At 71.1% G+C, this 114,095-nt stretch carries 104 protein-coding genes, 3 tRNA genes and 1 pseudogene (1 of these 108 cut by a window edge); 51 read left to right on the forward strand and 57 right to left on the reverse strand.

What is annotated here, in order from left to right:
- Positions 1–278: 278 nt before the first annotated feature.
- Entirely contained in the window at positions 279–1,388 is a 1,110-nt protein-coding gene (locus AB0K14_RS10935) for a substrate-binding domain-containing protein (RefSeq protein WP_360451939.1), read from the forward strand.
- Here the strand turns inward: AB0K14_RS10935 and AB0K14_RS10940 are convergent.
- The gene (locus AB0K14_RS10940; protein ID WP_360452157.1) at positions 1,381–1,827 is read right to left on the reverse strand and encodes a helix-turn-helix domain-containing protein; all 447 of its coding nucleotides are present in this window, start codon (positions 1,825–1,827) and stop codon (positions 1,381–1,383) included. The genes AB0K14_RS10935 and AB0K14_RS10940 overlap by 8 nt on opposite strands.
- 109 nt (positions 1,828–1,936) lie before the next feature.
- Between AB0K14_RS10940 and AB0K14_RS10945 the strand changes: the two genes are divergently transcribed.
- Both AB0K14_RS10945 and AB0K14_RS10950 read left to right on the forward strand, forming a co-directional pair.
- A complete protein-coding gene (locus tag AB0K14_RS10945; protein ID WP_360451941.1) occupies positions 1,937–2,593 on the forward strand; it encodes a DUF899 domain-containing protein in 657 nt (218 codons plus the stop codon).
- Positions 2,594–2,598: 5 nt separating this feature from the next.
- The gene (locus AB0K14_RS10950; RefSeq protein ID WP_360451943.1) at positions 2,599–3,045 is read left to right on the forward strand and encodes a pyridoxamine 5'-phosphate oxidase family protein; all 447 of its coding nucleotides are present in this window, start codon (positions 2,599–2,601) and stop codon (positions 3,043–3,045) included.
- Here AB0K14_RS10950 and AB0K14_RS10955 read toward each other — a convergent pair.
- Together AB0K14_RS10955 and AB0K14_RS10960 are read right to left on the reverse strand one after the other, a co-directional pair.
- A complete protein-coding gene (locus AB0K14_RS10955) occupies positions 3,042–3,764 on the reverse strand; it encodes a hypothetical protein (RefSeq protein ID WP_360451945.1) in 723 nt (240 codons plus the stop codon). The two genes, AB0K14_RS10950 and AB0K14_RS10955, sit on opposite strands and share 4 nt — an antisense overlap.
- Positions 3,765–3,787: 23 nt before the next feature.
- A complete protein-coding gene (locus AB0K14_RS10960) occupies positions 3,788–4,120 on the reverse strand; it encodes a hypothetical protein (protein WP_360451947.1) in 333 nt (110 codons plus the stop codon).
- Positions 4,121–4,365: 245 nt separating this feature from the next.
- Here AB0K14_RS10960 and AB0K14_RS10965 point away from each other — a divergent pair, with 245 nt between their 5' ends.
- Positions 4,366–4,572, forward strand: coding sequence for a cold-shock protein (locus AB0K14_RS10965; protein ID WP_015098655.1), 207 nt, complete (start codon positions 4,366–4,368; stop codon positions 4,570–4,572).
- Positions 4,573–4,657: 85 nt separating this feature from the next.
- Here AB0K14_RS10965 and AB0K14_RS10970 read toward each other — a convergent pair whose 3' ends face one another.
- Together AB0K14_RS10970 and AB0K14_RS10975 are read right to left on the reverse strand one after the other, a co-directional pair.
- Positions 4,658–5,077 (reverse strand): ester cyclase, encoded by a 420-nt coding sequence (locus AB0K14_RS10970; protein ID WP_360451949.1) that lies wholly within the window; start codon positions 5,075–5,077, stop codon positions 4,658–4,660.
- Between the two features lie 258 nt (positions 5,078–5,335).
- Entirely contained in the window at positions 5,336–7,057 is a 1,722-nt protein-coding gene (locus tag AB0K14_RS10975) for an acyl-CoA dehydrogenase (RefSeq protein WP_360451951.1), read from the reverse strand.
- A 123-nt stretch (positions 7,058–7,180) separates the two neighbouring features.
- Between AB0K14_RS10975 and AB0K14_RS10980 the strand changes: the two genes are divergently transcribed.
- The gene (locus AB0K14_RS10980; protein WP_360451953.1) at positions 7,181–8,245 is read left to right on the forward strand and encodes an exo-alpha-sialidase; all 1,065 of its coding nucleotides are present in this window, start codon (positions 7,181–7,183) and stop codon (positions 8,243–8,245) included.
- Position 8,246: 1 nt separating this feature from the next.
- The gene (locus tag AB0K14_RS10985) at positions 8,247–8,531 is read left to right on the forward strand and encodes a MoaD/ThiS family protein (protein WP_360451955.1); all 285 of its coding nucleotides are present in this window, start codon (positions 8,247–8,249) and stop codon (positions 8,529–8,531) included.
- Between the two features lie 3 nt (positions 8,532–8,534).
- Here AB0K14_RS10985 and AB0K14_RS10990 read toward each other — a convergent pair whose 3' ends face one another.
- From AB0K14_RS10990 to AB0K14_RS11025, 8 genes are all read right to left on the reverse strand, one after another.
- Positions 8,535–9,347: an SWIM zinc finger family protein gene (locus AB0K14_RS10990; RefSeq protein WP_360451957.1), complete on the reverse strand. Its 813-nt coding sequence runs from the start codon at positions 9,345–9,347 to the stop codon at positions 8,535–8,537.
- The gene (locus AB0K14_RS10995) at positions 9,340–12,276 is read right to left on the reverse strand and encodes a DEAD/DEAH box helicase (RefSeq protein ID WP_360451959.1); all 2,937 of its coding nucleotides are present in this window, start codon (positions 12,274–12,276) and stop codon (positions 9,340–9,342) included. The genes AB0K14_RS10990 and AB0K14_RS10995 overlap by 8 nt, the downstream gene beginning before the upstream one ends.
- A 1,018-nt stretch (positions 12,277–13,294) precedes the next feature.
- Positions 13,295–13,570 carry a GlsB/YeaQ/YmgE family stress response membrane protein gene (locus tag AB0K14_RS11000; protein WP_360451961.1) on the reverse strand — a complete coding sequence of 92 codons (276 nt, stop codon included), beginning with the start codon at positions 13,568–13,570 and terminating at the stop codon, positions 13,295–13,297.
- Between the two features lie 39 nt (positions 13,571–13,609).
- Entirely contained in the window at positions 13,610–14,140 is a 531-nt protein-coding gene (locus AB0K14_RS11005; protein WP_360451963.1) for a hypothetical protein, read from the reverse strand.
- A gap of 48 nt (positions 14,141–14,188) precedes the next feature.
- A complete protein-coding gene (locus tag AB0K14_RS11010) occupies positions 14,189–15,277 on the reverse strand; it encodes a DNA cytosine methyltransferase (RefSeq protein WP_360452159.1) in 1,089 nt (362 codons plus the stop codon).
- 13 nt (positions 15,278–15,290) lie between these two features.
- Positions 15,291–15,677 (reverse strand): very short patch repair endonuclease, encoded by a 387-nt coding sequence (locus AB0K14_RS11015; protein ID WP_360452161.1) that lies wholly within the window; start codon positions 15,675–15,677, stop codon positions 15,291–15,293.
- A 130-nt stretch (positions 15,678–15,807) separates the two neighbouring features.
- Entirely contained in the window at positions 15,808–16,524 is a 717-nt protein-coding gene (locus AB0K14_RS11020) for a hypothetical protein (protein ID WP_360451965.1), read from the reverse strand.
- A gap of 48 nt (positions 16,525–16,572) precedes the next feature.
- Positions 16,573–17,685, reverse strand: a complete 1,113-nt coding sequence (locus tag AB0K14_RS11025; RefSeq protein ID WP_360451967.1) for a DUF2786 domain-containing protein — start codon at positions 17,683–17,685, stop codon at positions 16,573–16,575.
- A gap of 153 nt (positions 17,686–17,838) precedes the next feature.
- Here AB0K14_RS11025 and AB0K14_RS11030 point away from each other — a divergent pair, with 153 nt between their 5' ends.
- Complete coding sequence (locus AB0K14_RS11030; protein WP_360451969.1) at positions 17,839–18,447, forward strand: hypothetical protein; 609 nt, start codon at positions 17,839–17,841, stop codon at positions 18,445–18,447.
- A gap of 499 nt (positions 18,448–18,946) precedes the next feature.
- Here AB0K14_RS11030 and AB0K14_RS11035 read toward each other — a convergent pair.
- Positions 18,947–19,019 (reverse strand) — tRNA-Lys (locus AB0K14_RS11035).
- A gap of 234 nt (positions 19,020–19,253) precedes the next feature.
- Here AB0K14_RS11035 and AB0K14_RS11040 point away from each other — a divergent pair.
- Both AB0K14_RS11040 and AB0K14_RS11045 read left to right on the forward strand, forming a co-directional pair.
- Positions 19,254–20,456 carry an Ig-like domain-containing protein gene (locus tag AB0K14_RS11040; protein WP_360451971.1) on the forward strand — a complete coding sequence of 401 codons (1,203 nt, stop codon included), beginning with the start codon at positions 19,254–19,256 and terminating at the stop codon, positions 20,454–20,456.
- A 117-nt stretch (positions 20,457–20,573) separates the two neighbouring features.
- The gene (locus tag AB0K14_RS11045) at positions 20,574–20,768 is read left to right on the forward strand and encodes a hypothetical protein (RefSeq protein WP_360451973.1); all 195 of its coding nucleotides are present in this window, start codon (positions 20,574–20,576) and stop codon (positions 20,766–20,768) included.
- Positions 20,769–20,919: 151 nt separating this feature from the next.
- Here AB0K14_RS11045 and AB0K14_RS11050 read toward each other — a convergent pair whose 3' ends face one another.
- The 5 genes from AB0K14_RS11050 to orn all read right to left on the reverse strand — a co-directional run bounded on the left by AB0K14_RS11050 (position 20,920) and on the right by orn (position 24,080).
- On the reverse strand, positions 20,920–21,093 hold the full coding sequence (locus AB0K14_RS11050) for a hypothetical protein (RefSeq protein WP_360451975.1): 174 nt from the start codon (positions 21,091–21,093) through the stop codon (positions 20,920–20,922).
- 10 nt (positions 21,094–21,103) lie between these two features.
- Positions 21,104–21,565, reverse strand: a complete 462-nt coding sequence (locus AB0K14_RS11055) for an excisionase family DNA-binding protein (protein ID WP_360451977.1) — start codon at positions 21,563–21,565, stop codon at positions 21,104–21,106.
- A gap of 76 nt (positions 21,566–21,641) precedes the next feature.
- On the reverse strand, positions 21,642–23,273 hold the full coding sequence (locus AB0K14_RS11060) for an ABC-F family ATP-binding cassette domain-containing protein (protein ID WP_360451979.1): 1,632 nt from the start codon (positions 23,271–23,273) through the stop codon (positions 21,642–21,644).
- A gap of 57 nt (positions 23,274–23,330) precedes the next feature.
- Positions 23,331–23,406: transfer RNA gene (locus tag AB0K14_RS11065), tRNA-His, on the reverse strand.
- A 62-nt stretch (positions 23,407–23,468) separates the two neighbouring features.
- A complete protein-coding gene (gene orn, locus AB0K14_RS11070) occupies positions 23,469–24,080 on the reverse strand; it encodes an oligoribonuclease (RefSeq protein ID WP_360451981.1) in 612 nt (203 codons plus the stop codon).
- 83 nt (positions 24,081–24,163) lie between these two features.
- Between orn and AB0K14_RS11075 the strand changes: the two genes are divergently transcribed.
- Positions 24,164–25,678 (forward strand): helicase HerA-like domain-containing protein, encoded by a 1,515-nt coding sequence (locus AB0K14_RS11075; protein ID WP_360451983.1) that lies wholly within the window; start codon positions 24,164–24,166, stop codon positions 25,676–25,678.
- On the opposite strand, the gene AB0K14_RS11080 is transcribed toward AB0K14_RS11075, so the two are convergent.
- A complete protein-coding gene (locus AB0K14_RS11080) occupies positions 25,610–26,905 on the reverse strand; it encodes an MFS transporter (RefSeq protein ID WP_360451985.1) in 1,296 nt (431 codons plus the stop codon). The two genes, AB0K14_RS11075 and AB0K14_RS11080, sit on opposite strands and share 69 nt — an antisense overlap.
- A gap of 72 nt (positions 26,906–26,977) precedes the next feature.
- Here AB0K14_RS11080 and AB0K14_RS11085 point away from each other — a divergent pair, with 72 nt between their 5' ends.
- Positions 26,978–27,952 carry a helix-turn-helix domain-containing protein gene (locus AB0K14_RS11085; protein WP_360451987.1) on the forward strand — a complete coding sequence of 325 codons (975 nt, stop codon included), beginning with the start codon at positions 26,978–26,980 and terminating at the stop codon, positions 27,950–27,952.
- Between the two features lie 16 nt (positions 27,953–27,968).
- Here the strand turns inward: AB0K14_RS11085 and AB0K14_RS11090 are convergent, their stop codons facing one another.
- The 7 genes from AB0K14_RS11090 to AB0K14_RS11120 form a co-directional block, all read right to left on the reverse strand.
- Complete coding sequence (locus AB0K14_RS11090) at positions 27,969–29,498, reverse strand: PH domain-containing protein (protein WP_360451989.1); 1,530 nt, start codon at positions 29,496–29,498, stop codon at positions 27,969–27,971.
- A complete protein-coding gene (locus AB0K14_RS11095) occupies positions 29,495–29,986 on the reverse strand; it encodes a PH domain-containing protein (protein ID WP_360451991.1) in 492 nt (163 codons plus the stop codon). The genes AB0K14_RS11090 and AB0K14_RS11095 overlap by 4 nt, the downstream gene beginning before the upstream one ends.
- A 59-nt stretch (positions 29,987–30,045) precedes the next feature.
- Entirely contained in the window at positions 30,046–30,195 is a 150-nt protein-coding gene (locus AB0K14_RS11100) for a hypothetical protein (protein WP_360451993.1), read from the reverse strand.
- A 223-nt stretch (positions 30,196–30,418) separates the two neighbouring features.
- Positions 30,419–31,756, reverse strand: a complete 1,338-nt coding sequence (locus tag AB0K14_RS11105; protein ID WP_360451995.1) for a LuxR C-terminal-related transcriptional regulator — start codon at positions 31,754–31,756, stop codon at positions 30,419–30,421.
- Between the two features lie 93 nt (positions 31,757–31,849).
- Positions 31,850–33,430: an AMP-binding protein gene (locus AB0K14_RS11110; RefSeq protein WP_360451997.1), complete on the reverse strand. Its 1,581-nt coding sequence runs from the start codon at positions 33,428–33,430 to the stop codon at positions 31,850–31,852.
- Complete coding sequence (locus AB0K14_RS11115; RefSeq protein WP_360451999.1) at positions 33,427–35,289, reverse strand: SDR family oxidoreductase; 1,863 nt, start codon at positions 35,287–35,289, stop codon at positions 33,427–33,429. Before AB0K14_RS11115 ends, AB0K14_RS11110 begins: the two co-directional genes overlap by 4 nt.
- A 67-nt stretch (positions 35,290–35,356) precedes the next feature.
- Positions 35,357–35,560, reverse strand: a complete 204-nt coding sequence (locus AB0K14_RS11120; RefSeq protein ID WP_053722955.1) for a hypothetical protein — start codon at positions 35,558–35,560, stop codon at positions 35,357–35,359.
- 173 nt (positions 35,561–35,733) lie between these two features.
- Between AB0K14_RS11120 and AB0K14_RS11125 the strand changes: the two are divergent.
- Together AB0K14_RS11125 and AB0K14_RS11130 are read left to right on the forward strand one after the other, a co-directional pair.
- A pseudogene (locus AB0K14_RS11125) lies at positions 35,734–36,066 on the forward strand (FAD-dependent oxidoreductase); the annotation flags it as partial.
- A gap of 25 nt (positions 36,067–36,091) precedes the next feature.
- A complete protein-coding gene (locus AB0K14_RS11130) occupies positions 36,092–36,220 on the forward strand; it encodes a hypothetical protein (RefSeq protein ID WP_360452001.1) in 129 nt (42 codons plus the stop codon).
- 4 nt (positions 36,221–36,224) lie between these two features.
- Here the strand turns inward: AB0K14_RS11130 and AB0K14_RS11135 are convergent, their stop codons facing one another.
- Positions 36,225–36,695 (reverse strand): MarR family transcriptional regulator, encoded by a 471-nt coding sequence (locus AB0K14_RS11135; RefSeq protein WP_360452003.1) that lies wholly within the window; start codon positions 36,693–36,695, stop codon positions 36,225–36,227.
- Between the two features lie 103 nt (positions 36,696–36,798).
- Between AB0K14_RS11135 and AB0K14_RS11140 the strand changes: the two genes are divergently transcribed.
- From AB0K14_RS11140 to AB0K14_RS11165, 6 genes are all read left to right on the forward strand, one after another.
- On the forward strand, positions 36,799–37,410 hold the full coding sequence (locus AB0K14_RS11140; RefSeq protein WP_360452163.1) for an NAD(P)H-dependent oxidoreductase: 612 nt from the start codon (positions 36,799–36,801) through the stop codon (positions 37,408–37,410).
- A gap of 135 nt (positions 37,411–37,545) precedes the next feature.
- The gene (locus AB0K14_RS11145) at positions 37,546–38,538 is read left to right on the forward strand and encodes a tetratricopeptide repeat protein (RefSeq protein WP_360452005.1); all 993 of its coding nucleotides are present in this window, start codon (positions 37,546–37,548) and stop codon (positions 38,536–38,538) included.
- 24 nt (positions 38,539–38,562) lie between these two features.
- The gene (locus tag AB0K14_RS11150) at positions 38,563–38,892 is read left to right on the forward strand and encodes a hypothetical protein (RefSeq protein ID WP_360452007.1); all 330 of its coding nucleotides are present in this window, start codon (positions 38,563–38,565) and stop codon (positions 38,890–38,892) included.
- Positions 38,893–38,929: 37 nt separating this feature from the next.
- Complete coding sequence (gene secD, locus AB0K14_RS11155) at positions 38,930–41,083, forward strand: protein translocase subunit SecD (protein WP_360452009.1); 2,154 nt, start codon at positions 38,930–38,932, stop codon at positions 41,081–41,083.
- Positions 41,080–42,249, forward strand: coding sequence for a cation:proton antiporter (locus AB0K14_RS11160; protein WP_360452011.1), 1,170 nt, complete (start codon positions 41,080–41,082; stop codon positions 42,247–42,249). The genes secD and AB0K14_RS11160 overlap by 4 nt, the downstream gene beginning before the upstream one ends.
- Positions 42,250–42,912: 663 nt before the next feature.
- Positions 42,913–44,244 (forward strand): hypothetical protein, encoded by a 1,332-nt coding sequence (locus AB0K14_RS11165; RefSeq protein ID WP_360452013.1) that lies wholly within the window; start codon positions 42,913–42,915, stop codon positions 44,242–44,244.
- Positions 44,245–44,255: 11 nt separating this feature from the next.
- On the opposite strand, the gene AB0K14_RS11170 is transcribed toward AB0K14_RS11165, so the two are convergent.
- Positions 44,256–45,044: an inositol monophosphatase gene (locus AB0K14_RS11170; protein ID WP_360452165.1), complete on the reverse strand. Its 789-nt coding sequence runs from the start codon at positions 45,042–45,044 to the stop codon at positions 44,256–44,258.
- A complete protein-coding gene (locus AB0K14_RS11175) occupies positions 45,044–45,931 on the reverse strand; it encodes a DUF5919 domain-containing protein (protein ID WP_360452015.1) in 888 nt (295 codons plus the stop codon). Before AB0K14_RS11175 ends, AB0K14_RS11170 begins: the two co-directional genes overlap by 1 nt.
- 193 nt (positions 45,932–46,124) lie before the next feature.
- On the opposite strand from AB0K14_RS11175, the gene AB0K14_RS11180 reads away from it, so the two are divergent.
- From AB0K14_RS11180 to AB0K14_RS11225, 10 genes are all read left to right on the forward strand, one after another.
- Positions 46,125–46,589, forward strand: coding sequence for a hypothetical protein (locus AB0K14_RS11180; protein WP_360452017.1), 465 nt, complete (start codon positions 46,125–46,127; stop codon positions 46,587–46,589).
- Between the two features lie 3 nt (positions 46,590–46,592).
- Positions 46,593–46,928: a hypothetical protein gene (locus tag AB0K14_RS11185; protein WP_360452019.1), complete on the forward strand. Its 336-nt coding sequence runs from the start codon at positions 46,593–46,595 to the stop codon at positions 46,926–46,928.
- A 22-nt stretch (positions 46,929–46,950) separates the two neighbouring features.
- Positions 46,951–47,160 (forward strand): AMED_5909 family protein, encoded by a 210-nt coding sequence (locus tag AB0K14_RS11190; RefSeq protein WP_360452021.1) that lies wholly within the window; start codon positions 46,951–46,953, stop codon positions 47,158–47,160.
- 106 nt (positions 47,161–47,266) lie between these two features.
- The gene (locus AB0K14_RS11195) at positions 47,267–47,872 is read left to right on the forward strand and encodes a hypothetical protein (protein ID WP_360452023.1); all 606 of its coding nucleotides are present in this window, start codon (positions 47,267–47,269) and stop codon (positions 47,870–47,872) included.
- A gap of 258 nt (positions 47,873–48,130) precedes the next feature.
- A complete protein-coding gene (locus AB0K14_RS11200) occupies positions 48,131–48,262 on the forward strand; it encodes a hypothetical protein (protein WP_360452025.1) in 132 nt (43 codons plus the stop codon).
- 71 nt (positions 48,263–48,333) lie between these two features.
- Positions 48,334–49,734 (forward strand): FtsK/SpoIIIE domain-containing protein, encoded by a 1,401-nt coding sequence (locus AB0K14_RS11205; protein ID WP_360452028.1) that lies wholly within the window; start codon positions 48,334–48,336, stop codon positions 49,732–49,734.
- Positions 49,731–51,335 carry a replication initiator gene (locus AB0K14_RS11210; RefSeq protein WP_360452030.1) on the forward strand — a complete coding sequence of 535 codons (1,605 nt, stop codon included), beginning with the start codon at positions 49,731–49,733 and terminating at the stop codon, positions 51,333–51,335. Before AB0K14_RS11205 ends, AB0K14_RS11210 begins: the two co-directional genes overlap by 4 nt.
- Before the next feature lie 18 nt (positions 51,336–51,353).
- A complete protein-coding gene (locus AB0K14_RS11215) occupies positions 51,354–51,542 on the forward strand; it encodes a helix-turn-helix domain-containing protein (RefSeq protein WP_360452032.1) in 189 nt (62 codons plus the stop codon).
- 35 nt (positions 51,543–51,577) lie between these two features.
- On the forward strand, positions 51,578–52,858 hold the full coding sequence (locus AB0K14_RS11220; protein ID WP_360452034.1) for a site-specific integrase: 1,281 nt from the start codon (positions 51,578–51,580) through the stop codon (positions 52,856–52,858).
- Positions 52,859–52,886: 28 nt separating this feature from the next.
- Positions 52,887–54,050, forward strand: a complete 1,164-nt coding sequence (locus AB0K14_RS11225) for a lactate 2-monooxygenase (RefSeq protein WP_360452036.1) — start codon at positions 52,887–52,889, stop codon at positions 54,048–54,050.
- Here AB0K14_RS11225 and AB0K14_RS11230 read toward each other — a convergent pair.
- From AB0K14_RS11230 to AB0K14_RS11245, 4 genes are read right to left on the reverse strand one after another with little or no spacing between them, the layout of a single operon-like run.
- Positions 54,022–54,840 carry an ESX secretion-associated protein EspG gene (locus AB0K14_RS11230; RefSeq protein WP_360452038.1) on the reverse strand — a complete coding sequence of 273 codons (819 nt, stop codon included), beginning with the start codon at positions 54,838–54,840 and terminating at the stop codon, positions 54,022–54,024. The two genes, AB0K14_RS11225 and AB0K14_RS11230, sit on opposite strands and share 29 nt — an antisense overlap.
- 24 nt (positions 54,841–54,864) lie before the next feature.
- Positions 54,865–56,235: a hypothetical protein gene (locus AB0K14_RS11235; protein ID WP_360452040.1), complete on the reverse strand. Its 1,371-nt coding sequence runs from the start codon at positions 56,233–56,235 to the stop codon at positions 54,865–54,867.
- A gap of 4 nt (positions 56,236–56,239) precedes the next feature.
- Positions 56,240–56,833: a DUF3558 domain-containing protein gene (locus AB0K14_RS11240; protein WP_360452042.1), complete on the reverse strand. Its 594-nt coding sequence runs from the start codon at positions 56,831–56,833 to the stop codon at positions 56,240–56,242.
- A 2-nt stretch (positions 56,834–56,835) separates the two neighbouring features.
- The gene (locus AB0K14_RS11245; RefSeq protein WP_360452044.1) at positions 56,836–57,252 is read right to left on the reverse strand and encodes a hypothetical protein; all 417 of its coding nucleotides are present in this window, start codon (positions 57,250–57,252) and stop codon (positions 56,836–56,838) included.
- Between the two features lie 150 nt (positions 57,253–57,402).
- Between AB0K14_RS11245 and AB0K14_RS11250 the strand changes: the two genes are divergently transcribed.
- Positions 57,403–58,266, forward strand: a complete 864-nt coding sequence (locus AB0K14_RS11250) for a hypothetical protein (RefSeq protein WP_360452046.1) — start codon at positions 57,403–57,405, stop codon at positions 58,264–58,266.
- Here the strand turns inward: AB0K14_RS11250 and AB0K14_RS11255 are convergent.
- The 3 genes from AB0K14_RS11255 to AB0K14_RS11265 form a co-directional block, all read right to left on the reverse strand.
- A complete protein-coding gene (locus AB0K14_RS11255; protein ID WP_360452048.1) occupies positions 58,248–58,916 on the reverse strand; it encodes a helix-turn-helix domain-containing protein in 669 nt (222 codons plus the stop codon). The two genes, AB0K14_RS11250 and AB0K14_RS11255, sit on opposite strands and share 19 nt — an antisense overlap.
- 60 nt (positions 58,917–58,976) lie before the next feature.
- Entirely contained in the window at positions 58,977–60,368 is a 1,392-nt protein-coding gene (locus AB0K14_RS11260) for a carbohydrate-binding protein (protein ID WP_360452050.1), read from the reverse strand.
- 114 nt (positions 60,369–60,482) lie between these two features.
- Positions 60,483–62,156: a bifunctional 3'-5' exonuclease/DNA polymerase gene (locus AB0K14_RS11265; protein ID WP_360452052.1), complete on the reverse strand. Its 1,674-nt coding sequence runs from the start codon at positions 62,154–62,156 to the stop codon at positions 60,483–60,485.
- A gap of 97 nt (positions 62,157–62,253) precedes the next feature.
- On the opposite strand from AB0K14_RS11265, the gene AB0K14_RS11270 reads away from it, so the two are divergent.
- Positions 62,254–64,752 (forward strand): tetratricopeptide repeat protein, encoded by a 2,499-nt coding sequence (locus tag AB0K14_RS11270; RefSeq protein WP_360452054.1) that lies wholly within the window; start codon positions 62,254–62,256, stop codon positions 64,750–64,752.
- On the opposite strand, the gene AB0K14_RS11275 is transcribed toward AB0K14_RS11270, so the two are convergent.
- Both AB0K14_RS11275 and pruA read right to left on the reverse strand, forming a co-directional pair.
- Positions 64,739–65,662, reverse strand: coding sequence for a proline dehydrogenase family protein (locus AB0K14_RS11275; RefSeq protein ID WP_360452056.1), 924 nt, complete (start codon positions 65,660–65,662; stop codon positions 64,739–64,741). The genes AB0K14_RS11270 and AB0K14_RS11275 overlap by 14 nt on opposite strands.
- Positions 65,663–65,664: 2 nt before the next feature.
- A complete protein-coding gene (gene pruA / locus AB0K14_RS11280; protein WP_360452057.1) occupies positions 65,665–67,290 on the reverse strand; it encodes an L-glutamate gamma-semialdehyde dehydrogenase in 1,626 nt (541 codons plus the stop codon).
- Between the two features lie 114 nt (positions 67,291–67,404).
- Between pruA and AB0K14_RS11285 the strand changes: the two genes are divergently transcribed.
- Both AB0K14_RS11285 and AB0K14_RS11290 read left to right on the forward strand, forming a co-directional pair.
- Complete coding sequence (locus tag AB0K14_RS11285) at positions 67,405–68,946, forward strand: helix-turn-helix domain-containing protein (protein ID WP_360452059.1); 1,542 nt, start codon at positions 67,405–67,407, stop codon at positions 68,944–68,946.
- Between the two features lie 32 nt (positions 68,947–68,978).
- On the forward strand, positions 68,979–70,013 hold the full coding sequence (locus AB0K14_RS11290; RefSeq protein ID WP_360452061.1) for an acyl-CoA desaturase: 1,035 nt from the start codon (positions 68,979–68,981) through the stop codon (positions 70,011–70,013).
- Here AB0K14_RS11290 and yidC read toward each other — a convergent pair.
- From yidC to AB0K14_RS11315, 5 genes are read right to left on the reverse strand one after another with little or no spacing between them, the layout of a single operon-like run.
- Positions 69,922–70,590 carry a membrane protein insertase YidC gene (gene yidC / locus AB0K14_RS11295; protein WP_360452063.1) on the reverse strand — a complete coding sequence of 223 codons (669 nt, stop codon included), beginning with the start codon at positions 70,588–70,590 and terminating at the stop codon, positions 69,922–69,924. The two genes, AB0K14_RS11290 and yidC, sit on opposite strands and share 92 nt — an antisense overlap.
- A 39-nt stretch (positions 70,591–70,629) precedes the next feature.
- Positions 70,630–70,917, reverse strand: coding sequence for a DUF6412 domain-containing protein (locus AB0K14_RS11300; RefSeq protein WP_360452065.1), 288 nt, complete (start codon positions 70,915–70,917; stop codon positions 70,630–70,632).
- A 20-nt stretch (positions 70,918–70,937) separates the two neighbouring features.
- Positions 70,938–71,552: a uridine kinase gene (locus AB0K14_RS11305; protein WP_360452067.1), complete on the reverse strand. Its 615-nt coding sequence runs from the start codon at positions 71,550–71,552 to the stop codon at positions 70,938–70,940.
- A complete protein-coding gene (locus tag AB0K14_RS11310) occupies positions 71,549–72,148 on the reverse strand; it encodes a DUF402 domain-containing protein (protein ID WP_360452069.1) in 600 nt (199 codons plus the stop codon). The genes AB0K14_RS11305 and AB0K14_RS11310 overlap by 4 nt, the downstream gene beginning before the upstream one ends.
- Before the next feature lie 5 nt (positions 72,149–72,153).
- The gene (locus tag AB0K14_RS11315; RefSeq protein ID WP_360452071.1) at positions 72,154–73,563 is read right to left on the reverse strand and encodes a GAF domain-containing protein; all 1,410 of its coding nucleotides are present in this window, start codon (positions 73,561–73,563) and stop codon (positions 72,154–72,156) included.
- A gap of 132 nt (positions 73,564–73,695) precedes the next feature.
- On the opposite strand from AB0K14_RS11315, the gene AB0K14_RS11320 reads away from it, so the two are divergent.
- A complete protein-coding gene (locus AB0K14_RS11320) occupies positions 73,696–75,006 on the forward strand; it encodes an aldehyde dehydrogenase family protein (protein WP_360452073.1) in 1,311 nt (436 codons plus the stop codon).
- Positions 75,007–75,042: 36 nt separating this feature from the next.
- Here the strand turns inward: AB0K14_RS11320 and AB0K14_RS11325 are convergent, their stop codons facing one another.
- A complete protein-coding gene (locus AB0K14_RS11325; RefSeq protein ID WP_360452167.1) occupies positions 75,043–76,557 on the reverse strand; it encodes a beta-N-acetylhexosaminidase in 1,515 nt (504 codons plus the stop codon).
- Positions 76,558–76,715: 158 nt separating this feature from the next.
- Positions 76,716–78,200, reverse strand: coding sequence for a CYTH and CHAD domain-containing protein (locus AB0K14_RS11330; protein ID WP_360452075.1), 1,485 nt, complete (start codon positions 78,198–78,200; stop codon positions 76,716–76,718).
- A 149-nt stretch (positions 78,201–78,349) separates the two neighbouring features.
- Between AB0K14_RS11330 and AB0K14_RS11335 the strand changes: the two genes are divergently transcribed.
- Positions 78,350–79,141, forward strand: coding sequence for a hypothetical protein (locus AB0K14_RS11335; protein WP_360452077.1), 792 nt, complete (start codon positions 78,350–78,352; stop codon positions 79,139–79,141).
- Between the two features lie 136 nt (positions 79,142–79,277).
- Here AB0K14_RS11335 and AB0K14_RS11340 read toward each other — a convergent pair whose 3' ends face one another.
- Complete coding sequence (locus AB0K14_RS11340) at positions 79,278–79,940, reverse strand: HNH endonuclease family protein (protein ID WP_360452079.1); 663 nt, start codon at positions 79,938–79,940, stop codon at positions 79,278–79,280.
- A 71-nt stretch (positions 79,941–80,011) separates the two neighbouring features.
- On the opposite strand from AB0K14_RS11340, the gene AB0K14_RS11345 reads away from it, so the two are divergent.
- The 3 genes from AB0K14_RS11345 to AB0K14_RS11355 all read left to right on the forward strand — a co-directional run bounded on the left by AB0K14_RS11345 (position 80,012) and on the right by AB0K14_RS11355 (position 82,748).
- Positions 80,012–81,055: a sensor histidine kinase gene (locus AB0K14_RS11345; protein ID WP_360452081.1), complete on the forward strand. Its 1,044-nt coding sequence runs from the start codon at positions 80,012–80,014 to the stop codon at positions 81,053–81,055.
- Positions 81,052–81,705 carry a response regulator transcription factor gene (locus tag AB0K14_RS11350; protein ID WP_360452083.1) on the forward strand — a complete coding sequence of 218 codons (654 nt, stop codon included), beginning with the start codon at positions 81,052–81,054 and terminating at the stop codon, positions 81,703–81,705. Before AB0K14_RS11345 ends, AB0K14_RS11350 begins: the two co-directional genes overlap by 4 nt.
- A 68-nt stretch (positions 81,706–81,773) precedes the next feature.
- Positions 81,774–82,748 (forward strand): hypothetical protein, encoded by a 975-nt coding sequence (locus AB0K14_RS11355; RefSeq protein WP_360452084.1) that lies wholly within the window; start codon positions 81,774–81,776, stop codon positions 82,746–82,748.
- Here AB0K14_RS11355 and AB0K14_RS11360 read toward each other — a convergent pair.
- Complete coding sequence (locus AB0K14_RS11360) at positions 82,732–83,679, reverse strand: methionyl-tRNA formyltransferase (RefSeq protein ID WP_360452086.1); 948 nt, start codon at positions 83,677–83,679, stop codon at positions 82,732–82,734. The genes AB0K14_RS11355 and AB0K14_RS11360 overlap by 17 nt on opposite strands.
- Before the next feature lie 72 nt (positions 83,680–83,751).
- On the opposite strand from AB0K14_RS11360, the gene AB0K14_RS11365 reads away from it, so the two are divergent.
- Positions 83,752–85,341, forward strand: coding sequence for an amidohydrolase (locus tag AB0K14_RS11365; protein ID WP_360452088.1), 1,590 nt, complete (start codon positions 83,752–83,754; stop codon positions 85,339–85,341).
- Between the two features lie 134 nt (positions 85,342–85,475).
- Here the strand turns inward: AB0K14_RS11365 and AB0K14_RS11370 are convergent, their stop codons facing one another.
- Entirely contained in the window at positions 85,476–86,105 is a 630-nt protein-coding gene (locus tag AB0K14_RS11370; protein ID WP_360452090.1) for a hypothetical protein, read from the reverse strand.
- Positions 86,106–86,298: 193 nt separating this feature from the next.
- Between AB0K14_RS11370 and AB0K14_RS11375 the strand changes: the two genes are divergently transcribed.
- The 4 genes from AB0K14_RS11375 to AB0K14_RS11390 all read left to right on the forward strand — a co-directional run bounded on the left by AB0K14_RS11375 (position 86,299) and on the right by AB0K14_RS11390 (position 90,246).
- A complete protein-coding gene (locus AB0K14_RS11375) occupies positions 86,299–87,090 on the forward strand; it encodes an SAM-dependent methyltransferase (RefSeq protein WP_360452092.1) in 792 nt (263 codons plus the stop codon).
- A gap of 230 nt (positions 87,091–87,320) precedes the next feature.
- Positions 87,321–88,589, forward strand: coding sequence for a hypothetical protein (locus AB0K14_RS11380; RefSeq protein WP_360452094.1), 1,269 nt, complete (start codon positions 87,321–87,323; stop codon positions 88,587–88,589).
- A gap of 75 nt (positions 88,590–88,664) precedes the next feature.
- Positions 88,665–89,774 (forward strand): DUF6745 domain-containing protein, encoded by a 1,110-nt coding sequence (locus AB0K14_RS11385; RefSeq protein ID WP_360452096.1) that lies wholly within the window; start codon positions 88,665–88,667, stop codon positions 89,772–89,774.
- Between the two features lie 37 nt (positions 89,775–89,811).
- Positions 89,812–90,246 (forward strand): hypothetical protein, encoded by a 435-nt coding sequence (locus tag AB0K14_RS11390; protein WP_360452098.1) that lies wholly within the window; start codon positions 89,812–89,814, stop codon positions 90,244–90,246.
- A gap of 618 nt (positions 90,247–90,864) precedes the next feature.
- Here the strand turns inward: AB0K14_RS11390 and AB0K14_RS11395 are convergent.
- Complete coding sequence (locus AB0K14_RS11395) at positions 90,865–91,365, reverse strand: hypothetical protein (RefSeq protein WP_360452100.1); 501 nt, start codon at positions 91,363–91,365, stop codon at positions 90,865–90,867.
- Between the two features lie 395 nt (positions 91,366–91,760).
- On the opposite strand from AB0K14_RS11395, the gene AB0K14_RS11400 reads away from it, so the two are divergent.
- Complete coding sequence (locus AB0K14_RS11400) at positions 91,761–92,438, forward strand: site-specific integrase (RefSeq protein ID WP_360452102.1); 678 nt, start codon at positions 91,761–91,763, stop codon at positions 92,436–92,438.
- A gap of 55 nt (positions 92,439–92,493) precedes the next feature.
- On the opposite strand, the gene AB0K14_RS11405 is transcribed toward AB0K14_RS11400, so the two are convergent.
- A tRNA-Arg gene (locus AB0K14_RS11405) sits at positions 92,494–92,566 on the reverse strand.
- A 124-nt stretch (positions 92,567–92,690) separates the two neighbouring features.
- The gene (locus tag AB0K14_RS11410) at positions 92,691–93,746 is read right to left on the reverse strand and encodes a LacI family DNA-binding transcriptional regulator (protein WP_360452104.1); all 1,056 of its coding nucleotides are present in this window, start codon (positions 93,744–93,746) and stop codon (positions 92,691–92,693) included.
- 63 nt (positions 93,747–93,809) lie between these two features.
- Here AB0K14_RS11410 and AB0K14_RS11415 point away from each other — a divergent pair, with 63 nt between their 5' ends.
- A complete protein-coding gene (locus tag AB0K14_RS11415; protein WP_360452106.1) occupies positions 93,810–94,997 on the forward strand; it encodes an MFS transporter in 1,188 nt (395 codons plus the stop codon).
- Here AB0K14_RS11415 and AB0K14_RS11420 read toward each other — a convergent pair.
- Positions 94,963–95,541, reverse strand: a complete 579-nt coding sequence (locus tag AB0K14_RS11420) for a DUF3558 family protein (protein ID WP_360452108.1) — start codon at positions 95,539–95,541, stop codon at positions 94,963–94,965. The genes AB0K14_RS11415 and AB0K14_RS11420 overlap by 35 nt on opposite strands.
- Before the next feature lie 79 nt (positions 95,542–95,620).
- Here AB0K14_RS11420 and AB0K14_RS11425 point away from each other — a divergent pair, with 79 nt between their 5' ends.
- Positions 95,621–97,570 (forward strand): cytochrome c oxidase assembly protein, encoded by a 1,950-nt coding sequence (locus AB0K14_RS11425; RefSeq protein WP_360452110.1) that lies wholly within the window; start codon positions 95,621–95,623, stop codon positions 97,568–97,570.
- A gap of 52 nt (positions 97,571–97,622) precedes the next feature.
- Here AB0K14_RS11425 and AB0K14_RS11430 read toward each other — a convergent pair whose 3' ends face one another.
- From AB0K14_RS11430 to AB0K14_RS11440, 3 genes are read right to left on the reverse strand one after another with little or no spacing between them, the layout of a single operon-like run.
- Positions 97,623–98,426, reverse strand: coding sequence for an ABC transporter permease (locus AB0K14_RS11430; RefSeq protein ID WP_360452112.1), 804 nt, complete (start codon positions 98,424–98,426; stop codon positions 97,623–97,625).
- A gap of 14 nt (positions 98,427–98,440) precedes the next feature.
- A complete protein-coding gene (locus AB0K14_RS11435) occupies positions 98,441–99,370 on the reverse strand; it encodes an ATP-binding cassette domain-containing protein (RefSeq protein ID WP_360452114.1) in 930 nt (309 codons plus the stop codon).
- Positions 99,371–99,380: 10 nt separating this feature from the next.
- Positions 99,381–100,007: a TetR/AcrR family transcriptional regulator gene (locus AB0K14_RS11440; RefSeq protein WP_360452116.1), complete on the reverse strand. Its 627-nt coding sequence runs from the start codon at positions 100,005–100,007 to the stop codon at positions 99,381–99,383.
- Between the two features lie 164 nt (positions 100,008–100,171).
- On the opposite strand from AB0K14_RS11440, the gene AB0K14_RS11445 reads away from it, so the two are divergent.
- From AB0K14_RS11445 to AB0K14_RS11460, 4 genes are all read left to right on the forward strand, one after another.
- Positions 100,172–100,663 (forward strand): single-stranded DNA-binding protein, encoded by a 492-nt coding sequence (locus AB0K14_RS11445; RefSeq protein WP_360452118.1) that lies wholly within the window; start codon positions 100,172–100,174, stop codon positions 100,661–100,663.
- A gap of 721 nt (positions 100,664–101,384) precedes the next feature.
- Positions 101,385–103,061 (forward strand): energy-dependent translational throttle protein EttA, encoded by a 1,677-nt coding sequence (gene ettA, locus AB0K14_RS11450; RefSeq protein ID WP_360452119.1) that lies wholly within the window; start codon positions 101,385–101,387, stop codon positions 103,059–103,061.
- Between the two features lie 18 nt (positions 103,062–103,079).
- Complete coding sequence (locus tag AB0K14_RS11455; RefSeq protein ID WP_360452121.1) at positions 103,080–106,757, forward strand: hypothetical protein; 3,678 nt, start codon at positions 103,080–103,082, stop codon at positions 106,755–106,757.
- Between the two features lie 195 nt (positions 106,758–106,952).
- Complete coding sequence (locus AB0K14_RS11460; RefSeq protein ID WP_360452123.1) at positions 106,953–111,926, forward strand: NAD-glutamate dehydrogenase; 4,974 nt, start codon at positions 106,953–106,955, stop codon at positions 111,924–111,926.
- Between the two features lie 117 nt (positions 111,927–112,043).
- Here AB0K14_RS11460 and AB0K14_RS11465 read toward each other — a convergent pair whose 3' ends face one another.
- A complete protein-coding gene (locus AB0K14_RS11465) occupies positions 112,044–113,603 on the reverse strand; it encodes a carbohydrate-binding module family 20 domain-containing protein (protein WP_360452125.1) in 1,560 nt (519 codons plus the stop codon).
- A gap of 236 nt (positions 113,604–113,839) precedes the next feature.
- Between AB0K14_RS11465 and AB0K14_RS11470 the strand changes: the two genes are divergently transcribed.
- Positions 113,840–114,095, forward strand: the start of a protein-coding gene (locus AB0K14_RS11470; RefSeq protein ID WP_360452127.1) for a glycoside hydrolase family 13 protein. Its footprint extends 1,295 nt past the window's final position; only the first 256 of its 1,551 coding nucleotides appear in the window; its start codon is at positions 113,840–113,842; its stop codon lies off the right edge, out of view.

Raw genomic sequence — 114,095 nt, forward strand, 5'->3', positions numbered from 1 at the left:
CGGCAGGCGACACCATCGCACAGAAATCGTCCGAACGGGAGTCCCCTTTCGTACCTGCCGGCTCCGTGACCAATCGGGTGCGGAGCGTGATAATGGTCTTCGTAACGCTTCGACCTGCAACTTCGATGTTCCTGGGAGGCCGGTACAGCGAATGGCGCGGACCATTCGGAGCTGCGGCGTTGCTACGTCTTGACGAACCCGCACCCGGAAGGATGGAATTCCGCGACATTCCGTATTTCCGCCGTCCACGTCGATGTGCCCGCGCAAGGGGTTGGCGAATGCGAAGGCTAGTCACAGCCGTGTCCTGTGGTCTGCTCGTCCTGTCCGCCGCCGCGTGCGGGACGCCGGTCGACCCCCTCGCGCCTCCCACGGGCAGCCGTGCCCCCAGGCCGGTCGTCGGCGTCATCCTGCCGGACCTCTCGTCGTCGGACCGGTGGGAGGAGCAGGACCGGCCGCTGCTGCTGCAGGCGCTGAACTTCGCGGGCGTCGAGGGCGTGATCGAGAACGCCGAGGGCGACGAGACGAGGTTCGCCAGCATCGCCGACGCGATGATCGCCCGCGGGGTGAAGGTGCTGATGACGACCCCGTTGAGCCCCGAGGGCGGCGCCGAGGTCGAGCGCAAGGCCAAGGAAGCGGGCATCCCGGTCATCAACTACGACCGCATCAGCCTGGGCGGGCAGGCCGAGTACTACGTCTCGTTCGACAACCTCAACGTGGGCGAGTTGCAGGCCGAGGGCCTGCTGAGGTGCCTCGGCGAGAAGCCGGGCGCGCGGATCATCGAGCTGCAGGGCGCGCCGACGGACAACAACGCCACCCTGTTCTTCGACGGCCAGCGCCGCAAGCTCGGTCCCAAGTACGACACGGGCGCGTTGAAGCTGGTCGACAGCAAGCCCGTGGACAAGTGGGACCCGGTGATCGGCAAGGCCACGTTCGAGCAGATGCTGGCGGCCAACGGCGGCGCGGTGGACGGCGTGGTCGCCGCCAACGACGGGCTGGCCGCCGCGGCCATCGAGGTGCTCAAGGCCAAGGGCCTGGCCGGCCGGGTGCCCGTGACCGGTCAGGACGCCACGGTCGAGGGGCTGCGCGCGATCCTGCGCGGCGACCAGTGCATGACGGTCTACAAGCCGATCCGCGACGAGGCCGAGGCGGCGGCGCGGCTGGCCATCGCGGTGGCCCGGGGCGACCTCAGCGGCGCCGACGACCTGGCCACCGGCAACACCCGCGACCTGGTGGCGAAGCGGGACGTGAAGTCGGTGCTGCTGGGCGCGGACCTGATCACCCGGGACAACGTGCGGGCGCTGGTGGCCGAGAGCGTGGTCAAGCCGGTGGACCTGTGCGCGGGCGACACCGCCGACGACTGCGCCGAGCTGGGCATCCTGGTCAACTAGTCGGCACCGGGGCGGCCAGACCGGGGCCGGGCAGCACGTCGATGTCGGTCGGCTCCATCGGGCCGTCGCACTCCGAGCAGCGCAGCTCCACGTGCGCGAGCCGGCCGCACTCGTGGTGGCGGTAGAGCACGGGCGGACCCGCCTCGCCCGCCGTCCAGCGGTCGCCCCAGCGCACCATCACCATCAGCAGGGCGACCAGCTCGGTGCCCTTGGGCGTGAGCGCGTACTCGTGGCGCGGCGGCTTGGCCGAGTACTCGCGCCGTTCCAGCACGTCCTGCTCCACCAGCCACCTCAGCCGCTCGGCGAGCACCTTGCGGGAGATGCCGAGGTCTTCCTGGAGCTGCTCGAAGCGGGAGATGCCCACGTAGACGTCCCGCAGGATCAGCGGTGACCACGGCTCGCCGATGACGTCCATGGTGCGCGCGATCGAGCAGGCCATGTCGCCGAACCGGGTCCGCTGCGTCACGGCACCGAGTGTAGTCCAATGGGTTCCCTCAAGGAACTGATCGGGGTAGGGTCAGTTCCCTCAGGGAACTTGGAGGTGTGTGATGGCTCGACCGACCGTCGTCTCGCCGCGGGAGTGGCAGGCCGCCCGCGACGAACTGCTGGTGAAGGAGAAGGAACTCACGCGCGCGCTGGACGCGTTGGCCGCCGAACGCCGCAGGCTGCCCATGGTCCGGCTGGGCGCCGACCACGGGTTCACCGCGCCCGACGGCGCCGTGGTGGGCCTCACCGACCTGTTCGCCGGCCGTCGGCAGCTGGTCGTCTACCACCACATGCTCGCGCCGGGGCAGGACTGGCTGTGCTCGGGCTGCGGCTCGTTCACCGACAACCTCGCCGACCAGGTGCACCTCAACGCCCGCGACACCACGCTGGTCCTGATGTCGCTCGCGCCGCAGGAGGAGATCGCCCCGGTGCGCGAGCGGATGGGCTGGACCGTGCCGTGGTACTCGTCCCGCCAGGCGTTCTACGACGAGCTGGGCCTGGGCGGGAGCTTCGGCCTGAGCGTGTTCCTGCGCGACGGCGACGAGGTGTTCCGCACCTACTTCACCACCGCGCGCGGCGTCGACCGGCTGCGGATGGACTTCAACCTGCTCGACCTCACCCCGTACGGCCGCCAGGAGGAGTGGGAGGACTCGCCCGAGGGCTGGCCCCAGACCCCGACCATGGCCTGGCTGCGCCTGCGCGACGAGTACGAGGTCTGACCGCCGTGAGCCGCCGCATGACCGAAGCCGAACGCGACGAGTTCCTCGGCCGGCCGCACATCGCCGTGCTCAGCGTCGCCACCGACGACCGCCCCCCGCTGACCGTGCCGGTGTTCTACGCCTACCGCGACGGCCGGATCACGTTCTTCACCGGCACGCAGGGCCGCACGGCCCGCAAGACCCGGCTGCTGGAACGAGCGGGCGCGTTCAGCCTGAACGTGCAGCAGCCGACCTACCCGTACCGGTACGTGACCGCCGAGTGCGTGGTGGAACGGGCGGACCGCGCGCCGTCGACCGACGAGGTGCACGCGGTGGCGAGCCGGTACATGCCGGACGCGGACTCGCGGGTGTTCGCGGAGTCGGAGACCGCCGACCCGTCGGGCACGTTCGTGCTGTTCACCGGCCGTCCGGTGCGGTGGCTGACCAACGACTTCGCGGAGCCGGAGGTCTAGGCCTCCTCGTCGTGCCGCCCGGAGATGAACTCCTGCACGCGGATCTTCACCAGGATCAGCGGCTGGCGGATGCGGGCCTCCCGGCGGTACGCGCGGCGCAGCTTGCGCGAGCCCTCGGTGTACCGCCAGCGGGCCCACGGCGAGCCGGGGCGGGCCAGCCGCACCGCGCCGATCTCCGGCAGCACGGGCACCAGCAGGCCGAGCAGCCCGGTCCACACCTTGCCCTTGAGCAGCGCCACGATGGCGAACCCGAGGTTGACCAGGATGATCAGCACCCGCAGGGCCACGCCCTCGCCGTAGAACTCGTCGTAGCCCAGCGGTCTGGCGCCGAGCAGCAGCAGGCCGGTCATGCCGATGGCCAGGAACACCGCGTCGACCGACAGCCGGCCGTCCTTGGTCCAGTACACGTCGCGCAGGTGCAGGATCAGCGCGAACTCGTCGAGGACCAGGGCCGCGCCGACGCCGAGCAGGGCCGCTGCGGCAACCCGCACCCCGTGCTCGTCATCCGGCGCCGCCAGCCCGATCACGCCGCCGAGCAGCATGAAGACGGCGCCGAAGACGACGTGGTGGATGTGCGTGCCACCAGGGGTGATGTTGCCCGGCCACCACCGCACCTTGGCCCGGATCAGCCGGACGCTGATCCTGATGAACACGAAGGTGAGCACCAGCCCGAGGAAGAAGAACAGCAACCGGGCTTGCGGCAGGTGGAGCGAGTACACCACCCCATCTTCACCCGTCGGGCCTACTTGAAGCTGACGCCACCCTGGATGTCGCCCGCTTGCAGGACGTTGCCGTGCACCGTGCCGGAGATCTGGTTGGACACCCGACCGCTCTGCGTGACGGCGTGATGGGCGCGCAGCTCGGCGCCGAACCCGGGATCCGCCTCGACGGTCCGCTCCAACGCCTCGCTCAGTTCCCTGACCTGGGGTGAGTCCTCGGCCGCGCCTTCGGCGGCGGTGAGCGCCAGGGTGGCCGCGGGATCGTCGGCGAACTTCGCGCGCACCAGCTCGTACAAGCCCGCGACGGCGCGCGTGGCGAGCGAAGCGGCGATGGAGACCAACATCGGTTCAGGCATCGGAGACCCCCTGTGAGCGCAACCTCGCCCACCGTAGCAGTGCGACTCGCCGCATTCTTCCGCTCGACTGCCGGCGGGATCTCATGGTTGACTGTCTTCGGTCGTACGTTTCTGTGTTCGTGTTCCACCACGCTCGCGGAACGGAGTTGCGGGCGCCGAACTTTCCTCGCCAGGAAGGGCCGGGGCCCTAGCTGACCCGGTGGTCGCAAGCGCGATCCGGCACCTGTTAGAGGAGAAGTAGCAAGATGGCAGTTCAGGGCACCGTCAAGTGGTTCAACGCGGAGAAGGGCTTCGGCTTCATCTCCCCGGACAACGGTGGCGCCGACGTGTTCGTGCACTACTCGGAGATCCAGAGCAACGGCTACCGCACTCTGGAAGAGAACCAGCGGGTGGAGTTCGAGATCGGCCAGGGCCAGAAGGGCCCGCAAGCACAGGCGGTTCGACCGCTCTGACCTAATCCGGGTCACCACCAGGACCTGGATCTTTTCGGGCCGCCACTCCCCACCGCGGGGGGTGGCGGCCCGAATCGCGTGCCACTCACCTGCTCAGCGCGGGCGCGTGACCGACCTGTTCGCCGTAGACCCGCTTGCCGACCAGGCGGGCGTCGTCGAACACGAAGAACGCCGTCGTGCGCACCTGGAAGGACCTCCCCGTCGGCTCCTCGCCGCGGAGACTGCCCAGGTGGGTGCCCCGCAGCTCCAGTTCCACGATGACCGCGCCGTCGGCGTGGTGCAGCTCCACCAGCGTGCTGCGCTGGTCGGGGAACGCGTCGCGGACGCGGGCGTAGTACCCGGCGACCTCGGCCCGGCCGTCGAACACCTGCCCGGTCGCCACGATCTCGCAGCGCGGGTGGTCGAAGGTGCCCACGGTGGTGTCGAACTCGTGTTCGTTCTCCGACTCCAGGTGCTCCAGGACGATCGCCTCCCGCAGGGCCCGCAGTGCCTTGGACGCGGTCATGCGCGCGATTCCCTCCGGTTCGTCGGTAGCTGACGACGAAACACGGACGTGCACCCACCAGTCAAGACGCGATCGGCCGACGGGTGCGGGACAAAGGGCGCGCTCACCCGCCGGGCGGTACCGCGACCCGTCCGCTCGGAGTGGCCGTGATTAGTGCCATTGCCGCGACCGGTGCGGCCTACCCGGCGTATCCAATGGTTTACCGGCGGCTTCGGGGTAAGGCAGTGGTGAACGCGCCACCGCCTTACCCCGAACGGCTCACGGACGCATTTCGTACGCGCCGGACAGCGCCGCCACCTCGCCCCACACCCGTTCGAAGCGGGCCCGGTCGACAACGGGCTTGCGGACCTGCTCGACCGCCCAGCGCTGCTGCGCCTCGGTGGACGACGCCTTCCCGTGCAGCGCGACCGCGTAGGCCGAGAAGTCGCGCACCAGGACGTCGAACACCTGGTCCAGCAGGTCGGCGTCCAGGTCCGTGACGCGGGCCTGCTCCAGCACCAACTGGCCGTAGACGACCAGCGTGAACAAGTGGCCGAGGTTGAGCAGGAAGTCCAGGTCCTGCTGCTGCTCCTGGTCGGGCGCCGCCGCGGTGAGCAGGGTGCGCAGCGCGCGGGCCTGCTCGTGGAAGCGGGCCACGTTGGGCACGTGGGCGTGCTCGCGGTAGGCGGTCTCCCAGTCGTGGAACCGGATCCGCCCCAGGCCGCGGGCGGGGCCCTGGTGCCAGAAGAAGTCGTCGTCGGCCGGGTCGTGCCTGGTCGGGACGTCGGCGTACTCGGTCGGCTGGAACAGGTAGTTCGGCATGAACTTGAGCACGAGGGCCAGGTTCACGTGGACCGTGCCCTCCAGCTTCGGCAGGGCGCGGATGTCGCGGGCGGCCATGGAGAAGTAGGTGTCCTTCTCGAAGCCCTTGGCCGCGATCACGTCCCAGAGCAGGTCGACGACCCGTTCGCCCTCGCTGGTGACCTTCATCTTGGTGATCGGGTTGAACAGCAGGTAGCGGCGGTCCTCGGGGGACGCGCTGCGGAAGTAGTCCACCGCGCGGTCGGCGAACAGCTTCATGGCGGTGAGCCGGGCGTAGGCGTCCACGAAGCTCTGCCGGACGTGCGGGAAGTCGGTCACCCGCTTGCCGTACAGGATCCGGTTGTGCGCGTGCGTGACGGCCTCGTAGAACGCGTGCTCGTTGATGCCGATCGACGCCGTGCACAGGTTGAACTTGCCGACGTTGACGGTGTTGAGGGCGGCGCTGAACGCGTCGGGACCGGTGTGCAGGACGTCGTCCGCGGTGACCGGGTAGTCGTCCAGGCGGAACTCGCTGACGAACATCTGCGAGTCCACGATGTTCTTGACCAGGGTGAACTTCTCGTGCTGCGAGTCGACGGCGAAGAACACGTACCCGTCGGGGCCCTCGACGTCCGCGCGTCGCCCGAAGACCGACACCATGCCCGCCACGTTGCCGTTGCCGATGTAGTACTTGCCGCCGGTCGCGGTGAAGCCGGTGGCGGTGGGCGTGAGCACCATGTCGGTGGAGTAGACGTCCGCGCCGTGTTCCTTCTCGGACAGCCCGAACGCGAAGACCGCGCCCCGGTCGAGGAGCTCGGCGGCCTTCTTGCGGGCCACCGCGTTGTCGCTCATCCAGATCGGACCGAGGCCGAGCACGGTGACCTGCCAGGCGTACCAGTACTGCAGCCCGTAGAAGCCCAGGACCTCGCTCAACGCGGCGTTGCGCGCGGCGTCCCAGCGCTTGTCGTGGCCATGGGAGGCGCGATTGCCGTCGGCCTCGGACGCCGGCGTGCAGAAGGTGGCGAACAGCTTCTCGCGCGCGACGAAGTCCAGGAACTCGGTGTACCAGACCTTCGCCTGGTCGTCGGCGATCAGGCGGCGCTTGCCGCGCTCCTCGAACCAGTCGATGGTCGCGCGCAGCAGTCGGCGGCTCTCCGCGTCCAGGTGTCCGGGGTCGTAGGTGTTCGGGTCGAACAGCACCGGGGTTCTCCCTTCGTCGCCGTCGCACGCTACCAGTCGGTAACTTGTCCGGCCGGGCTCGCCCGGGCGGCGGCCGACGGTGGCCGGGCGTAGTGTGCGGCGCGTCACATCGAGGAGTACGCCATGCACCTGCTCGCCATCGGCACCCGCAAGGGCCTGTGGCTCGCGACCAGCGCGGACCGCACGTCCTGGAGCCTCAGCGGACCGCACCACCCGATGACCGAGGTCTACGCGATCGCGATCGACAACCGCCGTGCCCGGCCGCGGCTGCTGATCGGCACGAGCAGCTCCCACTTCGGCCCGACCGTCGTGACCAGCGACGACCTCGGCGCGACCTGGGACGAGCCGGACCACGCGCCGATCGCGTTCCCGGCGCACGCCTCGCTGGAACGGGTGTGGCAACTCGCCCTGACCCCGGACCCGGAGGTCGTGTACGCGGGCACGCAGCCGTCGGCGCTGTTCCGCTCGGAGGACGGCGGTCGGACGTACTCGCTGGTGGAAGGGCTGTGGGAGCACCCGCACCGGGAGCGGTGGGAGGCCGGGTTCGGCGGGCAGGCGATCCACACCGTGCTGCCCGACCCGGACGACCCGCTGCGGCTGACCGTGGCGATGTCCACCGGCGGCGTCTACCGGACGTTCGACGGCGGTTCGTCCTGGGAGGCGAGCAACACCGGCATCAAGGCCTACTTCCTGCCCGACCCGTACCCGGAGTTCGGCCAGTGCGTGCACAAGGTGAGCAGGCACCCGTCCCGGCCGGAGCGGCTGTTCCTGCAGAACCACCACGGCGTGTACCGGTCGGACGACGCGGGGCGGACGTGGACGTCGATCGCGGACGGCCTGCCCGCCGACTTCGGCTTCCCCGTGGTCAGCCACCCGCACGAGCCGGACGTCGTCTACAACTTCCCGCTGACCGCGGACGGCGAGCGCTTCCCGCCCGGTGGCCGGTGCGCGGTGTACCGGTCGCCGGACGGCGGGTCGTCGTGGGAGGCGTTGCGCGACGGCCTGCCGGACGGCTTCTGGACGGCGGTGATGCGTGACGCGATGTGCACCGACGCGGCGAGCCCGGCGGGCGTCTACTTCGGATCGCGTTCCGGCGAGGTGTACGCGAGCACCGACGAGGGCGACAGCTGGCGGCGGATCGCGGAGCACCTGCCCGACGTGGTGTGCGTGCGGGCGGCGGAGGTGTGAGGTGCGGGTGCTCGTGCTGATCCCCGGCCCGCTCCGGCAGACGGCGGGCGACCAGGCCAGGCTGGAGGTCGACCTGCCCGAGCCCGCCACCCTGGGCGCGCTGCTCGACCACCTGGCCGCGCGGTACCCGTTGCTGGACCGCAGGTTGCGCGACGAGCGGGCCGGGCTGCGGCGTTACGTGAACTTCTACGTCGACGGCGAGGAGTGCCGCCGGCTGTCCGGTCCCGACACCGCCCTGGGGCCGGACGCCGAGGTGCGGATCCTGCCGTCGGTCGCGGGCGGCTGACGGCTACCTCGCCAGCCGCCGGTACAGCGGGCGCAGCTCGCCGGTCACCGAACGGCCGTCCACCACGAGCGGGTCCAGCTGGTCGAGCAGCGCGTCCGGGCGCCGGGTGGCGGGCTCGGCGACGTCCGGGACGACCTCGGCGACCTTCGGCCGTGCCCAGAAGCCCTCGAAGGAGTCGTCCTGTGCTGTTTGAGGAGTTTCCGGCTGCTCGGGCGGGATGGGCGCACGCAAGTCGCGCAGCCGGTCCAGCAGGTCTTCGCGTGAGCGCCCGCGCCAGGCCAGGATCTCGAACGGGTCGGTGTCGAACGACTCGGCGAGCAGGTAGCAGGTGGCGGCGAGGTGCTTGCACGGCACCTCCCAGTCCGGGCACGTGCAGTCCATGTGCAGCTCGCGCGTGGTGCTGGGGAACAGGGTGAGGCCGAGGTCGGCGAACACGTCCTCGATCTCCGGCGGCATCTCGCCCGCCAGCAGCTTGGCCGCGAAGATCGCCTGGTCGGCCAGCGCGTGCTCGATGCGCCGCCAGTCGTCGTCGCCGAACTTGCGCACCCCGATCCGCGCCCGGTACGGCTCCGGGCGCGTGCCGGTCACCAGCGCCACCACGAGGCTGCTCGACAGCGACAGGCTCATCACCTGGCCGGTGCGCGCGTAGGCACGGCCGCGGCTGAGTCGTCCGGCCATGCCGAACGACTCCAGGACCTCCAGGAACCGGCGCGACCACCACGTCTGCGCGATGTCGCCCCGCTTGCTGCGCAACGTCAGGCCGCCGTCGACCCGGATCGGGCGCGACGGCGGGCGGTAGCCGTGCCAGTCAGTCACCGACGGCCTCCCCGTCCAGGGCGAACAGCTCGCGCAGCTCGCCGGTCGACAGCTCGGTCAGCCAGTCCTCGCCCGCGCCGACCACGAGCTGCGCCAACCCGCGCTTCTCCTCGATCATCCGGTCGATCCGCTCCTCCAGCGTGCCGACGCAGACGAACTTGCGCACCTGCACGTGGTTGCGCTGGCCGATGCGGAACGCCCGGTCGGTGGCCTGGTCCTCCACCGCCGGGTTCCACCAGCGGTCGAGGTGGATGACGTGGTTGGCGGCGGTCAGGTTCAGGCCCGTGCCGCCTGCCTTCAGCGAGAGCACGAAGATCGACGGGCCGTCCTCCTCCTGGAACCTGCGCACCATCTCGTCCCGCTGCCGTTTGGGGGTGCCGCCGTGCAGGTAGAGGACTTCGGTGTCGAAGCGGGCGGCCAGGTGGGGGACCACGAGCGAGCCGAAGGCGGTGAACTGGGTGAAGCACAACGCCTTGTCGCCGTCCGCGAGGGCCTCGTCGAGGACTTCCTCCAGGCGGGCGAGCTTGCCGGACCGGCCGGCGACGCGCGAGCCGTCACCGAGCAGCTGCGCCGGGTGGTTGCAGACCTGCTTGAGGCGCGACATCGTGGCCAGCACCAGGCCCTTGCGCTTGACGCCCTCCGCCTCGGCGATCTTGGCCAGCATGTCGTCCACCACCGCCTGGTAGAGCGTGGCCTGCTCGGCGGTCAACGTGCACAGCTGCTTGACCTCGATCTTGTCCGGCAGGTCGGTGATGATCCGCGGGTCGGTCTTGAGCCGGCGCAGCACGAACGGGCCGGTGATCCGGCGCAGGCGCACGGCGGCGTCCTCGTCGTGGTGGCGTTCGATCGGCACGGCGAAGCGGGCGCGGAAGGTGTTGATCGTGCCGAGCACGCCGGGGTTGACGAAGTCCATGATCGACCACAGCTCGGCCAGCCGGTTCTCCACCGGGGTGCCGGTCAACGCTACCCGGTGCCGCGCGGGCAGCGCGCGCACCACTGTCGACTGGCGGGTGGAGCTGTTCTTGATGTTCTGCGCCTCGTCCAGCACGACCCGGTCCCAGCTCACGTCGGCGAGCTTGCCGGCGTCCCGCGCGACGACCGCGTAGGTGGTGATGACGAGGTCGCAGTCGGTGTCCAGGGCGCGGTCCGCGCCGTGGAAGACGCGCACCTCCAGATCGGGCGTGAAGCGGGCGGCCTCGCGTTGCCAGTTGCCGACCACCGACATCGGGCACACGAGCAGCGTGGGCAGGCGCTTGCCGTGCGCGCGGTTGTGCGCCTCCAGCGCCAGCAGCTGGACGGTCTTGCCGAGGCCCATGTCGTCGGCCAGGCACGCGCCGAGGCCCAGCCGGTCGAGGAACGCGAGCCAGGCCAGGCCGCGCTGCTGGTAGGGCCGCAGCTCGGCGACCAGGCCGGTCGGCTGCTCGACCGGTTCCAGGTGGTGCTCGACCTCGCCGGAGAGGAGGTCGCCCAGCCAGCCGGTGGCGCTGACGCCGTTGAGGGGCAGTGGCAGGTCGGCGTCCTCGGGGTGCAGGCCGGAGTGCAGCAGGACCTGTGCCGCGGTCATCTGCCCGCCGCCGCGCTTGAGGAAGGCCAGGCCCGCGGCGAGGCGCTTCGGGTCGACCTGCACCCACTGGCCGCGGACCCGGACCAGCGGCACCTTGGCCTCGGCCAGCGACTGCAACTCGGCCTCGGTGAGGCGCTCGTCGCCGACGGCCAGCTCCCACCGGTAGTCGACCAGGACCTTCAGTCCGAGCTCGCTCTCCTTGGCGACCTCACCCGCCGTGCCGCGGCTGGTGGCGGTGAGCCGGAGCCCGAGGCGGTGGGGTTGGCGCCACCACGAGGGCAGCATCACGCCGAAGCCGGCCTCCGCCAGCAGCCCGGCGTGCTGGAGGAAGTCGTAGGCGCCTTCGACGTCCAGCGCCAGTTCCACCGGTCGCTTGGCGGACAGCGCGCGGTCCAACGCCGGGTAGAGCCGCCCCGCGCGTCCGAGGTCGCCCAGCAGGACGTCCTCGGGTCGGCCGACCCACCGCCGGAGCACCGCGTCCTGCTTGTGCCACAACTGCTCGGCGGTCACCACCACGCTGGGTTCGTCCACGGCCTGGAGCAGGAACTCGACCCGCCACCCGTCCTTGAGCATGCCGCCTTGATCGGGCGAGCTGAGCCGGAAGCACGTCCGCACCGGGCTTTCCCGCAACCCGCCGGCCCGCCAAGCCGCCAACTTGGCCCGCAACGCCCCCGCTTCCCCGTCCACCCGGGGATCGCCGACCAACGCCGCCAACCACCGCCCCACAACCCCGTCCCCGCTCGTCGCCACACCCGTGCCCCGCAGCGCCGCCCGCACCTCACGGTCGACTGCGCGGTCCAGCACCTCCTGCACCAGGTCACCGCCGCCGGTCCCGCCGTTGCCCTCCGCGCCCCGGAACGACGGCGGCACACCGGCCCGCAACGCCGCGAACCGCAACGAATCCACACCGGACAGTGCCGCACGCCACCGGCCACACCCGTCCCCGTCGATGGCCGGCAGGACCCGCCCCCGCCGAACCAACTCCCGCCCGAACCCCAGCAGTTCGTTCAGGAACTTCCCGGAGGCCCCGACCCGGCAATCCGGCGGCTCGGACAGCGACCCCTCCACCCACACGACGGGCACCACCCACTCCCGCCACCGAACAGCACCCCGCCGCCCGCCCACGGCCTCCCGGACCAACTCGGGCGAAGCCACCGGCCCACCCGCGTAGGACGGCAACCGAACCGACAACGACCCAACCTCCCCGCCCCCGACCACCAGGGCGAGCTCATCCCCCGAAACCGCGAAGGGATGCCCAACCGCCGCCCGGGGCAACCGCCCACCAACCCGAACCGGCAACCGCGAGCCCTCAGCCCAAACCCCAACCCGCCCACCACTCACGCCCAAGGCGTGCAGCACCAACACGCCAGCACTATGCGCCCCGACTCCCGCCACTCCCAAACCCACCCCACCCTCACTCCCAAACCCACCCTCAACCCACCCCGCCCGCGCCACCCCGCCCCTGGAACGGCCCCACCCAACTCCCAACCACTCCAACCCAGCAACCGACCGCAGCCGCACCCGGCCCACCAGCCGCGCCGTACCCATCCGGGCCGAGCCGCCTCAACCGCGCCGTGCCCAACCCAGCCGAGCCGTGCCGTACCCACACCAACTCAGCCGAGCCGCCCTCAGCCGTGCCCAGCCCAGCCGGCCTCAACCGTGCCGAGCCCAGCCGTGCCGTACCCGGCCTAACCCAACCGGCTCGGCCGTGTCCAGCCCAGCCGTGCCGTACCCGGCTCAACCCCGTCGGCTCAGCCGTGCGAGCGCGCCGTGCCTGGTGGTCGAGCCGGGCCCGACTCGACCACCACCGACCCAGGCGGACCCGGCCGCGGTAGCGGTGGCTTGGCGCGATCGGTCGGCGGGGCGGGAGGGTGTGGCGCAGGCCAGCCGGTCGGGCTCAGCCGTACCCAGCCCAGTCAGCCGTGTTAACCCATGCCCAGTCCCGCCCGAGCCGGGCTCAGGCTTGCCGAGTCGACCCAAGCCGACCCGACCCGACCCGAGCGAGCCGACCCGAGCCGATCCGGGCCGATCTGGGACCGAGCCCAGCGGATCCCGGGCCGAGCTGATCCCGGATCCAGCCCAGCCGATCCGAGACCGGGCTGAGCGGATCCCGGGCCGGGCTCGGCCGTGCCGAGCGGTGCCGTGCCGAGCCCGCCCGGTCCGGCTCAGCTCGGCACGGGTCAGCGTGCAGTGCCTGGTGGGTCGAGTTGGGCCCGACTCGACCCGATCACTCCACCCAGGCGGGCCCGGTCGGGGTGGCGGGGGCTTGGTGCGATTGATCGGCGGGGCGGGAGGTGTGGCGGAGGCAGGCAGGCCGGCCGGGGTTGGACCGGGCGGCCTGTCCGCGTTGGGCGGCGTCTGTGGCGGTGTTGGGGGCGCGGTGTCAGTGGTTGCTGGGTTGGCGGGACCTCCTGCGGGCCAGGGTGGCTACGCCGGTGCCGGCCAGGCCGACCTGGAGGGCCAGTTCGATCCAGTCGATGCCCGAGGTGTTCGACACGCCGAGGATCGAGGCCGCGAACGTGCCCACCAGGGCCGCCGCGATGCCGACCAGCAGCGTCATCACCATCGAGATCTGCTGCCTGCCCGGCACGACCAGCCGTCCCAGGCCGCCGATGAGCACGCCGATGATCAGTGCCGAGATGAGCCCGGTGATCTCCACGAGAGGTCCTTTCCTCGCCCTACGCGTCCACCACGAGCATCACTGCCCGCCCTCCCCTCCCGAATCGGGTTTGCCCCTGACCCGCCCCTGATCCCGACCCTGAACGCGGAACACCCGCGCTCCCTCCTCCGACAACGCCCGACCCGGCACGTCGGGGTCGCAGCCCACCTTCGCCAGACGCGACCTGATCGAGGTGGGGGATCGCTCCAACCGCTTCGCGATCGAACGGATCAGCTCGGCGGTCGGGATGTCGTGGGTCGCGGCCAGCCAGTCGGCGCGCAGGCCGTCGTCCAGGTCCTGGGTCCACGGCTGGTTGGCGTTGGCCGGGCGGTCCCGGGCCGAGGCGGTCGACGGCGTGCTGAGCCTGCCCAACGCCTCCAGCACCTGCGCCAGCAACTTGCCGATCTTCGCGCCGGCGTCCGCGGGCAGGCGGATGGCGCCCTCGGCCACCAACGCCCCCGACGAGTCGACCCCGGCCAGGTCCACCACCAGCCCGGGGTCGGCCGTGGCCACCAGCTGGTAGGTCGTGGAGCCGATGCGGACCGAGTTCTCATACGTGGTTGTCGTCATGGTGATGACGCTAGCGGAGGGGGCTGACAATTCCGGGTCGACGAGGAGTCAGGGGCAGAGCGGGCAACTCGGCGCGGTCGGCTCGGCGCCCGTCAGGTAGGGCTTCAGGTGCTCGGCGATGGCCCTGGCCAGCGACGGCGGCACGGCGTTGCCGATCTGCCTGGCCACCTCGATCTTCGACCCGCACCACTCGAACGTGTCCGGGAACGACTGCAGCCGCGCCGCCTCCAGGTGCGTGATCGGCCGGTCGACCCGGTGCCCGCCCTCGCCCGGCTCCCACTGCGGGTGCAGGTAGCGGCCCTTCTCCGGCTTGTAGAACTCGGTGCGGATGGTCAACGACGGCTCGTCCCACCGCATCCGGCCCATCACGTCGGTCGTGCCGGTCTTCTTCTCCCGCCAGCACCGCGGCAGCAGCTCGGTCGGCAGGTCGAACCGACCGCCACCCGGCGGGATGTGGCGGTACCGCTCCAACGACATCGGGGTGGGGTTGCGGCCGATGTGCAGTTGCGGGCTCTTGAACGGCCCGGGCAGCTCCCGCCCGAAGAACTCCACCACCGAGTCCGGCAGGGCAGTCGTCGCCGGCCGCTCCGGCAGGCCTCGCAGCACGTCGCCCACCGTGTGCCAACGCCCGCGCGGGTGCGTCGGCACCGGCAACGGGATCCGCCCGATCCGCGAGCCGATCACGATCGTCCGCCGACGCCGTTGCGGCACACCGAAATCCGCCGCCAGCAGGATGCCGTAGCTGAGCTCGTACCCCTCGGTCTCGGCCTGGAGCAGCGCGAACTCCGTCGACGCCAGGAACCGGTCGACGTTCTCGATCACGAACACCGCCGGTCGGGCCCGCCGCACGAACCGCAGGTACTCCCGCCACAACGAGTTGCGCGGGTCGTCGACGTCCCTCGACCCCAGGTTGGAGAACCCCTGGCACGGCGGGCCGCCCACGATCACGTCGACCTCGGGGATCGCGTCGTCCGGCACGGCCGCGATGTCGGACCAGCGGATGTGGTCCTCGCCGAAGTTCGCCGCGTACGTCGCCGCCGCGTGCAAGTCCCACTCGACCGCCATGACCGGCCGGTAGCCGCCCGCCGCGGCGAAGCCGGCGGTCATGCCGCCGCAGCCGGCGAACAGGTCGATCATGGACAGCACGGGCTCAGGCTAGCCGACCGCGCCGTCGCAACACCGTGGTCCGCACCCGACTCGCCGCGACGACCGGGTCCTCGTGCTCCCACACCCGCACCGCGATCCACCCCGCCTCCGCCAGCACCTGGTCGGTGTTCGCGTCACGCGCCTGGTTCGTCTCGATCTTGGTCCGCCAGAACTCGCCGTTGCGCTTGGGCCACGTGCCGTGCTCCGGGCAGCCGTGCCAGAAGCAGCCGTCCACGAACACGGCCACCTTGGCGGGCCCGAACACCACGTCCGCCTCACGCCGCACCGCGCGCACCGGACGTTGGTGCACCCGGTAGCGCAGCCCGAGCCGGTGCAGTTCGCGCCGCAACGCCACCTCGATGCCCGTGTCACGGGACCGCTGCTTGCTCATCCGGGCGCGGACGTCGTCCGTCGTCTCCAGGTTCGGCACCCGGCCATGATGGCTCATGCCCACGTCCCGCCGGCGCTCGCCACGGCACGAGCCCGGAGCACTGCGTCGGATGACCCGCTCACGACCTCCCTCATGCCGGGTGCAGCACGTCCCGCAGCCTCCGCGCCGCCCGGTCGAGCTGCGTGCGCGACGGCAGCAGAGCGGCGCCGACCTGCCTGAACTCGGTGATGCCCAGATCGGTGAAGAAGAACGGCGGCATGGCGTGCACCAACAGGTCGTGCGACCGCTGCGGACCGCCGCGCGGGTTGAGGATCAACCGCTCCACCCACGCGTCGACCTCGAACACGGTGTCCGCCAACGGGTGCACCCGCACGTCCAGCCCGTGCCCGCGCAGCACGGCGACCACGTACACGTCCCGCAGGAACCCGAGGAAGTCGGACACGACGCGGTTGCGCAGGGCGGCCCGACCCTCCGGCCCGACCTCGGCGATCACCTCGCGCGCCGGCGTCCACAACATCGCCCGCGCCCGCTCGTCGGCCTCGCAGAACTCCCGGAACTCCGGCCAGCCGGGTAATCGACCCAGCACCTCGACCACGTGGTGCGCCACGTGCGTGAAGGCGAAGTCGGGCCTCCAGTCCCGGATCTCCGGCACGTCGGTCGGGCCGGGCCGCGGCGCGCTCCGGCACGCGGCCTCGACCTCGTCGGCGGTGATCCGGTGGACCGCCGCGGACTCGTGCGCCATCACGTGCGCCACGACGTGCTTCCGCTTGCTGTACCAGTGGTTGAAGCGGAACCGGGTCTCCTGGGTGACGTTGAACAGCCTGCGCACTTCCATCGCGGTGGTCATGACGCAGAGGGTACGGACTGGCACCGACAGTCCCGGGGAAACCGCAGGTCAGGTGATCGACAGGTTGGCCCGGTCGGCCGCCGAACGCCCCGCGTCCCAACCCGCCGCGCTGCGCACCGGCGTCGTCTTGGCGACGGTCCTGGTGAACATCGCGCCGAAGTACTCCTCCACCGCCTTCTTGCGTTCCGCCAGCACGGGCAGCAGCCGGTCGTCTTCGGTCACCTCGTTGGCCGCACGCAGCCGTTCCCCGATCCGGTGCGCATAGGACAGCAGGAACGACTTGCGGAACGCCGCGGACCGCGCCTCGTCACCCTTGCGGGCCCTCTCACCCGCCGCGACCATCGCCCGCGTCGCCTGGACCAGCAGCGATGCCGACATCAGCTCCACGATCTCCAGGTCGAGCTCCTCGCCGACCAGCGCCACGAACCCCAGGTCGTACACCACGGCCCGGCAGCGGTTCGCCTCCGCGACGACGTGCACCACCTGCGCCTTGCCGTCGAAGTACCGCTTGTCCAGCCACAACCGGCGTGACGTCGTGGTCGGCGCCTCGCGGGGCATCCGCTCCAGCGCGTGCCGCGTCACCAACTCCTGCGCCTTGGCCGACAACGCCTCCGCCTCGTCCGGGAACGCCGTCGACTCGGCCTTGGCCAGCAGCCCCCGCACCCGGTTGAGGATCTTCGGGTCGACGTGGTGGTGGGCGATCGCGGCCAGCGGCGTGCCCGGCTTCGGCACGATCACGGCCAGGGCGGGCAACGTGATCAGCACCGCCAGCACCGCCACCGCGGCGGCCACGGCGTCGTCGCGCAACTCGATGTGCCGGCGCGCCCACTGGTCGACGTGCGGCTGTGAGGTGTCCCACCAGACCGTCGCCTCGATCTCCGCCAGCTGCTCCTGCCAGCGCGGGTGCAACGCCGAGTACCGGGACGCCTCCAACGCCAACGAGTCGACCAGGAACGACAGCGCGCGCTCGTCCTCACTGCGCCGCACGATCTCGTACACGTCGTACGGGAGCCAGCCGTGCTCCCACAGGTGCTCGAAGGCGCGCCTCAACACCGCCCGAACCGCGTCGTCCACTTCGGCCGGTGGGAGGGAGGAGGTGCGCGGCAGTCCGGCCCGGCGGTTCGCCGCGGCCCGCCACAACACCTCGTGCAGGGAGTCCACAACCGCCGATTGTCCCCTTTCGGGTGTGGTGTCGCCGCAGCCGGTGCGCGTTGCGGCCCGGCACGTGCCCCGACGTGCCAGCCTCTCGCGGTGAGCCGGAAGACGCAGTCCCCGAAACGACGGCCGGTCGTGGTGGTGCACCGTCCACAAGGGATGCCACTGACCGCGGCGCAACGACGGGTCATCCGCCGCTGCCGCGCCCTGCCCGAGCTCCTCGACCCGCTGGAGGCGGAGCTGACGGTCAGCAGCGCGGTGGCCGACGTCCGTCCGGACGAGGAGTTCTGGGCCGGGCTGATCGACCACGCCGTGTCGCTGCCGAGCCGCCGCAACCACGCCCTGCTGCGCGTGCTGGCCGCCGTGCTCACCGGCCGCCCGCGCGAGTGGGCGGCGAACGCGGTCACCCCGGCGGGCCCACCACTGACCGTGGGCGGCGCCTGGATCTGCGACCGCTCGATCGACGCCGGCTACCTGGCCCTGATCTGCACGTACACCTTCGCCGCCGCCGGGCACGCCATGGTGTTCCTGATCGACGAGCTGTCCGGCGGCGTCGTCCGCACCGCCTTCGTCACCAGGGACGTCACCACGGCCCGCACCCGCCTGTCCGACCAGGGTCCGCTCAACCCGATAGGAGCCGAGGCCGCGCACTGGCTGCTGGCCAAGTCCTACGACCGCCTGGACCGCAACGGCGACGCCGCCGTCGACCCGGACGTCCAGCGGACCCGTCTCCTGGCGAGCCGGCGCATCGCGCTCGCATTCGGCTGAAACAATCGACACCGCGCAATCCGGATTCGAGTGATGGGTATCACCGAATCGGTTGGTTCCGGGCGCGCGGTGTTCTTGAACGCCTCGGGCGCATACGTCCGGTGCGTCGGTCCGAGTGACGCGCCATAGGGGCGATGTCGGTGGTCGAGGGGACCGTCTCGCCGGGCGTGGCTGGAGGAGCTCGTGGACGACGACCTGGTCGAGCACGCATTTCCACGAGCTTGATCGTCCCGATCCGCACAAAGAGGCACGGGTCGTGATCACCACGGGCCGTGGTGTGCTCGCGCGTCCGCGACCTGCCGTCGACCGACCGGATCGCGCACGACGCCGAAGCCTGCCGCCGTCGTTTCCTGGTCCTCCGGGCTTTGCCGTAAACGGCGCCGTGCGGCATCACCATCAGCGGTGCGTGCGGTTCGGGAAGAGGTCGGCGGGTGTTCGGCGGAACTCGCGCCATAAACAGCAAGAGGGCCACCGGAATGGTGGCCCTCTTGCTGTGTTGTGCGCCGCCAGGGACTCGAACCCCGAACCCGCTGATTAAGAGTCAGCTGCTCTGCCAGTTGAGCTAGCGGCGCTCGGACTCTCTTGCTCTGTCCGACGCGGAGAACATTAGCACAGCGTCCGACCGGGCTCCCAATCGCCTGGTCAGGGCAGGTGTGCCGCCCTGGTGCAGGGGGAACTTCGCCTTGGTAACGATCCAGCATCTCGGGCAACATCGTCAACCCTTCAGGCGTCACCTTGTCAGGGGACGCCAGCGGACTCCTGTTGCAGGCAGTCATGGCGTTCTGGGGATGAACCGGAGGATGGGGATGCACCGCAAGCGGGGGGCGCGTGGAGCGCTGGGGATGGTCGCGATCGGGCTCGTCGCGACGTTGATCACAAGTTGTTCGTCCGGCTCGGCCTCGACCGAGAGCGGCGCCGCCGGTGAGACGTCCGCCTCGACGTCGTCCACGCCGCCGCCGAAGCCGGTGTCGTTGAGCACGGGCCCCGTGGACGCGGCGGTCGACGTCGCGCCCGGCGTGCCGGTCGTGGCCACGGCCACCGACGGCAAGATCACCTCGGTCGCGCTGACCAACCCCGAGGGCAAGGCCGTCGCCGGCCAGCTGAGCCCCGACGGTCTCCAGTGGACCAACACCGAACCGCTGGGCTACCAGAAGGCCTACACGCTGACCGTGACGGGCGAGGGCGCGGACGGCAAGCCCGTCACCAAGACCTCCTCCTTCACCACGGTCAAGCCGCGCACGTTGACCTACCTCTCGGTCAACCCGCAGGACGGCACGACCGTCGGCGTCGGCCAGCCGCTCGCGTTCTACTTCGACGAGCCGATCGCGGACAAGGCCGCCGCCGAGGCGATGATCTCGATCACCACGCAACCGCGCGTCGAGGGCGCCTTCTACTGGTTCGACGAGAAGACCGTGCACTGGCGCCCGCAGGCCTACTGGACGCCGGGCACCAAGATCACGATCAACGCGAAGATCTACGGCAAGCACGTGGGCAACGGCGTCTACGGCGAAGAGGACCGCGTGATCAACACGACGATCGGCGACGCCGTCGTGCACGAGGCGGACGGCCAGACGCACCAGGTCGTCACCAAGGTCAACGGCCAGGTCGTGCGCACCATGCCGACCTCGATGGGCGACGCGCAGAACGCGACCCCCACGGGCACCTACGTGCTCATGGAGAAGCACGCCCACATGGTGATGGACTCCCGCACGTACGGCCTCTCGCTGGAGGCGGGCGGCTACGTCACGCCGGTCGACTGGGCCTACCGCATGTCCAACTCGGGCATCTTCTTCCACAGCGCGCCGTGGTCGATCGGCGACCAGGGCCACCGCAACGTCAGCCACGGCTGCCTGAACCTGTCGCCGGAGAACGCCAAGTGGGTGTTCGACAACTCGAAGCAGGGCGACGTCGTGGTCGTCACCAACTCCGGCGGCCCGGTGCTGCAGTCCTGGGACGGCTACGGCGACTGGCAGATCCCCTGGGACCAGTGGATCAAGGGCAACCGGTAGGGCTAGGAGACTGGTGCGCACCCCCGCCGCCCGGCCAGGCGGCGGGGGTGCGCACCGCGTCCGGTACTACTTCAACCGGCGACGCACCCGGGCGGCGAAACGGGGCACGCCAGTTGGGTGGCTCAGTCGATCGAGCAGTTCGTCGAAGGTCAGACGGGATTTCGTCAGGTCGGCCACCTGGTTGTGGACCACTCGAACCACATCCTCGGGGAACGCCGCGAACTGCTCGCACAAGAACTGATCTGCTGTCGTCACACGCAGGCCGCGCCGACCCAGCGCCGCTTTTGGGAAAGCCTTTGGTGTCACGGGTGAGCAGGACGTCGGCCTCGCCCGCGAGCGCGGCGGCCGAGTGCACCCAGTCGTCGGAATCACTCCCCGGCATGGCGGCGATGAGGTGTCCGTAGGCGCGCCGTGGCACCTCGTCGTCAGGGAAAGGCCTCCCGGATCGCCGCGCACAGCCCTGCTACGGCGTGCCTGCTCTTGCGCCCCGATCTGGCACCACTTCGAGGAGTTCCGCCAGCAGGTCCTCGGACCACGGCACCCGGAACAGATCTTCTTCGGCGCAGTGCAACAGCAGGTCGCAGACGTAGAACGGGTACAAGGTGTTGGTGTCGGCGAAGACACGGGTGATGGTCACCGAGGATCGGTCAGTCCTGTCGATCGTAGAGGCCCGCTTCGGCGATCTCGTTCATCGCCGCGGACAGTCGGGCGCGTCGGTCGACCTTGTGGTCGAGGTAGGACTCCAGTGCGGCGACTGAGATGCGCCGATGACGACTTCCCGGCAGGTGGCGCGCCGGGATGGTCCCGTCATCGAGCAATTTGACCAAGAGCGGTCGGGAGATGCCCAAGTACTTCGCGGCCTGGTTCGGTGTCAGCTCCTCGTCCGCGTCAGGCGCAACCACGCGGACCCGGCGCCCGGCAGCCTGCTGGTGCACGGCGTGTAGCAGCACTTGTACCAGCGCCTTCGGGACCTCGACCTCTTCACCGTCGACCACGAGCACGGCACGGTCGGAGCGCGCGCCGGTCATCGCACGTTCGAGCCGCGAGGATGCCTGTCGGGTCACCTCGTCGGGCCGTTCAAGCTCGAAGAGCGGTTCGACCGCGGACATCGCTACCCCCTCTGTGGATCGAAGGTAGCGCCTATCTGCAGCATCTGCAACCCGCTGACGCCGGTGTGCTGAGGCGCTAGAGCTCCGAGACACGGCCGGCCGCCACCGCCAGGCGGCGGGTCGTGCTCACGGCGTCCAGCATCCGGCGGTCGTGCGTGACCAGCAGCAACGTGCCCGTGTACGAGTCGAGCGCCGACTCCAGCTGTTCGATCGCGGGCAGGTCGAGGTGGTTGGTGGGCTCGTCCAGCACCAGCAGGTTCACCCCGCGCGCCTGGAGCAGGGCCAGCGCGGCACGGGTGCGTTCGCCGGGGGAGAGGGACGCGGCGGGCCGCAGCACGTGGGCCGCCTTCAGCCCGAACTTCGCCAGCAGCGTGCGCAGGTCGGCGGGCACCCAGTCGGGCACGGCCGCGCCGAACGCGTCCAGCAACGGCTCGTCGCCCAGGAACAGACCGCGCGCCTGGTCGATCTCGCCCACCACCACGCCGGAACCCAGCGACGACGACCCGGAGGTCAGCTCGACCCGACCGAGCAGGGCCGCGAGCAGCGTCGACTTGCCCGAGCCGTTGGCCCCGGTGATGGCGATCCGGTCCGCCCAGTCCACCTGCAGGTCGACCGGACCCAGGGTGAACGACCCGCGCGTCACCACCGCCGCCCGCAGCACCGCCACCACCGCGCCGGACCTGGGCGCGGCGGCGATCTCCATCCGCAGCTCCCACTCCTTGCGCGGCTCCTCGACCGCGTCCAGCCGTTCGATCAGCCGTTCGGTCTGCCGTGCCTTGGACGCCTGCTTCTCGGTCGCCTCGGTGCGGAACTTGCGCCCCACCTTGTCGTTGTCCGGTGCCTTGCGCCGGGCGTTCTTCACGCCCTTCTCCATCCACGCGCGCTGCGCCCGTGCCCGCTCCTCCAGGGACGACCGCGTCGACGCGTACTCGTCGTACTCCTCACGCGCGTGCCTGCGGGCGATCTCCCGTTCCTCCAGGTACGACTCGTAGCCGCCGCCGTAGGTCCGCACCTGCTGCTGCGCCAGGTCCAGCTCCACCACCCGCGTCACCGTGCGGGACAGGAACTCGCGGTCGTGCGAGACCACCACGACGCCCGCGCGCAGCCCGGTCACGAACCGCTCCAGCCGGGCCAGGCCGTCCAGGTCGAGGTCGTTGGTCGGCTCGTCGAGCAGGAACACGTCGTACCTGCTCAGCAGCAACGACGCCATGCTCACCCGGGCCGCCTGGCCACCCGAGAGGGCCGTCATGGGCAGGTCGAGCGACACGTCCAGCCCGAGGTCGGCCGCCACCTCCAGCGACCGTTCCGGCAGGTCCGCGCCGCCCAGCGCGAGCCAGCGCTCCAACGCGTCGGAGTAGCCGTCGTCGCCCGTGCCCGCGGTCAACGCGTCGGTCGCGCGGTCCAGCTCGGCCTGCGCCGCGGCCACGCCCGTGCGGCGGGCCAGGAACGCCCGCACGGTCTCACCCGGCCGCCGGTCCGGCTCCTGCGGCAGGTGGCCGACGGTCGCGGTCACGGGGGAGAGGCGGATCACGCCCTGCTCGGCGGGCAGCAGGCCCGCCAACGTCCGCAGCAGCGTCGACTTGCCCGCGCCGTTGGCGCCGACCAGGCCGATCACGTCACCGGGTGCGACGACCAGGTCCAGACCTTCGAACAGCACGCGGTCACCGTGGCCCGCGGCCAGGTCCTTCGCGACGAGTGTGGCGCTCATGACAACTCCACGGCAAAAGAAGACGCCCCTCGACGAGGCGTCGAGGGGCGTTCCGCTTGGGGTGAGTGACGGGACTTGAACCCGCGACACCTGGGATCACAACCCAGTGCTCTGCCAGCTGAGCTACACCCACCAAGACCGGCTGACCCGGCGCGTGAAGCATACAGTGCCCTACCGCCGGGTCTGAAATCGACCCTATTCGAGGCCGTCGGCGGCCAGCAGCTCGGCCGCCACCGCCTGCGCCTGCTCCGAGGTCGGCCCGGGTTGGGGCACGAACGCCGTGCGCCGGTAGTAGGCCAGCTCGCGGATGGACTCCTTGATGTCGGCCAGCGCGCGGTGGGCCAGGCCCTTGCCCGGCTGCGCGTAGTAGATGCGCGGGTACCAGCGCCGGCACAGCTCCTTGATCGAGGACACGTCGACCATGCGGTAGTGCAGGTGGGCGTCGAGTTCCGGCATGTCGCGGGCGATGAAACCGCGGTCGGTGGCGATCGAGTTGCCCGCCAGCGGCGCGGTGCGCGGGTCCCGCACCCACTCCTTGATGTAGGCCAGCACCTGCGCCTCGGCGTCCGCGAGCGTCACGGTGGACCGCCGCACCTCTTCGGTGAGGCCGGACTTGGCGTGCATCTGCATGACGACGTCGGGCATCGAGTCGAGCGCGGTGTCGTCGGCGTGGATCACCACGTCGACACCCTCGCCGAGCACGTTCAGCTCCGCGTCGGTCACCAGCGCGGCGATCTCGATCAAGGCGTCCTTGCCCAGGTCGAGGCCGGTCATCTCGCAGTCGATCCACACCAAGCGATCCATCACCCGAGCGAGCCTAGTCGCCCGGCCGCGCCCGCCCGTCGGCGCTTCGGGTGGCGGCCCCTTCCAATCTCATTACGCTCAGGGCGATGACGGCCCAGAGCGACATCGCTGCCGGCTACGCCACCGAGGGCGCGGCCATCGAGCTCGGCGCGGTGCTGGTGGACGGCGCGGTCGAGTCGACCGCGCACGTCCGGCTGCCGTTGGCCACGCTGAACCGGCACGGGCTGGTCGCGGGGGCCACCGGCACCGGCAAGACGAAGACGTTGCAGCTGATGGCCGAGCAGCTGTCGGCGGCGGGCGTGCCGGTGGTGATGGCGGACGTGAAGGGCGACCTGTCCGGCCTGTCCCGGCCGGGCGAGGGTGGTGAGCGGATCGCCGCGCGGGCCGCCGAGACCGGTGACGACTGGCGGCCGGTGGCGTGCCCGGTGCAGTTCCTGTCCCTGGGCACGGGTGGCGTGGCGGTGCCGGTGCGGGCGACCGTGACCAGCTTCGGGCCGATCCTGCTGGCCAAGGTGCTCGGGCTCAACGACACCCAGGAGTCGACGCTCGGCCTGATCTTCCACTGGGCCGACTCGCGCGGCCTGCCGCTGCTGGACATCAAGGACCTCCGGTCGGTGATCAACCACCTCACGTCCGACGAGGGCAAGCAGGACCTGAAGGGGCTGGGCGGTGTGTCGTCGGCGACGGCGGGCGTGATCCTGCGGTCGTTGGTGAACCTGGAGGCGCAGGGCGGCGACACGTTCTTCGGCGAGCCGGAGCTGGACCCGCGCGACCTGATGCGCGTGTCCGACGGCCGCGGCGTGGTGTCGCTGCTGGAGCTGGCGGAGTTGCAGGCCAAACCCGCGCTGTTCTCCACGTTCCTGATGTGGCTGCTGGCGGAGCTGTTCGAGGTGCTGCCCGAGGAGGGCGACCAGGACCGGCCGAAGCTGGTGTTCTTCTTCGACGAGGCGCACCTGCTGTTCGCCGACGCGTCGAAGGCGTTCTTGGAGCGGATCACCCAGACGGTGAAGCTGATCCGGTCCAAGGGCGTCGGCGTGTTCTTCTGCACGCAGCTGCCGACCGACGTGCCGAACGCGGTGCTGTCGCAGTTGGGGGCACGGGTGCAGCACGCGCTGCGGGCGTTCACGCCGGAGGACCAGGCGGCGTTGGCGAAGGCGGTGAAGACGTACCCGACGACGCCGCACTACGAGCTGGCCGAGGCGTTGACGTCGTTGGGCATCGGCGAGGCGGTCGTGACGGTGCTGAGCGAGAGGGGCGCGCCGACACCGGTCGCGTGGACCAGGCTGCGCCCGCCGCGGTCCTTGATGGACACCATCGGGCCGGACGCGATCAGGCAGGCCGCGGCGTCGTCGGAGCTGCACGGCAAGTACGCCGCAACCGTGGACCGCGAGTCGGCGTACGAGAAGCTGGCCGCGAAGGTGGCGCCCCCGGAGCAACGTCCCGACGAGGCGCCACCGGCCGAGCGCGAGCGCGACGAGCCGGGCGTGGTGTCGCAGGTGCTGGGCAACCCGGCCGTGAAGTCGTTCCTCCGCTCAGCCGCGAGCGCTCTCGGGCGTGAGATCACCCGTGGGCTCTTCGGGACCTCCCGCAAGCGCCGGTGAGCGCTTGATCTTCATGGACAGGAACGCGGCGCCGATGCTGAGCAGGCCGGCGACGTACCAGGCCGGGGCGTAGTTGCCGAAGTGGTCCCGGGTGAGGCCGGCGGCGGTGGCGGCGATCGCGGCGCCGACCTGGTGGGAGGCGAAGACCCAGCCGAACACGACCGGCGCGGAGAGGCCGAAGACCTGGCGGCACAGGGCGACCGTCGGCGGCACGGTGGCGACCCAGTCCAGGCCGTAGAAGATGATGAACACGAGCATCGACGGGTGCACCGAGGCGTGGAACAACTGCGGCAGGACCAGCAGTGACGCGCCGCGCAGCACGTAGTACACGGCGAGCAGGATCCGCGAGTCGACGCGGTCGGTGAGCCAGCCCGACAGCACCGTGCCGACGATGTCGAAGATGCCGACCAGCGCGAGCAGCCCGGCGGCCGTGGTGGTGGGCATGCCGTGGTCGTGCGCGGCGGGGATGAAGTGGGTGCCGACCAGGCCGTTGGTGGTCGCGCCGCAGATCGCGAAGCCGGCCGCGAGGAACCAGAACGGGCCGGTGCGCGCCGCGCTGGTCAGCGCGCCGATGGCCCGGCGGGCCGAACCGCCGGTGCTGGGCGGCACGGGCACGACCTCGTCACCGCCGTAGGGCGGAACGCCCAGGTCGGCGGGGTGGTCGCGGAGGAACAGCAGCACCAGCGGCACCACCGCCAGGGCCGCGACGGACACCACGATCGACGCGCTGCGCCACCCGGACGACTCCGACAGCGCCGCAACCACCGGCAGGAACACCAGCTGACCGGTCGCGCCGCCCGCGGTGAGGATGCCGGTGACCAGGCCCCGGTGCTTGACGAACCAGCGGCCGGTGATGGTGGCCACGAACGCCAGCGCCATCGAACCGGTGCCCAGGCCGACCAGCACGCCCCAGAACAGCACCAGCTGCCAGGCGGTGGTCATGAACACGGTCAACCCGCTGCCCACCGCGACCAGCGTCAACGCCGAGGCCACCACCTTGCGCACGCCGAGGCGTTCCATCAGGGCGGCGGCGAACGGCGCGGTGAGCCCGAACAACATCAGGTTCACCGACACGGCGAAGCCGATGGTGGCGGTGGACCAGCCGAACTCGCGTTGCAGCGGTTCGATCAACGCGCCCGGGGTGGCCCGGAACGCCGCGGCGCCGACCAGCGCGATGAAGCCGACGCCGGCGACCACCCATGCCCAGTTCTGCTTGCTGCGGATCACGCCGACCAGCCTCGGTGATCCGCCCCGGTTCCGGAAAGTGGCTCGATGGCCATCATGTGCAAAAATCCGGCCATGGACACCCGTCACCTGGTCGCCGTGCTCGCGTTGGACGAGGTGGTGACGTTCGACCTCGGCACGCCGACCCAGGTCTTCAACGCCGCCCGCGACGAGCAGGACCGGCGGTACTACCGGGTGCGGGTCTGCACGCCCGACGAACAGCCGGTGCGCAGCGCGGCCGGGTTCGACATCACCTCCGAGCACGGCCTGGAGCTGCTGGCCGAGGCGGGGACGGTCGTCGTGGCCGGCGTGAGCCACGGCGCGCGGGTGCTGGCCGACGGCACGCTCGACCAGCCGGTGCGGGACGCCCTGCGCGCCGCCGCGGCCCGGGGCGCGCGGGTCATGTCGATCTGCACGGGCGCGTTCGTGCTGGCCGCGGCCGGTCTGCTGGACGGCCGCCGGGCCACCACGCACTGGGCGCACGCGGACAACTTCCGCCGGTTGTTCCCGGAGGTCGACCTCGACCCGGACGTGCTGTTCGTGGACGAGGGCGACGTGCTCACCTCGGCGGGCGTCGCCGCCGGCGTCGACCTCTGCCTGCACGTCGTGCGGCACGACCACGGCAGCGAGGTGGCGAACATGGCCGCCCGCCGGTGCGTCGTGCCGCCGTGGCGGCCGGGTGGCCAGTCGCAGTTCATCGTCCGCCCGGTCCCGGTGATGGCCGAGACGTCCACCGCCCCGGCCCGCGCATGGGCCCTGGAGCACCTGCACGAGCCGCTGGACCTGCGCGCGCTTGCCGCGCTCGCCCGGATGAGCGTGCGCACGTTCACCCGCCGGTTCCGCGAGGAGACCGGGGTCAGCCCCGGGAAGTGGATCACGCAGCAGCGCGTCGAACGGGCCAGGCACCTGCTGGAGACGACCGACCTGGCCGTCGACCAGGTGGCCCGGCACGCGGGCTTCGGCACGGGCGCGGCGCTGCGGCAGCAGATGAGCGCGACGCTCGGGGTGGCGCCCAGCGTCTACCGGACCACGTTCCGGTCAACGGGGTAGCGCGTGTCCGGCGCGTTCACCGCTCCAGGAACGGCCGCAGCAGGTCGGGCACGGCCTCGTCGGCCAGCGCCAGGCCGTCCGCCTCGGCCACGTCGACCACGTGGTACGCGCCGCTGCCCGCCGCGGTGGTCGCGCTGATCGTCACCAGGCCCGCGCGGCGTTGGAAGAACGACCGGGAGATGCGCCAGCCGATGATGCCGGTGCGTTGCAGCGCAACGGTTTCCCGGATCGCCGAACCCGCTCGCGCGAGCAGGTACCGGTCGGTCAACGCGTGGCCGAGCGAGCGGTAGCGGTCCCAGCCCAGGGCGGCGGACAACGGCACCAGCGCCAGCACGACCTGCCACGTCCAGCTCGGCGCGAGCCACGCCAGGACCGCCGCAGGCACCAGCAACGGCACGATGGCGCGCAGCAACCGACGGCGCAGCGCGGCTATCGGGTGCCGGCGCAACGACGTCCGCGTCGGCGACTGGTCCGGCTGATCGTCGACGGTCGTCCCGCTCCCGGCCCCACCGGAGGTCTGCCGCAGCACCTCGGCGGACACCCGGTGCGCCTCGGCGACCGGCGCGGGCGGCAGCAGCAGGTTGCTCTCGCCCTTGCGGCCCAGCCCGGTCGTCACCGTCTTGGCGTGCGCGCCGCGCCCGGCCCGCAGCAGCAGCGGTTCGACCAGTTCGACGCCGCGAAGCCGTTGCTCGGCAACGGAAACCGAACGCGTGGTCAGCAGACCCCGGCGCACCCGGACCGTGTCGTCCGGCTCACGCGTCAGCCGGTAGCCCCAGAACTGCACCACGTACACCAGCACCGAGCCGAACGTGGCCACCAGCAGCACGACACCGCCGAACACCGCGATGGTCAACCCGAGCGGCTGCTCCGCGACCCAGCGCGCGGCCTCGCTCATCGGCTCGAACACCTCGATGTCCAGCTCCCGCGCGAAGTTCATCACGAACCCGAACAGCGCGCCGGCGGCCACCAGACCGGACAACGTCAACGGCGCGTACCGCAGCCACCGGTTGTCCCACTTGGACAGCACGACGCCGGGCTGTTCCCCGGCGGCGACGGGGGTCTCGGCCTTGGCGGTGGTGAGCAGCAGCACGCGCAGCCGTTCGGCCTCGACCGACGACACCGCGTCCAACGTCAGGCCGTCCTCGCCGGGCTGGTCGTGCTGCCCGGTGCCGACCCGGATCGCGGACAGCCCGAACAGCCGGTGCCCGAGCTTCGCGGTCAGGTCGACGGTCCGGATCCGGTCGCGCGGCACGGCCAGGCGCTTGCGCACGAACAGGCCGGTGTGCATCTCGACCTGCTCGGTGGTGATCCGGTACCGGGTGGTGAGCCAGCGCAGCAGGCCGAACAGCACGATCGCCGCGATCACGCCCGCGCTGACCAGGATCCGCCACGTCTCGCCCTTGCCCAGCACGAGCAGGCCGATGAACAGCGGCACCAGGCCGAGCAGCTCGTTGAGCGGGCGGACGATGAGCATCCGCACGTCCAACCGGTGCCAGTCGACGACCGGCTCGGCGTACTCCGGCGCGGCGGGCAGCTCGGTGGTCACGTGGCATCACCCGGCGTGGCCTGGGTGGTGGTGGTCAGCTCGTCGGCCAACCGCACCGCGTCGCCGTGGTCGAGGCCCTCGATGAGCACGGGGCCGGCGGCGGAAGCGGTGGTGACGGTGACCGTGGACAGGCCGAGCAGCTGCTGCAGCGGGCCGCGCTTGGTGTCCACGGTCTGGATGCGCGAGACGGGCGCGATGCGCCACTCCTGGTTCAGCCAGCCGGCCAGCGTGTACACCGCGTCCGGGGTCGCCTCCCAGCGGTGCACCCGGTACCGCCAGCGCGGCATCACCGACGTGTGCGCGGCGCCGAGCACGAGCGTCGCGATCGCGGCCGTGACCTGCCACGGCGACGCGGTGAAGATCAGCACGACCAGCTGCGGCACCAGCAGCACCGTCCACCCGATCAGCGCGTGCAAGGTCCAGAGGGTGATCGACTTGCGGCTCACCTGGTGCCGCGGCGCACGCAGGCGCAACACTTCGCTGCTCACGCCGTCCACTGTGCCTCAAGGCCGAGCCCGCGTGCGCGCGGGCACGGCCTCGAAACCGGTTACGGCTGCGGTGCGTAGGGCGCCTGGAAGACCTTCGCCGAGGCGCTCTCGCCGAGGACGGCGACCGCGGCCGGCACGCCGACGACGACGGCGAGACCGGCGCAGATGGCGAGCGCAGCCATGATTTTGTGCAGGGAGTGCACAACCATCGTCGAACTCCGTTCGATCGTAGCGGCTTTGTCGGCAGGGGGGAGCCGGACCAGATCCGCGAGTGACGCGTGGAAGCGTCCAAGCGGAGCATGGCACAGACGGGTCATCACGGTCATCACCCACTTCTGACTCTGCCCACTAGGCAATACCCCCGGACCGGGGGCCCCGATCGTCGGGGACATCCCACCATTGGTGATAACGAGCCCGAAACGCGGAAGTGACTCAGTCGAGCACGGTCCGTGCCCGCGGCTCGTCGTCCTGGTCGACCCACCAGACGGCCGCACCCGCCCGGTCGCGCACCCCGATCGTCCGGTAGATGCGCTGGAGGTGGTTCTGCACGGTCTTCGGCGACAACGCGAGTTCCGCCGCGACGGCCGCGGTGCTCTCGCCGGCCGCGACCCGTCGCAGCACCTCGATGCCGCGCTTGGTCAGCCCGGCCCGCAGCGCCCGCGCGATGCGGCGGTTGTCCTGCTCGGCGGTGGCCGAGCTGCGCAGCGGGTCCGGCCGGGGCACCGGGCCCGACCCGTGCTCCCGGCGCGGCCCGAACGTGCGCTCGGCCAGCTGGTCCACCAGTCGCGCGGACAGGTCGTGCTCCCGCATCCGCAGCAGGTCGCGGCCCTCCTGCAGCTCCCACAACCGGTACTGCTCCAGTTGGTACCGGGCGTGGTGCAACGCCGAGTCCAACTTCCCGGCACGTTCGTAGGCCACGCTCAACGCGCCGTGCGCCCGCACCGCGACCTCCCGCGCCAGCACACCCATCGCCAGCTCGGCGGCACGGGTGAGCAGCCGCACCTGGTCGTCGTAGCGCTCACGCGCGCCGCTGATCCGCGCCCGGGCCATCAGCAGCTCGGCCCGCAGCACCGGCCGGTCCCGCCCGGCCAGCAGGCGGTCGGCGCGCTGGCACGAGCGCAGCGCCCGCTCCACCTCGCCCAGGTCCAGCCGCACGTGCGTGAGCTGCAGGTTCAGCCGGGCCATCCGCAGCGGCTGGTCGAGGTGCTTCCACCGGTCGCGGACCTGCGCGCACAGCGCCTCGGCGCGCCGCAGCTTGCGCGTGCACGGCTCGCCGTCCGGGCTGCACCGGCTCGCCGGCGAACGCACCATGCAGTGCTCGTGGTACTGCGTGCGCAGCACCTTGGCCTGCTCGAACAGGATGGAGCCGATCAGCTCGACGTCCTTGGTCAGCTCGGCCAGGCCCAGGGCGCGCGCCAACGAGTGCAGCGACCGTTCCCGCGAGTCCAGCCGCAGCTCCACCACCGCCTGCGAGAAGCTGCACCACGCCTGCAACCCGACGTGCCGGTTGGCCGCCGCGATCGCCTGCACCCGGTCGATGGTGTCCAGCGCGCCGGGCAGCAGCCCCCGCTTGCCCAGCGCCACCGACTGGGCCAGCACGCTGTGCGCCACGCCCTCGGCGTCGTCCAACCACGAGAACGCGGCCACCGCCTTCTCGGCGGCCTCCAGCGCGTCGCCGGGGCGCCCCTCGTCCAGCGCCATCCGGGCCTCGCGCAGGTTGGACACCGCGGCCTCGCGCGGATCGGCCGCTCGCTGGACGGGAATGGTCATCGTCCGCCCCGTCCTCCCGCCGTCGGTCCGGCCGCCGTCGTCCTTTGCCGGCTCGGACGACGGTCGTCCGATTGTCGGCTCCGCCGACGGTACTCACCGAAGCTCCCGCTTCAGCACCTTCCCGGTCTCATTACGCGGCAGGGCGTCGAGGAAGACGACCTCGCGCGGCACGGAGAACTTGGCCAGCGAGCCGCGCACGTGGTCGCGCACGGCCTCCTCGTCCAACACTCCCGGCTCCTGGCACACGACGTACGCGGCGAGCCGTTGGCCGAACTGCTCGTCCGGCACGCCGACCACGGCCACCTCGCGCACCCCGGCCAGACCCGCCAACAGGTCCTCGACCTCGCGCGGGTACACGTTCTCACCGCCCGAGATGATCATCTCGTCGTCGCGCCCCGAGACGAACAGCAGGCCGGCGTCGTTGCGGTAGCCGACGTCGCCGGTGGACATCAGGCCGTCGCGGACCTCCTTGCCCGCGCCGTTGGTGTAGCCGTCGAACAGCATCTCGTTGGCCACGAAGATGCGGCCGGTGGCGCCGGGGGGCACCGGGGCGCCCTGCTCGTCCAGGATCGCCAGCCGGGTGCCGTGCGGCGGCAGGCCCGCGGTGTCCGGGTGCCGGGCCAGCTCGTCCGGCCGGGCGATGCTCACCCACGACACCTCGGTGGAGCCGTAGAGGTTGTAGAGCACCGGGCCGAACTCGTCCAGGCACCGCCGCGCCACCGGCGGCGGCAGCGCCGAGCCGCTGGACGCGATCACGCGCAGCTTCGGCAGGTGCGGGCGCCCGGTCAGTTCGAGGATCCGTTGCAGCATCACGGGCACGACGAACATCGCGTCGCTGCCGTGGCGACGGGCGTCGGCGAGCACGAGCGCGGGGTCGAACCTGCGGCGCAGCACGAACGTCGCGCCGACCACGAGCCCGAGCTGGAACGCGGCCAAGCCCCAGGTGTGGAACAGCGGCGCGGGCACGGAGAACCGGTCGCCGGCCTTGAGCGGGATGCGGGACAGCACCGCGGCGGCGGGGGTGAGGCTCGCGGGCTCGGGCCGCCTGGCGCCCTTGGGTGCGCCGGTGGTGCCGGAGGTCAGCACGATCATCCGGCCGCGCGGCGGGCGCTTGGGCAGCGGCGTGGCGGGGGAGCCGGCGATCAACTGCTCCACCGTCTTGCTCTTGGTGACGCCCTCGACCCACGCCATCACCCGGCGCACCTTGCGCGGCGCGTTGGCCAGCAGGTCGCGGAACTCGGTGTCGGCGACCACGACGGACACGTCCTGCTCGCGCAGCACGACGGCGATCTGGGCCGCGCTCAACCCCGTGTTGAGCAGCACGGTGTGCGCGCCGAGCTTCACGCAGGCGGCCACCGTCTCCACGAAACCGCGGTGGTTGCGGCACAGCACCGCCACCTTCGAGCCCGCGCGCACCCCCAGGTCGTGCAGGCCGTGCGCGAGCCGGGTGGTGCGTTCGTCGACCTCGGCGTAGGTGAGCGTGCCCGCGTCGTCGATGATCGCGGGCCGGTCGGGGTGGCGCGCCGCGCCGGTGGCGAACCCGAACGCCACCGTGATGTCCCACCTCAGGTAAGCGTCCACCACCCCGAGCAACCGGCCGGGCGCCATCGGCCGCACGACACCGGCGATGACCAGTGCCGCCAATGCGCGCAGCGCTCCCACGACCCGGTTCACCGGGTCGCCCGCAGGACCAGGCGGGTGGCGCCCGCGGCGACGCCGGCCAGCGGTGACGTGCGCGGCGAGCCCTTCTCCGGCATCGCCCGGTAGACCAGGTGCAGCAGTGACCGCACGTGCTTCGGCGCGGCCTTGCGGGCGAGGTCGGCCAGCACCCCGAACGGGAGGTTGACCTCCTCGGGACGGCGTTCCAGCGCCCGCACCACCCACTGCGCCGCCCGTTCGGGGGTCGCCGCCGGGAACGCGTCGTAGATCTTCGTCGGTCCGATCATGGGCGTTCGCACCAGCGGCATCCGCACGGAGGTGAACGTGACACCGTCGGCCACCGTCTCGCCGGCCGCCACCCGGCTGAACGCGTCCAGCGCGCTCTTCGAGGCCAGGTAGGCGGAGAACCGGGGCGTGTTGATCTGCACTCCCATGCTGGAGATGTTCACGATGTGCCCGGACCGCCGTTCCCGCATGTGCGGCAGCAGGCCCAGGACCAGCCGCAGCGGTGCGAAGTAGTTCAGCGCCATGGTGCGCTCGTAGTCGTGCAGCCGGTCCACCGACAGGTGCGCGCTGCGCCGGATCGACCGGCCCGCGTTGTTGACCAGCACGTCGATGCCGTCGTGCTCGGCCAGCACCTGCTTGAGCAGGGCGCCCACCGCCTCGCCGTCGGTCAGGTCGCACGGGTAGGTGTGCGCGGTGCCGCCCTCGGCGCGGATCAGCCCGGCCACCTCCTCCAGTTCGTCGGCGCGGCGTGCGACCAGCAGGGGCACCGCCTTGCGGCGGGCCACGGCGAGGGCGGTCGCCGCGCCGATGCCGGACGACGCGCCGGTGATCAGCACCGTGCGCCCGGCCAGGCCGTGCCTGCGGGCGGCGCGCAGCGGGTCGAGGTGGTCGGCCCAGTACCGCCACAACGTGCCCGCGTAGGTGGTGATGTCGGGCGGTTCGAGCCCGGTGACCGCGCGGGTGGCGGTCGAGTCGAACTCGGCGTGCACGGCCAGGTGGGGCAGCACCTGCGGCGGGATGCCCAACTCGGTGAGCACGCCGGTGACGATCGCGCCGGTCGGCGCGGCGGGCAGCGGCACCGGCACGCTGAACCGGACCTTCGGCGCGCCGCAGGCGGCGGCCAGCGCGTTGTAGACCTCGCCGAGCGGCACTGAGCGGTGCGCGGTGAGGTGGAACGTGCTGCCGGCGGGCACGTCGGCGTGGATCAGCCGGTCCAGCGCCCGCACCACGTAGTCGACCGGGACCAGGTTCGCGGCCCCGAAGTGCGGCGCGACCAGCGGCAGCCCGCGCGGCAGCCGGGCGAGCGCGGCCAGCGCGGTGAAGAAGTAGTACGGGCCGTCGACCTTGTCGATCTCGCCGGTGCGCGAGTCGCCGACCACCGCGCCCGGCCGGTACACCCGCCATGGCGTGCCCTGCTCGCGGACGAGCTGCTCGGCGGCGTGCTTGGTCGCGTGGTAGGGCGAGGGCAGGTGCTGGCCGAGGTCGAAGTCGTCCTCGGTGAACGTGCCGCGGTGGTCGCCCGCGACCGCGATGGACGACACGTGGTGCAGCAGCCCGCAGCCGGTGCGCCCGGCGTACTCGACCACCCGCCTGGTGCCCTCGACGTTGACGGCGTGGTGCTCCTCGGCCGACGCGGTGAAGTCGTAGACCGCGGCCAGGTGCACGACGTGGTCGACCCGTTCGGCGTCGATGGGGGAGCAGGCGAGGTCGCCCAGCACCGGGGTCAGCTTGTCGTGCGGGTCCAGCTTGTCCGCCGACTGCGGCCTGACCAGCGCGAACACCCGTTCGCAGTCCGGTCGCCGCAGGAGCCTGGCGACCAGGCGCCTGCCGAGGAAACCCGTCGCGCCGGTGACGAAGTAGGTACTCACGGCCCCGATACTGACACTACCTACCCGTCAGTAGGAAGAGTGCGGCGTGAAATCGGAACGGTGGTGATCAGTTTTCGGGGGTGCCGGACGCGTTCACCACCGCGTCGCGCAGGGCCGCGCGCAGGCGGCCCACCTCAAGCGGCGTCAGCACGGCCGCCTCGCCCGGCGGCACGGTCACCACGACGTGCCCCTGGCTCACGAAGACGGTCATGTCACGGCGGCGTGACGCGATGTCGCGGCAGGAGATCTGCCACTCCTTGCCAGTACTCACGGCCCCCAACCTCCAGCTGTCTCGACACGGTGTGCTCGGACCAATCCGGGCGCTCGCGGGGAGGAGACGCACGCGGGTTGGTGCCATGACGGGAGATTCCGCCGGGCGACCGTGCCGAGCTGTCGCTAGCGTCGCATGCGGCCATCGCCAACGTCACCTGAAGGGGTGAGAAAATGGCTGAACCGCAACGGATCGTGATAATCGGGCCGGGGTTGGCCGGTGCCGCCGCCGCGGGGGCGTTGCGGGATCGGGGTTACACCGGTGACCTCGTCGTCTTCGGCCGTGAGGAGCACCAGCCGTACGAGCTTCCGGCGCTGTCGAAGGAGTTGCTCCTCGGTGACGCCGAAGCGCCCAACCGCGTGCACGAGCCCGATTTCTACGGGAACCGGCGGATCGAGCTGCGGTCGGGGGTCGAGATCGTCCGGTCGGACGTCGGCGAACGGGTGGTCGTGGACGGGGCCGGAGTGTCGCATTCGTACGATCGGTTGATCCTGGCGACCGGCTCGACGCCGCGCCGGTTGCCGGTGCCGGGTGGAGAGCTCCCGGCTCTGCGCACCCTGCGCATCGCCGGCGTTGCGCGACCAGCTGGCCGACGGCGAGGAGTTGCGGGCGTTGGTCGACGGGCAGGCGCGGACCACGCCGGAGCGGTTGCGCGGCTAGGCCGTCACAGGCAGGAGCCGCTGTCGGGTCCGTGGTCGGACGAGATCAGGCGCTGCAGCAGCAGGTGCAGCGCGTGGGCCTCCTCCGGCGCGAGGTCGGCGGTGAACTCGCGTTCCACCTCGGCGTGCAGCTTCTCCACCTCGCACTGGACGGCCCGGCCCTGCTCGGTGATCACCGGCACGCGCACCCGGCGGTCGTTGGGGTCGGGCTTGCGCACGATCAGGCCCGCGCGCTCCAACCGGTCCAGCTCCGCGGTCAGGGTGGTCTTGTCCAGGCCCAGCGAGTTGCCCAGGGCCAGCTGCGTGCGCAGGAACTCCTCGCTGACCAGCGCGGACAGCACGATCTGCCCACGCGTGGTGATGCCGTGGCGCCCCGCCGCCTCCTGGGCGACCACGCCCAGCTTCTGCGCCGCGCGGTGCAGCAGCCAGTTCAGTCCCGCGCGGCTGGTGCAGCCGTGGTCGGCGGGGAGATCCATGGCCCGATCATACGCCGAGGACGAGATATTCTCACTCAAGAACATCTTGACTCGGAACGCATCCGGTCATATGTTCTCAGCCAAGAACTTCTTGGGAGGAACTATGGCGCACCTGCTCCACATCGACACCAGCCTGCGGTTCGAGGGCTCGGTGTCCCGCGAGGTCGGGGGGACTTTCGCGGAGGCGTGGCGGGCCGCCCACCCGGACGGCGACTACACCTACCGGGACCTGGCCGCGGACCCGTTGCCGCACGTCGACCCGGCGGCGCTGGCCACGCGCGAGGCCGCGGGGGACCGCCCGCTGGAGCAGCGGTTGGTCGCGGAGGTCAAGGCGGCGGACACCGTGCTGCTCGGCGTGCCGATGTACAACTTCGGCCTGCCGTCGAGCCTCAAGGCGTGGCTGGACTGGATCATGGTGCCGGAGCTGTTCGTCGACCAGGGCACCGGCGAGGGCGTGCTGACCGGCACGCGGGTCGTGGTCGTCACCGCGCGGGGTGGGTCGTACGCGCCCGGCACGCCGCGGCACGGGTTCGACTTCCAGGAGCCCTACCTGCGGGCCGCGTTCAGCATGATCGGCCTGGATCGCGACCTGGAGTTCGTGCACGCCGAGCTGACCAAGGCCCACACCGTGCCGCAGCTGGCGCAGTTCCGGGAACTCGCGGTCGCCTCCCTGGAGGACGCGCACCGGGTGGTGCGCAAGCTGGCCACCGCCTGAGGGGCGTGATCGCCGAACAAGTCGCGCACGGCCGACGCGACGGGGCGGGGTGGTGGACGGACCAGGGGGCGGTCCACCACCCCGCGGCATCGTCGGCTGCCCGTCCGCGGCGTGGTGGCCGTGGATACTGTCCGCATGGTCGAGCCGATCGCCGCGGTGGTGGTGCGGGCCGCCGAGTTGACCGCCCGCGGTCTGCCGCGCCAGGCGATCGAACTGCTCCAGCCGGCCCTCGTGGCCAACCCGCTGCACGGTGAGGCGTGGTGCCGACTCGCCGCCGCGTACCTCGACGTGGGCGAGCCGGACCCGGCCCTGACGGCGGCGAAGCGGGCACTGGTCCTCGACGGCGACCCGTCGTGGGCGCAGCGGTTGACCGCGTTGGCGTTGAGCGAGCTCGGACGCCACGCCGAGGCGGTGGTCGCGGCGCGCGAGTGCGTGCGCCGCAAGCCCGGCGACTGGCGGTGCCAGGTGGTGCTCGCCGAGGTCCTGGCCGACAGCCCGGAAGGTCAGCGCGAGGCCGTCGAGGTCGCGCGGGAAGCGACGCACCTCGCGCCGGGGCAAGCCCGCGCGTTCCAGGTGCTCGGCGACGCCGCGCTGCGCGTGCGCGACTGGGGCACGGCCGAACGCGCCTACCGCACCTCGTTGCGCCTCGACCCCGATGACGACGACGTGCGTGCGAACCTCGCCACCGTGCGGCGCAAGCGCGGCGGCGCACCCGTGCCGCCGCCGTCCGGCGAGGCGCTGCACGCCGCCCACGTCCTGGTCTGGCCCGCGATGTCACGGCTCGCCGCGCTGCTCGTCGCGGGCGGGTTGGTGCTGCTGCTGGCGGGCATGCCGAGGCCGACGCCGCTGCTCGGCTGGTTCTCCGGCCTGCTGGTCGTCGGCTGCCTCGTGGTCGTGGGGCTGGTGCTGCTGCGGGCCGGGCGCGGGGTGCGGCGGGCGTTGGTCCGGCTTCCCCTGCACCGGCCGAAGGTCGCCGTGGTGGCGACGGCGTTCGGGCTCTCCACGGTGATCCTCGCGGTGTGGACGGTCGCGCTGCTCTTCGGTGCGACGACGATGCAGCCGCTCGTGGTCGCCTGGCTGTGCGCGCTGATCGGCGGAGCCGTCGTCGTCCTCGTCGGAGGTCGCTAACCTGGACGTCGGGGAGGAGGGCCGATGACCCGAGGCGCGCTGATCGCGATCCTGGCGCTGATCGCGGGTTTCGTCGTGTCCGGACCCGGTCCCGCCACGCCCGTCGACGTGGTCGCCGTCTCGTCGACCGTCGACGCGGCCCACCTGCCCGGCACGGCCGCCCGCGCTACGAACGCCGGGCACCCGGTGCAGGTCCACCTGGGCCAGCCGCTGGACGGCGTCCAGCCCGCCGTGCACGTCACGCCCGCGCCGCCGGTGCGGGTGGACGTCGTGGACCCGACCCACCGCACCCCCGAGCGCAACGGCCGCCCGCCGCTCGGCGAACGCGCACCGCCCCTGACCTCCGGTAGCTGAACCCACCCCGTTCACCTCACCCGGAGGTCCCTTCACCATGCCGCGCCCCAGCGCGCGGCGAGCGCTACTCGTCCGTGGGCTGCTTGCCCTCGGCGTGCTCGCCGCGTCCGCCTTCACCCTGCTCACCGTCCAACCGCGCCTCGGGCTCGACCTGCGCGGCGGCACCCAGATCGTGCTGGAGACACCGTCCGAAGCCACTTCCGACGCCACCGACCGAGCCATGGAGGTGCTGCGCCGGCGGGTCGACGAACTCGGCGTGGCCGAGCCCGTGCTGGCCCGCTCCGGCGACCACCGCATCGTGGTCGAGCTGCCCGGCGTGCAGGACCCCACCGAGGCCATCGAAGTGCTCGGCCGCACCGCGCAGCTGAGGGTGCAGCCGGTGACCGGGCCCGGCGACGTGCCGACGCCCGAGGGCGACGCGATCGGCCTCGGCGAGGTCGTGCTGACCGGAGAGGGCATCAAGGACGCGCGCGCCACGCCCAACCCGCAGGGCGTCGGCTACCTCGTCGGCGTCGACTTCCAGGGCGACGCCCCGCAGGCGTGGCAGCGGGTGACCGCCGAGGCCGCGTGCTCACCGCCGGGCGACCCGCAGCGGCGGGTGGCGTTCGTGCTCGACGGGGAGGTCGTGTCCGCGCCCCAGGTCGACCCGTCGGTGGTGTGCCGGACCGGCATGATCGGCGGCAGCACGTCCATCACCGGGCAGTTCAGCCAGGCCGAGGCCGAGGAGCTGGCGCTGGTGATCCGGTCCGGCGCGCTGCCGGTGCCGGTCGAGGTGGTGGAGCAGCGGACCGTCGGGCCGACGCTCGGCGCGGAGGCGATCGAGGCCAGCGCCCGTGCGGCCATCATCGGGGTGGCGCTGACCGGGCTGTTCCTGATCTTCGTGTACCGGCTGGCCGGGCTCGTGGCGGTGCTCGCGCTGGGCGGGTACGCGGCCCTGGCGTACGCGGCGATGCTGGCGATCGGTGCCACGTTGACGTTGCCCGGGTTGGCCGGGTTCGTGCTGGCCATCGGCATGGCGGTGGACGCGAACGTGCTGGTGTTCGAGCGGTCGCGGGAGGAGTTCGCGCGGCGCAAGCGCTTGCCGCGGTCGGTGGACCAGGGGTTCCGCGGGGCGTTGAGCGCGGTCGCGGACTCGAACGTCACCACGATGCTGGCCGCCGGGCTGCTGTTCTGGCTGGCCACCGGTCCGGTGAAGGGGTTCGGCGTCACGCTGTCGATCGGTGTGCTGGCGTCGTTGTTCAGCGCGCTGGTGCTGAGCCGGGTGCTGCTCCAGCTGGTCATGCCGCTGCTGGAACGGCGGCCCCGGTGGAGCGGGCTGCACTCGTTGGGGCGGGTGCGCACCTGGCTGACCTCGCGCGGGATCACGCTGTTCCGGCGGCCCCGGCGCTGGCTGCTCGCGGCCGGGCTCGTGCTGCTGGCCGCGGTCGGCGGCCTGGTCGTGCGCGGGCTGGAGCTGGGGGTGGAGTTCACCGGCGGTCGGATGCTGGAGTTCACCGCCTCCTCGGTGGACACCGGGCGGGTGCGCGCGGAGCTGGCGTCCGCCGGGTTCGGTGACGCGGTCGTGGCGACCTCGGGCTCGGACGGCCTCTCGGTGCGCACGGGTCCCGTCGACTCGGCCGCCGCGGCGCGGCTCGGTGAGGCCGTCGATCGCGCGACCGGGGGCGCGGAGCAGGTGAGCAACGAGCTGATCGGTCCGAGCCTCGGTTCGGAGCTGCGGCGCAACGCGCTGGTCGCGCTGGCCATCGCGGTGGCCGCGCAGCTGGTCTACCTGGCCGTCCGGTTCGACTGGCGGCTCGGCGTGGCCACGGTGGTCGCGCTGGTCGCGGACGTGGTCGTGCTCGTCGGGGCGTTCGCGTGGCTGGGCAAGACGGCGGACGGCGTGTTCCTGGCCGCGCTGCTCACCGTGATCGGGTACTCGGTCAACGACTCGGTGGTGGTGTTCGACCGGGTGCGCGAGCTGCGGCGGACCAGGGCGCCGTTCCCCGATGTGATGAGTTCGGCCGTGCTGCAAACCCTGCCCCGGACGGTCAACACGGGTATCGGCGTGCTGTTCGTGCTGGCCGCGCTGCTGGTCCTCGGTGACGGGTCGCTGGCCGACTTCTCCACCGCGCTGCTGATCGGGCTGGTCGCCGGTACGGTCTCGACCGTGTCGACCGCGGCGCCGGTGGCGATCGTGTTGGAGGACCGATGAGCACAGGCCACGCGTTGCTCGCGGTCGGCGGTGCCTTCCTCGCCGCCGGTGTCATCGCGCGAGCGGGTGTCCGGATAGGACTGCCCACGATCCCGCTGTTCATGGTGGCGGGCATCCTGTTCGGGCCCCACACGCCGGGTCTGTCGCTTGTGGACGACCCGGGCGAGATGGGCGTGCTGTCCAGCCTCGGACTGGTGTTCCTGCTGTTCTACCTCGGCCTTGAGTTCTCGGTGGACGACCTGGTGTCGGGCGGGCGGCGGTTGGCCATGGCCGGCGTCGGCTACCTGGTGCTCAACATCGGCGGCGGGCTGGCGTTCGGGTTCGCGCTGGGCTGGGGCACGCGCGAGGCGCTGGTGATCGCCGGCGCGATCGGCATCTCGTCGTCCGCGATCGTGACGAAGCTGCTGGTCGAGGCGCGGCGGTTGCGCAACCCCGAGTCACGGCTGGTGATGGGCATCATCGTGATCGAGGACGTGTTCCTCGCCCTCTACCTCGCCGTGCTGCAGCCCGTGCTCAGCGGCACGTCCGGGGTGTCCGCGCTGGTCGACTTCGGCAAGGCGTTCGCGTTCCTGCTGGTCCTGGCCGCGATCGCGCGCTGGGGTGGCCGGGTGGTGACCAGGCTGTTCCAGCCGGCGGACGACGAACTGCTGGTCGTGTGCTTCGTCGGCGTGGCGGTGACGGGCGCGGCGGTCGCGCACGAGCTCGGCGTGTCCGACGCGATCGGCGCGTTCATGGTGGGCGCGGTGCTGGGGGGCTCCGGCGTCGCGCCCCGCGTGCACAAGCTGGTGCTGCCGCTGCGGGACGCGTTCGGGGCGTTGTTCTTCTTCATCTTCGGACTGAGCATCGACCCCGGCGCCGTGGGTACCGTCGTGCTGCCGATCCTGGCGGCGGTCGCGGTGACGATCGTGCTGAACCTCGGCGCGGGCCTGTTCGCCGCCAAGCTGCACTCGTTCGACCGGCAGCAGGCCGTCGACATCGGCCTCACCGTCCTGACCCGCGGCGAGTTCTCCCTGGTGCTCGCGTCGATGGCGGTGGCCGCCGGCCTGAACTCCCGCGTCGCCCCGTTCGTGGCGGGGTACGTGCTGCTGCTGGCCGTCGTGGGCCCACTGGCGGTGCTCCGCTCGGACCGCCTCACCTGGCTCCTGCCCAAGCGCGTGTTCGTGTAGCAAAGTGGACCCATGACCGGATTCGCCGCGTACCAGAACGAGATCTTCTGAGTGTGGTTCTGGCTGACCAGTCCTCTTCGGACCCGGCGACCCTCTGACCAGCGGGAACTCTCTCGTCAGTTCTCGGTGGTTCTTGTGCTCGCCCGACGTTGTACGGCCTGGTGACGGCCTGGGAGTTGATCACCACACGGGCGCTGCCCTTGATGCGAACGACGCGTCAGGGACAGCGCCCGTCGTGCATCCTGGGCCTGGTGCTCATCGCCGGTGGCCTTCTCGATGGCAAGACGGCGAAGCCGTCGCGGCAGCCGATCGCCGTGCCCAGCCCGACCAAGCCGCGTGACCGCGCGATCGTCCCTACCGGTGTTGCTCCCGAGCTGCTCCTGGTCGTGGCCTCAGTGCTGGCGCGCCGCTTCCCGGCCACGTGCACCGACTCCGCGCACGGCCGACGGGCGGAGCGAAGCGGGAGCCCGGCGTGCCGTGATGTGGGGAGTCGGTGCCAACGTGCGCCGGTCCCAGTCGCGCGCTGCCGCAGGCGGCGCGCCTTGATCCCATAGAGCCAAGTTCTGCAGTAATCAGTAGTGGTTGCACCGGGTGACTATCGCGGTGAGTCGATCAAGTCTGAGCTTCGTAGCTCACAACTCGCTGGTACCGTACAGTGTCGAGATGGGTACCGTTATGAAGGACCAGGAAGGCTCATTCTCCCCTGTTGCTGGCCACCACTGGCTCCTGAGCTGGATGAATGAGTTTGATGTTCAGAATGGCGAACAAGCACTCGAACGTGCGCGTTTCCCAGGAGCGCTCCAACGGCTGTATGATCTGGCCAAAAAAGAGAATGAGACTTACGGGAAGTACGTGTACCAGAATTCTCCTAGCTCGATTGTAGGTGGTAGTGGTCTAGATCTGGGGGAGAGGGGAAGCGTCTGTGGCCATCCTGAATGTCGCACAAAGTTTCTAGATAGAGAGCTAATTCAGATACTCCATTACTTCGACTACATTGTCATGGAGGGTCCTTCGTCGCAGGAGTATGTGCGGGCTTTCGAGGATGGAGGCGAAAAATCTGTCGAGAACCTGATGATTTACAAGTTGGATTGGGATGTTGAATCTCTGAGCTATGCACGAAGGTCCGGGGCGGTCGATTATACATATTTTATTCCGAAGCCAAACGCATTCTGTCAGAGCCACTTCACCGTTCACGCACAAGAGTTGGGAGTAGCAGAACTGGCAGACTTGAAGAATGTCCGTGAGCTTGCCCGGAAAATTGCTCGAGAGGGTTCGGTGAGGATCCAAAAGTCGAGTGTCGAGAATAGATGGTCGTATAAGATTGTGCATCCCTCGATGGGTGAACTACCTCTATTAATTATGAGTGGGAAGTCTGCGCCACCTAGGCACGTCGCAGTGGAAACAGTACTTCGCGACGAAATTTCAAACATGGTTTCAGATCTAGCCGCCTCGAAGATGCTCGGAGTTCCACTTGCTGCGGCAGTCCGTCCTGCGGTGTTCGGAAAAGGTAACGGTAGTTCGCTGAATGTAACCGTCGATCAGGTCGCCGCTAGACTTCAGATACCTTTCATTGAAGGTCTTCGAGCTTATGATTTCCTCAAGCTTCGCGAGGAAAGCTGGGAAGAGTTCGCGCGCTTCCGTGCATCGCTTACTGTTGCGATCAAAGAGAGCGTTGAAAAAGCTGGAGACGCCTCGCCCGACGAAATTGCTACAAAGGTCAGGCGTGATTTTATAGAGCCAGCTATAGCGGACATTGTGCGCAAATTGAAAGCCAATCGGAAGCTGACAATCATAAAGTCAGCAGCTGGGCTTTCAGTAGGTGCAGCGGTTGCTGCTGTTGGCTCTTTGACTGCAATGCCACTTCTGCTTGCAGCAGGAGTGACGGCTGCGGCTACACCACTTGCTCAAGTATACAAGCACTTTGACGACAAACGAGACATTGAATTGTCTGACTGTTATTTCCTGTGGAAGGCGGCACGCGTTTCGGATCATTAGACGAATGTGATTCATGCGTATTTGATGCATTCCAACAGTTCGCGTGCGATGCCGGGCGCTGCCGCTACGATGTTGGTGGACTTCACATCGTGCCAATTTCCTGAGGTGTCCGTTACTTCCGCTCCTGCTTCTCGTGCGATCAAAATTCCAGCGGAAACATCGATCATATTATTGGACATCATTACCGTTGCATCAATTCGGCCTTCCGCAAGCCAAGCCAAATCGTACGCAGCTGAACCGAACATGCGAACACGTTCAACTCGCTTGACAAGTGCCGACGTGACCGCTATGCGCTCTTCATTTTTCTTTTCGGCATTTGAGCCGGTTGCGTAATCACCGATCGAGATAATAGCTTTGGAGAGCTTTGCTGTGTCGCTGGTGCGGATTTTCTTCGCATTCATGTACGCGCCCCGCCCGGTTGCTGCGTAGTATTGCATGCCAAAATGAGGGAGCGAGATGGCTGCGACGGTGGTGACCCCTTCATTGATCAAGGCTACCTGTACGGCACAGATGGGGATCCCGTGTGTGAAATTTGCTGTGCCGTCGATGGGGTCTAAAGCCCAAAATAGCGTACCATCGGATCCTTCACGAGCGCCTTCCTCTTCTCCGGTGAAGCCGATTTCTGGCGTATGTTCCGCGAGGTAAGCCCGAATCTTACGTTCAATTTTCAGGTCGACATCCGTAACGGTATCGCGGTCTTTTTTCTCGGTGACTATTTTTGGCCGACTGTTCTTAATCATGATGCCGCCAATTTCCACGGCTTTTTGTGCGATTTCGGCCAACTGGTCGAGTGGTCGCATCACCCGGTCTCCTTCGCGCGGTTCCACATGGAGTCGAACACCTGAGAGAAGGTGCTGAACAAGCCCGGTACGGCGTCGCCCTTCTCGATCACGAGGGTAGGGGATTCGACGCCTCGGGCGTCGGGCAGGTAGGGCTGGACTACGCACTTGGTCTGGTCGGTGATGAGGATGTTGTAGCGGAGTGGTTCGTCGTAGACGCGGATGTGGAGTTGGCCGCGTGCGTCCGGTGAGACCTTGGCTCCGACTCGGCGTAGGGCTTCGATGTTGAGGCGGGTGAGCATGGAGAGGTGGCCTTCGGGTAGGCCTTCCTCGTGTTCGCGGGCGGTGATGTTGTGGCCGTTGGGGTCGAGGAAGAGGGCTTTGATGGTGGTGCCGGTTTCGATGGAGTCGAGGAGGGCTTTGTCGGAGTACTGCTGGCAGAGGACGTTGAGGGACAGGCCTGCGATGTGGATCTCCTGTGCGCCTTCGAAGAGGTCGCGTGGGGTGACGTTGTGCAGGAACTCGGTGCGGCTGGGGTAGACGGCGGTGACGTCGGCCAGGCGGGCCTGTTGGGGCATCTGGACCGGGCGTGGCACCGGGTGGGTGGAAGCCGCGGGGCGTTGGGGTGGGGTGACGAGGCTCTCGGTGTCGCCCTCGTGTGGGGACAGGAGTTGTTCGGCGGTCCAGCCGGGGAACATCTTTTCGAGGATGCGGCAGTGGTCGGCGTAGGGCAGGCCGAGTAGGTCGCCGGACAGCCAGCGGTAGAACTGGGCCTTGCTGGGGTAGCGGCCGATCAGGTCGGTGTCGAGTTGCTTGGCGACGCGGTCGTACTCCTTGCAGAAGGTGCGGTAGCCCTGCATGTGGCGTTGCCTGAGCAGGACTCTCAAGAGAGTGGACTCTGTGGCCATGTGGTCTCCCCCCACGTGATGCCGGTAGGGCGAGGCTAGCACTCAGACGAGACCAAGACGAGACAACTTGAGATCGACACGCGGCCGGTACGCGGCAGGTGAGACCGCTGCGGACCTGGGACGGGACCATTGGCCAACGAATCTGAATGGGCAAGCCGCGACACAGCGGCACCAGTCAGAGGAGTTGACACCGATGGCGATCAGCAAGGGGTACCGGTTCCCCGTCTCGTTCGATGACGCGTTCCCTCAGGGCCTGGTGATGGTCGGGGAGGTCATGCCGGACACGGAGTACCAGACGCGTGACGAGAGGGCGGCCGGTCGGCCGGTGCGTCAGCGGGTGGACGAGGCGACCGGGAAGCGGCAGTGGAAGGTCACGGTCACCGACCCGCACGAGCCCAACGCCAAGCGCAAGAGCTTCGAGATCACGTTGCTGGCCGACGTTCAGCCGGTGCCCACGACGGGTGAGGTGTTGCCGGGGATGCGGCCGGTCGAGTTGGACGGGTTGACCGCTGAGCCTCGGATCGCGGGCAACGGTGAGTTCAAGTACCAGTCGTACCTGTTCCGGGCGACCGGATTCCGAGCGGCGGGGAGGTCGGCGGGTTCGGCTCCTGCCGGTGGCAAGTCGAACGGTGGCAGCGCCGAAGTCAAGGCCGCGTGAGCCGTGTCCGATCTTCAGCAACTGATTGTGCAGTGGCAGGCGGCGTACCGGGCCTACACGGAGGCGCATGAGGCGAACCGGTACGTCGCTGCCGATGATCCGGCGGCTGCGGCTCGGATCGCGCCGACCTATCGGCGGGTGGCGCGGTTGTGGCGGCAGCTCGCGGCGTCGGAGAGCACGCCGTGGTGGGCCAAGGCGGCGGCGCTGCACGCGGCCGAGACATTCGACCACCAGGCCGACGTCAACGAACGCGTGGCGGGCGGCGATCGGCAGGCCGGTGGGCATCGCGTTCACGCGCCGGTGGAGGGGGTGAGTGGTAGTGGCGAGGACCAAGCCTGATCGGTGGGCGGCGGCGTATGCGGTGACGTTGCTCAAGGACGCGCACGAGGCGTTGACGCATCTGATGCCCGCGCCGGACGCGTCGCCTGAGGTGTGGCGGGTGTTCTACCTGCGGTCGGCCGAGGTGTACGCGCGGGTCGCGGAGGTTGATCGGGGTCATCACCACGAGGCGCTGTATTGGGCCGCGCGCGAGGGTGCCAAGGCTAAGGGGGTTGTGTCGGGTGAGCGTTGAGCAGGCTGTGAGGCGGACTCGTGGCGGGGCCGGTCGCGGTCTCGACCGTGTGGTGCGGGACGGGTTGCCGTTGGCCGACTTGTCCGGTGCCGGGTACACGCCGTTGATGTTCGAGGCGGTAATGCGCCAGCTCATCGGCTCCCCGCACGAGGAGTGGTCGTTGCGGTCCTTGGCGCGGGCGGCGCGGATGCCGTACTCCGCGGTGCGCCACATCTGCCGTGACCTTGTCGAGCTGGGGCACGTGACCGTCGATGAGGGGACGTTGCAGGGTGCCGTGTCCGTGTATCGGCATCGTCTGTCGCCGGAAGGGCTTGCGTACTGGGGTGGTCCGCTGGTGGCGCACGACTGGTTGCGTGACGCGGACGCGTGGCGGGATTCCCGGCTGGCACCGGTGATGGGGTCGCGTCTGTCGGCCGAGGATCGGGCGCGGGATGAGGCGGTGGGTTACTCGTTCCCGGTGCTGTACCGGGTGGCGGATGCGCTGGTGCTCGTCCCGTCGCGGGAGTGGACGGTCGAGGACTTGGTGACGGCGGCGGGCGCGTCAGAGGAGATGGTGCGTCTGGCCTGCCTGGACCTGGTCGCGGCCGGTCATGCCACGGGTCACGAGTGGCGGGAGGACGGCGGGGAGGGCCGTGAGGAGACGCGGTTCAAGATCACCCTCGGCGGGCTCGCGGCCTGGTTGCGCTGGATGCCTGACCCGTTGGACTACTAGCTAGCCGGTGGTGTGGGCGGGCATCGGATGCAGCGGTGTCCGCCTGCACTGGCGGGTGACATCTGAAGACGATCACTGACCTTGTCGGTCGTGGTCGTCGGTGAACGGACCTCAAGTCTTGGCGGGCCTGGAGCTGTTCACCGACGACGCAACGACCGGGGTTTCTCGCGCGCTTTTGTTGACACACAAGGGGTTCCGGTCATGTCAAGGCTATCGGTACGTGGGGGCGGTGCGTCAAGTCGGCGTGGTGCCCCGTCTGTGTGGAAGCTGTCGAACGGTCGGCCCTGCGGGGCGTGCAAGCGGTTCGGCGTCTACGCGCCCAACCAGCTCGTCTGCTGCTCCTGCCTGGGCTGGCTGCCGCTGATCTTCGCCCCCGTGGGGCGTGCGTAATGGGCGGCGGCAAGTGGGTCGACCCGGCCCCGTTCGAGGGTGTCCGGCCTCGACTGCCGTGGTGGGCATTGGTGCCCGGTAAGGCGAAGTGGCTGGCCTTGCTGGTGGTCGCGGTGTGGCTCGTCCTGGTCGGCGTCGTGCGCCTGGTGCTCGTCGTGGTCCGGTATCCGGTGGTCACGATGGTCCCGGTGTCGGCGGCCTGGTGCTGGTGGCGGTTCGGCCTATCGCCGCTGGTATTGACCTTGTTGTCGCTGGTCGCGGCATTGACGATCTGGGCCGGTCTGGATCGGCGGTCGTTCCTGCGGCACGGCTGGTACCGGTTGGTCACCGAGTGGCGACGTGCCACCGTCTACGTGCCTCGATGGCGGTCGGTGATGCGACTCGCCGACCTGGCCAAGCGGGACCGAGGGCGTGAGTACCGGCCGAAGCTGCGGCGGGTCCGGTCCGAGGGGTGGCGGGACCGGGTGCGAGTGCGGATGGTGCCTGCTCAGTCACCTGAGGCGTGGGAGCTGCGACGCGATGGGTTGGCGCACTCGTTCGGGGCTCGCTCGTGTCGGGTGCGGGTGCTGCGGCCGAGGGTGATCGAGCTGGACTTCGTCCACCGCGACCCGCTGCTGCGTCCACTGCCGGTGCCGCTGCTGGCCGACTCAACCGAGGTGGACCTCAAGCGGGTGGTCGTCGGGAGGACTGAGACGGGCAAGCCGTGGCGGCTGCGTCTGCTCGGGTCCCAAGTGCTCGTCGTCGGCGTGCCCGGTGCGGGCAAGGGCTCGGTGCTCTGGTCGCTGGTGTGGCAGCTCGCACCGGCCGTCCGTACGGGTCTGGTCCGGCTGGTCGGGATCGACCCGAAGGGCGGGATGGAACTCGGGCAGTGCCCGGACGCCTTCGACCGCGTCGTGTATGACAACGGACCGGAAGCCGTTGCCCTGCTTGAGGAAATCGCCGCAGAGGTCAAGGAGCGGGCGACGCGCTACCGGGGTGTTCGGCGGCTGTGGGCGCGGTCGACTGGCGAGCCGTTCACGGTCCTGGTGGTCGACGAGCTGGCGGACCTGATCGCCTACCAGCCGGACAAGCAGCTCCGGGAACGCGCGGTGCGGGCTATCCAGACGATCACCTCTCAAGGGCGTGCACCTGGCTACGCGGTCGTGGGCCTGGTCCAAGACCCGCGCAAGGAGGTCGTGTCCTTCCGGCACCTGTTCTCCACCCGCGTGGCACTGCGCCTGGACGAACCGCAGCAAGTGGACATGGTCCTTGGCGACGGCGTCCGCCAACGTGGCGCGGCGGCGCACGAGATCAGCGAGAACACGCCCGGTGTCGCCTGGATCAAGGAGGACGGGCAGAGGGAGCCGGATCGGGCTCGGGCGTTCCACGTCACGGATGCCGACCTGGTCGAGCTGGGCGTGTTCCTGTCCGACGCGGAGGTGCACGACTTCCCAACCAGGCCCGATGGCGACGAGGGGAGGGCGGCGGCATGAGCGGTGAGACTCGTGCTGAGCGGATGCGGCAGCCCATCGCCCTGGACGTGGCCAAGGCTGCGGCCGAGAAGTACGGCGTGTGCGTGCGGCCGTTCACGATGGAAGTAGAGGACCGGGCCACCTACGAAGTCCGTTACGTTGCGGTGCCGTGCGGGTCGACGGTGGAGAGCGTCTGTGCGCCGTGCGCGAAGAAGGCCAAGGCGCTGCGGATGGCCCAGTGCCGTGAGGGCTGGCACATGGCCGAGGAACCCGACTTCACCCCCACTCCGCCGACCAAGGACCAGACAGACCTGCTGACCTTCCGGGCGGACCTGGTCAAGGCGTACCGGGAGGCGGTCGAGGCCGGGGCTGCGGGTGATGCGGACGAGCTGCGGGAGGAGATCCACTCGGTCGACGAGGAACTTCGGCAGCTCGGCGTTCGGGGTCGCTTCCCCTCTCCCGACGTACCTGCCAAGCGGCCTGTGAAGCGGTCGACCAGGCGGCGGCAGGACGCGCCGAACCTGCCCCGTCGGCGGGTCGAGAAGCGCACCGTGGGCCGGGAGTACGCGGGAGGGTTCCGGCCCTCGATGTTCGTCACGCTCACCCTCGACACCTACGGCCGCGTGCGGGACGACGGCACACCGGTCAACGCGGACACGTACGACTATCGGCGGGCGGCTCGGGACGCGGTGCACTTCGCCTCGCTGGTGGACCGGTGGTGGCAGAACCTGCGCCGGGTCGTCGGGTGGGATGTCCAGTACTTCGCCACCGTCGAACCGCAACGCCGAGCGGCGCCGCACCTCCATGCGGCAGTCCGCGGTTCGATCCCGCACGAGACCATCCGGCTCGTCACGGCGGCCACCTACCACCAGGTGTGGTGGCCCAACCACGACGAACGGGCCTACGGCGGTGACCACCTGCCGGTCTGGGACGCGCGGGCGGAAGCGTTCGTCGACCCGGACACGCGCACGCCGTTGACGGCCTGGGTGGACGCGGTCGAGGCCGTGGAGGAGCCGGCGCACGTGGTGACCTTCGGCCGCCAGGTCCACTCCAAGGGCATCCTCGGCGGCTCGGAAGAGGCCGGACGCCACATCGGCTACCTGACCAAGTACCTCACCAAGTCCATTGGTGAGGTGGTTGAGCAGTCCACCGACCGCCAGCGCAGGCACGCTGACCGCCTGGCCGACGAGCTGGCCGTGACGCCCTGCTCCGACCGCTGCCCGGTCTGGCTGCTCTACGGCGTCCAACCACGCGGAGTCGGCTCACGCACCACGCCGGGCCACTGCAAGGGACGGGCACACCGGCGGACCACCCTCGGCCTGCCCGGTCGACGGGTGCTCGTCTCGCGGAAGTGGTCCGGCAAGACGCTGGCCGACCACCGGGCCGACCGGAAGCGGTTCGTCCTGAAAGCGCTCAAGGCGGTCGGGATCGAGAAGCCGGAACCGGACACGTCACAGCTCGTCTGGCACAAGGTCCGGCCCGGCGACCCCAACGTGCCACCACGCGCACACCAACTCATGCACGCCATCGCCGAACGAACGCGGTGGAAGGCGGAGTACGACCGAGCGATGCTCGCGGCCGGTGAACCTCCGGATCTTTCGGCAACTTCGCTAGCAGCTTGACAACCGTGGGGGAAAGTCATGACTGAAATCGAACCGCTCTGGGGTGTGGAAGAGGTATCGGCGTTCCTGGGCGTTCCGATCAAGACTCTTTACCAGTGGAAGTGGCAGCGCGTTGGACCGCCCGTGAAAAAGGTGGGGAAGTACCTCCGGTACGTCCCTGCCAAGGTGCGGGCGTGGGCTGACCAAGCGGACGAGAACGCCGCCTGATCTTTCGGCAATGCGATCGGCAGGAGAAGACTGTCATGGGGCACATCCAAGACCGCTGGTGGCGGCCGAAGTCGGACGAGTCCGGCAAGCCTGTGCTGGACGGCAAGGGCAAGTCGGTGCGGGAGAGAACCGAGCTCCACGGGGTCGGGATGCGGTACAAGGTCCGTTACGTCGATCCGTCAGGGCAGGAGCGCAGCAAGAGCTTTCCGGACAAGCAGCGCGGTGCGGCTGAAGCGTTCCTGCTCAAGGTCGAGAACGAGAAGCGGACCGGCACGTACCTCGATCCTGAGGCCGGCAAGGTGTCATTCCGCGTCTACGCGGACGCATGGCTGCAAGACCAAGCGTTCGACGGCAGTACGCGGAACGCTGTAGAGCGGAGGTTGAAGAAGCTGGTTTACCCGTACATCGGTGACAGGGAAATCGGTTCGATCCTTCCGACGCACATTCGCGGTTGGCTGCGCACCTTGCAGCAGAAGAAGCTTGCCGGTGGAACACGTGCGGTCACGTTCGTCCACGTTTCAGCGATCTTCAACGCCGCGATCGATGACAAGAAGATCAGTGAGAACCCGTGCAAGGCCAAGAGCGTGACTCGTCCGCAGCCGGACAAGCGCAAGATCGTTCCCTGGTCGGCGGGCAAGTTGGCGGCTGTACGGCTCGCGTTGACGGCGAAGTACAAGATCGTCGTTCCGCTCGCGGCTGGTTGCGGCCTGCGTCAGGGGGAGGTCTTCGGGCTCTCGATGGACGACGTCGACCGCGACGAAAAGGTGCTGCACGTTGTTCGGCAAGTGCGCGTCGTGGACAACGTGCAGGTGTTCGCGCCTCCCAAGGGCGGCAAGGAGCGGGACGTGCCGCTGCCGGACAGCGTCCTGCGGGACCTCGATGCCTACGTCGAGGAGTTCCCGCCGGTCGAGGTGACCTTGCCGTGGAGGGAGCCGGACAGTGAGCCGGAGACGGTCTCGCTGATCTTGGTCAACAAGGACGGCAACCCGATCCGGCGGGACGGGTTCAACCAGTACGTGTGGACGCCCGCCCTCGATCGGGCGAAGGTCACGCGGGTGCCGCAGCAGGACGGGATGCACGCCCTGCGGCACTTCTACGCCTCGGTGCTCCTGGACGCGGGCGAGTCGATCAGGGCGCTCGCAGAGTGGTTGGGCCACTCCGACCCGGCCTTCACGATGCGCGTCTACACGCACCTCCTGCCCTCCAGCAGTGATCGCACCCGAAAGGCGGTCGATCGTGTGCTTGCGGGCGACGCGGACGAGGCAGAGCATGATCCGCAGACCGACGACGCGGACGGTTCCGCAGACGGCCTGTAGACGGCCTGAGCGGGGGATGAGGGACAAAGTGACTGGTCAGTTCGCTGCCTACCAGAACGAGATCTACCTCCAAGGCCTGGCGGACAACGTGCCGCCGTTCACCACCGACCCCGAGGGGTTGGAGGCGTCCGCCCGGGAACGGCTCGGGCCCGGTCCGTTCTGGTACGTGGCCGGTGCGGCCGGTGGGGGTCACACGGCGCGGGCGAACAGGGAGGCGTTCGACGACTGGCGGATCGTGCCGCGGATGCTCACCAACGCCACCGAGCGGCACCTCGGGACGTCGTTGCTGGGCACCGACCTGCCCGCGCCGGTGCTGCTCGCGCCGGTCGGGGTCCAGTCGATCCTGCACCCGGACGGCGAGCTGGCGACCGCCCGTGCCGCCGCGGAGCTCGGCGTGCCGTTCGTGCTGTCCACCGCGTCCTCGCACACGATCGAAGAGGTCGCCGAGGCCGCCGGTGACGCCGCCCGCTGGTTCCAGCTCTACTGGCCGAACGACCCGGACGTGGCCGCGAGCATCCTCGACCGGGCGCGCAAGGCCGGGTACCGGGTGCTCGTCGTCACCCTGGACACGTGGACGCTGGCCTGGCGGCCGCACGACCTCGACCAGTCCTACCTGCCGTTCCTGCGCGGCACCGGCACGGCGATCCCGTTCTCCGACCCGGCGTTCCGGGCGGGGCTCGCGGCGCCGCCCGAGCAGGACGCGCCGATGGCGATCCTGCGGTGGGTGCAGCTGTTCACCGGCACCGACAAGTCGTGGGACCAGCTGTCGTTCCTGCGGGAGCACTGGGACGGGCCGATCGTGCTCAAGGGCATCCAGCACGTCGACGACGCCCGCAAGGCCGTCGACGCGGGCGTGGACGGCATCGTGGTGTCCAACCACGGCGGGCGGCAGGTGGACGGTGCGGTCGGGTCGCTGGAGGTGCTGCCGGAGATCGCCGACGCCGTCGGCGAGCAGGTCGAGGTGCTGTTCGACTCCGGCATCCGCAGCGGCGCGGACATCGTGAAGGCGTTGGCGTTGGGCGCGAAGGCCGTGCTGGTCGGCCGCCCGTTCGCCTACGGCCTGGCGCACGGCGGTCAGGTCGGCGTCCGGCACGTGCTGCGCAGCCTGCTCGCCGACTTCGACCTGACCCTGGGCCTGTCCGGGCACCGCAGCCCGGCCGAGCTCAACCGCGAGGCGCTGCGTCGGCGCTGAGCTGCCGCAACCGGTTCTGCAACGTGGTGAAGTCGGCCGGCTGCACGGTGATCCACGGGGTGCCGTCGCCGCCGGTCGTCTTCGCCGACAGGTAGCGTCCGGTGATCGTGTCGAAGTAGGTCAACGGCGCCGCGCACCGCTGCTTGCGTCCGAACCGGTCCCGCCGTGCGGCGTAGAGCTGGCCGCCGCCGGTGCGTTGTTCGGCCAGCAGCTTGCGCACCTGCTGCACCTCGGTCGAGTGCCCGCCGGTCGGCCTGCTGGCCTGCAGGAACGACCCGCCTTCCTCGTCGGGCCGTGGCTGGCGCGGCTTGTCGTGCAACGCGTCCGCCGGCAGCGAGATCACGCCGCCGCGCCCCGGCTTGGCCTCCGGCAGCGCCGACACCAGGGACTGCACCACGTCCTCGGCCCGGACCGGCTCCAGCACGAAGTGCTTGTCCGCCCGCAGCACCACGCGCAGCGCGTCGTCACCCGACTGCACCACCAGGGCGGTGCGCGTGTCGTCGTCGCCCTGGTTGAAGAAGCCGTAGTACTCGGCGCTCGCGTCGGCGATCAGGCGCAGCGACCGGCCCAGGTCGGCGTGCACCTGCCTGCCGCGGGCCAGGCCGAGCCGTTCCAGCTCGGCCCAACCGCGGCGGGCGAGGTCGGCCAGACCCGTGACGTCACCCTCGGCGAGCCTGTCCTCGTCGAAGTCGACCTGGGTCAGCAGCGCGTTGTGCAGCGTCGGCAGACCTTCGGCCTGCCAGGCGTTGTAGAGCGCGACGACCGGGATGGCGACCCTGGTGCGCAGCACTGTCCCCCCTGTTCAGCTGGTCGGCTATTCGCCGATGACCGGCGGTGCCACCATCGTGCCGTCGCCGAAGATGTCCTCGGTCTCCTGCAGGTACGACGCGGCCTTGTGCTCTTTGTCCTCTTCCCCCTGGCCGGCACCGGCTCCGGCACCCATGCCCGCGCCCATACCGGCGCCGCCGGGACCACCACGACCACCGGCCGACCCACCGGGCCCGAACCCGCCCGCGCCGCCGGGCCCGAAGCCACCGCGACCCTCGCCGGGCCCCATGGCGCCGGACATGCCGCCGGGCCCGAACCCGCCGGGCCCACCACCCATGCCGCCGGGTCCGCCCATGCCGGGGATGCGGCCCGCGCCGAGCCCACCACCGCCGCCTCCGCCACCGCCACCGCCACCGGGCATACCGCCACCACCGCCGCCGCCGGGCATGCCGGGACGGCCACCGCCGGGCATACCCGGCCCGGTGGGCATGCCGGGCGGGCGGTTGCGCGGGTTGTTCGGGTTGTTGGGGTTGCGCGGGTCGTTGGGGTTGCGCGGGTCGTACGGCAACCGCGGGTCGTAGGGCAGTCGCGGGTCGTACGGCTGGCGCGGGTCCGTCGGCAACGGCGGCGGCCGGTTCCCGATGTCGGGCTGGGGTCCCTTGGGATCGGGCTGCACCCACGACGGCTTGGTCGTGCTGTCACCGGTCGTGCCGGGCGGCGGGATCGACGGATCGGCCCACGACGTGTTGGTCGTCCCCGTGTTGTTGCTCTCTCCCGTGCCGTCCCCGGTGCCCTTGCGGTTGTTGTTGAACTCTTCCTCGCCCTTACCCGGATTGGGCGGCGGGATGAGGATCTCCTCTTTCTCGACGTTCGCCCCGATCTCGTCGGGCGACTGGAACGCCGGCATGCCGGCGCCCGCCGAGTTGGCGCTGCTGCCGTAGGTGTTGAGCACGGCGACGTTGTGGGAGTTGACTCCCTGGCTCTTCTCGACCGCGTCGTCGTAGTCGGTGTCCCACGGGAGCGCGTCGTTGTACCAGGGCTTGTCGGGGACGTCGACGGGCTTCTGCAGGCTGCCCCTGGCGTCGCGGAAGGCACGGCCGATCTCGGCGGTGTTGTCGCCCGCGGTGTCGGCGCTGGTGCTGGCGGTGTCCGACCAACTGGCGAGCGGGGTGGTCGACGAACGCGCCGCGTCACCCGCCGCGCCTTCCCACGCCGCACCGGAAGCCCGGACGGCCTGGTTGATCAGATCACTGACCTCGACCTGACCCTGCGAAATGGCGCCCCAGACCTCGTGGCCGGAATCCGTGGTCTGCTCGGGCCCCTTGCCCTCGTGGAACCAGCCGTAGATCTTCTCGGCGCCCATACCCATCTGAAGGAGCATGAAGCCACCCAGGTCCATGTCGACTTCGCCGGCCATGTCCCTACCCCTTCAGGTTTCCGACGATCGTCTCCGCTATGTCGCCGGAGACGGAGCACGGGTTGGTGTATTCCGACAACTTCTCGTCATTCACGTTGATCTGGACAAGAAAGCCCTTGCCCTTGGCCACTCCGACGCCGGTGGTGCAGGAGCCACTCTTGAGGTCGGTCTTGCTGCCGTTGAACCCCGGGTAACCCGCGACCTCGATCTCCTCGAATTCGGCGAACTCCGCACGGTTCTCGTAGTAACCCGCGATACCGTCGGTGTTCTCCAGGATCGTGGCGCTGAAGCTGGTGCCGAGGACTCGGTCCTGCGGACGCCATTGGCACGTCTCGCCAGTCGAGTCGGTTTCGGCCTCGCCGGGCTTGGTGACGTCGCGGGCGGCCAGTTGGTCGGCCTTGAGCAGCTCGCACGCGCTGGACTTCGACAGATCCAATTCAGGCCCGCTGATCGGGGGCATCCCGCTGCCGTCCGGTTCGGAGGACTGCGTGGTCGCGCCCCCGGTCGTCGTCTTGGCGGGGCTCGGAGTGCCTCCGGTCGACGTGCAGCCCGCGAGGACGGCGGCTGCGGACAGGACTGCCAGAACTGCTCGCCTCACGACTACTTCCCCTCGCCTTTGAAGGCGTCGGCGGTGGCCTGGTCCTGGCTCTTGTAGTTCGCCAGGGCCGCTTGGATGTTCAGGATGGTGTTGGTGAGAGCCTTGTAGGCCTCTTTGTTCGCCCAGATGTAGCCGCCTGGGTCGCCTCCGGCGGATCGGCGGATGGCCAACGTGGCGAACCCGCTGTACGGGTCCTTGCCGGGCGACTGGACGCCGACGAGCCGGTCGGCCTTCTTCTCCAGTGCCTGCAACTTGTCGCGTGCCTCGATCAGGCCGTCGATCAGCTTCTGTGCTTGTTCCGGGTCGACGCTGAAGTGCGTTTGGCTCGCCACCAGCCCGGCCCCGCCAGGGCCGCTGGCCACCGTGTCCGCCACGAAACCGATCTTCTTGGCGCCCCCGCCGCCTACGGCGTCCAACATCGTCGTGCTCCCCTCACGCTGAACTGCCCCGAAGGATGATGGCACAGGGGCAACGCCACATCCGGGCCTTCGCGTCGGTTACTCCTGCCGGGGGATGGACGTCCGATCCGTTCAAGACGGCGGGACCTGCGCGGGCATACCGTCAGTGGCATGATCGCAGCAGCTCGTTCCTTCGTGTGGCTCAACGCGCGCGTCCTGGAGCAACGGCGGTTCCTGCACCTCTTCGACGGTGGGCCGGGGGACGCCGTGGCGGCGGCCGTGCTGGCCTACCGCAACGACGACGGCGGGTTCGGGCACGCCCTGGAGCCCGACGGACGCGGGCCGGACAGCCAGCCGTTGCACACGTTCACGGCGTTGTCGTTGCTCGACGAGGTGGGCGTGACCGACCACGCCGCGCGGGCGTGCGACTTCCTCACCACGATCACCAACGCGGACGGTGGGGTGCCGAACTGCCTGGACACCGGGCACGACGGCCTGCGGGCGCCTTGGTGGCAGCCCTCCGGCGACAGCGACCTGCTGGTCACGGCCCTGCTGGCGAGCGTCCTGCACAAGATGGGCGTCGAGCACGCCTGGCTGGACGGTGCCACCGAATTCTGCTGGCGGCACATCGGCGACCTGACCGAGTCGCACCCCTACGAGGCCAACGCCTGCGTCCGCTTCCTCGACCACGTGCCGGACCGGCCGAGGGCGGAACGGGAGGCGGAGCGGTTGGGTGCGCTGGTGCGCGAGCAGGGGTTGGTGGACCTGGGCGACGGCCAGGCCCACGAAGGGTACGCGGCGGGGGAGACGCACAAGCCGCACCACTACGCACCGACCCCGGACAGCCTGGCCCGGCGCTGGTTCGGCGACGACGAGATCGGCGCGGACCTCGACGCGCTGGCCGCGGCGCAGCGGGACGACGGCGGGTGGACGTTCCCGTGGCCCGCGTGGACCCCCGTGACGACCTACGAGTGGCGGCCGGTCGTCACCATCGAGGCGTTGCTGACGCTGCGCGCCTACGACCGGATCAGCTGACCCAGCGGCACGCCGGCCAGCTCGCGCACCTCGCGGGACAGGTGTGGCTGGTCGGAGTACCCGGTGCGGTGGGCGATGTCGGCGAACGGCACGCCCGCCCACGCCAGCTTGACCGCCCGGTCGAACCGCAGCACCCGGTGCAGCACCTTGGGCCCGTAGCCGAACGCGGCCAGGCTGCGCCGGTGCAGCTGCCGGGCGCTCAGGCCGAGGGACCGGGCCAGGTCGCCGACGTTCCCCGAGGACGACGCGATGACGCCCACCACGGGATCCGGCGGCGTCTCCCGCAGCCGTGCCAGAGCGGCCGACGCGAGCACCTCGCACGGGTCCTCCGCCGCGCCCAGGGCGTCCTCCAACCGGGACAACGACCCCCACAGCTCCGCCAGCGGAACGCGCTGGTCACGCAGCTCCACTGCGGGCACGCCGAGCGCCGAGGGCCCCACGCCCGGCCCGAAGCGCACGCCGAACAACGTCCCGGGCTCCGCGGCCGTCACGTGCCCGACCGTGTCCGGCCCGGCCACGAACACCCGACCGGACGCGGCCGAGTACATGATGTCGGTGCAGCCGTCCGGCACGACCAGCCCGGGCGCGGTCGACGTCGAGGTCCGGCGCCACACGCAGGCCAGACCGGGGAACGGGCGTTCCGCGTACACCCCGACGATGGTAGTGGCGGGCCGCGCGGGAGGAGGGGGTGCGCGGCCCGCCACGTGCACTCACGTGCCGAAACGGATCCAGTTCACGCTCACGTACGGCGCGGGCTGACCGCTGGTGAACGTGACGTAGACGTCGTGCGTGCCGGTGACGCCGGAGATGTTCGCGGGCACCGTCCGCCAGCTCTGCCAGCCGCCGGTGTCGGCGATGGCGAAGCTGCCGATGGGCGCCGCGGTGGGGCTGTCCAGCCGCACCTCGACCAGGCCGCTCACCCCGCCGGACGCGCCGGACGCGGCCCGCGCGACGAACTGGGTGGCGGTGCGCGAGCCGAACCGGACGCCGGAGAACCGCAGCGAGTTGCCGTTGCGCAGCTGCGCCACCGCCTGACCGCCGTCGGCCGACTCGATCGTGCCGCCGGACCGCGACGTGGCCTGCTCCGCCTGGATGTCGGCGAACGCGTCCCACCCGCTGCCGCCGGGCTGGGTCGTGGTGGTCGTGGTGGTCGGCTGGGTGCCGCCGCCCGCCGTCCACACCGCCACGTAGTCCACCAGCAGCGAGTGGCCGGGCACGGTGGCCGCCGTCGGCGTGCCGTGGCCCGCGACCCCGTTGGGGAACGCGCCGCCGATGGCCAGGTTCAGCAGCAGGAAGTAGCCCGCGTGGCTGGTCATGTTGTTCCACGTGGTCGCGTCGAACTGGTTCTGGTTGACGCTGTGGAACTGCTGCCCGTCCACGTACCAGCGGAAGGCCTTGGGCGAGGAGCTCTCGTCCCACTCGAACCGGTAGGTGTGGAACGCCGACTGGCACGACGCGCCGGGGCACGTGCGGCTCGCGCCGAGGCCGTTGGTCTCGTTGCACGGCCCGCCGGGGTTGACGCCGCAGTGCAGCACGCCCCACACGGAGTTGATGCCGTTGACGTTCTCCATGATGTCGAACTCGCCGATGGCGGGCCAGTTCCAGTAGTTGCCGCGGTAGGGCGAGCCGAGCGCCCAGAACGCCGGCCAGTAGCCGAGCGCGGCCTGCCCGGTGACGTTGGGCATCTGGATCCGGCCCTCGATGGCGAGCTTGCCGCCCGCCGGCGGCCGGAAGTTCGCCCGCTGGGTCTCGATGCGGGCCGACGTCCAGTTGCCCGAGCCGTCGCGCAGAGCGGTGATGCGCAGGTTGCCCGCGCCGTCGAGCTTGATGTTGTTCGTGCTGTTGGTGTAGTTCTGGATCTCGCCGGTGCCCCAGTTGCCCGGTCCGCCGGGGTAGCCGTGGCCGAGGTCGAAGATCCAGTTCGAGGACGACGGCAGCGTGTTCGCGGCGCCGTTGAAGTCATCGCTCCACTGCAGCGCCCAGCCCGGCGGGGTGGGCGGCACCGAGGCGTTGGCCGACATCGTGGCGACGATCGCCAGCGGCACGGCGGTGATCAGGGCGGCAGCGGTCGCGAGGACGCGTCGTCTGCGGCTGAACTCCATGAGCGGTGACCTCCTTGTCACTGTCCTGAGCGTTCGGCACGACAACAAATTGCCTTGTGACTCATGAGAGCGCTCTCACGATGATCGTTCAAGCGACCGAACGGCCCAAAGCCGCTACTTCGCGTCGGCGTAGCCGTCCACCGGCACGGCCTTGAGCGGGAACCGGACCGGCGTCGCGCCGAACACCAGCCGTGACGCCTCCTCACCCGCCGCCGTGACCTCCGCGCACACCGCCTCGGCCAGCTCCTGCGGGCAGTGCACCAGCACCTCGTCGTGCTGGAAGAACACCAGGTGCGCGCCGCGCGCCGACTGGTGCAACCGCCGCCGCAGCACGCCCAGCAACGCCGCCGTCCAGTCCGCCGCGCTGGCCTGCACCACGAAGTTGCGGGTGAACCGACCCCAGTCCCGCGCCGCCCGCCGCGACTGGCGCACCGCGTCCTCGCCGTCGTCGGTGTTGCCGGTCGCCTCGTGCCACGCGGCCGAGGGCGGCGGGCTCGTGCGGCCCAACCGCGAGCGCACCATCCGGCCCTGCTCGCCCGCCAGCGCGGCGGCCTCCACGTACCCGACGGCTTCGGGGAACCGGCGGCGCAGCACCGCCATCGCCGGACCCGCGTCACCGCCCGTGCCGCCGTACATCGCCGACAGCATGGCGAGCTTCGCCTTGCCCCGGTCCCCGTCGAACGCCTCCGCGGCCAACGTCGTGTACAGGTCGTCGTCCGAGGACACCTCGGTGAACCGGTGGTCGTTCGACAACGCCGCCAGCACCCGCGGCTCCAGCTGCGCCGCGTCCGCCGCCACCAGCTTCCACCCCGGATCGGCACGCACCGCCGTGCGCAGCGTCCGGGGGATCTGCAGCGCCGCCCCGCCCCTCGTGGCCCATCGCCCGGACACCACGCCGCCGACCACGTAGTCGGGCCGGAACCGCCCGTCGGCCACCCAGGCGTCCAGCCACGACCAGCCGTGCGCCACCCACAGCCGGGCCAGTTCCTTGTACTCCAGCAGCGGCTCCACGGCCGGGTGGTCGATCCCCTTGAGCACCCACGCGCGAGCGGACGGGACGTCGATGCCCTCCCGGGCGAACGCGCGCACGATGCCCGGCGGGTGGTCCGGGTTGACCTGCCTGCCGCCGAACGCCGCCGTGATCCGGTCGGCCAGCTCGGCCAGCCTGGCGGGGCGCACGCCGTTGGTCGGACGCGGGCCGAGCGTGTCCACCAGGAGCCGCTCGTGCACGTCGGCCCGCCAGGGCAGGCCGAAGTGCGTCATCTCGGCGGCGGCCAGCGCGCTGGCCGACTCGGCCGCGAACAGCAGCCGCAGCCGGTCGGCGTGCGGGAGCGTGGCGACCAGCCGCTGCTGCTCGACGTGCACCGCGATCACCGCGTCGAGCGGGTCGGCGTCGCCGGGCAGCCGCTGCTGCTCCGGCTCGAACAGGGTCGGCTGGGTGTCGCGCTTGCGCGGCCCGTGGTCCTCCGGCACGGGCAGCCCGCGCAGCCGGGCGATCGCCGCACCGAGCCCGCGCGGCTCCGCGTGCCGGCCCTGGTAGGCCAGCAGCAGGTACTCGACGTGCGCCAGGTCCTGGCACCGCTCGACCCGCACGCCGCGCGCCAACAGGTCCGGGTAGACCTCCGCCGTCTCCGCCCACAGCCACCGGGGTCTGTGCCGGTCCTCCAAATCGGACACCGCCGCGGCCAGGTCCGCCGTCGCCACCACCGGTTCCTCGGGCACCCCGGCGTCGGAGAGCACGCGGAAACGCCCCGCGTTCTCGCCATCCGACACCAGCGCGACCAGCACGCCCTGATTGTGCAGTCGGGGTCCGACAATTCCCGCCCTCGGACCGAGGGTCGTTGGTCACCCGATCGTGGCTGAGAGGTGGGAGCAAGATGTGCTGGTGGATCACACCCCCTCGCCCGCCGAGCTGCTGGACCCACGGCGCGCGGTGGTGCCGTTCCACGGGCGCGCGGCCGAGCTGGCCGCCCTGACCCGGTGGCGGGACGGTGACGGGGTGCTGTCGCTGCTGCTCCTGCACGGTCCGGCGGGGGTCGGGAAGACTCGGCTGGCGGTGCACTTCGCCGCCGGCTCGACCGTCCGGGTCGTCGACGACGCCGACCTGGTCCCGTGGCGCGACCTCCACTACCTGATCTCCGCGGCCACCGACCGGACCCGGATCCTGCTGGTCGCCCGCACCACGGGCTGGTGGTGGTCCGCGATCCGCCAACGCGCCGCCGACCTGGGCTGCACCGCCACCGACCTCGCCGTCACCGCCTGCCCGGACGAGCACGAGACGTCCTTCGCCACCGCCTGCGCGTGCTTCGCCGACGCACTCGGCCGCCCGCGCCCCACCGCCGCGCCACCCATCGCGCCCACGCTGCACGACCTGCACCTGGCCGCCATCGCCGCCGTGCACGGCTCGCCCGCCGACGACCCGGTCGACCTCGTGCGCCGGCTGGTCGACGTCGACCCGAACCCGCCCGACCGCGGCCGGCTCGCGGAGGACGTCCTGGCCGTGACGCTGCTGGACGACCGGATCACCCCCGAACGCACACCGGACGCCCTGGAGACCCTGCTCCGCGCCGCCGACCGCTGGCCGCACGCCCGCCGCCGCGCCGAGGAGCTGTTCACCGCCCACCCGGACCTGGCGCGCACCGCCACCGGCGCCACCCTGAGGGCGCTGGTCGAGTCACCCGCACCGGCCAGGGCCGTCGCGCGGCACGTCTTCGACGACGCCCGCTTCCACGGCGACCCGCTGCCCGCCCTGCTCACCCGGACCCTCCTGGGCGGCGTCACCGGTAAGCCTGAAGCGGCCGAGCTGCACGGCGTGCTGTCCGCCCGCGCCGCCCTGGCCGGGTTGCACGAGGAGGCCCTGGCGGCCGCGCGCCGAGAGGTCGCCCTCTACCGCGAACTGGCCGAAGAGGACTCCGCCGAACACCGCCCGGCGCTCGCGGACGCGTTGGCGGACCTGGGTCTGCGGTACATCGCGGTCGGTCGACCGGAGGACGCCCTGGCCGTGTCCGAGGAGGCCGTGGCGCTGTGCCGGGTCGCCGCCGCCGAGGACGACGACTGCACGCCGCAACTGGCCGGCGCACTGAACCAGCTGAGCCGCCGCTACGCCGCGCTCGGCCGCCGGGACGAGGCGATGACCGCGGTGGGCGAGGCGTCCGGCCTCTACCGGGACCTCGCCGCCGCGCACCCGGCGTGGTTCCGGGTCGAGCAGGCGAAGGTGACCCACCACCACTCGCTGCGGCTGTTCGACGCCGACCGCGCCGACGAGGCGGCCTACGTGGCCGGGCTCGCGGTCGCGCAGTGGCGGGAGGTGGCGGCGGCGGACCCGCGCTACGAGGCCGAGTTCGCCCGCACGCTCGCCTCGATCGCGTCCGTGCTGTCCGCGCACGGCCGGCGTGACGACGCGGCGGACGTGGTGGAGGAGTCGATCGACGTGCTACGCAGGCTGGCCCGCGCCAACCCGCGCGACTTCGAGCCGGAGCTGGCCGCCGCGCTCGGCGCGCTGAGCGAGCTGCTGCGCGTGCTGGAACGCGACGCCGACGCGCTGCGCGTGTCCGAGGAGGCGGTGCTGGTGCGCCGTCGGATCGCCCGTGACGGCGACCCGCACGCGGTCGGACGCCTGGCCGTCGCGCTCGTCGACCAAGTCGACGTGCTGCCCGGTCCGGAACGCCTCGCCGCGGCCGAGGAGGCGGTGGAGCTGTTGCGCCCCTTGGCGATCGGCTTCCCGCTCGACCACCAGGTCTCGTGCACCGTCGCCCAGTCCCGGCTCGCCCGGCTGCTGCTCGCCGCCGGCCGCGAGGACGAGGCACGCCGGGTCGTGGACGAGGTGCTGGCCGCGGCACGGCGGCTGCCGCACCTGTCGCCGCCCGCGCACGGCGGCCGGCTCGCCTTGGCGTTGCGCGACCTGGCCGACAGCCTGGTCGAGCACGACCACGGGCACCTGGCGCTGCGGTCCGCCCAGCAGGTCGCCGAGATCTGGCGCGACCTGCCGGGCCGCAGCCGCGCCGCGTCGATCGCGTACGCCGTGGCCGTGCACCGGGTCGCCGTGCTGCTGCACGCCCGATCGGACCCCGAGGCGTGGACCCTCGCCCGGCACGCCGTCCTGGTGTGGCACCTGACCCGCACACCCGACGAACTGGCGACCGAGCCGCGTTATGCCGACGCGTTGGCGCTCCACGCGCGGCTGTGCGCCGAGTCGGGCCGGCACCTGGAGCGCGCGCTGTTGTCGGCACACCGCGCGATGGTGGTGCTGCGCGACTCGGGAGCCGCGCCGGACCTGTTCACGCGTGCCGCGCAAGCCGTGGACGCGGTGATCCGGGCGCACGCCGACCCGGAGGTGGCGCGCGCCCGGATGCGCGCGATGTCGGAGCCGGCTAGCCCGTGGTGACCAGCGAGCGGAGGAAGAAGGCCACGTTCGCCGGACGTTCGGCCAGCCGCCGCATGAAGTAGCCGTACCACTCGTCGCCGTAGGGCACGTACACCCGCATGCGGTTGCCCGCGGCGGCGATGCGGCGCTGCTCGTCGGGCCGGATGCCGTACAGCATCTGGTACTCGTAGGTGGCCGGCGACCGGTGCCCGGCCAGCTCGCCCGCGATCGCGATCAGCCGCGGGTCGTGCGAGGCGACCATCGGGTAGCCCTCGCCCGCCATCAGCACCTTCAGGCACCGCACGTACGACAGGTCGACCTCGGTCTTGTCCTGGAACGCCACCGAGGCGGGCTCCTGGTACGCGCCCTTGCACAACCGGACCCGCGACCCGGCGTGGGCCAGGTCCCGGCAGTCCTGCTCGGTGCGCTTCAGGTAGGCCTGGAGCACCGCGCCCACCCACGGGAAGTCCACCCGCAGCCCGCGCAGGATGCCCAGGGTGGAGTCGGTCGTGGTGTGGTCCTCCATGTCGAGGGTCACCGTGGTGCCGACCGCGCCGGCCGCCGAGCAGATGCGCCGGGCGTTCTCCAACGCGATCTTCTCGCCGTCCACCGGCAGGAACTGCCCCACAGCGGACAGCTTGACCGACACCTCGGCCCGCTCGGTGTGCCCGGCGAGTTCGAGCCGGCGCAGCAGGTCCAGGTAGGCCTCGACGGTGGCGGTGGCCTGCGCCGCGTCCCGGGTGTCCTCGCCGAGGTGGTCCAGCGTGACGTACCGGCCGTCGGCCAGCACCTCGCCGGTGGTGGCGACGGCCGCGTCGACGTCGTCGCCGGAGATGAAGCGCTCGACGACCGGCCGGGTCAACGGCGTGCGTTCGACCAGCTCGCGGATGGCGCCGGAGCGCGAGGCGGCGAGCAGCGTGGAGCGGAGCATGATCACCCCTGGTGCGGGTAGCGGTAGGAGGTGGGAGCCGCGAACGTCTCCTTGATCGAACGCGGGCTCACCCAGCGCAGCAGGTTGTGCACCGAGCCCGCCTTGTCGTTGGTGCCCGACGCCCGGCCGCCGCCGAACGGCTGCTGCCCGACGACGGCTCCGGTCGGCTTGTCGTTGACGTAGAAGTTGCCCGCGGCGAACCGCAGCTCCTGCTGCGCGTGCACGATCGCGGCCCGGTCCCGCGCGATGATCGCGCCGGTCAACGCGTACGGCGCGGCGCTCTCCATCTGCCGCAGCACGGTGTCGTAGTCGGCGTCGTCGAACACGTGCACCGCCAGCACCGGCCCGAAGTACTCGGTGGTGAACACCTCGTGCGTCGGGTCGGTGCCCAGCAGCACGGTGGGGCGCACGAAGAAGCCCTCGGAGTCGTCCGCCGTGCCGCCCGCGACGACTTCCAGCCGGTCGTCGCCGTGCGCGGCGGTCAACACCCCGTTCAGCTTGTCGAACGAACGCCGGTCGATGACCGCGCCCATGAAGTTCGACAGGTCCGTGACGTCACCCATGGTCAGCGACTCGACGTCGGCCAGGAAGTCGTCCTTCACCCGGTTCCACACCGAGCGCGGGACGTACGCGCGGGACGCGGCCGAGCACTTCTGCCCCTGGTACTCGAACGCGCCGCGGACCAGCGCGGTGCGCAGCACGTCCACGTCGGCCGACGGGTGGGCGAGCACGAAGTCCTTGCCGCCGGTCTCGCCGACGACCCGCGGGTACGAGCGGTAGTTCGCGATGTTCGCGCCCACCTGGCCCCACAGGTGCTGGAACGTCCGGGTGGACCCGGTGAAGTGGATGCCCGCGAGGTCCGGGTCGGCCAGCGCCACCTCGGACACCGCCAGGCCGTCACCGGGCAGCAGGTTGATCACGCCCGGCGGCAGGCCCGCCTCTTCGAGCAGCCGCATGGTCAGGTGCGCGGCGAAGCTCTGCGTCGGCGACGGCTTCCACAGCACCACGTTGCCCATCAGGGCGGGCGCGGTGGGCAGGTTGCCGGCGATCGCGGTGAAGTTGAACGGCGTGATCGCGTAGACGAAGCCCTCCAGCGGGCGGTGGTCCGTGCGGTTCCACACGCCGGGCGACGACTGCGGCTGCTCCTCCAGCAGTCGGCGGCCGAACGAGACGTTGAAGCGCCAGAAGTCGATCAGCTCGCAGGCGGCGTCGATCTCGGCCTGGATCGCGGTCTTCGACTGGCCGAGCATGGTGGCCGCGTTGAGCGTGGCCCGCCACCCGGTCGCGAGCAGGTCGGCGGCGCGCAGCAGGATCGCGGCGCGGTCGTCGTAGGACATCGCGCGCCACGCGGGCGCGGCCTGCTTGGCGGCGGCGATGGCGTCCCGCGTGTCCTGCCGGGTGGCGCCGTGGAGCGTGCCGAGGACGGCGCGGTGGTTGTGCGGCTGCACGACGTCGAAGCGCTCGCCGCCGCCCACCCGCTGCTCCCCGCCGATGGTGAGGGTCAGTTCGGTGGGCTCCTTGGCCAGCTCGGCCAGCTTCGCCTGCAGCTGCGCGCGTTCCGGGGTGCCGGGCGCGTAGCCGAGGACGGGCTCGTTCACCGGTGCGGGGACCGTGGTCACGGCATCCACGAGCAGCTCCTTCGCCACAGGGTTGGGGGTGTCCCAACGGTAGGACTTCCAACCATGCGTCCCGTTGTCCGCACGTCTAGGCTTGGGCACCCGTCGTTGTGGAACTGGACAAAGATGAGCCTGCGGCAGGTCCTGATCGCGCTCGGCGATCCGCTGGTGGAGGTGCAGGTCGCACCGCACGGGCTGGAGGCCGACGTCCTCGACGTGGTCATCCTCGACCCGGACGACCCGCCCGACGTGCGACCCGGCGACCTCGCGTTGATCATCGGTGCTCGCGGGCGTGCCGCGTCATCGCTGGTCAGGGCGGCGGGAGCCGGGGGAGCGGTGGCCGTGGCGGTGAAGGTCGACGCGCCGTCGCCGGTGCTGCGGCAGGCGGCGGCGGACGCGGGCGTGGCGCTGCTGGCCGTGCGGCCCGAGGTCCGCTGGGAACACCTCGAAGCGCTCGCCCGCGGCGTCGTGCACAACGCCCGCGTGGCGGCCGACGCGGGCGCGGGGGAAGTCCTCGGCGACCTGTTCGGCCTGGCCCAGACCATCGCCACGCTGACCGGCGGCATCGTCAGCATCGAGGACACCGCGAGCCGCGTGCTGGCCTACTCCCGCTCCACCGACGAGGTGGACGACCTGCGCAGGCTGTCCATCCTCGGCCGCCAGGGGCCCGAGCCGTACCTCAAGATGCTCCACGAGTGGGGCGTCTACCAGCGCCTGCGCTCCGGCGAGGAGGTCGTGCGCATCGACGAACGCCCCGAGCTGGGCATCCGTCGCCGCATCGCGGTCGGCATCCACGCGGGCGCGCAACCGCTCGGCACGATCTGGGTGCAGGAGGGCGGCACGCCGCTGACCGAGCAGGCCGAACGCGCCCTGCTCGGCGCGGCCCGCGTCACCGCCCTGCACCTGGTGCAGCAGCGGGAGCCGGCCGCCGCGTTCCGGGAGAACCTGCTCGCGTCCCTGCTCGACGGCCGGATGGACGCCGAGGCGATCGCCGAGCAGATCGGCGCCGACCCGGACAAGCCCGCCGCCGTCGTGGTGTTCGCCCTGCGCGGCCAGGAGCACGCCGACCGCACCGAGCACGAGCTGCGCCGGACCGAGATGACCAGCCTGATCTCCGTGCACGCCGCCGCGTACCGGCGCAGCGCCCTGGTCAGCCGGCAGAGCGGCCGCACGTACGCGCTGCTCACCGACCTGCCGCCGAAAGCACCGCTGCTGACGTTGACCAAGGAGATCGTGGCCGCCGCGAGCAGGCACATGGGCCTGCGTGTGCAGGGCGCGATCGGCTCGACGGTGCCCACCGTGGACGAGGTGATGGTCTCCCGCGAGGAGGCCGACCGCGTGCTCGACGCGATGTCCCGCGACCTCGACGCCGACGTGGCCACCCTCGAAGACGTCCGGTCCCGCGTGTTGATCAGTGAAACGCTCGCCCTGCTGGCCGAGCACCCGCGCATCCGCGATCCGCGCCTCGCCGGGCTCGATGGGGAACTGGCGCGTTCACTTTTGGCCTACTGGGATGAATTCGGCGACGTGAAAAGCGCAGCCGCCAAGCTGCACGTGCACCCGAACACCCTCCGATACCGCGTCCGACGTGCGGCGGAGGTCGGCGGATTCGATCTCGACGACCCGCTGCTCCGGTTGTTCGCCCAGTTGCAACTCAGGCTGGGCTGAACCGACGGCGGCTCGCGCCGTACCCTCCGGGAGTGAGCACCCAAGCCCGCGGCAGCGACTTCGCTGAATTGTCCAGGTTGGTCAAGCAGCAAGGTCTGCTGGACCGGCGCATCGGTTTCTACATCACGTTCCTGGTCGGTGTGATCGCCGCGTTCGGCCTCACCGGGGTGTCGATGGTGCTGATCGGCGACTCGTGGTGGCAGCTCGTGCCGGCCGCGGTCCTCGGCATCGTCTTCACCCAGATCGCGTTCCTCGGGCACGACGCCGGCCACCGGCAGGTCTTCGCCGAGCACCGGTACAACCAGACCATGGGCCTGCTGCTGGGCAACCTGCTCGTCGGTGTGGGCTACGGCTGGTGGATGGGCAAGCACACCCGCCACCACGCCAACCCCAACCACGAGGACGAGGACCCGGACGTCGACATCGCCGTCCTCGCGTTCAGCGCCGAGCAGGCCGAGCGCAAGCGCGGCTTCTTCCGGTGGGTCGTCAAGCGCCAGGCGTGGCTGTTCTTCCCGCTGCTGCTGCTCGAAGGCTTCAGCCTGCACATCATCAGCACGGCCGCCGCGGCGCGCCGCGAGGTCAAGGGCTGGCAACTGGAGCTGGTGCTGCTGGGCCTGAACTTCGCCGTCTACCTGACCACCGTGTTCCTGCTGATGTCCCCGGTCAAGGCGCTGGTGTTCATCGCGGTCCACCAGGGCGTGTTCGGCGTCTACATGGGCATCTCGTTCGCGCCCAACCACAAGGGCATGCCGGTGCTGCAGGCGGGCCACCAGCTCGACTTCCTGCGCAAGCAGGTGCTGACCTCGCGCAACGTCACCGGTGGCTGGTTCACCGACTTCCTGCTCGGCGGGCTGAACTACCAGATCGAGCACCACCTGTTCCCGAGCATGCCGCGACCGCACCTGCGCCGGGCGCAGGCGCTGGTCCGCGACTTCTGCCACCGCCACTCGGTCTCCTACGCCGAGTGCGGCCTGTTCACGTCGTACGGGTACGTGCTGAAGTACCTGCACGAGGCGGGAGCTGAACTACGCGGTACAGGAAAGCTCGCTCCAGCAGGGTCCAGGTAGTCGTCGTCACGAGGTAGATCCCGGCCGCCAGCGGCAGCACGGCGGCGATCAGCACGGTCCCGAACGGCAGGAGCCGCAGCAGTGCCGCGAACGGCGGCTGCGGCCCGCCGGTGCGCCGGGCGACCGCCGCCTGCCAGCGCGACGTCGCGAACGCGACCCCGGTGAGCACGGCGAACAGGCCCAGGAACACGGGCGTGTGCGCCCACACGCCGAACCAGTGCGCGCCCAGCGGCACGCCCAGCAGCGTGCCGTCCAGCAGCGGGTTCGGCGTGGTGACCAGGCGGTACATCACCATGAAGAACGGCACCTGCACCAACGCGGGCAGGCACCCGGCCAGCATGGACGTGCCGTTGGACCGGTACAGCTCCAGCGTCTTCTCCTGGAGCTTCACCCGGTCCTTGCCGTACTTCTCGGTCAGGGCGCGGAGGTCGGGCGCCACCGCGGCGCGGGCCTTCTCACCGCGCACGGCGGCGCGGCTGAGCGGGTGCATGAGCAGTCGGACGACGACGGTGAAGGCGACGATGGCCAGGGCGGGCGTGGCGAACGCGGCCAGGGCTGAGCCCAGGGCGTGGAACAAGGGGGAACTCCGTCCTCAGAGCAAGGGGAACAACGGGCCTCAGGAGCTGAGGCCGAGTCCCGGTGCCCGGGGACGGGGACGGCCCGCCGCGTCGGGGTCGCGCAGCCGCAGGAACGCGGCGCGCAGTGACTTCTCGCGGATCGACAGCGACCGCACCCACGCGGGCGCGGACCGCACCACCGGTGCGGTGGTGAGCAGCAGCACGACCAGGGCCACGGCCGTCACGGCGGCCAGCACCTCGGCGGGGGTGCCGAGCAGGGTGAGGGCGTAGACGGCCAGGAGGCACGACGCAGCCGAGTGCGCCAACAACAGCCGCAGCCCGGACATGCCCCCACCTCCCCCTGGACTCAGTTCACTGTACCCACGAGCGCGGGCCGGGCGGGGTGGTCGTAGCGCACCGTCACATCGGCCTGCGGCTCGTAGGAGGCGTACGCGGGCACCGTCCAACGCCATTCGTCGGGCACCTGCCGTTCGAGCGCGCCCGGCGAGAGCCACAGGTGCGCGGTCAGCTCCGCGGGCAGCCACTTGTCCAGCAGCACGGTGCCGTCCACCAGCAGCACGCCACCCGCGCCGAGCGTCACGTAGTCGGCCCGGTGTGCCCGGTCCGTCGCCGCGTTCCACAACGCCGGCAGCACCCGTCCCGACCCGCCGGGGTCGAGCGGCTCCAGCACCTCGCGGATCAAACCGCCGACGTCGAGCCACGAGTCGCGGAACGAGTCCGGGTCCTCGTGGCCGTGCTCCAGCCGCACCGACGCGGGCCGCAGGAAGTCCCAGGCCGACACCCGCAGCACCGGACGTCCCAACGCGCGCAGCGGCTCCACGAGGGCGTCCGCCAGCTCACCCGGCTTGGTCGGCAGCGCGCCGTCGACCAGCACCCGTGCCCACGTGGTGCGCGGCAGCGCGTCGATCCGCCCGACCAGCTCGTCCACGAGGGTCTGCGGCGAGAGGGGGACGACCTTCACGGCAGCGGGTGGTCCTGCCAGCCGGCAGGCAGCACGGGCACCGGCAGGCCCGGGTCCGGCTCCCACGCACCCCATTCCGGATCCCACCACGTGGTGCCGTCGGTCAACATCGCCTCGACCTCCTTGGCGGTCCGCCGGATCTCCTCGGCCTCGGCGGCGCCGTACTTGCCGTCGGCGACCATCTCCTCGAACTCGTCGCGGTCCAGCTCACCCCAGTCGCCGTCGACCGGCACCCAGAAGTCCAGCGCGTGGTCGAGCGTGTCGAAGCCGAGGGCGGTGCGGCGGAACGGGGCTTGGAGGTTGAGGTAGAAGCCCGCGAACCGGCGCTGGTCACCCTGCCAGTACAGGTCGACCGAGTAGGCGTCGCCGGGGCGGTGCAGCTGGAGCTTGCCGATGCCGGTCCAGCGCGTGCGGCCCGACTCCTGCCAGTGATGGGTCCGCGGGTGCGGGTAGAAGCCGAACTCGGTGCCCGGCGCGGTGAACACGACCAGCAGGTCCGGCCCGTCCTGCACCACCCTGGTCGGCGTCACCACCCACGGTCTGCCGTGCAGCACCTCGCGGCGCAACGCCACGTCCCCCGGCTGGAAGTACCCCATGCCGATCAGGTTAAGGCCCGCCGCAGCCGGCCCACCGCCACCTCGCGACGCGGGTCGGTGCGCGGCAGGACGCGGACCAGGCGTTCCAGCACCGTGACGTCCTGCGCGACCAGGCCGAACGCCCACAGCGCCTCGACGTCGCCCCGTTCCAGCACGCCCCGGCGCAGCGCCGCCGCCAGGTCCTCCCGCTCCTCGCGCACCACCGGCGCCTCGGACCGGGGTAGCAGTTCGCCCCGGTACGCCGCCGCGGCCGTGCCGACATCACCGGCGCGCAAGGCGTCACGCACCGCCAGGAAGTCGCCGCGCACGTCCGCCGACAGCCGGTACGGCCTGGTCAGCAGCACCGCGCCGAGCTGGGCGCGCAGTCGGTGCAGCTCGGCGCGCACGGTCGTCGGGTTGCCGCGCTCGCCGTACAGGTGCAGCGCCAGCCGCTCGGCCGTCAGCCCGCGCGGGTGCAGCGCCAACGCCGTCAGCAGCTCCGCGTGCCGCAACGACAGCGGCAACGGCCGCCCGGCCAGCGACCCGGTCGGGTCGCCCAGGAACCGCAGCGACAGCACGGGTCTTCGGGTGCCCGGTCGTGGCACCCGAAGCAGGTACCCCTCGTCCAACTGCTCCAGGACCGCTTCCCGCCCGTCGGCCAGCCGCACGCCCTCGCCGGTCACGTCCACGCGGCGGTCCGGCAGACCGGGCTCGGCGGCCAGCACCCGGCCGCTCGGGCTCAGCAACGCGCCCGGCTCACCGCGCAGGCCGATCAGGTGCCGCATGTTCGCCGACCGCAGCCGCTCGTCGCCGGCCGCCAGCCGCACCTGCAACTGGCCCTCCGCCAACCTCGCGGCGGCCGACACCAGCGCCACCAGCGCCGGGTGCGTGCTGCTCAACGGGCCGCTCACGTCGACCACGCCGATCGTGCGGCCGGTGTCCGGGTCGCGCACGGGGCTCGCCGCGCACGTCCACCCGTGGTAGGTCCGCACCAGGTGCTCGGCGGAGTGCACGGTCACCGGCCTGCCGACCACCAGCGCCGTGCCCATCGCGTTCGTGCCGATCGCCGTCTCGCTCCAGCACGTGCCCTCGGCCAACCGCACCCGTTCGGCCAGGCCGCGCACGGACGTCGAGCCCTCGCACCACAGGATGTTGCCGTCCGCATCGGTGATGATCATGACGTGCTGCGCCTCGTCGGCGATGCCGACCAGCGTCTCGCGCAACACCGGCAGCGCCGCCGCGATCGGGTGCGCCCCGCGCCGGTCGGCCACCTCGGCCGGGTCGAGCACGACGGGCGCCTCGTGCCGGTCCGGGTCGATCCGCGCGGCCAGCGACCGCCGCCACGACTCCACGATCAGCTCACGTGCGCCGTGCACCCGTTCCCCGCTCAGCACCAGGTCACGCGCGTGCGCGAGCCGTCGCAGGTCCGGTTGCATGGGGCCTCCCCGCCCAGGATGACCCGCCGCGGCCGATCGCGGCAAGCCGATCGCTGGTCCATTCGGGTGCAACGGGACTGCAACGTCGTGCGTCCCACGCTGGTGCCGACGACCAACGCGGGGAGGCGGGACATGGCGAGGTACGCGGCGCCGGGCGCGCAGGGCAGCGTGGTGTCGTACCGGGACCGGTACGACCACTTCATCGGCGGCGAGTACGTGCCGCCCGCCGGGGGCGGCTACTTCGCCGACCGCACCCCGGTCACCGGCGAGGTGTTCACCGAGGTGGCTCGGGGCACGGCGGAGGACCTGGACCGGGCGCTGGACGCCGCCCATGGCGCCGCCCGCCGGTGGGGCCGCACGTCGGTCGCCGAACGGGCGAACGTGCTCAACGAGATCGCCGACCGGATCGAGGACGACCTCGAAGCCCTCGCCGTGGCCGAGACGTGGGAGAACGGCAAGCCGGTCCGCGAGGCGCTGGCCACCGACCTGCCGCGGGCGGTGGACCACTTCCGCCACTTCGCGGGCGTGGTCCGGACGCAGGAGGGCGGCATCTCGCGGATCGGCGAGGATCTTGTGGCCCACCACTTCCCGGAGCCGATCGGCGTCGTCGGCCAGGTCGTCCCGTGGCACCGGCCGCTGCTCACGGCGGCGGCCGGACTCGCGCCGGCGCTGGCCGCCGGCAACACCGTGGTGCTCAAGCCCGCCGAGCAGACCCCGGCGTCGATCCACGTGCTGGTGGGCCTGATCGCCGACCTGCTGCCGCCCGGCGTGGTCAACGTCGTGAACGGGCTCACCAACGGGACGTCGGAGACCGGCAGGCACCCGCACGTCTTCCTCGCCGACGTGGCCGCGCACCGCGACGCGTTCTACGACAAGGCGTTGCGGGGCTTCAGCACCTTCGCCCTCGGCCAGGCGCTGGTGCAGAGCCCGGTCCACGACCGGTTCCTCGTCGACGTCACCGAGCGGGCCGCGGCGGTCCGGCCCGGCCACCCGCTGGACACCGCGACCGCGGTCGGAGCGCTGACCACCCGCGAGCAGGTGGACGGGTTCACGGCGCAGGTCGAGACCGCCGAGCGGCAAGGCGCCCGGGTGGTGTGCGGTGGCGAGCGCGTGGACCTCGGCGGTGAGCTGTCCGGCGGGTACTACGTCACGCCGACGGTCATCGAGGGCCGGAGGTGCCCCGACCAGGCGGACGTCGGCGGCCCGGTCGTGTGGCTGACCCGGTTCGACGACGTCGACGACGCGGTGAAGGCGGCGAACGAGACCGCGCGCGGCGTCGGCGCGGGCGTCTGGTCCCGGGACACCGCCGTGGCCGACCGCGTCGCACGGCGGATCAACGCCCGCCGCGTCTGGCTGAACACGTTCCGGTCCGACGTCGGCAACCGCGCCGCGATCGACCACTACCAGCAGGTCAAGACCATCCTGGTGGAGAGCCCCTGGTGAGGGAGGCGGCACCGGGCCGCCTCCCCCGACCGGGCACTACTTCCAGGGCACCTGCGGCGAGGCGTAGTAGTTCACGCCCATCACGTCCCACCGGTCGGCCTGCGCCGCCAGCCGGACCTTGAACCGGTCCCAGTCGTGCGTCGACCACGGCGACCAGCCCAGCTCCGCGATCGCGGGCAGGCGCGGGAACGTCAGGTGCTCCAGGTCGGTCGAGTCGGTGATGGTCTCGCTCCACAGCGGCGCCTCGACACCGCGCACCGCCTCGGGCGGCAACCCCTCGATGTACGCGCCGGGGTTCCAGTCGTACGCGTCCTGCACGTCGGTGTACCCGGCCCAGCTCAACCCGAGCTTGGTGTTGGCGTCGTACTTCATGTCCAGGTACGCCTTGGTCGCGGGCGACAGCACGATCTCGCTGCCCCGCGCGGCCGCCTCGACCATGTCCGGCGCGACGGTCTTGGTGCCCCAGAACTGCGGCACCGCCGACGCCGGCGGACCGGCCTTGACGAACTCGTGCCACCCGGTCGCGGTCTTGCCGTGCTTGGCGACCAGCGGCAGCACCTTGTCCATGAACAGGTCGAAGTCCGGGTCGGTGGTGGCGTGCGCCTCGTCGCCGCCGATGTGGAGGTACTCGCCCGGCGTCAACGCGGCCAGTTCGCGCAGCACGTCGTCCACGAACCTGTAGGTGATGTCCTTGTCGATGCACAGTGAGCTGAAGCCGACCTCGATGCCGGTGTAGAGCGGCGGCGCGACGCCGTCGCAGTTCAGCTCCGGGTACGACGACAGCGCGGCGTTGGTGTGGCCGGGCATGTCGATCTCCGGGATCACCGTGATGTGCCGTGCGGCGGCGTAGGCCACCAGGTCCTTGTACTGCTCCTGCGTGTAGTACCCGCCGCGACCGCCGCCGACCTCCGTGCTGCCGCCGTGCACGGTCAGGTTGGGCCAGCTCTTGATCTCCAGCCGCCAGCCCTGGTCGTCGGTCAGGTGCAGGTGCAGCCGGTTCACCTTGTACAGCGCGATCTGGTCGACGTACCGCTTGACCTCGTCGACGGAGAAGAAGTGCCGGGCCACGTCGAGCATCGCGCCCCGGTGGGCGTAGCGCGGGTAGTCCAGCACCCGGCCGCCCGGCGCGGTCCACGGTCCGCGCTGCCTGGCCTTGGCCTCCACCTTCGCGGGCAGGATCTGCCGGAACGTCTGCACGCCCGCGAACAGGCCCGCCGCCGTCCGGGCCCGGATCAGCACGCCGCGCCGCGTCACGTCGAGCTGGTAGCCCTCCGCGCCGACCCGGGCGTCCGCGCCGACGAGCAGCAGCGAGATGTGCCGGCCGGACGCGCCGGGCACGACCGGCAGCCGGTAGCCCGTGGACGGGCGCAGCACGCCCGCCAGGAACTCGCCGACCCGCTTCGCCTCGGCCGAGCCGGGATGGGTGTAGATCCTGGTGTCCGCGCTGAGCGTGAACGTCACGCCCGGCCGCGGGGTGACTGTGACGGGAGCGGGCACGATGTGCTGCAACGGCGTCTCCGGAGCTGCGTGGGCGGGAACCGCCGCGCCCACCGCGCCGACGAACAGCAGCGCGACGAGCACTCGACCGAACCCGCGCCGTCCGGCGCCTTCTGTGGGAAGCACTGACGTCCTCCTGGTCAGCGTGGATCACCGAGCGGCGGCCCAGCCACCGTTTCAGCCGCACCAGCAGGTGTCAAGGTCCAGACCAATTACGGCAGCTTCGGTTTCCCGAGACCACGCCAGACGGCGGGGAAGCGGTCCTCCACGCGCTGTGCCGCCGCCGTCTCCAGGCCGTGCAGCAGACCGAACGTGAAGCCGTTCTCCCCGTCCAGCTGCGCCTTCGCGCCGAGCTCGCGCAGCACTGGACGCGCGACCACGCCGTCCTGGTGCTCGCCGAGCAGCTCCTGCACCGCCTTGACCTTCTTGCGGTACCGCTCGGCCCGCTTGCCGAACCGCGGCTCGGACACCTCCACCGCGTACCGCAGCCGCTTGGCCGCCTTGCGCGCCTCGTGCAGCTCGACGTCGTCGTGCGCGGCCTCGGCCCGCTTGGCCAGCCGCCGGTAGGCCTTGGCGATCAGGTCGGGCAGCACCTTCGCGGCCTTCTCGCGGGCGACCGGCGTGAACGGCGGCGCGGCGACCAGCGAGTCGACCGCGTCGAGCAGGGCGAAGTACCGGTCGCTGTCCAACGCCGCCACGGCCGCCTCGTGCGCGGCGGCCTCCAGCGGCGCGAAGTGCCGGGTCAGCTGGGCCGGCACCGGGCCGAGCACCAGCTCCTGGGACAGCTCGGCGACGTGGTCCTCGAACCGGGACCGCAGCACCTCCAGGTCGCGGGCCTCGCCGAGCACGCCCGCGAGCCACTTCAGCTCGTCGGTCAGCTCACGCGTGCTGTCACGCTCCACGATCGTGCCGAACGCCTGTAGCGCGCTGCGCATCCGCCGCGTCGCCACACGCATCTGGTGCACCGCGTCGTTCTCGCCCCGGCGGACCCGCGGATCGTGCAGCTTCAGCGCGTCGGCCTGCGCGTGCAGGTACGCCAGCACCACGTCACCGGCGGACCTGCCGGCGGTGGTCGGCGGGGTGGTGGTGGCCATCCGGTCGGCCAGCAGGCGGGTGAGCTTCGCCGACGACGTGGACCGGCTGATGCCCGCGTCGGCCAGCCGTGCCTCGACCCGGTCCAGCAGGGCGACGTCACCGCCTTCGCCGAGCTCCACCTCGACCTCGCGCCAGGAGTCGACCGGCGAGTCGTCCGCCAGGGACTGCCCCGACACCAGGTCCTCGACCACCTCGGCGAGCAGACGGCCCTTGTCGTCCACCAGTTGCAGGCGGTGCCGCGTGGTCTGGATGCGCGCGACCGGCGCCAGCTCGTGGCCGCGGGCGTGCACCTGGACCAGTGAGCCGAGCTGCTTGGGCGGGTGCTTGGCCGCGCGGCCGGGTGGCAATCGCACCTCTTCCCGCGTGTCCACGCCCGCCGGCAGCTTCAGGTGCCAGCCCGCGTCGTCACCGCCCGTGCGGCGGCGCAACGTCAACCCGGCCCGGGCGAGCCTCAGGTCGGCGGTGTCGTAGTAGACCGCCTCCAGCCGCAGCTCCTCCGGGCCCGCCACGGCCGCGACGCCCGGCAGACCGGCCAGGTCCGGCAGCGCGGTGCCGTCGTTGGCCTCGTACTTGCGTTCCGTCTCGTGCACCGACGTCGACATGTACAAGACATATACCGTTTGGGTGCAAACCAGACATGTCACGGTGCGTGATCGACCGTTAACCATGCCGGGGGTTTGTGTCGGCCCGTACGCGTGGTTTATCGGTTTCGTCCCTGGACCGGGCCCCGCAGTGCGGTTGGCTGGTTCGCGTGCCCACTGAGAAGGAACGGCTCGACGACGTCGAGCCGACCGTTGCTGATCTCGTCGCCACCACGCAGGCGTTGACGGCCGAACTCGGTCGGGTGAGCGCCCGCCTGCTGGTCCTGGAACGCAGGCTGTCCGGCGCCGGATCGGGTCCGGACGAGGACCTCGACTCGGTCGACGGCATCGTCGAGACCGTCCGTGCGCTGCGCGCCGCGTGGGACGCGGAACAGGAGCTGCTGGCCGACTCGGTCCGCGCGGAGCTGCAGGCCGACGTCGCCGAGTACGAGTCGCTCAAGCAGCAGCGGGACGCGGGGCTGGCCAAGCTCTCGGCGGGCCGGATGCCGCGCTTCGAGCGGGACGCGTTGCAGCACGAGGTGCAGAACCTGGACTGGCGGGTCAACGCCCAGGAGGCGGGCGCGATGGCCGCCGCGCACCGGCTGGGCGCCGACCAGCTGGCCGCCGAGGAGCCGTGGCGCGCGGAGGCCGTGGTGGCGGGGGAGAAGGCGCGCCAGGAGGTCCTGGACATCGCCCGCCGCAGGCTCGACCGCGCCCTGGCCGCCGACACCCGCCTGCCGCTGTGGTTCCGCGTCGGCCTGGGCGAGATCACCAGCCCCGACCCGTCCCGCTGGGTCGAGGCGGCCGTGGCCCTGATCGCCTACCGCCTTGAGTACGGCGTCACGGACCCGATCTCACCACTGGGCGAGGTCCCGTCGGCCTCCTCCGGCTTCGCCGCCTGGGTCCGCCGGGCCGAGGCCTTCACCGACATCGTCGACCAGCTGGAGAACCTGCGCCCCTAGCCGCGAGGTCGCGTCGGTCGTTCGTGACTCATTTTCCGGCGGTCACGCTCTTCGATCGTCGGAAGATCAGGCGCGAACGACCGACTTCCAGGCGACCGAGCCGCCGTCTGCGGAGCAGCGGCCGTTCAACACAGCCTCAGCACGTCTTGAGCATCGCACCCAGCGCGTCGCGCTCCGCCTCGTCCACGGTCAGCGAGTACAGCGTCTTCACCGAGATCACGGCCCGCGCGTACGTGCACCAGTACGTCTGCACCGGCGGCTTCCACTTGGCGGCGTCCTGGTCGCCCTTGGACCGGTTGCTGTTCGCCGTCACCGCGATCAGCTGCAACCCGCCGAGGTCGTTGGCGAACTTCTCCCGCTGCTCGTCGGTCCACTTGTCCGCACCCGACCGCCACGCCTCCGCCAGCGCCACGGTGTGGTCGATGTCGAGATCACGCGCCTCGGTGACGACCACGCCGTCGTACACGCTCGTCCACGTGCCCGAGGTGACCTTGCAGCCCTCACCGGTCCGCACGTCCGCGCCCTGCCGCTGCAACACCACCTCACGCGTGTCGCACCCGTCGCCCTGGCCGCTCCAGTGCGGGAACCGGTCGCGGCTGTAGCCCGCCATCTTCCCCTCCGGCGCCACGGTCAACGCCGCGAGCTGCGCCGCCGGGTCGTCACCGGGCGAGGCCGGCCCCGTCGGCACCGTCGCGGTGGACGAGGTGTCCGGTGTGAGCACGTCCACCCCGCACCCGGCGATGATCATCAAGATCACCGCGACCCCGCTGACAACCGTGGCCGACCGCTTGCCGCTCATGCCCCCATGATCAGCGATGATCGCCCCGATCGGAACACCGGGGCCGAAATACTCCGGAATAATCCTCCGACGTGCGCCGCATTCGACAGTCGTTCGACGTGTTCGTGCCGGCCGCGATCGGTGTGCTCGTCGCGTTCGTGGTCCTGGCGACCTCCGCCTCCACGGCCGCCATCGCGGTGCCCGCCGCGCTGGCGGCGTTGGCGTCAGGCGCCGCGCTGTGGTGGCGACGCCGCAATCCCGTGCTCGTCATGGGAATCGCGCTGGCCGGTTGCCTGGTGGTGCAGCTGGTCGCGCCGATGACGGTGTTCCCTCTCGCCGCGCTCGTCGCCCTCGGCTCCCTGGCCGCCGCACGCCCGCCGTGGTTCTCCTTGCCCGCCTTGGGTTTGCTGCTCGGCCTGATCTCGTTGAACTTCCGCACCACGACCGCCGACGACACCCAGTTCGTGATGGCGGTCGCGGTGGTGGTGTGGGCGTTGGGCGAGGCGGTGCGCAACCGGCGGGTCGCGGTGGCCCAGGCGGCGCAACGCGCGGTGGGCGAGGAGCAGGCCCGGATCGCCCGGGAACTCCACGACGTCATCGCGCACGGCGTCTCGGTGATCGTGGTGCAGGCCGCCGCGGCGGACGACGTGTTCGACCGACGTCCCGACCGGGCCAAGGAGGCGTTGCGCTCGATCGAGGCGACCGGTCGGGCGACCCTGGAGGAGTTGCGCAAACTCCTCGGCGCCGTGCGCCCGGAGGAACGCCCGGGACTAGACCGGCTGGCGGAGCTGGTGGAACCCCTTCGTGCCGCGGGTTTGCGCGTCGACGTGCGCCACGAGCCCGTGCCGCTGCCCGCGGGTGTCGACCTGTCGGCGTACCGGATCGTGCAGGAAGCGTTGACGAACACGCTCCGGCACGCGCGCGCCGGCCGCGCGGAAGTGTTGGTGCGCACCGATTCCGGTGTGCTGGAGCTGGAGGTCCGCGACGACGGTCGCGGCGGCGTGGCGGGATTCGGCCGCGGCATCACGGGGATGCGCGAACGGGCCGCGCTCCTCGGCGGCACGGTCGACGCGGGTCCGCTGCCCGAGGGCGGTTTCCTCGTGCACGCCCGCCTGCCGCTGGCGGTGACCACGTGACCCGCGTGCTCATCGCCGACGACCAGGCATTGGTGCGCGGCGGTTTCCGGATGATCCTGGAGTCGCGCGACGACCTCGACGTGGTCGGCGAGGCGGCGGACGGCGCGCAAGCCGTGGCGTTGACCGCGGAGCTCGACCCGGACGTCGTGCTGATGGACGTGCGGATGCCGGGCGTGGACGGCCTGGAGGCGACCCGCCGCATCGTCACGTCGGGCAGCCCGGCCCGCGTCCTGGTGCTGACCACCTACGACGTGGACGACTCGGTGTACGCGGCGCTGCGCGCGGGCGCGAGCGGGTTCCTGCTCAAGGACGTGCGGCCGGTCGAGCTGGTGGAGGCGGTGCGGGTCGTCGCACGGGGTGACGCGCTGCTCGCGCCGTCGGTGACCCGCCGCCTGCTGGACCGGTTCGTGGACGCGCTGCCCGCGCCGTCACCGCGCGCGTTGGACGCCTTGACCGACCGCGAGGTGGAGGTGCTGCGGCTGGTGTCGTCGGCGCTGTCCAACGCCGAGATCGCCCGGCACCTCGTGCTCACCGAGGCGACGGTCAAGACGCACGTGTCCGCGGTGCTGCGCAAACTGGGCCTGCGCGACCGCGTCCAGGCCGTGGTGCTGGCGTACGAGGTGGGGCTGGTCCGGCCGCGCTCCACCTGAAGGAGGAGGCCGGACACCGTTCTCACGCCTGATGTGACGACGAGCGCGCGCTCCTAGCGTTCCGGGGCATGTCCCGTGATCTGCGCGCCGCGCTGATGCTGTTCCTGTTGGCGCCGTTGGTGGGCGAGTTCGTGCTCGGCAACGTCCCGCTGTCCGCGATCGGCGCGCTGGTGGTGCTGGCGCCCATGTACGGCGGGGGAGCGCTGCTGATCCGCGAGCTCGCCCGGCGCACCGGCCGCGGTTGGCCGACGATGCTGGTGCTCGGGCTGGCCTACGGCGTGCTGGAGGCCGGGTTGCTGGACCAGTCGCTGTTCAACCCGTCGTTCGAGGAGTGGCAGTTCCAGGCCGTGACGCCGGTGCCCGCCCTGGGGATCAGCGCGTTGAACGGCTACTCGTTCGTCGTCGGGCACGCGGTGTGGAGCATCGGCGTGCCGATCGCGCTGGTCGAGTCGTTCGCGTTCCGGCGGCGCACCACGCCGTGGCTCGGCCGAACCGGGCTGATCGTGCTCGCGCTGGTGTTCGCGGCCGGTTCGGCGGCGGTGTTCTGGATCCTGCTCAGGCAGGAGGGGTTCATGGCCACGCCCGGGCAGCGCATCGGCGCCGCCGGCGTGGTGCTGGTACTGGTCGTGATCGCGTTCCTGCTCCGGCCGCGTCCCGCCGTGGCACGGCGGGTGCCGCGGCCGGGCTACCTGGGCTTCGGCGCCTTCGTGGTGTCGTCGGTGTTCGTCGCGGTGCCGGAGGACTGGACCGGGTTCGGCCTGAAGGTCGCGTTGACGGTCGCGACCGCCGTGGTCCTGTCGTGGTGGGGCCGAGGTGAGGGGTGGGGCGCCGCCCACCGGTACGCGGTGGCGGCCGGCGCCCTGGTCACCTACACGTGGTTGGGGTGGATCCTGGTGGAGAAGTCCGCCGGACCGCTCATCGCCCACGCCGTGCTCGTGGTGCTGACGTGGGCGTACCTGTTCGTGGTCCGGCAGGCTTCGCTCAGGGACGGCTCGGTCGGGGCCGGCGAGCGCGGGGACGGCTCGCTCAGGGACGGCTCGTGAGGTAGCCGCCCATGTGCGTGAAGTACTCCGTCGCACCCAACTCGCGGCCATCCTCCGTGCGCACCCGCTTGACCAGCAGTGCGCGGTTGCGACCGCGGCGCGCCAGGGCGCCCGCGACGATCGCGACACCGTCGCCCTCGCGGTAGAAGATCCGGCCGGGCGTGCCGCCGTAGCACTCCTCGGACACCTCGGCCTCGACGATCTCCAGCCGCTTGCCCTTGTGGAACGCGAACGCGCTCGGGTACGGCGGGCACTGGGCGCGGACCAGCCGGTCCAGCTCCTCGGCCTCCCACGTCCAGTCGATGCGCAGGTCCTCCTCCGCGCGCTTGTGGAAGAAGCTGGCCTTCGAGCGGTCCTGCTTGGTGAAGTCCGTGCGGCCCTTGGCGATCTCGGCCAGGCCGTCCACGGTGATCGGCCCGAACAGGGCGAGGGTCTTGTGGAACAGGTCGGCCGTGGTGTCGCGCGGGCCGACCGGGACGGCGCGCTGGAGCACGATGTCGCCGGCGTCCAGCGTGTCGTCCATCATGTGCGCGGTGACGCCGACCTCCTTCTCGTCGTTGATCAGGGCCCAGATCAGCGGCGAGAAGCCCGCGTAGGCGGGGAGCAGCGAGTCGTGCACGTTCAGCGTGCCGTGCTTGGGGAGGGTGAAGATGTGCGGCGGGATCCACGTGCGCCAGTTGGTGGCGACGATGACGTCCGGCTCGACCTCCTTGAGGCGCTGGAACAGCTCGTCGTCGTCCGGGCGGTTACGGATGATCGTCTCGACGCCGTGCTCGGCGGCCAGGTCCGCGACCGAGTCGCTCCAGATGCGCTCGTAGGCGTGGTCGCTCTTGGGGTGCGTGACGACCAGCACCACCTCGTGCTCGGAGTCCAGCAGCGCCTGGAGGGTGCGGTGACCCCAGGTCTGGTAGCCGAACATGACGACCCGCATGGGGGCTCCTCCTGGATAGGCTGGCCTAAGTTATCCAACCCTAACCTAAGTACCGTGGGCTAGCCTTTGCGGGTGATCCTCGATCTCAAGGTGGTCGGCGGGCGGGTCGTGACCATGGACCCGGACCGGCCGGTGGCGTCGGTGATCGGTGTCTGGGCTGGTCGGGTCGTGGGTCTGGACGACGACGTGGCCGACCTGCCCGCGCGCCGCGTGGTCGACCTGGACGGCGCGGTGGTGCTGCCCGGGTTCGTCGACGCGCACAACCACCTGGCGTGGGCCGGACGGGCGGCGCGGACGACGGACATCTCGTCGTGCCGGACGGTCGCGCAGGTCCTGGACGTGCTGCGCGGCGCGCGTCGCGCCTCCGGGTGGGTCGAGGTGGCCGGCTACGACCACCGCGTGCTCGACCGGCCGTTGACCTCGCGCGACCTGGACCTGATCGGGTCGCGGATCTACGTGCAGGACCTGTCGGGGCACGCGTGCGTCGTGAGCGGCGACGTGCTCGCGGTGCTGCCCGCCGCGGTGTTGCGCGACGCCCAGCGTGACGCGACCGGCACCCCCACCGGGTTCCTCGCCGAGGGCGCGCAGACGGCGGTGCGGGCGTTGCGGCTGCCGTACTCGCTGGACGACATCGCGGCGGACGTCGAGGCGGGCGCGCGGCAGTGCCTGCGTGAGGGCGTGGTGCTGGCGGCCGAGGCCGGGGTCGGCGGCGGTCTGCTCGGCAGCAGCCCGGTGGAGGTCGAGGCCTACCAGCGCGCCTCACTGCCGATCCGGGTGCAGCTGATGGTGTCCGCGGACCGCCTCGAACCCGTGACCGCCCACGCCGCCGACGGCATCCGCCGTGCCGTGCCGCTGGGGTTGCGCACCGGCCTGGGCGACGACCGGTTGTCCATCGGGCCGCTCAAGCTGTGGACCGACGGCGGGATGATGGCCCGCACGGCCGCCTTGACCTGGCCGTACGAGGGGATGGAGACCGCCGGTCAGCTACAGGACGACCCGGAGCTGATGCGCGCGGCGATCGTGGACGGGCACGCCGCCGGGTGGCAGCTCGCGGTGCACGCGATCGGCGACCGCGCCGTCGACTTCGCGTTGGACGCGTTGGCCGACGCCCAGGACGCCCTGCCGAGGCCGGGCGCCAGGCACCGGATCGAGCACTGCGGGTTGGTGCGGCCCGAGCAGCTGGACCGGATCGCCGAGCTGAACGTGGTCCCGGTGATCCAGCCGACGTTCCTGTGGGCCTACGGCGACGACTACGCGGAGATCATGGGGCCCGAGCGCGCGCCGTGGATGTACCGCGGCAAGGCCTTCCTCGATCGGGGGATCGTGGTGGCGGGCAGCTCGGACCGCCCGGTGGCGGACGGCAGACCGTTGCGCGCCATCCAGTTCATGGTCGAGCGGCGGTCGCGGGCCGGCCGGTCCGTCGGCCCGGACGAGGCGGTCACGGTGCGGGAGGCCATCGCCGCCTACACCACCGGCGCGGCCTACGCGTGCCGGCGCGAGGACGTGCTGGGCACCATCGCGCCGGGCAAGCTGGCCGATTTCGCCGTCCTCGACACCGATCCGCTGACCTGCGACGTCTCCCGGATCGGCGACATCGGGGTGGTGGCCACCGTGGTGGGCGGCGACTTCGCCCACGACCCGGCCGGGTTCACCGCCGACTGACCGGCCCGGCCGACCCGACCCGGCCGACTGCCGACGCGCCCGGACCCGACGCGACTGAACCGGACTGGCCCGACGCGATCCGAGCGGCTGGCCCGACCCGGTTGACCGCCGGGCCGGGCCGGATCGGGCCCGGCTCAGGCGCTCATCCGCCAGTGCACGACGTACCCGGCGGCCTCGGCCGCGATCAACGCGTCCAGCTTCGCCAGGTTCGTCCGCCGCGACAGCCGGAACGCCCGCCCCCGCCGTGCGTCCAGGACCAGCGGGACCGCACCCGGCAGGGTCTGCGGAACGGTCTGCTGCAGGATGCGCAGCCCGATGTTCGCCGCCTCCTGCGTCATCGGCGCCTCCTTCACGTACACCAGCACCGCCGCCCGCGACCCGTCCGGCAGCCGCAACCCGAGCTGCGGCCGGACCCGCAACGCCAGGTCACCGGCCTGCCACCGGGCCGCCGCCGTCGGCACGCCGGTCGCCCTGGTCGCCCGCAACCACGGCAGGAACCCCTCCCTCAGCTCCTCGAACGCGCGCGGCTGCCCGGCCCGCGGCTGCCGGTGCGCCGCCTCCACCGCCTTGCCCAGCTCCGCGGCCGGGTCAGGCGAGTTCGCCGCCCGCCGCATCGCGTCCCGCATCGGGTTGTAGAAACCCGCCACCCAGTGCTCCGACGACAGGTAGATGCGCCGCTGCTCGGACACGATGCTGATCCGGCCACGCTGGCCGCTCATGACGTACTCGGTGAAGGACAGGGCGGTGACGCTGATCGGCTCCACGACAAGCTCCCCTCGCGCGCGATCGAACTCGTGTTCGATTCTACCGGCGGGGTCCGACAATTCGGGGGCTGCGAACGGGGTATTCGCAGGTCGTAACGCGATCGGCCCAGTCACGCGCAGGCCGCGCAACGGTCGTGCGCAGTCCCGCGCGGAGCAGCACCTAAGCTGCGAACCCCTGGGGAAGGAGCCAGCCGTGGACGAACGACCGGACATCGACCTGACCCGGCCGAGCGCCGCCCGGGTGTACGACTACTACCTCGGCGGCGCGCACAACTTCGCCGTCGACCGGGAGATGGCCGAGCAGGCGATCTCGATGTGGCCGGAACTGCCGTTGATCATGCAGGCCAACCGCGCGTTCCTGCGCCGGGCCGTGCAGTTCTGCGTGCGGCAGGGCGTGACCCAGTTCCTCGACCTCGGCTCCGGCATCCCCACCGTCGGCAACGTGCACGAGGTGGCCCGCGAGGCCGACCCCCGGTCGTGCGTGGTCTACGTCGACAGCGACCCGATCGCGGTGACCTACAGCCGCACGATCCTCGGCGACGACCCGCGGACCGCCGTCGTCCAGGAGGACCTCCGGCACCCGGAGGACGTGCTCCGCTCACCCGAGGTCACCGGCCTGCTCGACTTCGAACGGCCGATCGCGGTGATGATGGTCGCGGTGCTGCACTTCGTCCGGGACGACCCCTCGGAGATCGTCGCCGCCTACCGCGACGCCGTGCCGTCCGGCAGCTACCTGGTCGTCTCCCACGCCACCCGCGATGGTCAGGAAGACCTGGCCGACGAGCACAGCGACCTGTACCGGCGGCGCACCACGACACCCATGACGATGCGGTCCAAGGCCGAGGTCGAGGCGTTGTTCGAGGGCTTCGAGCTGGTGGAGCCCGGGGTGGCGCACCTGTCGCTGTGGCGGCCCGCGTCGTCGGAGGACGTGGGCGCGCACCCGGAGCGGTTCTCGGGCCTCGCTGCCGTCGGCCGCAAACCCTGAACCGAGTGGTTCGCACCTTCGAGTGATCGAGCCCCGTCGGCCAACCGCGATGTTGTAGTTTCGTGACCTGGCAGGTGCGGCTGCCACCGAGGCTCCTCCTGACCCGGATGGAGTGGGTGCCTCCAGAGCGCGCGTTCCGACGACGTGCCCCGCATGTCCGCCGTTTTCCCGGGGTTCGGCGTGTGGCGAACCCGGTGGCGTCGACCGGGTGGCGTCCACGGAGGTTCCTCGTGTCGACAGGCTCACAGCACCTGGTGAAGCGCTACTGGTGCACCGGTGAGACACCGAACATGGTGCGCAGGCAGTGCGGCGGGTCGGATCCCGACTCGCTCGTGCCCGGTGCCCGCACGCCGGGGCAACGCCGGTTCGAGGCGGCCGTCCTCCAGGCGGCCAACCGCGCGATGGCGGGCATGCGCAGGCGTGGCCACGTGCTGCGACCGACGTCGCTGGTGAGCCGGGTGCGGCCGGACGAGGAGGTGCTCGGCCTGCGGATCCACGACACGGCGCTGGACCACCTGCTGGCCGAGGTGCTGCCGGTGGTCGTGGGTGATCGGGTCCGCGGCGTGCCCGGGCTGCGGGTGCGGCCCCGGCGCGACCACCTCGACCTGCGTTCGGCGGACGGGGAGGTGCGCCTGCTGGGCGTGACGCGGGAGCGCTGGCGGCGGGCCGTCGCCACCGGTCTGCCGGTCGACCTGGCGCTGAGCGACGACCTCGACCCGCGCGAGTCCGCGCCGCGGCCGGTGCTGCCCGCCGACCTGATGAGCGGCGTGCTGCGCCGGTTGCCGTTGTGGCGCGGCGCCGCGTGGCTCGACGGGATCGTCGTCGGCGACGTGCTGGAGCTGTACTGGCGCGGTGGTCCGCCCAGCGGGTCGGTCGCCGCGATCCTGGCCGGTTCACCGTGCGGCATCCCCGCGTCGGCGGCCGTCCCGTACCGGTTCGGCGACGCCGTGCGGGGTCTGGCGCTGTCCGCCGCGGAGCCCGGTGCCCCGGCCCGGTCGGCGGAACCGGAGTGGGCGTGGGTCGAGTGGGTCGCCGCGACCGCGCCCGGACCGGCCGTGGCCGAGCACGCGGCCCGGGCCGCGCCGGTGCGGCCGGACCTGCCGGACGTGTGGGAGCAGCCCGAGATGCGTGCCGCGCTGGCGTTGCGCGACATCACCGCCGTCTACCGGCTCTTGACGCACCACGGCGTGCCGCGTGACCGGATCGCCTCGTTGACCGGCCAACCGGACCACGACGTCGACCGGGTGCTGTCCGGCGCCAACGTAGAGTCCTACGACACCCTCACCGACATCGCGACCGGCCTCGGCGTTCCGCTGGGCTACATGGGGTTGGCGCACGACGAGCGGGTCGAGCCCGACGTGCCGTGCGACTGCGCGGGCTTGGACGAACGCGCGAAGCGCGACCGGTTCCTGGCCCACGCCGCTCTGGTGACCGTGGGCTCGACCGGTGCCACCTGGGGCTGTCCGGCCGAGAGCTGCCGCTCGGCCCGTCCGGTGTAGTCCCTTGCCACGCTTCGCGGTCGCTGCGATCATCGTCGGCATGATCGAACGAAAGGGCGTGCACGCCCTGACGCGATGAGCGTCCGCCGGCGGCGACTCCGCCGCTCTCCCGCCACCGCTCCGGACCCGGACGTCCGGTGGCAAGCCGTCGAACTCCGTGCCGAGTGGTCGTCGCACGCGCTGCGCGCCGAACCCGCCGGCCGCCCCGCCACCGAGGACGCGATCACCGCCCTCTACGCCCTGCTCGACGAGCCGCCGCCGACGTTCGTCTGGGTGGACTCCCCGGCCGCCGCCGTGCGCGTGCTGCCGCCGTCGGCGCGCAGACCCGCGTTCGAACCGCCGTGGCCACTGGAAAGCCGGTTGGCGACCATGGTCATGGAGCTGCGGCAACGACTGGACCGCCGCGGCAGGTCGGATTTCCTGCACACCGGGGTGCACGAGGTGCTCCGCCGTGTGGTGCGGGAGTCCGTCGCGGGCGCCGTGCGGTCGCAGCTGGCCGCACCGCTGGGCGTCATGTGGTACGGCCAGCACGACGCGGATTGGGTGGCCTACCACGACATCCGCCACCGTCTCGGCCTCGCGCTCCACCACGCCCGTGATGCCGGACAACTCGCCCTGTGGGCGACGATCGCCCGTTCCTGCGGCTGGTGGTGGCCGCGCCAGGACGTGTGCGTGATCACCGAACGGCCCACCGCCGTCGTCACCGAACCGGTGCCCGGCTCCGAGCACGGGGAACTGCGGCTGCACAACGAATCCGGCCCCGCCGTCACGTACCCGGACGGCTGGGCGGTGCACTCGTGGCACGGCACCCGCGTGCCGCGGTGGGTGATCGACGGACCGACCGCGGAGCTGATCGGGGCGGAGCGCAACGTCGAGGTGCGCCGGTGCGCCGTCGAACGCATCGGCTGGGAGGCGTACGTCGACCAGGCGGGCCTGACCCTGCTCGCGCAGGCGCCGGACCCCGGCAACCCCGGCAGCGAACTCCAGCTCTACGACCTGCCGTCCCGCCGCCCGGAACCACGGGCCCGCCTGCTGCTCGCGGTCAACGGCTCCACCGAGCGCGACGGCACACGTCGCCGTTACGGCCTGCGCGTGCCGCCGTGGTTCGACGACCCGGTAGACGCCGCGGGTTGGTCGTACGGCCTTACCGGTGTCCAGTACGCCCGACTCCAGCGCCGCACGTGAGACCTCCGACACCCCACCGACGCACACAGGTGATCACATGAACTTGGCGGAACTGCTGACCCGAACCGACCTGGACGTCCTGGACCACCTGGAACGCCAGACCACCATCCCCGTGGTGGACGGCTTGCAAGCCCAGGGCGACCTGTTGGTCATCCCGCTGGACATGCTCAACACCGTCCACCCGCACTACTGGGCCGACTGGCGCCCAGTGCCCGCGGGCGGCGTGGAACTCGTCCGCGGCGTCGCGGGCAACAACCCCCACACCCTCGTGGCGGATCCGGGCGCCTGCCACTGGACCCCGGACGTCCGCGACCCCGTCAACCTGGGCATCGCACTGATCACCAACACCGCGACGGCCTACCTGGTGCACCCGGAACACGGCGCCAACGGCCTGGCCCCGGGCCGCTGGCTGGTCCGCCGTCAACAGGAACGCGGCATCGGCGCCTGGGGCAACCTCCTGATCGCCGACTGACCCCGGGCCGCGACCGGTGCCTCGAGCGGTGGCACCGGTCGCGACCCGTTCAGCCGCCGATGCCGTCCAGTCCACATGAACCGCCGGGCGGCGGCGCCTCCCTTTCGAACCCTGGCGCACCCCTATCGCGGCTGATCAAGGAGCGGCAAGAAGCTAGCTGGCCAGCAGAGCCGCAGTTCAGCGGTAGTTCGGTCGAAGCGCTCAGCGCCCAGACAGGAGCTGGCGATCCAGCGTCGGCGCAGCTGGGGGCCAAGGAGAACCGGAAGCTGTCGCCTGGCGAGGTAGCAGAGGTGGTCGTCCGCTACGAAGCAGGAGCCTCGATCCGATCACTCGGCACGACGTTTGGATTGCACGAACAGACGGTGCGAGCACACCTTCGGCGGCAGGGCGTAGCAGTGCGATCGGTTCGCGCCTTCACGGAGGCGCGAGAGGCTGAGGTGGTACGGCAGTACCGCGAGGAGGTGTGGTCGCTGACTGAGCTGGCGGCCAAGTTCGGAGTGAGCGAATCTGCGGTGCGGAACGCGCTGGTGCGGCAAGGGGTGGAGCGGCGGGCGCAAGCGAGGCGGAAGCGCGACTAGATGGAAGGCCAGAGGTGGCCGTCTGCGGTACGAGCGGCGCTTACGGACGGGCGCGGTCACGTCGCCGGTCAAACCAATCCACCAAACCACTTGGCCATCTTGGGGGCTCGGGCGAATCGGCCTGTACCTGCTCACGCTGAGCTGTGAGGTTCTCCCAATCGCTGCGAACTTTCTCGAATGCCTCGGCGCGCGAGGTTAGTATCGCGAAGTCGGCAAATCGACTACGGAGAGCAGCAAACCCATCACGTCCTTTCTTATGGGCGTTCGTTTGGCTAACTGTCCAAACGTTGAGCGCCGAGGCGATCGCCGCCACCACACCGAGCCACCCGCCAACGAGGCGGAGCGTTGATCCTTCCTCCGCATCGGAGAGCAGGCTGGCAGACGCCAGCGCGGCGCCGCCCACGCCAAGAACCGTCAACACCGCTGTGACTGTCGCCCACACGCCCCAAGTCGCGCGGTGCTGGCGGGATCGGGTGCCGCAGCCGACGACGTGATCGGCAGCCTTTTTAGCCCACCCCTCCCTCAATGCCTGCTCATCCATCGACTTCGCCTCCTTACGGGCGCCGGGTGTCTGAATAGATTCACCTTCCGCTGTCTTTGCTGAGTCAAATGAATCTTTATCAGTTTTCTAAAGGTCGCGAGAACTGGCGGGTGAGTAGAGTTATGCCAATACAGTTCGCCACCCAGTTTCGCAGGTTGCCGAGCTGAACGACATCACTCGAACGGGTTGCCTGCCAGCCTGCGCTTGAGATCAGCGACAGATGATACCTGCACGGTGGGGAAACGGGCGAGACTCTGACCGTCCAGGAAACCTCTTCGCCAGGATTCAATGATCACCCGTCACCGGGGCGGCACCTAAATCCGATCTTGACTTCAGCAGTGCGGAATCGCCCATGCAGGGACATACCCGAGCGGTGGGCGTGGTCAGACCATCTGGTGGGGCTGGTCGTGGTCGGCGTTGACGATTTCGTGCTGTCCGTTGGGCAACAGACGGGACACCTGGCTGACCGCGGCAGCGGTGTCGGCGTCCGGCTGCGCGCGTTCCTCGGGGCATCGTCGGCGGCGGAACGGGCTGACCTCGTGGACCTGGTCGACGTGCTGGCCGCAACCGGCGCGCGGATCGGCGAACTGCTGGCGCTCGACTGGACGCGGGCCGACGTGGACGCGCGGACGGCCAAGCTCGAAGGAACCGTGATCCGGGAACGCGCCGCCGGACTGTTCGTCCAGGCGCACACCAAATCGTCGGCGGGAATGCGAACGATCAAGGTTCCGAGGTGGGTCGCCGAGGTGTTCGCCAAGCGGCAAGCGGACGCGTACGCCGAGTGGGTCTTCCCCTCGGCCAGTGGCTCGCTGCGTGATCCGGACAACACCCGCAAGAGTCTGCGCCGGGTGCTGGCCGGAACGGGCTGGGAAGGGCTCCACCCGCACGCCTTCCGGCACCTGGTCGCGACCAGGCTCGATGAGGCGGGCCTGTCGGCTCGGGAGATCGCCGACTACCTCGGCCACGCCCAGGTGAGCATGACTCAGGACGTCTACATGAACCGTAAGGCGGTGGGCGGGGCTGCGGCAGCCGCCTTGGAAGGTCTCCGGCAGCGACCGGAAACCACTGGGTAAGGGCTGGGCCGATCTTGACCAAAGATCGGCCACAGCCTCGCTAGCAGCGCTTGCGCGCCCCCGGCAGGATTCGAACCTGCGACCTCGGGATTAGAAGTCCCTCGCTCTCTCCACTGAGCTACGGAGGCTGGAGGGGCCGTGGCCACGCGCTGTAGCAGCGTAGCCGCCCCACCGGACACATCGTCCGGAAGACTCGTCGCGTTTCCGTCCGACGCGAGAAGGGCGCTTGAGAGGGCTAAAAAGTGATATGGATCACTTCGGTGGGGCCGTCGAGTCGCGCGAGACGAGGGAAACCGCCAGTCTGGTCGGCTCGCCTGGTCTGCCGCCGTCGAGGAGGCGGAGGGCCAGTTCGCCTGCTTGGCGACCCTTCTCGGCCAGGGGTTGACGCACCGTAGTCAATGGTGGGTCTGCGTGTTCGGCCGCCGGCACGTCGTCGAACCCGACCACCGACACGTCGGCCGGCACGCGCAGGCCCAGGTCCCGCACGGCCTGGAGCGCGCCGAACGCCAACTCGTCCGAAGCGCACAACAACGCCGTCGGCCGCGGGGACGCGGAGAGCAGGGCGCGTGCCCCCGCACGGCCCAGTTCACGGCTGCTGCGCGCGCACTCCCACACCGGTGTGTCCGCCCCTGTCACGTCCAGGTACCCGTGCAGCCGGTCGCGGGTCACCCGGAACGACGTCGACGCCAGCCGCTCGGACGTCACCGGGCCGTTGTGCCCGTCCGGGTGCAGCGCGAACGTCACCACGCCGAACCGCCGGTGCCCCGAGTCCCACAGCGACGCCGCCGCCAGTCGCGCCCCGCCGAAGTCGTCCACCTCGACCCGGGCCGTGTCCGGCAGCACGGGCTGGTCGATCACCACCATCGGCAACCCGCGCGCCCGCACGGCCGCCAGCGCGGGCGCGTCGTCCGGCAGCGAGTAGGCCACCACGACGTCCGCCTGCGCCCTGGTCACGGTCTCCGGCCGCGGCCCGCCCCTGTCCCGCCCGGGCATCAGCACCAGGCAGTGGTCGTGCCCGTCCACGGTCGACGCCAGCCCGTCCAGCACGATCGACAGCGCCGCGTCGGCGAACGACGCCGACAGCCCCTGCCCGAGCATGAACCCGACGGCCGCGCTGTGCCTGGTCGCCAGGCTGCGCGCCACCGGGTCGGGCCCCGCGTAACCCAGGGTCGCCGCCGTCTCCATGATCCGCTCGCGCAACGCGGCGGACAGCTGGTCCGGCCGGTTGTACGCGTTGGACACCGTGGCGCGCGACACGCCGACGGCGCCGGCCACGGTGTCGAGCGTCGGTTTGCGGGGACGGTCCACGTGATGAGCGTAACCAGGTAATCGGTTGGACGTTCTGAAGCGCTCTAGTTCACACTCGAAAGTATGCCCACGCCACGCATCGCCGTCTTCGCGGTGTTCCTGTTCAACGGGGCGCTCTTCCTGTCCTGGGCCGCGCGCATGCCCGCGTTGGCCGCCCAGGTGGGCGCGACCGAGGCCACGCTCGGCCTGGCGTTGTTCGGCGCGAGCGTCGGCCTGGCGCTGACGGCGCCGTTCGCGGCCAGGATCTGCGCGAGAGTGGGTGCGCGGAAGCTGATCGTGGCGGGCGCGGGGGTCACCGTCCTGGCCGTACCCGCGCTCACGCTGGCCGACACGCCCTTCCAACTGGGGCTGGTCATGTTCGTGCTGGGCGCGTGCGGCGCGTCGCTCGACGTGGGCATGAACGTGGCCGCGGTGGCCGTCACCCGCAGCCTGGACCGGCCGCTGATGCCGCAGTTCCACGCGGGCTTCAGCGTCGGCGGCCTGGTGGGCTCGCTGGGCGCGGCGGCCGCGGCGAGCGCGGGCTGGGGCCTCACCCGTCACCTGGTCACGGTCGCGGTGATCGGTGTGGTCCTGATGACGTGGGTGATCAGGGCCGTACCGGGCGAGACCGGCGAGACCGCCGACACGCCCAAGGACGACCGCCCGGTCCTCAAGCGGCCGTTGCTGTGGCTGCTCGCGACCATCACGCTGTGCTCCGCGATCGCCGAGGGCGCGGCCTCGGACTGGTCCGCGCTGTTCTTCGTCAACGAACGGGGCGTCAGCGAGGCGGCGGCCGCGGCCGCCTACGCGGGGTTCTCCATCGCGATGGCCACCGCCCGCCTGCTCGGCGAACCCGCGCAACGCCGCGTCGGCCCGTACCGGCTGCTCGCGATGGGCGCGGTGGTGGCGGCCGCGGGTCTGGCGCTGGCCGTGCTCGTGCCGCTGCCCGCCCTCGGCTACGTCGGGTTCGCCCTCGCGGGCCTCGGCCTGGCGTTCGCGTTCCCGGTGATCATGGACCTGGCCGGTGACGCGGGCAAGCGCGCCGACGGCACGGGCGGTGAGCGCGAGATCGGCCTGGTGACGACGGTCGCCTACACCGGCTTCCTGCTCGGCCCGCCGGTCGTCGGCGGTATCGCGCACGCCAGCAACCTGTCGGTCTCGTTGGGTTTCGTGGCGGTCGTGATCGCGCTGATGGTGCCCGCGGTGCTGCTGGCACGCCGGTCGCGCGCCCGTGAGCTCACGCGAGCGGAAGCCGGTCCAGAGCGGCCTTGAGCAGCGGCTGCATCGCGGCGAGCATCTGCTCGGGGACGCCGCCGGGCTGGGCCATCGCCACCAGCACGCTGCGGTTGGCGCTCACCGCCAGGGTCGCGGTGCACGCCATCTCGCTGCCGCTCAGTTCGCACAGCACCCACGTCGAGTGCCCCTCGACGACGACCTCGCGGCCCTTGGACTGCCGCATCCGCACCTGCTCGTACTTCTGGTAGAGCGCGGCGACCACGGTGCGGCCGGTCTTCGAGCCGTCGTCGAGCACGTACTGGCACGACTCCTGGATCACGTCGTCCTTGCGCGCGGGGTCCTTCTTGTACGGACCGATCGACTTGAGGTCGGCGGCGGTGAGCAGGGAGCACGGTTCGACGCCGACGACCGTGCGCGGCTTGGCGACCTTCGGCGCGCCCGCGGACCCGGTGGGCGTGGACGAGGTGCTCGACGGTGTGACGCCCGCTTGGGGCAACGCGTCCCCGTTGACGGAGTAGCTGCACCCGGCCGACAGGAGCAGGGCCAATGCCATCACGAGCACCGTGCGAGAACTGGTCACGTCCGGCAACGGTAGTGGGTGTGATCTGCGCACGTCCGGCGGTTGGTGGCGGTCCGGTCGCGCCGCCTACGCTCGTGCCGTGCCCACTGAAGCGCCTTCCCGCACCCGGCGGACCGGTCTCATCCCCCTGCTGATCGTCGGCACGACGATAGCCGCGCTGGTCGCGGCCGGGCTGCTCGTCCTCACCGGTGGTGACGCGTCCGGGCTGATCGTCGTGCGCGTGCTGACCGAGGCAGCCGCCGTGGTGACCATCGGCTCGCTGCTGCTGGCGGCGTTCCTGGTGCCCCCGCAGGAGAACGGCACGCTGGCCGCGGACGGTTACGCGGCCGTGCGCACGGCGGGCTGGGCGGCGCTGGTGTGGACGGTGGGCGCGGTGCTGTCCGTGCCGTTCACGCTGGCCGACGCGCTCGGTCAGCCGGTGACGGCGCTGCTGGAGCCGTCGGTGCTGGTCCAGGTGGCCGGGTTGTTGGAGCAGTCGAAGGCGTGGATGTTCACGGCGGTGGTCGTGGCGCTGCTGGCGCTGGGTTGCCGGTTGGTGCTGTCGTGGGGCTGGACCGTGCCGCTGTTCTTCCTGTCGGTGTTCGCGCTGGTGCCGGTGGCCGTGACGGGGCACTCGTCGGGCGGCGGCTCGCACGACGTGGCCACGAACAGCCTGCTGTACCACCTGATCGCGGCGGCGTTGTGGGTCGGCGGCCTGATCGCGCTGCTGGCGCACGGCAGGCGGGGCGGCGACCACCTGGGGTTGGCGACGACGCGGTTCTCCAGGCTCGCGCTGGTCTGCTGGATCCTGATGGCGGCTTCCGGCGTGATCAACGCCTGGGTGCGGCTGCCGGTGAGCCAACTGTTCGGCAGCGAGTACGGCCTGCTGGTGCTCGGCAAGACGGTCGCGCTGGTCGTCCTCGGTGTCGTGGGCTACTTCCAGCGCGAGAAGAGCGTGAAGCAGGTGGTGGCCACCGGCTCCGGGCGTTCGCTGGTGAGGCTCGCGGGCGTCGAGGTGTTGCTGATGTTCCTCACGCTCGGCCTGGCCGCCGCGCTGAGCCGCACGCCTCCGCCGGTGGAGGGGCGGGTGCTGCCCAGCACGGTGGAGCTGCGCATCGGCTACGACCTGTTCGGCGAGCCGACCCTGTGGCGGCTGCTGTTCGACTGGCGGTTCGACCTGGTCTTCGGCACGATCTTCATCGCCCTGGCCGTGGTGTACCTGCTGGGCGTGCGACGGCTGCGCAAGCGCGGTGACGCGTGGCCGGTCGGTCGGTCGATCGCGTGGGTGGCGGGCTGCCTGACCGTGCTGTTCGCCACGTCGTCCGGCGTCGGTCGGTACGCGCCCGCGATGTTCAGCATCCACATGGAAGCGCACATGCTGCTGTCCATGCTGGCGCCGATCCTGCTGGTGCTGGGCGGTCCGGTGACGTTGGCGATGCGCGCGCTGCCCACGGCCGGCAAGGGCAACCCGCCCGGGGCCCGCGAGTGGCTGCTGGCGTTCGTCCACTCGCCGGTGGCGAAGGTGCTGACCAACCCGTTCGTGGCGTTGGCGCTGTTCGTGGGCTCGTTCTACGGCCTGTACTTCTCCGGCCTGTTCGACGGCGCGCTGGACTACCACTGGGCGCACCTGGCGATGAACGCCCACTTCATCCTGGTCGGCTACGTCTTCTACTGGCCGGTGATCGGCATCGACCCGGCGCCGAACCGGCTGCCGCCGTTGGGACGGCTGGGTCTGCTGTTCGCCTCGATCCCGTTCCACGCGTTCTTCGGCATCGTGCTGATGAGCTCGCAGACCGTGATCGGCGACAGCTTCTACCGGTCGTTGGGCCTGCCCTGGGTCACGTCGCAGCTGGAGGACCAGCGGCTCGGCGGCGGCATCGCGTGGGCGGCCGGCGAGCTGCCGCTGATCGTGGTGATGGTGGCGCTGCTGGTGCAGTGGGCCAGGTCGGACGGCCGCGACGCCCGCCGGGCGGACCGGCGGGCGGACGCGGACGGTGACGCGGACCTGGCCGCCTACAACGCGATGCTGCGCAAGATGTCGGGGAAGTGAGGTCGCGCCGGTCGAGCCCGCCGCCCGTGGAGCAGCGGCGGTCCGACACCGCCTAGAGCGGGCGCTTGAAGCCCCGCACGGCGACGAGCCACCCGGCGACGGCCAGCACGGCACTCGTGACCAGCGCCCCGACCACGCCCGTGACGGGCTGGGCGAGCGCCAGCGAACGCGCCGCGTCCACCGCGAACGTCAACGGGTTGACGTTCGCGACCGCCTGGAGCCAGCCCGGCAGCCCGCTGATCGGCACGTACGCGCTCGACGCGAACATCAGCGGGAACATCGCCAGGAAGCCCACGGTCTGCATGAGCTCGGCGTTGCGCAGCCACGCCGCGATGGCCAGGAAGATCCAGCCCAGACCCCAGCCGACGGCCAGGGCCAGCGCGAGCGCCGCGACGGTGCCCGCCACGCCGCCGGCGGGTGAGTAGCCGAAGACCACGACCGCGAACACCAGCATCAACACCAGCTGGGTCGCGGTGCGGACCAGGTCGGACAGGCTGCGTGCGACCAGCACCGAACCCGGCCGGATGGGCAGCGAGCGGAACCTCGCCAGCACGCCGTTCTTCATGTCCGTGACCAGGCCCACCCCTGCCTGCAACGCCGACTGCATGGCGGTGTTGACCAGGATCGCGGGCATCAGGAAGTCGACGTAGGCCACACCGGGCGGGAAGCCCGGTGTGCTCGCGATGCCGGCGAAGATCTGGCTGAACAGGGTGAGCATGATCAGCGGCTGGAGGACGCTGAACACGATCATGCGCGGGTCGTTGACCAGCGCGCGCAGCGACCGCTGGGTCAGCACCAGCACCTGGGTGCCGAAGTCGGTGCCGCGCCAACGCGGTGCGGTGGTGAGGGTCGTCATCAGGTGGCTCCTGTTCAGGCCGCGTGCCGCGCGAGGGTGAGGTAGACGTCGTCCAGGGTCGGTTCGCCCAGCGCCAGCTCGGTGGCCTCCAGACCGACCTCGTCCAGCGCGCGGACCACCTTGGCGATCTCGCGGGATGACGTGACGGGCGCGGTGAGCGTGTTCTGCGCCGGCACGGGCTGCATACCGGCCCGTGCGAGGGCCTCGGTGGCCTTGGGGACGTCCGAGACGTCCGCGAGGGTCACGGTGACCGTGCGTTGGCCCACCTGGGCCTTCAGCTCGGCGCTGGTGCCCGCGGCGACGACCTTGCCCTGCGCGAGCACCGTGATGGAGTCGGCCAGGCGGTCGGCCTCGTCCAGGTACTGCGTGGTGAGCAGGACCGTGGTGCCGTCGGTGACCAGGCCTTCCACGATCTCCCACAGGCCGAGCCTGCTCGCCGGGTCCAGGCCCGTGGTCGGCTCGTCCAGGAAGATCACCTCGGGGTGACCGACCAGGCTCGCGGCCAGGTCGAGGCGCCGCCGCATGCCGCCGGAGTAGGTGCGGGAGGGTCGCTTGGCCGCGTCCGCCAGCCCGAACAGCTCCAGCAGCTCGTTGCCCCTGGTCCGGGCCTCGTGCGGGCTCGCGCCGAGCAGCCGTGCGATCAGGACGAGGTTGTCCAGGCCGGACAGCTGCTCGTCCACGGCGGCGAACTGGCCGGTCAGGCCGATCCGGCTGCGCACCTGGTGCGCCTGCGCGACCACGTCGAACCCGGCCACCTCGGCGTGACCCGAGTCCGGCGGGAACATCGTGGTCAGGACGTTGACCAGCGTCGTCTTGCCCGCTCCGTTGTGGCCGAGCAGGCCGAGCACGGTGCCTCTGGGGACGGCGACGCTCACCCCGTCGAGCGCTTTCTGCGCGCCGAACGCCTTGCCGACGTCGGTCGCCTCGATCATCAGGTCTGCCACTGCTTCCCCCTCAGTCGTCTTTCAGCACGCCGTGCAGGAACAGCTCCACGAGCTGGTCCGCGTCGGCGGTGGACTCGCTGAAGCCGTTGCCCTGCATGCGGTTGGTGAACACGAGGCCGAGCAGCAGGCGTGCGGCCAGGGACGGCTCGACGCGCAGGTCGTCGTCCGGGCCGAACAGCGACGCGACCTGCTCGGTGAGGCGTTGCATCTCGACCGGCGGTCCCTTGTGCTCGCGCTTCTTGCCGTGCTCGTCGTGCTCGTCGTGCGGGTCGTAGCCCGAGTCGCGGAGCACGCTCATCAGGTTCCACATCCGGTCCAGGTAGCCGGAGACGGCGCTGATGGCCCAGGAGAGGCGGTCGGCGAGCGCGTCCGCCTGCCGCGCCTGCTCGATCAGCTCCAGTTCGGAGTCGACCGCCAGCACGCTGCGCACGGACGTGCGGATGAGCTCCTGCTTGTCCTTGAACGCCCGGAAGACGGTGCCCTCCGCGATGCCGGCCGCCTTGGCGATCTGGCTGGTCGTGACGTTGGCGCCGTGGGCGAACAGCAGTGGGACGGTGGCGGCGACGATCGCCTCGCGGCGGTCCTCGGTGCTCATCGCCGGTGCGCGTCGACGGCGTTGGCCGGTCTGCTCGGGCATGGTGCCAGATTATGAGTGAGTCCTCACTCATGTCAACGAGTGAGTGCTCACTCATTCCGATTATGCTTGCTTCAGCCAGTTGTCCACAGATCCGCGCCCGGCGCAGCCACCCCGGCCCACCTCCCGGCAACCTGGACCCAACCGATCACCACGAGGGAGCGGACATGGCTTTCAACGAGTCCAGGGTCACCATTTGCGGCAACGTCGCCAGCCCGATCAGCCACAGCACGGTCGGCACCGGGTTCAGCCGGGCGAAGTTCCGGCTGTTCACCGCAGAGCGCGTCTGGGACCGGGAGCAGCACACCTGGGAGGACGGCGCGCGGATGTTCCTGTCGGTGTCGTGCTGGCGGATGCTCGCGGACAACGCGCGCGCGTCGTTGAACAAGGGCGACCCGGTGGTCGTCACCGGCCGCCTGACGATCAAGGAGAAGGAGTACGAGGGGACGGTGCGGCCGGTCGTCGAGATCGAGGCGACCGCGATCGGGCCCAACCTCGCCCTGTGCACGGCCACACCGACACGGACCAGGCTGACTCCGGACTCCGTCGAGGCGCGCGCCGCGCCGGAGATCGCCGCACCCCGCAAGGAGGACGAGCTGCCGCTGGTCCTGGCAGGTGAGGCGGAGCGCCCGAAGGAGGTGGCCGAAGTGCCCTTCTGACCCGATCACGGGCCGCCCTGCCGGTAGGGACGGGCTCGCGACAGGTGCTGCCGGGTCGTGGGTGGTGCCGGGTCGTGGGTGGTGCCGGAGGTCACCGTGTCGCGCACGGCGGTGGGGCTTGCGCCGGTTCCGGAGGGTGGCGCCGCCCTTGGTAGGTGACGTTGAGCATCCGGGGGCGGTGGCTGAGTGCCGTTCTGATCCGGTCACGGGCCGCCGTGCCGGTAGGAGCGGGCTCATGACGGGTGCTGCCGGGTCATGGGTGTGCTGGGCATGGGCGGTGCCGGAGATCACTTCGGCGCGCGCATCGCGCGCATCGGAGGAGCTTCCACTGATCCTGAAGGGTGACGCCGGCCCTGGCAGGTGACGCTGAGCGTCCGAAGGAGGTGACCGAAGTGCTGTTCTGAGCCAATCGGGCTACATGGGCTTCCGTTGGCCTGATCGGAGCGGAGAATGCGCTGGCAGTCGTCGCCGTTGTGAGCGTGGAGGGGGGAGGTCGTCGGGCCGGCGCCAGGGCCGGGTCCGCACGCAGGCATCGGGGGTTGACAGCGCACCGAGTTCGCGCATCCGGTCGGAGTCGCTGGTCGCAGGGCCGCACCAGGCGTGCCCGACGGTCGTGTTACGACTGTGGGTGACCCACGTTCGCGTTAACTCTGCGTTGTGCCCCGTCCGTTGCCGGCGTCCGAGGTTCGGGCCCGATCGGCACCGCTCTACGATCGCGGGCATGGCCGAGTACGTCTACACCATGAAGAAGGTGCGCAAGGCGCACGGGGACAAAGTCATCCTGGATGACGTCACCATCATGTTCCTCCCCGGTGCGAAGATCGGCGTCGTCGGTCCCAACGGCGCCGGTAAGTCGAGCGTGCTGAAGATCATGGCCGGCCTGGACACACCGGGCAACGGCGAGGCCTTCCTCGCGCCGGGCTACACGGTCGGCATCCTCCAGCAGGAACCGCCTCTCAACGAGGAGAAGACCGTCCTGGGCAACGTCCAGGAAGGCCTCGGCGAGATCAAGGTGAAGCTCGACCGCTACAACGAGATCGCCGAGAAGATGGCCGTCGACTACTCCGACGAGCTGATGGAGGAGATGGGCCAGCTCCAGGAGGACCTGGACCACGCGAACGCGTGGGACCTCGACTCCCAGCTGGAGCAGGCGATGGACGCCCTTCGCTGCCCGCCGCCGGACGCCGACGTCACCACGCTCTCCGGTGGCGAGCGCCGCCGGGTGGCCCTCTGCAAGCTGCTGCTGAGCAAGCCGGACCTGCTGCTCCTCGACGAGCCCACCAACCACCTGGACGCCGAGAGCGTGCTGTGGCTGGAGCAGCACCTGGCGCAGTACGCGGGCGCCGTGCTGGCCGTCACCCACGACCGGTACTTCCTGGACAACCTGGCCGAGTGGATCCTCGAACTCGACCGCGGCCGGGCCCACCCGTACGAGGGCAACTACTCCACCTACCTGGAGAAGAAGGCCGAGCGGCTGGCGGTCACCGGCAAGAAGGACCAGAAGCTGCAGAAGCGGCTGAAGGACGAGCTGGAGTGGGTCCGGTCGGGCGCCAAGGCCCGGCAGGCCAAGTCCAAGGCCCGCCTCGGCCGCTACGAGGAGATGGCCGCGGAGGCGGAGAAGACGCGCAAGCTCGACTTCGAGGAGATCCAGATCCCGCCGGGCCCGCGTCTGGGCAGCGTCGTGGTCGAGGTCGACAACCTCAAGAAGGGCTTCGGCGACCGGGTGCTGATCGACGGCCTGTCGTTCAGCCTCCCGCGCAACGGCATCGTCGGCGTCATCGGTCCGAACGGTGTCGGCAAGACGACGCTGTTCAAGACCATCGTGGGGCTGGAGGAGCCCGACTCGGGCACCGTCCGGATCGGCGAGACGGTCAAGCTGTCCTACGTCGACCAGAACCGCGGCGGCATCGACCCCAAGAAGAACGTGTGGGAGGTCGTCTCCGACGGCCTGGACTACATCCACGTCGGCAACGTCGAGATGCCGTCGCGGGCGTACGTCAGCGCGTTCGGGTTCAAGGGCCCGGACCAGCAGAAGCCGGCGGGCGTGCTCTCCGGTGGTGAGCGCAACCGGCTCAACCTGGCGCTGACCCTCAAGGAGGGCGGCAACCTGATCCTGCTGGACGAGCCGACGAACGACCTGGACGTCGAGACCCTGGGCTCGCTGGAGAACGCGCTTGAGCAGTTCCCCGGCTGCGCCGTGGTCATCTCGCACGACCGGTGGTTCCTCGACCGCGTCGCCACCCACATCCTGGCGTGGGAGGGCACGGACGAGAACCCGTCGAAGTGGTACTGGTTCGAGGGCAACTTCGAGGGCTACGAGAAGAACAAGGTCGAGCGCCTCGGCGCGGAGGCGGCGAGGCCGCACCGCGTGACCTACCGCAAGCTCACTCGGGACTGAGAGCCGGGTACGGACATCGTGGCGGCGAGGGGCGAGGCGCAGGCGGACGTCGAGGTGAGCACGCTGGTCGTGCCCGCCTGGCGGCTGCGTTGGCGGGCACCGGAGCTTGCTCTGGTGCTGGGTGAGCGCGCGGTCGCGCTCGCCTCCACCCGCCGTGACGAGGTCGACAGGTTGCGCGCGGAGGCCCTGGTGGTCTTCGCGAGCAACCGCATGGGCCGGGGTGTCCGGATCGCGGACCGGGCACTGGACGCCCTCAAGGCGGCCGAGGCCGCGTCGGAGCAGGAGACGGCCTGGCGGCTGCGGGTCGAACTGGCCGACAGCGCCAGGTCGGTCGGCGCGCCCCTCACCGGGTTCGCCGCCGTCCGCCCCGTGCTGGAAGCCGACGACGTCCCGCCGGGCCTGCGGGCGACCGCGCTGGTCCAGGCCAGCGAGTGCCTGGTGTCGGTGGGCCGCGGCGCGGCGCTCGCCCAGGCCCTGGACGAAGCGGACCGCCTCTACCAGGCGGATCCGCTGCTGGACCACGACACGACCCTCCTGCACCGGGGTTTGCTCCGCGCGTCCGCCGCGGGGCAGCACCGGCGTTGGGGCGACCTGCGGGCGGCGCTCGCCGCGGCCCGTGACGCCCTGGGCCTGCTGGACCGCCTGAAGGAGGCCGAGTCCGACAACGGGCAGGTCCGGGGCAGGCTCACGGTCGAGCTGGTCTGCGCGCTGCTGGACCTGAACAAGCCGGGTGAGGCGTCGGAAGTCGGCACGCCGCTCCTGGAACGGCCCGTGCGGGCGCCGTCGGCGTCCACCACCGGGTGGCTCCGGCTCGCGCTGGCCACGAGGGTCCACCTGCCCGCGGGCCGCGTCGACCAGGCCCGTGACCTGCTGCGTGACGCCGCCGACAGCGCCGAGCGCCACCAGCTGGACACCCTGCTCGCGGAGAGCCTGCTCGCGCTGGCGCACGTCCACGAGGTGGCGGGCGACCTGGCCGAGGCGCTGGCCAACCTCCGCTCGGCGCACGCCGCCGAACGCCGCAGGGCAAGGGCGGTCTACGCCGTGCGGGCCAGGCTCGCCGCCGAGTTCGCCGGAGTGCACCGCCGGCCGGTGGGTGGCCTGCACGATGAGCTGGCCGCCCTGCTCCGCACCGCGACCCCGCCCGTCGCGCCCCCCACGGATCCGGGCCTGGCGCCCGAGGTCAAGCAACAGCTCCGCCAGTGGCGCCCGGTCCAGATGCACCGCAGCGAGGGCATCCGGGTCAAGCGCTCCCGGCGTGCGGCGGAGGACATGACGGTGGAAGGCCTCTCGGCCGCGAGGGCCCACGCCGCCGACCGCTGGCGCCTGGTGCAACCGTTCGGCGACACCGGGACCGAGACCGGGAGCGACCCGAAACCGGGAGGCCGGCGCCGAGCCCCGGAACCCGAGACCCCACCGCCCTTCACCCAGGGACGCCCGGAACACGCGAGGAGCGGCCAAGCCAGGCCGCCGGACCCGGCTCCGGCCGCGGCGACGCCGGAACCCGACAACGAAGGCACCAACGCCGCAGCCGCAGCCGCGGTCTCAGCCGCAGCTCCAGCCGCAGAGGGCTTCCCGGCCCCGCCCGCCGCCACGTCGACGGGCACTGCGGCGACGGCCGGAACGACGCCCAGCGGCACACCTCACGGCTCACCCGCCACTGCCGTCAACAGCACTCCCGCGGGTCCGGCCGCCGGTGACGCGGTGCCCGCCGGCGCTCGTCCTGGTCCGGCAGATGCCCACGTCGGTAGGGCCGGGGTTGTCGGGGCCAGTGGCGGGCAGCAGCAGGGTGCCGTGGTGTCGGCCGTCGGACCGGTGGGCGGTGTGGTGGCTGACGGGTCGGATCGGGCTGCCGGCAGTCCCGCCGGTGGCGAGGGTGGCGTCGGGGCGGGTGAGGTTGTGGCCGCTGGGACGCAGCCGGGTTCGGGCGCGCCCGACCGCGGTCGGGTTGGCGGACAACCGGGTCTCGGTACGACCGGTGCCGGGCTTGGTGGGGGTGGGTTCGGCATCGTGCAGCGAGACGTCGGCGCGACCGAGGACGGTGTGCCCGGAGCCGGTGTGCCCGGAGTGGGTGCGTCTGGAGCCGGTGTGTCCGGGACCGGAGGCTCTGGAGCCAGCGGATCGGTGGTTGGTCGGGTGGAGGCGTCGGGCAACGAGGCCGGCGAGCCGAGTGCCCGCGAGGCCGGCGACCGGACTGTGCCCGAGGCCCCCGAGCGGAGCGTGCCCGCGGCCGGGTTGATCGCCGCAGCCGGTGCGGTGCGCAGTGGCCGGCGGCGGGCTGCTCGTGAGGCCGCCGAGGGGGAGGGTGAGCGTTCCTCCGGCGACCAGGGCGCGGACGCGAGCGTGCTGGACACGTTGAAGGCCGCCGGTCTTCTCGACCCGCAGCGCGCGGGCGGTCGACGGCGTGCCCCCGACGCCGACGACGACACGACTCCCGAGCCAGTGCAACACAACCCCGTGCAGCAGAGTCCCGTGCAGCAGAGTTCCGTGCAGGAAAGTCCCGCCCAGCAGAGCCCTGTGCAGGAAACCCCTGTGCAGCAGAAGTCCGTGCAGCAGAGCCCTGCGCAGGAAAACTCCGGGCGGGACGACCTCAGGCAGGAAGACCTCAGGCAGGAAGACCCCGTGCGGCAGACCGAGCCCGAGCCCGTGCAGTGGCGGGTCGAGCCGCCGCCGCGGCTGCGGTCCGAGGAACCGCCGCCGGTCGACATGTTCGACTCGCCGACGATGGTCCAGCCCGTCGTGCGCGACGACGTGCCACCGGTCGGGCTCGGCGCGGCCTTCGTGAAGGGGCCCGTCATCCCCACCGCCCGGGTGCCGGAGCCGCCCGACTACCCGCTGCCGTCGGTGCCGGAGCAACCGGCCAGGTCGGAGCACCCCGCCGCGTCGGAGTACCCCGTGGCGTCGGAGCAACCGGCCCGTCCGGAACAGGCAGCCCGTCCGGAACAAGCAGCCAGGCCGGAACAAGCAGCCGGGCCGGAGCGAACGGTCAAGCTGGAGCGAACGGCCGGCTCGGGGCAAGTGCCCGCGGCGGAGCAGGCAGCCGGCGCGGAACACACGGCGGAGGTGCAGGACCGGCCGGTCTTCCCGCCGGCCGACGTGCGCTTCCCCGAGGACGAGACGACGCCCGGGACGACGCCCGAGCCGGACCAGGTGCCGGGTGTCCCCGAACCGGACCAGCTGCCGCCGGTCCCGGTCCCCGACCCCGTGCCCTCCGGCCCGTCACCGGAAACGGCGCCCGCACCGCCGCAGTCGTCGCGGTTCGGCCCCACCGGTTTCCTCGGCGCCGCCGACCTGGAGCACGACGACGCCCCGCCGGCGGATCAAGGGCCGACCCCGACGCCCGCGGGCGAGGAACCGAAGGAGCCCTTCGTCACGGCCGTCGTCGTCGGCGGCAAGACGATCGACCTGCCGCCCCTCGTCGTCGAACCGCCGCCGCCCGCCCTCGACTCACCCAGCGCCACCCGCGCCTCACGCCGCCACAAGAGCGACCTCAGCCTGGCCGAACTCCTCGCCGAGGCCCTGGTCGCCTACGAGGACGCCCGACGCGAGGACGAGGCCGCCGGCAGGGTGGACGAGGACACCGTCCCCATCTCACCTGTCGGGAGCACACCGCCCGAGTCCGACAACGAGACCACGGCCCCGATCCAGCGGGTCGACCCCGCCGCCCGGTTCGGCACGTGGACACTTCCCGAAGCGTGAAATGATTTGAGGTTCTAATAAGGTTTCCCGCCGGTAACAAAGCCGGAAAATAGCCCGTGTCGCGGCGAATTGACACTTTCCGGCAAGTTGTTCGATTCAGTGTCAGGGTTGCGACGAACGGGTTCGCGCGCGTCTGGTTAAGTTGTGCGCGGACCCGGTACACAGAGGTACCGGATAGCGTGGAGTCGCCTGAACATGACCTCGACTGGAGTCCCGTCCCGATCCGAGCTCGCCGCCCGCGACGACGGCGCGGCCCGCCCGACCAGTCCCGAACAGGTTCGTGACGAATTGATCGAACGGGCCGCGGCCAACGCCCCCGAGCTCGCCGACCTCATCCGCCTCTACTACCGCCACGTGCCCGCCGAGGAAGTCAACGACGACGACCCGGTCGACCTGGTGGGTGCGGTGCGCTCGAACTACCAGCTCGCCGAGACCCGGGTACCAGGTCGTCCGGTGGTGCGGATCCTCAACCCGACCCCCGCCCACGACGGCTGGACGTGCCCGGCCACGGTGGTGCAGGTGGTCACCGACGACATGCCGTACCTGGTCGACTCGGTGGCCTCCGAGCTGACCCGCGGCGGCGTGCAGGTGCAGCGGGTGGTGCACCCGATCGTCGTGGTGCGCCGCGACCTGGTGACGGGCGCCCTGCAGGAGGTCATGCCGACCGCGGACCCGGCCGACCCGCCGGGCGACGCGCTGGCCGAGTCGTGGATGCACATCGAGGTCGACCTCCTCACCGACCCCGACCGGGCGCGTGAGCTGGAGACCAAGCTGCACGCCGTGCTCAACGACGTCCGCGAGGTCGTCGAGGACACCGACAAGATGACCGGCACGGCCCTGCACCTGGCCGAGGAGCTGGAGTCCGACCCGCCGCCGCTGCCCGGCCACGACGTGCGGGACGGCGCGAACCTGCTGCGCTGGCTGGCCCGCGACCACTTCACCTTCCTGGGCTACCGCCAGTACGAGCTGATTCGCGACGACCCGGCGACCGACGGCGAACCCGCGCTGCGGGCGGTCCTCGCCAGCGGTCTCGGTGTGCTCAGACAGGACAGCCTCGCGGCGCGCAGCCTGACCGCGGGCCCGGACGCGGGCGCGCAGGCACTGTCATCGGAACTGCTCGTCCTGACGCAGGCCAGCGCGCAGTCGAGCGTGCACCGGTCGGTCTACCCGTACTACGTGGGCGTGAAGACCTTCGACGCCGAGGGCAACGTGACCGGCGAGCACCGGTTCCTGGGCGTCTTCTCCACCACCGCCCTGCACGAGGACGTGCTGGACATCCCGGCCATCGAGCGCCGGGTCCGCGACGTCATCCACCGCGCCGGTTTCCCGCTGCACTCGTACTCGGGTCAGCGGATGCTGGAGGTGATCCAGAACTACCCCCGCACCGAGCTGTTCTCGGTCGACACGGACACCCTCTACCAGACCGTCACGGGCGTGATCGCGCTCGCCGAACGCCGCCGGCTGCGGCTGTTCCTGCGCCGCGACCCGTACGGCCGCTTCTACTCGTGCCTGGTCTACCTGCCGCGCGACCGCTACACGACGACGTCGCGGCTGGCCATGCAGGAAGTGCTGATCGACCAGCTCGGCGGGGTGAACCTGGAGTACAGCGCCCGCGTCGGCGAGTCCGCGCTGGCCCGCGTGCACTTCACCGTGCACACCGACCCGACCCGTCAAGCCGAGCCGGACTCCGCCCACATCCAGCAGCTGCTGGCCGAGGCGGTGCGCTCCTGGGACGACCGGATGGTCGAGGCGGTCCTGGACCAGGGCAGCGGCCTGGGCGCGGAGTCGTCCTCGGAGCAGGGCCAGCGGATCGCCGCGGCGTTCCCCGAGGCCTACAAGGAGGACTTCACCGCGGCCGAGGGCCTGGCGGACTTCCGGCGCATCGAGGCGCTCAACCCCGGTGACCTGGACCTGGCCTTCTACGCGCCGCGCGAGGTGGAGCCGGGTGAACGGCGGTTCAAGCTGTTCCTCGTCGGCGCCCGGCTGACGCTGTCCGACGTGCTGCCGATGTTGCAGCGCATGGGCGTGGTCGTGGTGGACGAGCGGCCCTACGAGCTGAGCCGCGACGACGGCGTCGAGTGCTGGATCTACGACTTCGGCCTGCGCATCGACCAGGTCACGCTGGACAAGCTGTCCGGCGAGGACCAGGAGTCGGTGCGCACCCGCTTCCAGGACGCGTTCGCCGCCTCCTGGCGCGGTGAGGCCGAGGTGGACGGCTTCAACACCCTCGTGCTCAAGGCGGGCGTCACGTGGCAGCAGGCGGCGATGCTGCGCGCCTACGCCAAGTTCCTGCGCCAGGCGGGCACGCCGTACAGCCAGGACTACATCGAGGACGCCGTCCTCGCGCACACCGAGGTCGCCACGGCCCTGGTGCGGCTGTTCGAGGCGCGGTTCGACCCGGGCCTGTCCGACGAGCAGCGCACGGGCCGCACCGAGCACCTGGTCGACGAGATCACCGCGATGATCGACGACGTGACCAGCCTCGACGCGGACCGCATCCTGCGCAGCCTGCTCACGCTGGTGCAGGCCACGCTGCGCACGAACTACTTCGTCCGCGACGTCGACGGCAACCCGCGCCCGTACCTGGCGGTGAAGCTGGACCCGCGCGCGATCCCGGACCTGCCGCAGCCGCGGCCGCGGTTCGAGATCTTCGTGTACTCGCCCCGCCTGGAGGGCGTGCACCTGCGGTTCGGCCCGGTCGCACGGGGCGGTCTGCGCTGGTCCGACCGGCGCGAGGACTTCCGCACCGAGATCCTGGGCCTGGTGAAGGCGCAGGCGGTGAAGAACGCGGTGATCGTGCCGGTCGGCGCGAAGGGCGGGTTCGTGCTGAAGAAGCCGCCGGCCCCGACCGGTGACCAGGGCCTGGACCGCGAGGCGCTGCTGGCCGAGGGCATCGCCTGCTACCGGCAGTTCATCTCCGGCCTGCTGGACCTGACCGACAACCTGAACGCCGGCACGGTGCTGCCCGCGCCGCAGGTCGTCCGGCACGACGGTGACGACACCTACCTGGTGGTCGCGGCGGACAAGGGCACGGCGTCGTTCTCCGACATCGCCAACGAGGTGTCGAAGTCCTACGGCTTCTGGCTGGGTGACGCGTTCGCGTCCGGCGGTTCCGTCGGCTACGACCACAAGGCCATGGGCATCACCGCCAAGGGCGCGTGGGAGAGCGTGAAGCGGCACTTCCGCGAGCTGGGCACGGACACGCAGTCGGAGGAGTTCACCGTCGTCGGCGTCGGCGACATGTCCGGTGACGTGTTCGGCAACGGCATGCTCCTGTCCGAGCACATCCGGCTGGTGGCCGCGTTCGACCACCGGCACGTCTTCATCGACCCGGACCCCACCGCCGCCGCGAGCTTCGCCGAGCGCAAGCGGCTGTTCGAGCTGCCCCGCTCGTCCTGGGACGACTACGACCGCTCGCTGATCAGCGAGGGTGGCGGCGTGTGGCCGCGCACGGCCAAGTCGATCCCGGTCAGCGAGCAGGCGCGGGTGGCGTTGGGCCTGCCCGAGGGCGTGGTGAAGCTGTCGCCGCAGGAGCTGATGAAGGCGATCCTGCTGGCGCCGGTCGACCTGCTGTGGAACGGCGGCATCGGCACCTACGTGAAGGCCGGCGCGGAGTCGCACGCCGAGGTCGGCGACAAGGCCAACGACGCGATCCGGGTCGACGGCGCGGACCTGCGGGTGAAGGTCATCGGCGAGGGCGGCAACCTGGGCCTGACCCAACGCGGCCGGATCGAGTTCGCCCGTGCCGGTGGACCCGACGGGCGGGGCGGCAAGGTCAACACCGACGCGCTGGACAACTCCGCGGGCGTGGACTGCTCCGACCACGAGGTCAACATCAAGATCATGCTGGACGAGCTGGTCCGGGACGGCCGACTCGACCAGGACCAGCGCAACGAGCTGCTGGGCCAGATGACCGACGAGGTCGGCGAGCTGGTGCTGGCCGACAACTACTCGCAGAACGCCGTGCTCGGCGTCTCCCGCGCGCACGCCGCGCCGATGTTGTCGGTGCACGCGCGCCTGGTCGCCGACCTGGAGCAGCGCGGCGCGCTCGACCGGGCGCTGGAGGCGCTGCCCAGCCCGGCGGAGTTCAAGGCGCTGGAGAAGGCGGGCGACGGCCTCACCTCGCCGGAGCTGGCCACGCTGCTCGCGCACGTGAAGCTGGCGTTGAAGGAGGAGGTGCTGGCCAGCGACCTGCCGACGATCGACGTGCTGGCCCGCCGGCTGCCCGACTACTTCCCGAGCGAGCTGCGGGAGCGGTTCGCCGACGCGGTCGGCAGCCACCCGCTGTCCCGCGAGATCATCACCACGGTGCTGGTCAACGAGGTCGTGGACGGCGGCGGGGTGTCCTACCCGTTCCGCCTGGCCGAGGAGCTCAGCGCTTCGGCGACGGACGCGGTGCGCGCCTACACCGTGGTGACGGCGATCTACGACCTGCCGTCGTTGTGGCGGGAGATCCGGGCGCTGGACACCGTCGTGCCGACCGACGTGCAGGACGACATGGTGCTGGAGACCCGCCGCCTGCTCGACCGCGCGTCGCGCTGGCTGCTCACGAACCGGCCCCAGCCGCTCGCGGTCGGGTCCACGATCAGCCGGTTCGCCCCGGTGGTCGCCGAACTGGCGCCGCGCACGATCGACATGCTCCAAGGGCACGAGAAGGAGTCCGTGCTGGAGCACGTCGAACGGCTGGTGGGCCACGGCGTGCCGGAGGAGCTGGCGCGGCGGATCGCCGGGCTGCTGTTCACCTACGGGCTGCTGGACGTGACCGAGGTGGCCGAACTCGCCGAGCGCGAGGAGGGCGAGGGCGCGACCGGGCAGGAGCGGACGCACGAGGAGACGGCGGAGCTGTACTTCGCGCTGTCCGACCACCTCGACGTCGACCGGATGCTCAGCTCGGTGTCGGGGCTGGAACGGCTGAACCGCTGGCACTCGCTGGCGCGCCTGGCATTGCGGGACGACTTCTACTCGTCGCTGCGGGCGATCACGATCGACGTGCTGCGGTCGGCCGACCCGGGCGACGGTGCGGACGAGAAGATCGCCAAGTGGGAGCAGGCCAACGCCTCGCGCCTGAGCCGGGCGCGGGCCGCGTTGGAGGAGATCAACCGGGTCACCAAGCTCGACCTGGCCACCCTGTCCGTGGCCGCGCGGCAGGTCCGCAGCATGATCCGCTGACGTCGCCGGGGTGTCGCGGCGCGGACCGCGACACCCCGGGTTCCGCCTTACCCCCGATCGTCTGCGGAGCGAACGCCGAGGCGGGCCCGGCCGTGTGGACGGACCCGCCCCGGCGTTTCAGTTGCGCCAGGTGTCGTTCAGCGCCGCCGGTGACGTGGCGGATCGGTTGGTCCCGCTCTCCCACGTCACCGCGCCGCCGGCCTCTTTGCGGAGGTACTTGTACTGGAACGCGGTCCCGGCGGGCAGCGGCACCGAGGCCCGCCAGACCGGGTAGGTCGCCGACGACAGCGCCACCGCGTTCGCCGGGTTCCACGCGCCCAGTGACGCGTGGTCGCCGACCACGAAGATGTTCTGCCCCACCGAGGTCGTGGCGTTCACCGCGAACGACGCGGCGCCGGCGGGCGGGTTGCCCCCGGTCGCGCCGACGTGCAGCGCCAACGCCTCACCGGCGCCCAACGTCGCGGTGAACTGGCCGTTCGACCCGACCGCGACCGCGACGCACCCCTCCTTCTGCACGTTGCAGTAGGACCCGGCGGGCAGCGAGGTCTGGAACGTCCGCGTCAACGACGACGCCTCGCGGTTGATCGCGATGAAGCCCTTGTTGCCCCGCCCGAACGCGATCGCGTCACCGCCGTTGTCCCACCAGTTGCCCACCGACGTGCCGGTCACGGCGTTGCGGAAGCCGACCATCGACGCGATCTGCGTCCACCGGTGCTGGCACTTCCACCCGGACGTGTAGCACTCCGAACCGCCGGGCGGTCCCGCGTCGTGGTCCGAGAACTCGTACCCCGAGTACACGTTCGGCGAGCCGTAGGGCCAGGCCAGCATGAACACGTTCGCCAACGTGTAGGTGGAGCCGTCGCGGTAGGTCAACGTCGACCCGTTGCGCTCGGTGTCCCAGTTGTCCACGAACGCCCGCGCCTGCCCGCTCGGCAGGAAACCCCACGACTGCCCGAACGTGCTCAGGTAGGCCAGGTTCTCGTTGGCGAAGATCCTCTTGATGTCGTAGGCGTAGCGGAACTCGTCCACGTCGCCCGACCCGGTGTACTCGCCGGGCCGCACGGCCTCACCGGCGCCGTAGATCACCTCGTGCACCCAGTACACGTTCGGGTTGCTCAGCCGGGACTTGATCGCGGACAGGTCGGCCGCCGGCATGTGCTTGGCCGCGTCCACCCGGAACCCGTCCACCCCGAGCGAGATCAGGTGGTTGAGGTAGGTCGCGATCCGACCGCGCACGTAGTCGCTGCCGGTGTCCAGGTCCGACAGCCCGACCAGTTCGCAGTTCTGCACGTTCTCGCGGTTGCGGTAGTCGCTGATGTGGGACCGGCACGAGTGGAAGTCCCAGTCGCTGTAGATGCCGGGGTAGCCGTACTTCGTGTACGACGAACCGCCGGTGCCCGTGCCCGACCCGGCGCTCATGTGGTTGACCACCGCGTCCGCGATGACCTTGACGCCCGCCGCGTGGCAGGTGTTCACCATGGCGCGGAACGCGGCCTCGTCACCGAGGCGACCGGCGATCCGGTAGCTGACGGGCTGGTACGAGGTCCACCACTGCGAACCCCGGATGTGCTCGGTGGCGGGCGAGACCTCCACGAACCCGTAGCCCTTGGGCCCGAGCACGTTCGTGCACTCGGTGGCGACCCGAGAGAACGGCCACTGGAACAGGGTGGCGGTCACGTCCTTCGCGGACGGCGGCGCCGCAAAACTTTGCGGAACCGCCAAAAGGCTGAACAGCAGGACGGCTATCGCGCACAAGGCGCGTCGACTGGCGGAAACCACGTTGTCTCCTGGATGGCAGGGGATGACAGGGATGGCAGGGATGTGCTCTAGGTCATACCAGCTGCGAGACTTGCTGAAAACACTTGCAAAGTATTTCATTGCCCTCCGGCGGAACCCATCCGGAAGGACACCCCATGACGCAGGACTGGTGGCGCGAGGCCGTCATCTACCAGGTCTACGTGCGCAGCTTCGCCGACTCGAACGGCGACGGCGTCGGTGACCTGCCCGGCATCCGCTCCCGGCTGCCCTACCTGGCCGACCTCGGCGTGGACGCGGTCTGGATCACGCCGTTCTACGAGTCCCCGATGGCCGACGGCGGCTACGACGTGGCCGACTACCGGACCGTCGACCCGCTGTTCGGCTCCAACGACGACGCCGAGGCGCTGGTCC

Source organism: Actinosynnema sp. NPDC050801 (genome assembly GCF_040673975.1).
In the GTDB taxonomy this organism is placed as follows: Bacteria; Actinomycetota; Actinomycetes; order Mycobacteriales; family Pseudonocardiaceae; genus Actinosynnema.

What these genes read in the sequence shown, in the direction of transcription:
- AB0K14_RS11445 (WP_360452118.1), top strand. Translation starts at nt 100,172, where the DNA reads ATGGCTTTCAACGAGTCCAGGGTCACCATTTGCGGCAACGTCGCCAGC.
- AB0K14_RS11140 (WP_360452163.1), top strand. Translation starts at nt 36,799, where the DNA reads ATGGCGCACCTGCTCCACATCGACACCAGCCTGCGGTTCGAGGGCTCG.
- AB0K14_RS10960 (WP_360451947.1), bottom strand. Translation starts at nt 4,120, where the DNA reads ATGCCTGAACCGATGTTGGTCTCCATCGCCGCTTCGCTCGCCACGCGC.
- AB0K14_RS10970 (WP_360451949.1), bottom strand. Translation starts at nt 5,077, where the DNA reads ATGACCGCGTCCAAGGCACTGCGGGCCCTGCGGGAGGCGATCGTCCTG.
- AB0K14_RS11165 (WP_360452013.1), top strand. Translation starts at nt 42,913, where the DNA reads ATGGGTACCGTTATGAAGGACCAGGAAGGCTCATTCTCCCCTGTTGCT.
- AB0K14_RS11145 (WP_360452005.1), top strand. Translation starts at nt 37,546, where the DNA reads ATGGTCGAGCCGATCGCCGCGGTGGTGGTGCGGGCCGCCGAGTTGACC.
- AB0K14_RS11085 (WP_360451987.1), top strand. Translation starts at nt 26,978, where the DNA reads ATGGACACCCGTCACCTGGTCGCCGTGCTCGCGTTGGACGAGGTGGTG.
- AB0K14_RS11390 (WP_360452098.1), top strand. Translation starts at nt 89,812, where the DNA reads ATGAACTTGGCGGAACTGCTGACCCGAACCGACCTGGACGTCCTGGAC.
- AB0K14_RS11285 (WP_360452059.1), top strand. Translation starts at nt 67,405, where the DNA reads ATGAGCCTGCGGCAGGTCCTGATCGCGCTCGGCGATCCGCTGGTGGAG.
- AB0K14_RS11300 (WP_360452065.1), bottom strand. Translation starts at nt 70,917, where the DNA reads ATGTCCGGGCTGCGGCTGTTGTTGGCGCACTCGGCTGCGTCGTGCCTC.
- AB0K14_RS11010 (WP_360452159.1), bottom strand. Translation starts at nt 15,277, where the DNA reads ATGATCGACCTGTTCGCCGGCTGCGGCGGCATGACCGCCGGCTTCGCC.
- AB0K14_RS11440 (WP_360452116.1), bottom strand. Translation starts at nt 100,007, where the DNA reads ATGCCCGAGCAGACCGGCCAACGCCGTCGACGCGCACCGGCGATGAGC.
- AB0K14_RS11235 (WP_360452040.1), bottom strand. Translation starts at nt 56,235, where the DNA reads ATGGCCGGCGAAGTCGACATGGACCTGGGTGGCTTCATGCTCCTTCAG.
- AB0K14_RS11005 (WP_360451963.1), bottom strand. Translation starts at nt 14,140, where the DNA reads ATGACGACAACCACGTATGAGAACTCGGTCCGCATCGGCTCCACGACC.
- AB0K14_RS11040 (WP_360451971.1), top strand. Translation starts at nt 19,254, where the DNA reads ATGCACCGCAAGCGGGGGGCGCGTGGAGCGCTGGGGATGGTCGCGATC.
- AB0K14_RS11175 (WP_360452015.1), bottom strand. Translation starts at nt 45,931, where the DNA reads ATGGCCACAGAGTCCACTCTCTTGAGAGTCCTGCTCAGGCAACGCCAC.
- ettA (WP_360452119.1), top strand. Translation starts at nt 101,385, where the DNA reads ATGGCCGAGTACGTCTACACCATGAAGAAGGTGCGCAAGGCGCACGGG.
- AB0K14_RS11385 (WP_360452096.1), top strand. Translation starts at nt 88,665, where the DNA reads ATGAGCGTCCGCCGGCGGCGACTCCGCCGCTCTCCCGCCACCGCTCCG.
- AB0K14_RS11320 (WP_360452073.1), top strand. Translation starts at nt 73,696, where the DNA reads ATGGCGAGGTACGCGGCGCCGGGCGCGCAGGGCAGCGTGGTGTCGTAC.
- AB0K14_RS11355 (WP_360452084.1), top strand. Translation starts at nt 81,774, where the DNA reads ATGTCCCGTGATCTGCGCGCCGCGCTGATGCTGTTCCTGTTGGCGCCG.
- AB0K14_RS11330 (WP_360452075.1), bottom strand. Translation starts at nt 78,200, where the DNA reads ATGTCGACGTCGGTGCACGAGACGGAACGCAAGTACGAGGCCAACGAC.
- AB0K14_RS11220 (WP_360452034.1), top strand. Translation starts at nt 51,578, where the DNA reads ATGGGGCACATCCAAGACCGCTGGTGGCGGCCGAAGTCGGACGAGTCC.
- AB0K14_RS11020 (WP_360451965.1), bottom strand. Translation starts at nt 16,524, where the DNA reads ATGACCACCGCGATGGAAGTGCGCAGGCTGTTCAACGTCACCCAGGAG.
- AB0K14_RS11460 (WP_360452123.1), top strand. Translation starts at nt 106,953, where the DNA reads ATGACCTCGACTGGAGTCCCGTCCCGATCCGAGCTCGCCGCCCGCGAC.
- AB0K14_RS11150 (WP_360452007.1), top strand. Translation starts at nt 38,563, where the DNA reads ATGACCCGAGGCGCGCTGATCGCGATCCTGGCGCTGATCGCGGGTTTC.
- AB0K14_RS11250 (WP_360452046.1), top strand. Translation starts at nt 57,403, where the DNA reads ATGATCGCAGCAGCTCGTTCCTTCGTGTGGCTCAACGCGCGCGTCCTG.
- AB0K14_RS10980 (WP_360451953.1), top strand. Translation starts at nt 7,181, where the DNA reads ATGCACCTGCTCGCCATCGGCACCCGCAAGGGCCTGTGGCTCGCGACC.
- AB0K14_RS11195 (WP_360452023.1), top strand. Translation starts at nt 47,267, where the DNA reads ATGTTCGAGGCGGTAATGCGCCAGCTCATCGGCTCCCCGCACGAGGAG.
- AB0K14_RS11015 (WP_360452161.1), bottom strand. Translation starts at nt 15,677, where the DNA reads ATGAGCAAGCAGCGGTCCCGTGACACGGGCATCGAGGTGGCGTTGCGG.
- AB0K14_RS10935 (WP_360451939.1), top strand. Translation starts at nt 279, where the DNA reads ATGCGAAGGCTAGTCACAGCCGTGTCCTGTGGTCTGCTCGTCCTGTCC.
- AB0K14_RS10940 (WP_360452157.1), bottom strand. Translation starts at nt 1,827, where the DNA reads ATGGCCTGCTCGATCGCGCGCACCATGGACGTCATCGGCGAGCCGTGG.
- AB0K14_RS11135 (WP_360452003.1), bottom strand. Translation starts at nt 36,695, where the DNA reads ATGGATCTCCCCGCCGACCACGGCTGCACCAGCCGCGCGGGACTGAAC.
- AB0K14_RS10945 (WP_360451941.1), top strand. Translation starts at nt 1,937, where the DNA reads ATGGCTCGACCGACCGTCGTCTCGCCGCGGGAGTGGCAGGCCGCCCGC.
- AB0K14_RS11055 (WP_360451977.1), bottom strand. Translation starts at nt 21,565, where the DNA reads ATGTCCGCGGTCGAACCGCTCTTCGAGCTTGAACGGCCCGACGAGGTG.
- AB0K14_RS11160 (WP_360452011.1), top strand. Translation starts at nt 41,080, where the DNA reads ATGAGCACAGGCCACGCGTTGCTCGCGGTCGGCGGTGCCTTCCTCGCC.
- AB0K14_RS11075 (WP_360451983.1), top strand. Translation starts at nt 24,164, where the DNA reads ATGACGGCCCAGAGCGACATCGCTGCCGGCTACGCCACCGAGGGCGCG.
- AB0K14_RS11340 (WP_360452079.1), bottom strand. Translation starts at nt 79,940, where the DNA reads ATGAGCGGCAAGCGGTCGGCCACGGTTGTCAGCGGGGTCGCGGTGATC.
- AB0K14_RS11360 (WP_360452086.1), bottom strand. Translation starts at nt 83,679, where the DNA reads ATGCGGGTCGTCATGTTCGGCTACCAGACCTGGGGTCACCGCACCCTC.
- AB0K14_RS11310 (WP_360452069.1), bottom strand. Translation starts at nt 72,148, where the DNA reads ATGGGGTACTTCCAGCCGGGGGACGTGGCGTTGCGCCGCGAGGTGCTG.
- AB0K14_RS11260 (WP_360452050.1), bottom strand. Translation starts at nt 60,368, where the DNA reads ATGGAGTTCAGCCGCAGACGACGCGTCCTCGCGACCGCTGCCGCCCTG.
- AB0K14_RS11030 (WP_360451969.1), top strand. Translation starts at nt 17,839, where the DNA reads ATGCCACTGACCGCGGCGCAACGACGGGTCATCCGCCGCTGCCGCGCC.
- AB0K14_RS11430 (WP_360452112.1), bottom strand. Translation starts at nt 98,426, where the DNA reads ATGACGACCCTCACCACCGCACCGCGTTGGCGCGGCACCGACTTCGGC.
- AB0K14_RS11105 (WP_360451995.1), bottom strand. Translation starts at nt 31,756, where the DNA reads ATGACCATTCCCGTCCAGCGAGCGGCCGATCCGCGCGAGGCCGCGGTG.
- AB0K14_RS11275 (WP_360452056.1), bottom strand. Translation starts at nt 65,662, where the DNA reads ATGCTCCGCTCCACGCTGCTCGCCGCCTCGCGCTCCGGCGCCATCCGC.
- AB0K14_RS11315 (WP_360452071.1), bottom strand. Translation starts at nt 73,563, where the DNA reads ATGCAACCGGACCTGCGACGGCTCGCGCACGCGCGTGACCTGGTGCTG.
- AB0K14_RS10965 (WP_015098655.1), top strand. Translation starts at nt 4,366, where the DNA reads ATGGCAGTTCAGGGCACCGTCAAGTGGTTCAACGCGGAGAAGGGCTTC.
- AB0K14_RS11395 (WP_360452100.1), bottom strand. Translation starts at nt 91,365, where the DNA reads ATGGATGAGCAGGCATTGAGGGAGGGGTGGGCTAAAAAGGCTGCCGAT.
- AB0K14_RS11180 (WP_360452017.1), top strand. Translation starts at nt 46,125, where the DNA reads ATGGCGATCAGCAAGGGGTACCGGTTCCCCGTCTCGTTCGATGACGCG.
- AB0K14_RS11415 (WP_360452106.1), top strand. Translation starts at nt 93,810, where the DNA reads ATGCCCACGCCACGCATCGCCGTCTTCGCGGTGTTCCTGTTCAACGGG.
- AB0K14_RS11215 (WP_360452032.1), top strand. Translation starts at nt 51,354, where the DNA reads ATGACTGAAATCGAACCGCTCTGGGGTGTGGAAGAGGTATCGGCGTTC.
- AB0K14_RS11100 (WP_360451993.1), bottom strand. Translation starts at nt 30,195, where the DNA reads ATGGTTGTGCACTCCCTGCACAAAATCATGGCTGCGCTCGCCATCTGC.
- AB0K14_RS11210 (WP_360452030.1), top strand. Translation starts at nt 49,731, where the DNA reads ATGAGCGGTGAGACTCGTGCTGAGCGGATGCGGCAGCCCATCGCCCTG.
- AB0K14_RS11170 (WP_360452165.1), bottom strand. Translation starts at nt 45,044, where the DNA reads ATGCGACCACTCGACCAGTTGGCCGAAATCGCACAAAAAGCCGTGGAA.
- AB0K14_RS11245 (WP_360452044.1), bottom strand. Translation starts at nt 57,252, where the DNA reads ATGTTGGACGCCGTAGGCGGCGGGGGCGCCAAGAAGATCGGTTTCGTG.
- AB0K14_RS11060 (WP_360451979.1), bottom strand. Translation starts at nt 23,273, where the DNA reads ATGAGCGCCACACTCGTCGCGAAGGACCTGGCCGCGGGCCACGGTGAC.
- secD (WP_360452009.1), top strand. Translation starts at nt 38,930, where the DNA reads ATGCCGCGCCCCAGCGCGCGGCGAGCGCTACTCGTCCGTGGGCTGCTT.